This window comes from Thermococcus sp. (assembly GCF_027023865.1).
GTDB lineage: Archaea > Methanobacteriota_B > Thermococci > Thermococcales > Thermococcaceae > Thermococcus.
Map to the genome: position 1 here is coordinate 1 of NZ_JALVUC010000022.1, position 84473 is coordinate 84473.

The 84473-nt window shown below is 53.7% G+C and carries 97 protein-coding genes, 1 tRNA gene, 2 pseudogenes and 1 riboswitch; of the genes and pseudogenes, 53 read left to right on the forward strand and 47 right to left on the reverse strand.

The features are described from left to right. Positions 1 to 272: 272 nt before the first annotated feature. Positions 273 to 872 carry an ECF transporter S component gene (locus tag MV421_RS08730; protein ID WP_297420117.1) on the forward strand — a complete coding sequence of 200 codons (600 nt, stop codon included), beginning with the start codon at positions 273 to 275 and terminating at the stop codon, positions 870 to 872. 7 nt (positions 873 to 879) lie between these two features. Here MV421_RS08730 and MV421_RS08735 read toward each other — a convergent pair whose 3' ends face one another. From MV421_RS08735 to MV421_RS08745, 3 genes are all read right to left on the reverse strand, one after another. Next, the gene (locus tag MV421_RS08735; protein WP_297420120.1) at positions 880 to 1170 is read right to left on the reverse strand and encodes a family 4B encapsulin nanocompartment shell protein; all 291 of its coding nucleotides are present in this window, start codon (positions 1168 to 1170) and stop codon (positions 880 to 882) included. Beyond that, positions 1152 to 1847 carry a deoxyribose-phosphate aldolase gene (gene deoC / locus MV421_RS08740; RefSeq protein ID WP_297503422.1) on the reverse strand — a complete coding sequence of 232 codons (696 nt, stop codon included), beginning with the start codon at positions 1845 to 1847 and terminating at the stop codon, positions 1152 to 1154. The genes MV421_RS08735 and deoC overlap by 19 nt, the downstream gene beginning before the upstream one ends. Positions 1848 to 1916: 69 nt before the next feature. Further along, on the reverse strand, positions 1917 to 2240 hold the full coding sequence (locus MV421_RS08745; RefSeq protein WP_297420123.1) for a hypothetical protein: 324 nt from the start codon (positions 2238 to 2240) through the stop codon (positions 1917 to 1919). An 88-nt stretch (positions 2241 to 2328) separates the two neighbouring features. Here MV421_RS08745 and eno point away from each other — a divergent pair, with 88 nt between their 5' ends. Beyond that, positions 2329 to 3621, forward strand: a complete 1293-nt coding sequence (eno, locus tag MV421_RS08750) for a phosphopyruvate hydratase (protein WP_297420129.1) — start codon at positions 2329 to 2331, stop codon at positions 3619 to 3621. Positions 3622 to 3704: 83 nt separating this feature from the next. On the opposite strand, the gene MV421_RS08755 is transcribed toward eno, so the two are convergent. From MV421_RS08755 to MV421_RS08770, 4 genes are all read right to left on the reverse strand, one after another. Continuing rightward, positions 3705 to 5042: an ornithine aminotransferase gene (locus MV421_RS08755; protein WP_297518243.1), complete on the reverse strand. Its 1338-nt coding sequence runs from the start codon at positions 5040 to 5042 to the stop codon at positions 3705 to 3707. Positions 5043 to 5524: 482 nt separating this feature from the next. After that, positions 5525 to 6517, reverse strand: a complete 993-nt coding sequence (gene trxB, locus MV421_RS08760; protein ID WP_297421553.1) for a thioredoxin-disulfide reductase — start codon at positions 6515 to 6517, stop codon at positions 5525 to 5527. 86 nt (positions 6518 to 6603) lie between these two features. Beyond that, the gene (locus tag MV421_RS08765; RefSeq protein ID WP_297421544.1) at positions 6604 to 7134 is read right to left on the reverse strand and encodes a metal-dependent hydrolase; all 531 of its coding nucleotides are present in this window, start codon (positions 7132 to 7134) and stop codon (positions 6604 to 6606) included. Between the two features lie 4 nt (positions 7135 to 7138). Beyond that, the gene (locus MV421_RS08770; RefSeq protein ID WP_297421551.1) at positions 7139 to 8344 is read right to left on the reverse strand and encodes an ATPase; all 1206 of its coding nucleotides are present in this window, start codon (positions 8342 to 8344) and stop codon (positions 7139 to 7141) included. A gap of 60 nt (positions 8345 to 8404) precedes the next feature. Here MV421_RS08770 and MV421_RS08775 point away from each other — a divergent pair, with 60 nt between their 5' ends. Genes MV421_RS08775 through MV421_RS08785 form a run of 3 tightly spaced genes read left to right on the forward strand, consistent with a single transcriptional unit; the run spans position 8405 to position 9906 of the window. Further along, entirely contained in the window at positions 8405 to 8890 is a 486-nt protein-coding gene (locus tag MV421_RS08775) for a THUMP domain-containing protein (RefSeq protein ID WP_297421542.1), read from the forward strand. Between the two features lie 46 nt (positions 8891 to 8936). Beyond that, positions 8937 to 9416: a ferritin family protein gene (locus MV421_RS08780; RefSeq protein WP_297421549.1), complete on the forward strand. Its 480-nt coding sequence runs from the start codon at positions 8937 to 8939 to the stop codon at positions 9414 to 9416. Between the two features lies 1 nt (position 9417). Then, positions 9418 to 9906 carry a ferritin family protein gene (locus tag MV421_RS08785; RefSeq protein ID WP_297504029.1) on the forward strand — a complete coding sequence of 163 codons (489 nt, stop codon included), beginning with the start codon at positions 9418 to 9420 and terminating at the stop codon, positions 9904 to 9906. On the opposite strand, the gene MV421_RS08790 is transcribed toward MV421_RS08785, so the two are convergent. The 15 genes from MV421_RS08790 to MV421_RS08860 form a co-directional block, all read right to left on the reverse strand. Further along, entirely contained in the window at positions 9898 to 10320 is a 423-nt protein-coding gene (locus MV421_RS08790; protein ID WP_297518222.1) for a 4Fe-4S binding protein, read from the reverse strand. The genes MV421_RS08785 and MV421_RS08790 overlap by 9 nt on opposite strands. Next, entirely contained in the window at positions 10317 to 11309 is a 993-nt protein-coding gene (locus tag MV421_RS08795) for a respiratory chain complex I subunit 1 family protein (RefSeq protein WP_297421536.1), read from the reverse strand. Before MV421_RS08795 ends, MV421_RS08790 begins: the two co-directional genes overlap by 4 nt. 6 nt (positions 11310 to 11315) lie before the next feature. Beyond that, entirely contained in the window at positions 11316 to 12596 is a 1281-nt protein-coding gene (locus tag MV421_RS08800) for a nickel-dependent hydrogenase large subunit (protein WP_297421534.1), read from the reverse strand. Continuing rightward, the gene (locus MV421_RS08805; protein ID WP_297421547.1) at positions 12593 to 13159 is read right to left on the reverse strand and encodes an NADH-quinone oxidoreductase subunit C; all 567 of its coding nucleotides are present in this window, start codon (positions 13157 to 13159) and stop codon (positions 12593 to 12595) included. The genes MV421_RS08800 and MV421_RS08805 overlap by 4 nt, the downstream gene beginning before the upstream one ends. A 216-nt stretch (positions 13160 to 13375) precedes the next feature. Continuing rightward, entirely contained in the window at positions 13376 to 13888 is a 513-nt protein-coding gene (locus MV421_RS08810; protein ID WP_297421532.1) for an NADH-quinone oxidoreductase subunit B family protein, read from the reverse strand. Next, positions 13885 to 14049, reverse strand: coding sequence for a hypothetical protein (locus tag MV421_RS08815; protein WP_297421530.1), 165 nt, complete (start codon positions 14047 to 14049; stop codon positions 13885 to 13887). The genes MV421_RS08810 and MV421_RS08815 overlap by 4 nt, the downstream gene beginning before the upstream one ends. Positions 14050 to 14055: 6 nt before the next feature. After that, the gene (locus MV421_RS08820; protein ID WP_297421528.1) at positions 14056 to 14403 is read right to left on the reverse strand and encodes a hydrogenase; all 348 of its coding nucleotides are present in this window, start codon (positions 14401 to 14403) and stop codon (positions 14056 to 14058) included. Between the two features lies 1 nt (position 14404). Then, on the reverse strand, positions 14405 to 15949 hold the full coding sequence (locus MV421_RS08825) for a proton-conducting transporter membrane subunit (protein WP_297421526.1): 1545 nt from the start codon (positions 15947 to 15949) through the stop codon (positions 14405 to 14407). Beyond that, the gene (locus MV421_RS08830; protein WP_297421524.1) at positions 15946 to 16305 is read right to left on the reverse strand and encodes an NADH-quinone oxidoreductase subunit K; all 360 of its coding nucleotides are present in this window, start codon (positions 16303 to 16305) and stop codon (positions 15946 to 15948) included. Before MV421_RS08830 ends, MV421_RS08825 begins: the two co-directional genes overlap by 4 nt. Further along, complete coding sequence (locus tag MV421_RS08835) at positions 16302 to 16766, reverse strand: Na(+)/H(+) antiporter subunit B (RefSeq protein WP_297421522.1); 465 nt, start codon at positions 16764 to 16766, stop codon at positions 16302 to 16304. Before MV421_RS08835 ends, MV421_RS08830 begins: the two co-directional genes overlap by 4 nt. Beyond that, entirely contained in the window at positions 16763 to 17059 is a 297-nt protein-coding gene (mbhE, locus tag MV421_RS08840) for a hydrogen gas-evolving membrane-bound hydrogenase subunit E (RefSeq protein WP_297421520.1), read from the reverse strand. The genes MV421_RS08835 and mbhE overlap by 4 nt, the downstream gene beginning before the upstream one ends. Further along, positions 17056 to 17319 carry a hydrogenase subunit MbhD domain-containing protein gene (locus MV421_RS08845; protein WP_297421518.1) on the reverse strand — a complete coding sequence of 88 codons (264 nt, stop codon included), beginning with the start codon at positions 17317 to 17319 and terminating at the stop codon, positions 17056 to 17058. Before MV421_RS08845 ends, mbhE begins: the two co-directional genes overlap by 4 nt. Then, positions 17300 to 17686, reverse strand: a complete 387-nt coding sequence (gene mnhG, locus MV421_RS08850) for a monovalent cation/H(+) antiporter subunit G (protein ID WP_297421545.1) — start codon at positions 17684 to 17686, stop codon at positions 17300 to 17302. Before mnhG ends, MV421_RS08845 begins: the two co-directional genes overlap by 20 nt. Further along, positions 17683 to 17946: a cation:proton antiporter gene (locus tag MV421_RS08855; RefSeq protein WP_297417364.1), complete on the reverse strand. Its 264-nt coding sequence runs from the start codon at positions 17944 to 17946 to the stop codon at positions 17683 to 17685. Before MV421_RS08855 ends, mnhG begins: the two co-directional genes overlap by 4 nt. After that, positions 17943 to 18446 carry a monovalent cation/H+ antiporter subunit E gene (locus MV421_RS08860; protein WP_297417367.1) on the reverse strand — a complete coding sequence of 168 codons (504 nt, stop codon included), beginning with the start codon at positions 18444 to 18446 and terminating at the stop codon, positions 17943 to 17945. The genes MV421_RS08855 and MV421_RS08860 overlap by 4 nt, the downstream gene beginning before the upstream one ends. Positions 18447 to 18748: 302 nt before the next feature. On the opposite strand from MV421_RS08860, the gene hydB reads away from it, so the two are divergent. The 9 genes from hydB (at position 18749) to MV421_RS08905 (ending at position 25754) form a co-directional block, all read left to right on the forward strand. After that, positions 18749 to 19852 (forward strand): NADPH-dependent hydrogenase/sulfhydrogenase 1 subunit beta, encoded by a 1104-nt coding sequence (gene hydB / locus MV421_RS08865; RefSeq protein WP_297504024.1) that lies wholly within the window; start codon positions 18749 to 18751, stop codon positions 19850 to 19852. Next, positions 19849 to 20739 carry a hydrogenase subunit gamma gene (locus MV421_RS08870; RefSeq protein ID WP_297418918.1) on the forward strand — a complete coding sequence of 297 codons (891 nt, stop codon included), beginning with the start codon at positions 19849 to 19851 and terminating at the stop codon, positions 20737 to 20739. Before hydB ends, MV421_RS08870 begins: the two co-directional genes overlap by 4 nt. A gap of 10 nt (positions 20740 to 20749) precedes the next feature. Then, on the forward strand, positions 20750 to 21544 hold the full coding sequence (hydD, locus tag MV421_RS08875) for an NADPH-dependent hydrogenase/sulfhydrogenase 1 subunit delta (protein WP_297418915.1): 795 nt from the start codon (positions 20750 to 20752) through the stop codon (positions 21542 to 21544). Positions 21545 to 21546: 2 nt separating this feature from the next. Beyond that, a complete protein-coding gene (hydA, locus tag MV421_RS08880; RefSeq protein ID WP_297418938.1) occupies positions 21547 to 22833 on the forward strand; it encodes an NADPH-dependent hydrogenase/sulfhydrogenase 1 subunit alpha in 1287 nt (428 codons plus the stop codon). 49 nt (positions 22834 to 22882) lie between these two features. Beyond that, positions 22883 to 23098, forward strand: coding sequence for a hypothetical protein (locus MV421_RS08885; RefSeq protein ID WP_297418912.1), 216 nt, complete (start codon positions 22883 to 22885; stop codon positions 23096 to 23098). Next, positions 23061 to 23498: a type II toxin-antitoxin system VapC family toxin gene (locus MV421_RS08890; RefSeq protein WP_297418909.1), complete on the forward strand. Its 438-nt coding sequence runs from the start codon at positions 23061 to 23063 to the stop codon at positions 23496 to 23498. The genes MV421_RS08885 and MV421_RS08890 overlap by 38 nt, the downstream gene beginning before the upstream one ends. After that, positions 23495 to 23953: a hydrogenase maturation protease gene (locus MV421_RS08895; protein ID WP_297418906.1), complete on the forward strand. Its 459-nt coding sequence runs from the start codon at positions 23495 to 23497 to the stop codon at positions 23951 to 23953. The genes MV421_RS08890 and MV421_RS08895 overlap by 4 nt, the downstream gene beginning before the upstream one ends. Before the next feature lie 185 nt (positions 23954 to 24138). Further along, a complete protein-coding gene (locus tag MV421_RS08900; RefSeq protein ID WP_297418936.1) occupies positions 24139 to 24348 on the forward strand; it encodes a TRAM domain-containing protein in 210 nt (69 codons plus the stop codon). A 110-nt stretch (positions 24349 to 24458) separates the two neighbouring features. Further along, the gene (locus MV421_RS08905; RefSeq protein ID WP_297418901.1) at positions 24459 to 25754 is read left to right on the forward strand and encodes a tRNA (N(6)-L-threonylcarbamoyladenosine(37)-C(2))-methylthiotransferase; all 1296 of its coding nucleotides are present in this window, start codon (positions 24459 to 24461) and stop codon (positions 25752 to 25754) included. On the opposite strand, the gene MV421_RS08910 is transcribed toward MV421_RS08905, so the two are convergent. The 3 genes from MV421_RS08910 to MV421_RS08920 form a co-directional block, all read right to left on the reverse strand. Continuing rightward, positions 25751 to 26107: a cupin domain-containing protein gene (locus MV421_RS08910; RefSeq protein ID WP_297418898.1), complete on the reverse strand. Its 357-nt coding sequence runs from the start codon at positions 26105 to 26107 to the stop codon at positions 25751 to 25753. The genes MV421_RS08905 and MV421_RS08910 overlap by 4 nt on opposite strands. Positions 26108 to 26140: 33 nt before the next feature. After that, complete coding sequence (locus MV421_RS08915) at positions 26141 to 26644, reverse strand: ferritin family protein (RefSeq protein WP_297418894.1); 504 nt, start codon at positions 26642 to 26644, stop codon at positions 26141 to 26143. A 279-nt stretch (positions 26645 to 26923) separates the two neighbouring features. Then, positions 26924 to 28285 carry a TldD/PmbA family protein gene (locus MV421_RS08920; protein WP_297418933.1) on the reverse strand — a complete coding sequence of 454 codons (1362 nt, stop codon included), beginning with the start codon at positions 28283 to 28285 and terminating at the stop codon, positions 26924 to 26926. A gap of 82 nt (positions 28286 to 28367) precedes the next feature. On the opposite strand from MV421_RS08920, the gene MV421_RS08925 reads away from it, so the two are divergent. The 3 genes from MV421_RS08925 to MV421_RS08935 all read left to right on the forward strand — a co-directional run bounded on the left by MV421_RS08925 (position 28368) and on the right by MV421_RS08935 (position 31128). Continuing rightward, positions 28368 to 28880, forward strand: coding sequence for a metalloregulator ArsR/SmtB family transcription factor (locus tag MV421_RS08925; protein WP_297504021.1), 513 nt, complete (start codon positions 28368 to 28370; stop codon positions 28878 to 28880). Then, the gene (locus tag MV421_RS08930; RefSeq protein WP_297418928.1) at positions 28873 to 29127 is read left to right on the forward strand and encodes a hypothetical protein; all 255 of its coding nucleotides are present in this window, start codon (positions 28873 to 28875) and stop codon (positions 29125 to 29127) included. Before MV421_RS08925 ends, MV421_RS08930 begins: the two co-directional genes overlap by 8 nt. A gap of 66 nt (positions 29128 to 29193) precedes the next feature. Next, the gene (locus MV421_RS08935; protein ID WP_297418891.1) at positions 29194 to 31128 is read left to right on the forward strand and encodes a S16 family serine protease; all 1935 of its coding nucleotides are present in this window, start codon (positions 29194 to 29196) and stop codon (positions 31126 to 31128) included. Between the two features lie 41 nt (positions 31129 to 31169). Here the strand turns inward: MV421_RS08935 and MV421_RS08940 are convergent, their stop codons facing one another. Beyond that, positions 31170 to 32276, reverse strand: a complete 1107-nt coding sequence (locus tag MV421_RS08940) for a M20/M25/M40 family metallo-hydrolase (protein ID WP_297518246.1) — start codon at positions 32274 to 32276, stop codon at positions 31170 to 31172. A gap of 219 nt (positions 32277 to 32495) precedes the next feature. Continuing rightward, positions 32496 to 32559: riboswitch (Fluoride riboswitch) on the forward strand. 18 nt (positions 32560 to 32577) lie between these two features. On the opposite strand from MV421_RS08940, the gene MV421_RS08945 reads away from it, so the two are divergent. From MV421_RS08945 to MV421_RS08970, 6 genes are read left to right on the forward strand one after another with little or no spacing between them, the layout of a single operon-like run. Further along, entirely contained in the window at positions 32578 to 33537 is a 960-nt protein-coding gene (locus MV421_RS08945) for an NADH-quinone oxidoreductase subunit H (RefSeq protein WP_297418886.1), read from the forward strand. After that, a complete protein-coding gene (locus tag MV421_RS08950; protein WP_297418883.1) occupies positions 33534 to 34160 on the forward strand; it encodes a hypothetical protein in 627 nt (208 codons plus the stop codon). Before MV421_RS08945 ends, MV421_RS08950 begins: the two co-directional genes overlap by 4 nt. 4 nt (positions 34161 to 34164) lie before the next feature. Further along, positions 34165 to 35520, forward strand: a complete 1356-nt coding sequence (locus MV421_RS08955; RefSeq protein ID WP_297418880.1) for a proton-conducting transporter membrane subunit — start codon at positions 34165 to 34167, stop codon at positions 35518 to 35520. Continuing rightward, on the forward strand, positions 35517 to 36722 hold the full coding sequence (locus tag MV421_RS08960; protein ID WP_297418877.1) for a hypothetical protein: 1206 nt from the start codon (positions 35517 to 35519) through the stop codon (positions 36720 to 36722). Before MV421_RS08955 ends, MV421_RS08960 begins: the two co-directional genes overlap by 4 nt. Then, entirely contained in the window at positions 36722 to 37327 is a 606-nt protein-coding gene (locus MV421_RS08965; protein WP_297418874.1) for a hypothetical protein, read from the forward strand. Before MV421_RS08960 ends, MV421_RS08965 begins: the two co-directional genes overlap by 1 nt. Then, positions 37324 to 39138 carry a proton-conducting transporter membrane subunit gene (locus MV421_RS08970; RefSeq protein ID WP_297418871.1) on the forward strand — a complete coding sequence of 605 codons (1815 nt, stop codon included), beginning with the start codon at positions 37324 to 37326 and terminating at the stop codon, positions 39136 to 39138. The genes MV421_RS08965 and MV421_RS08970 overlap by 4 nt, the downstream gene beginning before the upstream one ends. Before the next feature lie 61 nt (positions 39139 to 39199). Here the strand turns inward: MV421_RS08970 and MV421_RS08975 are convergent. Then, positions 39200 to 39277: transfer RNA gene (locus MV421_RS08975), tRNA-Ala, on the reverse strand. A 136-nt stretch (positions 39278 to 39413) separates the two neighbouring features. Between MV421_RS08975 and MV421_RS08980 the strand changes: the two genes are divergently transcribed. Beyond that, positions 39414 to 40700, forward strand: coding sequence for an NADP-dependent malic enzyme (locus MV421_RS08980; RefSeq protein WP_297418869.1), 1287 nt, complete (start codon positions 39414 to 39416; stop codon positions 40698 to 40700). Here the strand turns inward: MV421_RS08980 and MV421_RS08985 are convergent. The 7 genes from MV421_RS08985 to MV421_RS09015 form a co-directional block, all read right to left on the reverse strand. After that, on the reverse strand, positions 40691 to 41209 hold the full coding sequence (locus tag MV421_RS08985) for a FumA C-terminus/TtdB family hydratase beta subunit (RefSeq protein ID WP_297418866.1): 519 nt from the start codon (positions 41207 to 41209) through the stop codon (positions 40691 to 40693). The genes MV421_RS08980 and MV421_RS08985 overlap by 10 nt on opposite strands. Beyond that, a complete protein-coding gene (locus MV421_RS08990) occupies positions 41200 to 42051 on the reverse strand; it encodes a fumarate hydratase (protein ID WP_297418922.1) in 852 nt (283 codons plus the stop codon). The genes MV421_RS08985 and MV421_RS08990 overlap by 10 nt, the downstream gene beginning before the upstream one ends. Positions 42052 to 42247: 196 nt before the next feature. Next, positions 42248 to 43546, reverse strand: a complete 1299-nt coding sequence (locus tag MV421_RS08995; protein ID WP_297518226.1) for a transposase — start codon at positions 43544 to 43546, stop codon at positions 42248 to 42250. 182 nt (positions 43547 to 43728) lie between these two features. Continuing rightward, positions 43729 to 44643, reverse strand: a complete 915-nt coding sequence (locus MV421_RS09000; protein WP_297503952.1) for a hydroxyacid dehydrogenase — start codon at positions 44641 to 44643, stop codon at positions 43729 to 43731. 12 nt (positions 44644 to 44655) lie between these two features. After that, the gene (locus MV421_RS09005; RefSeq protein ID WP_297416728.1) at positions 44656 to 45303 is read right to left on the reverse strand and encodes a TIGR00153 family protein; all 648 of its coding nucleotides are present in this window, start codon (positions 45301 to 45303) and stop codon (positions 44656 to 44658) included. A 20-nt stretch (positions 45304 to 45323) separates the two neighbouring features. Beyond that, positions 45324 to 46232, reverse strand: coding sequence for a 2-dehydropantoate 2-reductase (locus MV421_RS09010; protein ID WP_297416726.1), 909 nt, complete (start codon positions 46230 to 46232; stop codon positions 45324 to 45326). A 4-nt stretch (positions 46233 to 46236) separates the two neighbouring features. Then, a complete protein-coding gene (locus MV421_RS09015) occupies positions 46237 to 46686 on the reverse strand; it encodes a hypothetical protein (RefSeq protein ID WP_297416724.1) in 450 nt (149 codons plus the stop codon). Positions 46687 to 46784: 98 nt separating this feature from the next. On the opposite strand from MV421_RS09015, the gene otg reads away from it, so the two are divergent. Further along, positions 46785 to 47309: a methylated-DNA--protein-cysteine methyltransferase gene (gene otg, locus MV421_RS09020; protein ID WP_297416723.1), complete on the forward strand. Its 525-nt coding sequence runs from the start codon at positions 46785 to 46787 to the stop codon at positions 47307 to 47309. Next, complete coding sequence (locus MV421_RS09025; RefSeq protein WP_297416721.1) at positions 47297 to 48337, forward strand: tetratricopeptide repeat protein; 1041 nt, start codon at positions 47297 to 47299, stop codon at positions 48335 to 48337. Before otg ends, MV421_RS09025 begins: the two co-directional genes overlap by 13 nt. A 24-nt stretch (positions 48338 to 48361) precedes the next feature. Here MV421_RS09025 and MV421_RS09030 read toward each other — a convergent pair whose 3' ends face one another. Next, positions 48362 to 48541 (reverse strand): hypothetical protein, encoded by a 180-nt coding sequence (locus MV421_RS09030; RefSeq protein WP_297416719.1) that lies wholly within the window; start codon positions 48539 to 48541, stop codon positions 48362 to 48364. Positions 48542 to 48756: 215 nt separating this feature from the next. On the opposite strand from MV421_RS09030, the gene MV421_RS09035 reads away from it, so the two are divergent. Continuing rightward, positions 48757 to 49092, forward strand: coding sequence for a nascent polypeptide-associated complex protein (locus MV421_RS09035; RefSeq protein WP_297416784.1), 336 nt, complete (start codon positions 48757 to 48759; stop codon positions 49090 to 49092). A 1-nt stretch (position 49093) separates the two neighbouring features. On the opposite strand, the gene MV421_RS09040 is transcribed toward MV421_RS09035, so the two are convergent. Beyond that, on the reverse strand, positions 49094 to 49444 hold the full coding sequence (locus MV421_RS09040; protein ID WP_297416717.1) for a carboxymuconolactone decarboxylase family protein: 351 nt from the start codon (positions 49442 to 49444) through the stop codon (positions 49094 to 49096). 79 nt (positions 49445 to 49523) lie between these two features. After that, positions 49524 to 51056 carry a hypothetical protein gene (locus MV421_RS09045; protein WP_297416715.1) on the reverse strand — a complete coding sequence of 511 codons (1533 nt, stop codon included), beginning with the start codon at positions 51054 to 51056 and terminating at the stop codon, positions 49524 to 49526. Between the two features lie 145 nt (positions 51057 to 51201). Here MV421_RS09045 and hflX point away from each other — a divergent pair. The 8 genes and pseudogenes from hflX (at position 51202) to porB (ending at position 58362) form a co-directional block, all read left to right on the forward strand. Then, positions 51202 to 52511 (forward strand): annotated as a pseudogene (gene hflX, locus MV421_RS09050) (GTPase HflX). Between the two features lie 213 nt (positions 52512 to 52724). Then, on the forward strand, positions 52725 to 53282 hold the full coding sequence (locus MV421_RS09055; protein ID WP_297416712.1) for a pyruvate/ketoisovalerate ferredoxin oxidoreductase subunit gamma: 558 nt from the start codon (positions 52725 to 52727) through the stop codon (positions 53280 to 53282). A gap of 47 nt (positions 53283 to 53329) precedes the next feature. Next, positions 53330 to 53647: a 3-methyl-2-oxobutanoate dehydrogenase subunit delta gene (locus MV421_RS09060; protein ID WP_297416781.1), complete on the forward strand. Its 318-nt coding sequence runs from the start codon at positions 53330 to 53332 to the stop codon at positions 53645 to 53647. A 10-nt stretch (positions 53648 to 53657) separates the two neighbouring features. Beyond that, entirely contained in the window at positions 53658 to 54842 is a 1185-nt protein-coding gene (gene porA / locus MV421_RS09065; protein ID WP_297416778.1) for a pyruvate ferredoxin oxidoreductase, read from the forward strand. Positions 54843 to 54847: 5 nt separating this feature from the next. Beyond that, the gene (locus tag MV421_RS09070; protein WP_297416710.1) at positions 54848 to 55783 is read left to right on the forward strand and encodes a 3-methyl-2-oxobutanoate dehydrogenase subunit beta; all 936 of its coding nucleotides are present in this window, start codon (positions 54848 to 54850) and stop codon (positions 55781 to 55783) included. A gap of 60 nt (positions 55784 to 55843) precedes the next feature. Then, positions 55844 to 56161 carry a pyruvate synthase subunit PorD gene (gene porD, locus MV421_RS09075; protein ID WP_297416708.1) on the forward strand — a complete coding sequence of 106 codons (318 nt, stop codon included), beginning with the start codon at positions 55844 to 55846 and terminating at the stop codon, positions 56159 to 56161. A 10-nt stretch (positions 56162 to 56171) separates the two neighbouring features. Continuing rightward, the gene (porA, locus tag MV421_RS09080) at positions 56172 to 57356 is read left to right on the forward strand and encodes a pyruvate synthase subunit PorA (protein ID WP_297503955.1); all 1185 of its coding nucleotides are present in this window, start codon (positions 56172 to 56174) and stop codon (positions 57354 to 57356) included. Between the two features lie 10 nt (positions 57357 to 57366). After that, a complete protein-coding gene (porB, locus tag MV421_RS09085; RefSeq protein WP_297421178.1) occupies positions 57367 to 58362 on the forward strand; it encodes a pyruvate synthase subunit PorB in 996 nt (331 codons plus the stop codon). An 18-nt stretch (positions 58363 to 58380) separates the two neighbouring features. Here porB and MV421_RS09090 read toward each other — a convergent pair whose 3' ends face one another. Further along, a complete protein-coding gene (locus MV421_RS09090) occupies positions 58381 to 59577 on the reverse strand; it encodes a cysteine desulfurase (protein WP_297421180.1) in 1197 nt (398 codons plus the stop codon). Further along, the gene (locus MV421_RS09095; protein WP_297421182.1) at positions 59574 to 59867 is read right to left on the reverse strand and encodes a hypothetical protein; all 294 of its coding nucleotides are present in this window, start codon (positions 59865 to 59867) and stop codon (positions 59574 to 59576) included. Before MV421_RS09095 ends, MV421_RS09090 begins: the two co-directional genes overlap by 4 nt. Before the next feature lie 121 nt (positions 59868 to 59988). Between MV421_RS09095 and MV421_RS09100 the strand changes: the two genes are divergently transcribed. Both MV421_RS09100 and acs read left to right on the forward strand, forming a co-directional pair. Next, a complete protein-coding gene (locus tag MV421_RS09100) occupies positions 59989 to 60717 on the forward strand; it encodes a P-loop NTPase (RefSeq protein WP_297421196.1) in 729 nt (242 codons plus the stop codon). A gap of 272 nt (positions 60718 to 60989) precedes the next feature. Further along, positions 60990 to 62930: an acetate--CoA ligase gene (gene acs, locus MV421_RS09105; protein WP_297421184.1), complete on the forward strand. Its 1941-nt coding sequence runs from the start codon at positions 60990 to 60992 to the stop codon at positions 62928 to 62930. 52 nt (positions 62931 to 62982) lie between these two features. Here the strand turns inward: acs and hypE are convergent, their stop codons facing one another. From hypE to MV421_RS09130, 5 genes are all read right to left on the reverse strand, one after another. After that, complete coding sequence (gene hypE, locus MV421_RS09110) at positions 62983 to 63999, reverse strand: hydrogenase expression/formation protein HypE (RefSeq protein ID WP_297421186.1); 1017 nt, start codon at positions 63997 to 63999, stop codon at positions 62983 to 62985. A gap of 31 nt (positions 64000 to 64030) precedes the next feature. Continuing rightward, positions 64031 to 66349: a carbamoyltransferase HypF gene (gene hypF, locus MV421_RS09115; RefSeq protein WP_297421188.1), complete on the reverse strand. Its 2319-nt coding sequence runs from the start codon at positions 66347 to 66349 to the stop codon at positions 64031 to 64033. Between the two features lie 90 nt (positions 66350 to 66439). Then, complete coding sequence (gene hypD / locus MV421_RS09120; protein WP_297503911.1) at positions 66440 to 67564, reverse strand: hydrogenase formation protein HypD; 1125 nt, start codon at positions 67562 to 67564, stop codon at positions 66440 to 66442. Position 67565: 1 nt separating this feature from the next. Next, positions 67566 to 67826 (reverse strand): HypC/HybG/HupF family hydrogenase formation chaperone, encoded by a 261-nt coding sequence (locus tag MV421_RS09125; protein WP_297421198.1) that lies wholly within the window; start codon positions 67824 to 67826, stop codon positions 67566 to 67568. A 52-nt stretch (positions 67827 to 67878) separates the two neighbouring features. Next, on the reverse strand, positions 67879 to 68127 hold the full coding sequence (locus MV421_RS09130) for a HypC/HybG/HupF family hydrogenase formation chaperone (RefSeq protein WP_297503958.1): 249 nt from the start codon (positions 68125 to 68127) through the stop codon (positions 67879 to 67881). A 69-nt stretch (positions 68128 to 68196) separates the two neighbouring features. Here MV421_RS09130 and MV421_RS09135 point away from each other — a divergent pair, with 69 nt between their 5' ends. From MV421_RS09135 to mobA, 13 genes are all read left to right on the forward strand, one after another. After that, on the forward strand, positions 68197 to 68580 hold the full coding sequence (locus MV421_RS09135) for a DUF302 domain-containing protein (protein ID WP_297421191.1): 384 nt from the start codon (positions 68197 to 68199) through the stop codon (positions 68578 to 68580). 107 nt (positions 68581 to 68687) lie between these two features. Next, complete coding sequence (locus MV421_RS09140; RefSeq protein ID WP_297518230.1) at positions 68688 to 69281, forward strand: TetR/AcrR family transcriptional regulator; 594 nt, start codon at positions 68688 to 68690, stop codon at positions 69279 to 69281. A 121-nt stretch (positions 69282 to 69402) separates the two neighbouring features. Continuing rightward, complete coding sequence (locus MV421_RS09145) at positions 69403 to 71463, forward strand: molybdopterin-dependent oxidoreductase (protein WP_297518234.1); 2061 nt, start codon at positions 69403 to 69405, stop codon at positions 71461 to 71463. Between the two features lie 10 nt (positions 71464 to 71473). After that, positions 71474 to 71977, forward strand: coding sequence for a 4Fe-4S dicluster domain-containing protein (locus tag MV421_RS09150; RefSeq protein WP_297503916.1), 504 nt, complete (start codon positions 71474 to 71476; stop codon positions 71975 to 71977). A 47-nt stretch (positions 71978 to 72024) separates the two neighbouring features. Further along, positions 72025 to 73464: a proton-conducting transporter membrane subunit gene (locus MV421_RS09155; RefSeq protein WP_297503920.1), complete on the forward strand. Its 1440-nt coding sequence runs from the start codon at positions 72025 to 72027 to the stop codon at positions 73462 to 73464. 6 nt (positions 73465 to 73470) lie between these two features. Further along, on the forward strand, positions 73471 to 75501 hold the full coding sequence (locus tag MV421_RS09160) for a proton-conducting transporter membrane subunit (RefSeq protein ID WP_297503923.1): 2031 nt from the start codon (positions 73471 to 73473) through the stop codon (positions 75499 to 75501). A 10-nt stretch (positions 75502 to 75511) separates the two neighbouring features. Then, positions 75512 to 76429 carry an NADH-quinone oxidoreductase subunit H gene (locus MV421_RS09165; RefSeq protein ID WP_297503926.1) on the forward strand — a complete coding sequence of 306 codons (918 nt, stop codon included), beginning with the start codon at positions 75512 to 75514 and terminating at the stop codon, positions 76427 to 76429. Between the two features lie 2 nt (positions 76430 to 76431). Further along, positions 76432 to 78234 (forward strand): hydrogenase large subunit, encoded by a 1803-nt coding sequence (locus MV421_RS09170; protein ID WP_297503929.1) that lies wholly within the window; start codon positions 76432 to 76434, stop codon positions 78232 to 78234. Next, positions 78234 to 78857 (forward strand): 4Fe-4S binding protein, encoded by a 624-nt coding sequence (locus MV421_RS09175; RefSeq protein ID WP_297418820.1) that lies wholly within the window; start codon positions 78234 to 78236, stop codon positions 78855 to 78857. The genes MV421_RS09170 and MV421_RS09175 overlap by 1 nt, the downstream gene beginning before the upstream one ends. After that, positions 78857 to 79696 (forward strand): NADH-quinone oxidoreductase subunit B family protein, encoded by an 840-nt coding sequence (locus MV421_RS09180; protein ID WP_297418822.1) that lies wholly within the window; start codon positions 78857 to 78859, stop codon positions 79694 to 79696. Before MV421_RS09175 ends, MV421_RS09180 begins: the two co-directional genes overlap by 1 nt. 1 nt (position 79697) lies before the next feature. Continuing rightward, entirely contained in the window at positions 79698 to 80015 is a 318-nt protein-coding gene (locus MV421_RS09185; protein WP_297418825.1) for a hypothetical protein, read from the forward strand. 35 nt (positions 80016 to 80050) lie between these two features. Beyond that, positions 80051 to 80497 (forward strand): nucleotidyltransferase, encoded by a 447-nt coding sequence (locus MV421_RS09190; protein ID WP_297418828.1) that lies wholly within the window; start codon positions 80051 to 80053, stop codon positions 80495 to 80497. Further along, positions 80494 to 81078: a molybdenum cofactor guanylyltransferase MobA gene (gene mobA, locus MV421_RS09195; protein WP_297518237.1), complete on the forward strand. Its 585-nt coding sequence runs from the start codon at positions 80494 to 80496 to the stop codon at positions 81076 to 81078. Before MV421_RS09190 ends, mobA begins: the two co-directional genes overlap by 4 nt. Positions 81079 to 81087: 9 nt before the next feature. Here the strand turns inward: mobA and MV421_RS09200 are convergent, their stop codons facing one another. From MV421_RS09200 to hypA, 3 genes are read right to left on the reverse strand one after another with little or no spacing between them, the layout of a single operon-like run. Further along, the gene (locus MV421_RS09200; RefSeq protein WP_297418833.1) at positions 81088 to 81564 is read right to left on the reverse strand and encodes a hydrogenase 3 maturation endopeptidase HyCI; all 477 of its coding nucleotides are present in this window, start codon (positions 81562 to 81564) and stop codon (positions 81088 to 81090) included. Between the two features lie 27 nt (positions 81565 to 81591). Further along, positions 81592 to 82338: an Mrp/NBP35 family ATP-binding protein gene (locus MV421_RS09205; RefSeq protein WP_297418841.1), complete on the reverse strand. Its 747-nt coding sequence runs from the start codon at positions 82336 to 82338 to the stop codon at positions 81592 to 81594. Then, on the reverse strand, positions 82338 to 82757 hold the full coding sequence (hypA, locus tag MV421_RS09210; protein WP_297418835.1) for a hydrogenase nickel incorporation protein HypA: 420 nt from the start codon (positions 82755 to 82757) through the stop codon (positions 82338 to 82340). The genes MV421_RS09205 and hypA overlap by 1 nt, the downstream gene beginning before the upstream one ends. An 82-nt stretch (positions 82758 to 82839) precedes the next feature. On the opposite strand from hypA, the gene nikR reads away from it, so the two are divergent. The 3 genes and pseudogenes from nikR to MV421_RS09225 all read left to right on the forward strand — a co-directional run. Then, positions 82840 to 83256, forward strand: a complete 417-nt coding sequence (nikR, locus tag MV421_RS09215; protein ID WP_297518240.1) for a nickel-responsive transcriptional regulator NikR — start codon at positions 82840 to 82842, stop codon at positions 83254 to 83256. A gap of 123 nt (positions 83257 to 83379) precedes the next feature. Then, entirely contained in the window at positions 83380 to 84072 is a 693-nt protein-coding gene (locus tag MV421_RS09220; protein WP_297418839.1) for an FmdE family protein, read from the forward strand. 1 nt (position 84073) lies between these two features. Next, positions 84074 to 84473 (forward strand): annotated as a pseudogene (locus MV421_RS09225) (iron ABC transporter substrate-binding protein); the annotation flags it as partial.

Here is an 84473-nt window from a genome sequence, read left to right on the forward strand (position 1 = left end):
CCGCTGAACGGTTTGGGGTTATCGCTCCAAAGGCCACTAATCGAGTTTCAGACTGCCTCAACGGGCAGTCTTTCGAAGACGCTTAACAGCGTCAAACCCCCCAATGCTGGAGGGTAACGTGAAACCCTCGTCCCATCGGGCTGTTCTTGAGTGGCCTCTCCGAGGCCTTATTAAGTTGCAAAAACTTAAAAGGGTTTTCGGTGGTTTAAGGGTTGTAACCAATTGCGGCACTTTTTTAAGGTGGAAACTTGAGAAAGGTGGGGTGGTTTTTGATGGTTGATCTCACAGAGATACTCAAGCCCTATGGATGGTGGGTGCTGGGCGGCGTTACGGTGCTCTACATAGCCTACGTCTACGCCAACAGGAAGAAGTTCAGGAGCGCAAGCACGCTAGCCCTGTCAGGCATATTAGCTGCCCTCGTAACGGTGGCGACGACGATAATCCGTGTCCCCACCCCCACAACGGGCGGCTACCTCAACTTCGGTGACACGATGGTCATGTTCTCAGCGATGGTCTTCGGTCCGGTTATCGGTGTGTTTGCAGGGGGCGTCGGTTCTGCCCTGGGTGATATAACCGGCGGCTACCCTGGATGGGCACCAATAACACTCGTCGTTAAGGGCTTGGAGGGCCTTCTCGTTGGTTACATAGCGATGAGGGGTGACAGCACTGGAAACCTCGTCGTTGCCGGCGTGGTGGGAGGAACGATCATGGTTCTCGGCTACCTCTCCTTCGAGGCCTATATGTTCGGTATCCCAGTGGCCCTCACAGAGGTGCCCGGCAACACGCTCCAGGCGGTGACCGGAATACTCGTTGGGACCGCCCTGGCAAAAGTGATAAAGAAGAGGTACCCTGAGGTTCTCGACCTTATCTGAAGGGGTCTCAGGCCTCTAAATTCTTCAGCTCCTCCCACATGTGGCCCTCAACGAGCAGGGGTTCGATGGATATCCTCTTCGAGGCCTTTTTTATCTGGCCCAGGTACTTCGAGTCCGTTATAATCGCATCATAGCCAAGCTCCTCTATCTTGTAAACCTTCAGCCCGTATCCTCGGAGCAACCCCGCGGTATGCTCAATGAAGCTAGGGCCCGCTAGCATCACGTTCGGCTCGAATCCCTCCGCCACGAGCTCGTCTATGATTCTGTCAATGAGGCTTTTCAAATCCTCTCCCGCCATTTCCGGGCACCCTCCACTATCTTTACCCCGCTCGACGCCCCTATCCTGTTAGCCCCTCCCTCTATCATCGCCAGAGCCTGCTCGTACGTCCTTATTCCGCCGGCGGCCTTGACACCCATATCCGGGCCGACGACCTTCCTCATGAGCCTGACGTCCTCAATCGTCGCTCCACCAGTACCGAAACCGGTGGAAGTCTTCACAAAGTCGGCTCCAGCTTCCTTCGCCAGCTCGCAGGCCTTTATCTTCTCCTCATCGGTTAGATAGCAGGTCTCGATGATGACTTTTACCTTGGCACCCTTCTCGTGCGCTACCTCGGCGACCTCTGCTATGTCGTTCCTGACGTAGTCATGCTCCCCATCCTTCAGCGCACCGATGTTGATGACCATATCAATCTCATCCGCACCGTCCTCCAAAGCTTTCCTCGCTTCGAAGACCTTGACTTCCGTCGGAGTGGCCCCGAGCGGGAAGCCTATAACGCTTGCTACTTTGACGTCCGCTTTCCTCCCACGGAGGTAGTCCCTGGCAAGCTTAACACGGTAAGGATTGACACAGACAGCGTAAAAGCCATACTCTACAGCCTCATCACAGAGTTTGATTATGTCATCCCTAGTGGCTTGGGGCTTTAGGTTAGTATGGTCTATATACCCAGCTACATCGATATGAGCATCCACCACCATCACCGGATGATAATACGCTCAACCGGTTTAGAAGTTTTCTCCTCAAAAATACCCAGATGATGAGCAAATTCACGGGTTGTCTTCATCCACGAGCGACTTCAGGGCTCTAACAAACCTCTCCGCAACGCCTTCATCCCCAAAGAGCGGTTTCTCCTCGCCACGTGCTATTCTCCTCAAAACCTCAACCGCGTTGTCCCAGCCTTCATCAAGCGTTTCACCCTTGGGGATGGAGTTCCTAAGGACGTGCCAGCGGCCGGTTTTCCCGTCGTAGACGATAATCCTGGGTATGTAATCAAGCTCCATGAAGGTGTTGTCAAGGGTGAGCTCCACCCTAAAGCCGCCGAACTCCAAGTAGCCCTCCTCCCTTAGGCGTTTTCCCCAGTCCATTTCCATCGGTGAAGGTTGATGCTGGAGCTTAAAAGTCCACCGCACCCCAAAGCCTATATATCCTCACCTGAGAATATTACTCGAGGTGATTGGTATGGAGAACCCCTTTGAGATTAACGGAGTCGTTGCGAGGGAAATACTCGACAGCAGGGGCAACCCGACGATTGAGGTCGAGGTCTACACCCCTGTCAGCATGGGGCGTGCCGCCGTTCCTAGCGGAGCGAGTACCGGCACCCACGAGGCCCTTGAGCTTCGTGACGGTGGGAAGCGCTACCTCGGGAAGGGCGTTAGGAGGGCAGTTGAGAACGTCAACAAGATAATTGCGCCTGAGATTACAGGAATGGACGTTACATGGCAGAGGGACATAGACACGCTCATGCTCGAACTTGACGGAGCCGAGAACAAGAGCAACCTCGGAGCAAACGCAATGCTCGGCGTTTCCCTGGCCGTTGCAAGGGCCGCAGCAAACGCGCTCGGTTTGCCGCTCTATCAGTACATAGGAGGAACCAACACCTACGTCATGCCAGTTCCAATGAGCAACGTCATCAACGGAGGAGTGCATGCTGGCAACGAGCTCGACTTCCAGGAGTTCCTGGTAATGCCCGTTGGAGCCGACTCCTTCAGGGAAGGCATCCGCTGGGTGAGCGAGACCTACCACATCCTCAAGGGGGTTATAGCCGAGAAGTACGGAAAGGACGCCGTCAACGTCGGCGACGAGGGAGGCTTTGCCCCACCACTGAAAGAGCCGCACGAGCCGTTCGAACTCCTCATCGAGGCCATTGAAGAGGCCGGATACAAGCCGGGCGATGAGATAGCCTTCGCCATGGACCCGGCCCCAAACGAGTTCTTCCACCCCGACATCGGGAAATACGTCGTCAACGGCAAAGAATACGATGGGGGAGAGCTTCTTGAGCTTTATAAGGATCTCATCAGCAAGTACCCAATAGTCTCACTCGAGGACCCGTTCCACGAGGAGGACTGGGAGAACTTCGCCCTCATAACGAAGGAACTCGGGGACAAGATACAGATCGTCGGCGATGACATCTTCGTCACCAACCCGAAGAGGATAAGGAAGGGTATCAACATGAGGGCTGCGAACGCGCTCCTCCTCAAGGTCAACCAGATCGGAACGCTCAGTGAGGCCATAGATGCTGCTTACACCGCTTACAGGGCTGGCTGGGGGATAGTTGTATCACACCGCTCCGGAGAGACCGACGATCCGTTCATAGCCGATTTGGCCGTTGCCCTCAACACGGGCCAGATAAAGACCGGTGCCCCTGCGAGAATGGACAGGAACTCCAAGTACAACCAGCTGATAAGGATAGAGGAGGAACTTGAAGGGATAGCGGTCTATCCCGGAAGGAAGTTCCACAACCCCTTCCTCTGAACATTACATTTTTCTTTGAAAGCCTCGCCATTCACGGCGGGGAGGAGGTCAGGCCTGTCAGATAGAAAACAAAGGAAGGAGAATCAGTCGAGGGAAGCCTTGAGGGCCTCCTCGAAAATCTCCATCGCCACGTCTACCTCTTCCTTGGTGACAATGAGCGGCGGGATGAAGCGGATGCTGTTGTCACCGCAACCGAGAAGCACGAGACCGCGCTTCGCAGCCTCCTTGACGATTCTGTTCCTCAGCTCCGGGTTCTTCTCCTTTCCTTCCTTGCTCTTGACTACCTCAACCGCTTGGGCGAGTCCAATGCCCCTTGCGTCGCCGATAACTTCGTAGCGCTCTCTGAAGTCCTCGAGGTACTTGTGGAGGTAGTCTCCAACCTCCCGGACGTGCGGAAGGAGCTCCTTGACTATCCCGACGACCTCTATTCCTGCGGCTATTGCCACGGGGTTTCCACCGAAGGTGGTCGCGTGCCTTCCGGGCTTGTCGAAGCTTATCTCTGCCCTGTGGATAACACCTGCAAGCGGAATTCCCCCACCGATTGCCTTTCCGAACTGGATGAGGTCGGGAGCAACGTCGAAGTTCTCGATGGCCCAGAACCTTCCTGTCCTTCCAATGCCCATCTGAACCTCGTCGTCCGCTAGGAGTATCCCGTACTCGTCGGCGAACTTCTTGAGCTCCTTGAAGAAGTTCTTTGGCGGAACGACGTAGCCACCTTCACCTTGTATGGGCTCGAGGAATATCGCCCCGACCTCGTGCGGCGGGATGTGCTTGAAGACGTAATCCTCTATGAAGTTCAAAACGCGGTTGATGAGTTCATCGGGCTCCTCGTAGCCGTCTATGCCCCAGAGGTTCCTGTAGGGGTTCGGGTAGGGGACGTGGGTAACACCAGGCATCGTTGGGAAGAAGCTGTCCTGCTGGACCCACTTGCTTGCGGTCAAGCTGAGAACGGCCTGAGTTCTTCCATGGAATGCGTGGTAGAATGCCAAAAACTGCTTTCTTCCGGTTCCGTACTTGACGAGCTTCATCGCGGCCTCGTTTGCCTCAGCGCCGCTGTTGCCGTAAACGACCTTCTTCTCAAAGTCACCCGGTGCAAGCTCGATGAGTTTCTCGGCAAGAACGACGGCATTCTCGTAAAAGAAGTCGGTCAGCGAGTAGTGGGTGAACTTCTCTGCCTGCCTCTTTATCGCTTCCACCACGCGCGGGTGGGCGTGGCCAACGTTGAGAACACCAACGCCGCTCGCGAAGTCGTAGAAGACGTTTCCATCCACATCGTAGACCCTGATACCCTCACCGTGGTCTATGACGATTGGTAGGTCCTCGGGGTCCTGGGTCGTGGTCGCGAGGTACTTAAAGTTCCTCTCCATTACCTCCTTGGCCTTCGGTCCCGGGAGTTCCTTAACGTTCGGTCTAACCTCCATGCGTATCACCACTCCCCTCTTGGCCTTCCCCTATATAAGCCTGTGTTCATTAATGAACATTTTTGACCGAAAAATTTTCGGAAGCTCACTGACGGCTCTGAACTCTTAGGCTTCCTTCAAGGATTAGGGGACAAGATTAATAAACTTTAAAAAGTTTTTAATTTCGATATGGAGATAGTCATGACGATCTGATGGGAGATTGAGCAAATGGAGAAAAAGAGAGGTCACGCTGGTAATGCCATTATCCTAACTTCATTTCTGGTTCTACTCCGTTTTGTCATCACTGGGATTGGGAAGGGGCAAGGTTTGATTTTTCACTATTGACCTACTAATTAAAATAATCCCGTTCATGACCTTGCTGGATTTGTGATGATATCGCTCCTCGAACCGGCCTCTCTTTTCAGTGAGGGTGAAGAAGACGAGTCGTTTATGATCCCTTTAGAACCGATTGAAAACGAAGAATAAAGAAGATGACTTTCGGATTACTCCCCGTTCTTCTCCTTCCACTCGTCTAAGAGCTCCTTGGCTGAGTTGGCCGCTATCGCGCCCTGGCCGACTGCGACTGCTATCTGCTTGAAGACGTTGGTTATGTCCCCTGCCGCGAAGATCCCCGGAATCTTGGTGCGCATGTGCATGTCCACCGGTATGTAGCCGTACTCGTTGGTTATGCCCAGGTGCTTGACGAAGTCGGTCTTCGGCTCGTAGCCTATGAAGATGAAGACGCCGTCAACGGCCATCTCACTCTCCTCGCCGGTTACACGGTTCTTGAGCTTAACGCCCTCGACCTTGCCCTCTCCCTTGATCTCGGTCACGACGGTGTTGAGTATCGTCGGAATGCCACTCTCGGCAAAGCGGTCCTGTAGTATCTTGTCTGCCCTGAATTTGTCCCTCCTGTGGACGAGCGTTACGTTAACGCCTATGCTCTTGAGGTAGAGGGCTTCCTGTAAGGCGGTATTTCCCCCGCCGATGACTATGACCTTCCTGCCCTTGAAGAGCGGGCCGTCGCAGGTGGCGCAGTAGGAGACGCCCTTTCCCGTGAGTTCTTCCTCTCCTGGAACCTTGAGCTTCCTTGGAGCGGCCCCAACGGCTATGATTATCGTTCTGCCCTTGTACTCCTTCCCGTTCTTGGTCTTCACGGCGAACTTGCACGGCCCCTCGTAGTAGGCACACTCTGCCGGATCAATCCTCTCGACCTCGTCGAAGACTACATCGACGCCGAGCTTCTTGACATGCTCGTGCATCCTGCTGGTAAGCTCCGAACCGCTGATCCCTCCCGGAAAGCCGGGGTAGTTCTCTATGAGGTCCGTCAGTGCCACGTTCCCCCCTAGGTCTTTGCTGATGATTAGGGTCTCCAAGCCGTAGCGAGCCATGTATATGGCAGCGGTGAATCCGGCCGGCCCGGCTCCGATGATGAGAACATCCCAGGTCTTGTTCTTGTACTCTCCTCCACGTGAAAAGCCACCGAGGCTGAACATCTTTCCCACCTCCGGGTTTTCCTAACGTGGACTATTTAAAAGCCTTGTTCCACAGAAATGTGTAAAAATAACCAAAAATTCCAACCTCAGATGAGCTTGAGGGAGCGATCGAGGAGCAGGTGGAGCATGTAGCCGCTAAAGGCCGCGAAGCCTACAAAAAGCCCCTCTGCCGTGTTCATTCCAAGGCCATACTCAACGAGGAGGTACGAAAGGGCGCCGTAGATAAGCGCAAAGAGAAGTGAGTGAACTATGCCTCTATGTCTCGGCATCATCCATGTGAAGGAGTACCATGCTATCACCGCCACCACCACTGATATTCCCCATGCTGTTGTGATGTTGAGCCACTCGGTACCGACGTTCATCCTTCCTATGATGTTGATATAGGTCGCTCCCCCAGCTAAAACACTCACTATCGGCTTCGTGCCGCGGTGGATGAGTGCGTTGGGGTGGTCTATGTCTGGCAGGTCAGCCCCGAGCACGTAGAGAGCGTAGCCTATGAGCAGGGCCATCGTTGTCAGTTTGAAGGGAACGCCCACCGTTGACAGGTAGCCCGCTATTGCAACCGCTATCGGATAGCTGACTATCCCGCTGAGCATGTGGACATCGTAGTTTGGCATGCTATCACTCCTCTTCCCTCTCGGCCTGACTCGCCTCCAAGAACTTTCTCACGTAGTCTGGAACCTTGTAGTTGCCCTTCGGGTCGCCAACGAGGAAGCCGAGCCTTATCAGCTCGTTGAGGTTCTCATAAACCTGCATTCCCGGCTTCTTAACTGCCTTTGCCACCTGTATGTAGCTGACGGGTCCTCCATCGAACTCGAAGACTACCGCCTCTACAAGGTCCTTGTACTCCTTTGGAATTCTGGTGAGGTACTCCTCGAGGCTCTTGGGTTCCTCGAGGATGGTCGTTACGACGTAGTCGTCAATCGGGTCGAACTTGTGCTTCGCAGCTTCGCTCAGGACATAGTGGAGCAGCCTTAGAATCTGCCTGGGGTTGCCATTCCCGAGCTGATGGATGAGCTTTATCGCCTCCTCCGTGAAGGGATACAGCGGATCGTCAGTGTCTTTCACGCGGACTCGGTTGAGCCTCTTCTTAACAAGCTCGTAGGCTTCATCCAGACTCATTGGGCGGAGCTTAAACTCGTAGTGGAGGCGCATGAAGAAGGCTGGGAAAATCCTTGAATACTCCTCATATGCCTCAGGAACGCAGGCGAAGGCGACGACGCAGCCCTTTGGCATGTTGCTTATGAAGTGCCTCAGCATTTCAAAGAACTGAATCTTCTCATGTTCTTTAGCTGACTGCATGTTCTCAAGCTCGTCGAGGAGGAGGGCGCAGTAGGGGAACTTTCCCATCTGCTCGGTCAGGAGTTCGGCTATGTCCCTGCTCTTGTACTCGCCGGTTGAGCTGAGCATCTTCTCGAGTCTGTCGATGAAGCCGAGCTTCCGTGAGAGGTTTTCTAGGAAGATGTTCGTCCTGCTCTTTGGTGGCTTGAGGGCGTAGAAGATGTCCCTGGTGAGCTTGAGGATGTCGTTGGTGTCTACCTTAACGTATACCGCTTTCCCGCCGTTGCCCTCTACAACTTTCGCGAGGCTCTTGAGCCTTTGGGTCTTCCCCATTCCGAGCGGCCCGACGATGCTCATCGCTATGGAGCTTTTGTTTCCTATGACTTCAGACGCTATCATCTGGAGGCGCATGTCAACCTCTTGGTAGACGTGTATGCTCTCCACGTCGGCTATTCCCTCGCTTGCGAGCTGTTCAAAGGGGTTCCGAGAAAGACCGTAAACCTCGTATGACTGGTACGGGTAAAGTTTAAGGCCTCCGTTTTCCATTTTAACCACCGGAGGTGTTTTGCGTTTGAAATATAAAAACCTGTCCATCGGTGAGCAGAGATGACGGTTTTGCTCGTTACATCACCTCAGGGTCGAGAGGGGGATGTGATACTCGAACTTGAGTGGGCACTGGAGAAGGTTAAAGTCAAGGGGACTGACTGGAAGGGTGTTCTCCTCGCTGAGACCTCTCTTCCGAAGGAGGGGGCACTCAAAAGGCTCAAAAAATTCGAGACCCAAGCGATACAGCGGGTCGTTCCTCTCGATGAGTTCGTTCCAGCGAGATGGGAGGAGATAGAAGCGGCAGTTCTGAGGCTGGCCAAGGGAATTGACGGAACTTTCGCCGTCCGTGCCAGGGTCAGGGGCAACAAGACTTTGAAGGAGAGGGAGCTTGAGGTTAAACTCGGTTCTCTCATCGTGGAGAGTTATGACCTTGAGGTCAACCTCTCGGACCCGGACTACACGGTGGTGGTTGAAGTTCTCGGGAAGAGGGCTGGAGTTGGACTCGTGGGGAGGGATGAGTCCCTGCGCTTCGAGGTGAAGGACTAACCCAAAGCTTATTTACTCTTTTAATCCATTCTGGTTGGGGATGAAAATGATTGACGTTGAGGAAGTTATAAGTCGACTCTCAAAGTTCAGTTACGAAGAGGTCTTAGCATACTGGGTGAAGAGCGAAGGAGAGGAGGCTCAATTTTACAGGGAGCTGGCAGAGCGCGCCAAAAACCTCTGCCTTCCGGAGAGCCTTGTTGGAACCTTTGGAAAGCTTTCAGAGGACTCCAAGAGGCACGCGGAGGAACTCACGAGAATATTCAAGGAGACCTACTCGCGGGAGCCCAAGAGCGAGGTTCCGCCGCTTGAGGTCATGCCGGTTCTTGATAGGTTTGAGAGGGCGGATCAAGTTAAGGAGGTTCTTGAAGCCGCTATGGAGAGTGAGCTCATAGCGATGAACGCTTACAGAACCCTGACAGAGAAAGTTGACGACCCAAAGCTCCGGGAGCTTTACCTCAAGCTTGCTGAGGTTGAGAGGACCCACTACGAGGCCCTCAGGAATGAGTACGAGAAGCTGGGTGATTGAGATGGCCGTGGAAATTTTGAAAGAGATACGGAAGCTGAACGAGCGCGAACTTCTCAGCTACTGGATTAAGGGTGAATACGAGGAGGCCGAAACCTACTGGAAGCTGGCCGAACGCGCGAAAGAGCTCAGCCTCCCGAATAACGTCGTGGAGACGTTCAAAAGGCTCGGCGACGAGTCAAAGGGGCACGGGGATGAGCTTCTGGAAATCTACAGGGAAAAGTATGGAGGGAAGCTGGTTGATGTTGACATACCGAACGTGGAAGCCCTGAACGTCCTTGGCAAGTTCTGGAAGGTTGAGGACCTTAAAGACGTGCTCGAAATAGCCATGGAGAGCGAAAAGCTGGCGGAGACCATCTACAGAAAACTCGCCAGTGAAACGGGGAATCCAAAGCTTAAGGAGGCCTACCTCCGCCTGGCGGACATAGAGAATGGACACTACAACTCCCTTAAGGCTATTTACGAATGGAGAAAGGAGAAGGGGCTACTCTGAGTCCTTTTTCTTGATCTTCTCTGCCTTCTTCGCTTCTTCTGCTTTCTTCCTCAGCTCCTCGACCTTCTCCCTCTTTAGGGGAACGAAGCGCCCATCCCTGTTGTCGTAGTTCGCCAGTAGGAAGTCCCTGCTGAGCTGGAGCGCTCCGGTCGGGCAGACATCAACGCACTGGCCACAGTAGACGCAGCGGGCCGTCCATAATGCCACTTTTTTGATATCCGACAAGTAGACAAACACTCCAGCGGGACAGACATTGACGCACATCCTGCACCCAACGCACTTGTCCACGTTGTAGGCTACCACCCCCCTGAAGTCCTCGGGAATTGGAATCGGCTCGGTCTCGGGGAAGAGGTTGGTTGCTGGCTTTTTTATAAGGTTTCTGAGCACCGTTGGGACCAGTATTGGAGCCCTCACATTATCACCTCCATCGCTATGAGGAGCGAGCCGACGAGTGAAGCTAAGAAGACGTTCTTCCAGAGGAAGTCAACCGCCTGCGTTATCTTCAGCCTTCCCGTTACTGCTCTAAAGACGCTCTCGACGACGAAGAGTAGGGCAAATACCTTCAGCGTGTGGAAGAGCAGGTTGACGAGGTCCGCTGAAATGCCGGTGAGGTTTAAGTAACTGGCTATCCCCCACGGGAAGAATATCGCCACGACGAGCGATGTCGCTATGTAAGCCTTGAGGGCCTTCATCAACTTGAGCAAAGCTAAATACCTACCGCTGTACTCCACGAGGGGACCTTCCGCTATCTCCTCCTCCGCATCCGGTATGTTGAAGAACCCCACCTCAATCTCGCTCGCCAGCCAGACGCAGAAGACGTAGAGCAAAATAATCGCCCCAACGAAGCTCATCGGAGTCCCTATCTCCCAGATGTTGTGGACGTAGAAGACCCCCATGCTGAAGGGCTTTAGAACGCCGAGCTTCCCGAGGCGCCACATTATGGTGAAGATTGCCAGCATCATGGCAGGTTCCCTCGACACCATTACCGTCGCTTCCCTAGCGGCACCTATCTTTGCGTATGGATTGCCGGAGCTTATGGCACCGACTATCTTGAAGAAGCTTATCAATGCCAGGAGATATATGAAGACTATAATGTCACCCTTGGAAGCAAGCACTGGGATGAAGCCCATCGGCGTGTAAGCCAAGAGCGCTATTGCCGTTGCCAGTGCCAGAATCGGAGCAACTTTGAACATGTAGTTGGCCGTGTTCGGAATTATTGTCTCCTTGCTCATGAGCTTGAGGAAGTCATAGAGGGGCTGTACCAGTGGTGGCCCAACGCGCCTCTGCATTCTCGCGACCAATTTCCTGTCTATCCCTTCCCAGAGCAAAGATGCGAATGAGACGAAGACGTACAGACCTATAAGACCGGTAATCGGGTAAATGATGTTACTCATTACGTTCATTTCCCCTCACCTCGGACAGCCCAGACCAACGGGCCTCGGGTCGCCCTTAACCTTGGGGTTTATCTCGCGCGTCTTCTTGATGGATTCCTTGAGGAGGTCTTTCTCGGTCAGGACCCTCTTCCTGCCGTTTTCAACGACGGCAACCCTGTCCGTACAGCTCAGGCACGGGTCTATCGAGGCAACGGCAACGACGAAGTCAGCAACTTGGTCGCCTATCACTCCCTTCGCCACGGAGAATAGGTTTGGAAACGTTGGCTCTCTAGGCTTCCAACGGAGTGGCCTGTCTGAGCCTTTCTTTCCGCGGACGTAGTGGATGAGCTCTCCCCTTGGCGCCTCGTACCTGCCGATGCCCTCGCCGTCTATGAGGAGCCTTAGCTTCGCGTAGAGGATGTTGTCCCTCGGGAAAGCCTTGATTTTCCCGTCCGGCATTCCATCGAGGGCGTGCTCAATAAGCTCAAGGCTCTGCCACAGCTCGCCCATCCTGACCGCCATCCTGTCGAATACGTCTCCCCTTGGCCTCTCCCCCGTAACGTCCTGGGGCATTACCGGCTTTATCCCGAGGTCAGGGTAGACTCCAAGCCTCTCGCTCCAGCGGGCATCGTCCCTTATTCCGCTTCCCCTTCCGGTGGGGCCAACTGCTCCCTGCTCAAGGGCTACTCTCTTGCTTATCACCGCCGTATCTCTGAAACGGGCCTCTATCGTCGGATCGTGGAGGAAGGCTTCCTCCATCTGCGGGAAGACCTCCTTGTAGTACTTAATCATGTCGAGGATTACCCTCCTCTTCTTCTCGTCGATGTCCCTCCTAACACCGCCTATCGTTACCATCGAGTAGTTTACGCGGTTCCCGCTGACCGCTTCGAGCGTGTCCATGACCTTCTCACGGGCGAGCCAAGTGAGGTGGAGGAGTGTGTCGTAGCCTATGTCGTGGGCTAAAACGCCGAGGTTGAGGAGGTGGGAGTGAATCCTCTCAAGCTCGCCAATGATGACGCGGATGTACTCGGCCCTCTCCGGGACTTCAATGCCTCCAGCCTCTTCAACGGCCCTTGTGTAGGTGTGGTTGTGGGAAAAGGAGCAGATGCCGCACATCCTCTCCGCCAAGTACATTATCTGGATGTAGTTCCTCCTGAGGGCTATCCACTGGATTCCGCGCAGATTGTAGCCGAGCTTTACGTCAACGTCTATAATCTTCTCACCGTCTAAGGTAAGTATGAACTTCTCGGGCTCCTCCAAACCCGGATGAATCGGCCCGAAGGGTATCTTGACCCAGTACTCGATCCTCTCGGTCATTTCTTGCCACCTCCTTTTAGGTAATAGGGATGTCCTGCGTTGTGAACCATCTCCTCCGGGACGCCTTTGTCGTCTAGGCGGAGTGGGTAGATTCCCTCCGGGAAGTCGTCCGGTAAAAAGAGCCTCCTTTTGTCCGGTGCATCCTCGAAGTCTATTCCCACCATCTCCATGCCTTCCCTCTCGAACTGGAGCGCTATCGGGAAGACATCGCTGACGTCCTGAATAACCGGGTCGTCCTTCGGCGCGTGGACGTCTACGATCAGCGAAACAGCCGGAGCGTCATCATAGTAAATCACGAGATGGCTGAGGAAGCCCAGCTCGTCCCCCCAGTCCTGCTCTATGCCTATCGAGTAGTGGGCTTCTCCATCAAGCTCTTTTATGAACTTCATCAGCTTCCCATACCTCTCCCTTGGGATCCTCACCCAGACCCTCTGCCTTCCCCACTTGTTGGCCTTTACTCCAATCTGGGCCTCAGGGAAGCGCTCCGCTATTGTCTCAGCGACCTTCTCGACCTTGGTGGGTTCTTTGACTTCGTTTGCCTCGGTAACGGGATTATCATTCATGTCCATTCCCCCCCGGAACTTCTCCCTTAGAGCCTTTGCTTGCGCAAGCGCCGTTCTCACTGTCGTTCGAACGTTCCTGACGGATCGCGGAAAACATTTTTCTAATCAACCGGGCACCTGGGAGAGTGGGGGACTTCTCAACTGCCTCTTTTTCAGTGTTCACCCCTCTGGAACGCCCTTCGGGCGATAGGTGATTGTGAACCTCCAAAAATCCCCTCATTTCTCGGAACCCCCCTTTAACTTCTCGATCAGCTTCTCCAATGCTAAAACAACCCCTTGGAGTATCGCTTCGGGCCTCGGTGGACAGCCAGGGACGTAAACGTCCACTGGGATGACGTTGCTCAGCGGTGCGTTGGTGAAAGGACTCTCGTAGAAGACACTCCCGCCCGTCGGGCATGCCCCGACCGCTATCACTATCTTTGGCTCTGGGGTCTGTTCGTAGATCAGTTTAACCCTCTCAAGGCTCTGGCTGGTTACCGGTCCGGTGACGAGGAGTATGTCCGCGTGCCTCGGACTGCCAACGAGTTTCACACCAAACCGCTCCGCATCGTACCTCGGTGTCAGTGCCGCTATAATCTCTATGTCACAACCGTTGCACGAGCCGGTGTTGACGTGGAAGACCCATGGAGACCTACCTATGTAACGGCACAGCCCGGTGACTCTTCTCTCAAGCCTCTCGCGCTCGCTCAGGTTCTCCCTTCTTTCTTCGGATGGAACCTTGATGCTCATTCTCTCACCTCCAGATGAGCCTTTGCTTGCGCAAGCGCCGTTCTCACTGTCGTTCGAACGTTCCTGACGGATCGCGGAATTATTGGGGTCTCATCAACGTCACTGTTCCTGAATGAGGTTTTCACATTTCTTTTTTCAAACCCCTCTCTTATGAGCGCCACTTTTCATCACCCCCAGATTAACAAAACACCAAGCACGAAGGCCGTCGTTATCACGAGGTAGCTCACGTAGTCGGTCAGCAGTCCTGTGTGTTCTCTCCTTAGGACAGTGAAGAAGCGCTTGAGGGCGTAGGTTAGACCCCACATGATGTTCCTGCCGGTGTAGTGTCCTTCGAAGTGCTCGAAGCCCGGAATCACCTTCTCCGGATCCTCCCCACTTAGGAATATCTTCGTTCCATCTCCAATTTCCCTCGTTCCCATTCCACTTCTTCTCGCCCACAGTTCAAGTAGATAAGCTAGGATCAGGCCGACGATGAAAACAAGGACGAAATAGAGGGCATCCCAGTAGCCGAACATTTCACGCACCCCCTAGGAGAGCGCTCACGTAGGCCATCTGGTTCTCGAGGGCTTTCGCAGCTGGGATCATGACCTTGTCGCTTATCTGCCATGGGAAGAGTCCCATGACTATTATCGCAACGGTGAGGATTATAATCGGCCAGAGCATTGTTCCTTCGGGGTCTTTCGCCTCCATGGCCCTCTCGCTCGGCCTCCCGAAGAAGGTGTAAAGCACCCTGATGTATGCCGCCGTACAGAAGGCCGTTCCGATTATGGCTATCGCACCGAGTAGGGGGTTAAAGACTGCTGAGCTCTCGTAGATGAGCCACTTGCTCGCGAAGCCATTCAGTGGGGGCATTCCTATTATCGCGGCCGCTCCAATGAGGAAGGTGAATGTCGTCTTGGGCATGGTCTTTGCCAAACCGCTCAACTCGTTCAAATTCCTCGTTCCGAGCTGGTGAATTACCGCGCCGGCTATGAGGAAGAGGAGCGCTTTCATGAGTGCGTGGTTAAATGTGTGGTATATAGCCCCAGCTAGGGCTATCTCACCTGTCTGGCTCCCGTAAGCTGCTAGGCCTATTCCAAGACCCAGGAGGATGTATCCTATCTGCCCGACCGAGGAATAAGCCAGGAGCCTCTTCATGTCCGTCTGTATTACCGCCATAGTGTTTCCAACTATGAGGGTTATGCAGGCGAAGATTATGATGATCCATCCCACGGCCTTCATGTTCACGCTGTTTTCGTAGATGCTGAAGAGTATTCTCGTTAAAGCGTAGATTCCGCCTATCTTGATGACTAACCCGGAAAGCATGGCACTTATCGAGCTTGGAGCCGCTGGGTGGGCATCGGCAAGCCACATGTGGACCGGAGAGGCACCGCTCTTGAAGAGCAGTCCAGCTATGAAGAGCGCCAGCGCGACCTTTCCGACAACGGTTGGGTTCTGGGTGAGCTTGACCGCGAGGTAACCCATGGTCAGTGTTCCGTATTCACCGTAGAGGAGCGCTATGCCCAGGAGGATCAGGGAGCTTGCTATCGAGCCGACGAACATGTACTTTATGCCCGCCTCGATGCCCTCCCATGTGTCGTTCCTGAAAGCGACGAGGGCGTAGCTGGCAATGCTCATTATCTCAAGGAATACATAGAAGTTGAAGAGGTCCCCCGTTATCGCTATACCCAGCATTCCGAGCTCGAGGATTATTATGAGTGTGTAGTACTTGTCCAAGCCTGTATCGTGCTTCATGTAGCTGAGGGAGTATAGAACCGCAAGGAAGCTCACAAGCGTGACCATCAGCACCATTATTGCTCCGAATAGGTCAACCTCCCAGACGATTCTTATTGGGAAGTTAACGCCTTGGCCGAGCGGACTCTTTGCCCCGAGTGTGTAGAGGAATACCCCCCCGCTCTTCCAGACGCTGTAGAAGAGTGCGGAGCCCACCGCTAGAGTTGTGCCTGAAATTAGGAGGGCCCACGCTCCCCTTGCTCTCCTCCCGGCCAAGCTGACTATAGGCATCGAAAACGCTCCGAAGAGCGGGACGATTATGAGGTAGGAGAGCATCTCGCCGTTCATCCCCTCAACCTCCTTAGAGCTCTCACGTCAAGGGTTCCGTAGTGGCGATAGGCGTTTATCGTGAGCGCAACCGCGAGGGCGAGCACACAGACGCCGATGACTATGCTCGTCAGGACGAGGGCCTGGGGCAGAGGCCCGACCATCGGGCTCTTGAGCGTTTCGTAACCGGTGTAAATCGGCGCAGTCGGGATTTCGTTCAGCTCTATGCGGTAGCCGAGACTTATGAGGAGCAGATGAATACCTGAATCGATTATGTCGAGGGCTAAAACCAGCTTAAGCAGGTTTCTCTTTGCCAGGAAGGCGTAGATTCCGAGGACTACCAGTAGGAATGCGGTAATGAACTGGAACTGGATCATGACTTCCACCTCCGGTACATCGCTATCGCAGTGAGGGCGCTAACGAGTCCCGTGAAAACCTTCAGGCCAACGGCTAGGTTCATTATTGGCAGGAATCCAGCCGAAAGGAGCGTTCCCGGCTTTCCGTTGAAGAACGGCCCGCTGTGCCAGAGCGTGTTGTAGAAGAACGCGGTGCCCATTCCGAGCATTGCGACTCCGAGAAAGGCCAAGCCTCCTATTCCCTCAAGGGCCGAGTAAAGGCTCTTGTTGTAGTTCCTCTCCATCTCGTCGAGGCCGAACGCCACCAGAAAGAGTATTCCCGCGCCGGCTATAGTTGCCCCTCCCTGAAAGCCACCTCCAGGTGTTAGGTGACCGTGCATCACGATGTAGGCTCCGAAGATGCCTATGAGAGGGATTATGGCCCTAGCGGAGGTCTTGACGATGAGCCCCATATCGCTACCGCACTTCGGCCTGCAGGTCATGACTCATCCCTCCTCCAGGGTCTCAGAAGGGCAACCGCTCCCGCTATGGCCGTGAACAGGACGGTGGCCTCTCCAATCGTATCGTAGCCACGGTAGTCGAACACGATGTCTGTGACTATGTTCATACCACCGACTTCTTTAAGGCCGTGGGTGATGTAGTAGTTGTCAGTGTATCTTAACGAGAGCCACTCCTTGCCTCCGGGTCCGAAAACCAGACCGTAGTTGGGGTTCGCTATGTAGAGGAACACACCGAGGATGAACAGCAGTGAGAGGTAAGCGAGCGTTCTCTTCACGGTTCCACCTCCCATCTATCCGTCTTTGCTATGCCGTAAACCACAACCGCGGTAACGACTCCGGCACCGACGGCAGCTTCCGCTATTGCAACATCCGGAGCGTGGAGCATGTAGAACTCAAGGCTGAGGAGCAGGCTCATCGCTGCCGACATCAGTGCAGCCGCAAGTAAATCCTTGAAACGAATCGTTAGGTATGCGGTTATGAGGACGCTGATTAGGATAATTGCCTGAATCGCCATGTCAATCGTTAGGGCGTTCATTCTTCTCACCCCCGAGCTTTTCCTCATAGGCGTCAACGACGGCTTTAGCCGGCTTGTAGCCGCTCAGATGAGCCGCTTTGGCTATCGCATGTGCACCAACCGGGTTCGTGAGGAGAAGCGCCACCAGTGCAACGAGGCTGTGGAGGGCCATCCCGAGGTATTTAGGATCACCGGTGACGTGGAGTCTGTAAAGGGCATGGGCAACGACTGCTAAAACCGCAAATATCGTCCCGAAGGTCGTGCACTTGGTTGCACCGTGAAGCCTCGTGTAGACATCGGGGAAGCGGTGAAGGGCTATGCTCCCGAGGAGGTTGAAGGTGATCGCTATTGACAGGAAGGCGTAAATCAGGTAGGTAACCCAGCTCATCTTAATCCCCCCTGTAGGTATCTCGCGATTACCAGCGTCCCGATGTAGCTGAGGAGTGCGTAAACGATGGCTATGTCGATGTAGATCGTCCTGTCGTAGGCAGCACCGAGGAGGATCATTATGGCTACTACCAGCGTGTTGAGTGTATCAACCCCGACGACCCTGTCCGGAACGCTCGGCCCGAGCATGATCCTAAGTATCGTTAGAAACAATGCTATCGAGATCAGCAGGGTGGCGTAGAAGAACACAGGGTCAATCATCTTCCCAACCTCCTAGCCCACTTTTCAAAGGACCCCGCAACGGGCTCAGAACTTTCCGGCCTCTCCATGCCATCGGGAATGTCAATCCAGTGGATGTATAGGGCCTTCTCCTCCGGGCAGGCATCTATCGTCAGCGTTCCAGGAGTAAGGGTTATTGAATTGCTCAGAATCGTGTACTGGGCATCGTTTTCAAGCTCGACTGGAACTTTGACAATACCGGGCTTTATCCTTCCGGTTATGACGAGCCATGCAACGTGAAGATTCGCCTTTGTCATTCCCCAGAAGATAACCGGGACGTAGGCAATCCACTCGAGCCACTTCACAGGGTTCAGGAAGCGAGTGGATTTCTCGCCGATTATGTCTTTTGTAGTGTATGCAACTATCCCTGCAAATATCAGTCCCGCTATCAACTCCTGCGTGCTCCAGAGTAGGCCGTTCGTTCCAGCGGTTAGGACGAGCCACAGCAGGTAGCTCCAGGCAAATGAAGTGATGAACTTCAAACCACCACCTCCTGGGGTTTTTAGGCCCTCTCTCAATTTAGAATTCTCTGACCCTCTTAAAACGCTTTTTTAAAGCTTTGTTTCCCATAAAAAGGTAGGAAATGTTTTGTTTTAAACCAAAGGTTTAGGGGAGTTAGGGCACCCTAAAATGTCTTATCCTTCTGTATATGAGCCTGAAGGGTCTTTTTAACCTTTGGTTTTGAATTTTCGGGTTTAAAAACGCTTTTTTAGTTTCCGGATGAGGGATAACTGGGGGATAAACATGGACACGTGTACATTTATGGTCACTGGAGGTGAGGGCTTTGCGCTACGTTAAGCTCCCTGGGGAGAACACGCACGCTTTCCTTGAAAGGCTCAAGGAGTGGGGCAAGCTCTACGCCCCCGTCAAAATCTCGGAGAAATTCTACGACTTCAGGGAGGTTGACGACGTTAGAAAGGTGGAATTTCACTACAACAGAACGATAATGCCACCAAAGAAGTTCTTCTTCAAGCCGAGGGAGAAGCTCTTCGAGTTTGACCTGAGCAAGCCCGAATACCGGGAGACAGTTGAGGAGGTGGAACTTTTCGTGCTCTTCGGCGTTCACGCCTGCGACATCTTCGGTCTCAAGATACTCGACACCGTTTACCTCGACGAGCTCCCCGACAAGTACTACAAGGTTCGCCGTGAAAAGGGCATTATCATAGGCATAAGCTGCATGCCCGACGAGTACTGCTTCTGCAACCTTAGGGAGACTGACTTTGCCGATGACGGCTTTGATCTGTTCCTCCACGAGCTCCCCGACGGATGGCTCGTCCGCGTTGGAACCCCCACCGGCCATAGGATAGTTGACAAGAACATCAAGCTCTTCGAGGAGGTAACAACCGGAGATATCTGCGCCTTCCGCGAGTTTGAGAAGAAGAGGAGCGAGGCCTTCAGGTACCACGAGGATTGGAGCGACCTGCGATATTTGCTTGAGCTTGAGATGGAGCACCCAATGTGGGGGGAGGAGAGCGAGAAGTGCCTCGCCTGCGGCAACTGCAACTTGGTCTGCCCGACGTGCCGCTGTTACGAAGTGCAGGACATCGTCAACCTCGACGGGGACACCGGCTACCGCGAGAGGCGCTGGGACTCCTGCCAGCTCCGGAGCCACGGCCTCGTTGCGGGCAACCACAACTTCAGGCCCACAAAGAAAAGCCGTTTCATGAACCGCTACCTCTGCAAAAACTCCTACAACGAGAAGCTTGGGGTAAGCTACTGCGTCGGCTGCGGAAGGTGCACCTACTTCTGCCCGGCTGGCATAAGCTTCGTCAGGAACCTGCGCACGATAATGGGGCTTGAGGAGAAGACCTGTCCGTCCGAGATCAGTGAGGAGATACCGAAGAAAGGGTTCGCCTACGCGACCGAGATAAGGGGGGAGGACCTATGAGCGAGACCATCAAACTTCCAGAGGAGATAATGATGCCCGAAGAGAACCCCTACGCGCTTCACGGGGTCAAGGTGCTTAAAGTCTACCAACTCACCGAGACGGAGAAGCTCTTCCTGTTCCGCTTTGAAGACCCCGAGCTGGCTGAAAACTGGACTTTCAGGCCGGGGCAGTTCGTTCAGCTCACTATCCCTGGTGTGGGGGAGGTGCCGATAAGTATATGCTCTTCCGCAATGAGGAAGGGGTTCTTCGAGCTGTGCATCAGGAAAGCCGGAAGGGTAACCACCGTCGTCCACAGGCTGAAGCCCGGAGACACCGTCCTCGTCCGTGGTCCCTATGGAAACGGCTTCCCAGTCAACGATTGGGAAGGTATGGATCTGCTCCTCATAGCCGCCGGTTTGGGAACCGCTCCGCTCAGGAGTGTCTTCCTCTACGCCATAGACAATCGCTGGAAGTACGGGAACATAACCTTCATCAACACCGCCCGCTATGGAAAAGACCTGCTCTTCTACAGGGAGCTTGAGGCGATGAAGGACATGGCCGAGGCAGAGAACGTCAGGATAATCCAGAGCGTCACACGCGACCCCGGCTGGCCTGGAAGGCATGGAAGGCCCCAGAAGTTCATAGCTGAGGCTAACACGGACCCAAAGAAGACGGCAGTCGCGATATGCGGCCCGCCGAGGATGTACAAGTCCGTCTTCGAGTCGCTCATCAACTACGGTTACAGGCCCGAGAACATCTTCGTGACGCTGGAGAGAAAGATGAAGTGCGGAATTGGCAAGTGCGGCCACTGCGTGGTTGGAACGAGCACGTCAATGAAGTACGTCTGCAAGGACGGGCCCGTCTTCGGGTACTTCGACATAGTATCAACGCCGGGACTCTTGGACTGAGGTGGTGGCGATGGGTCAGAACAAAAGGATCAAAGTTGGGTTTTACGCCCTCACCTCATGCTACGGCTGTCAGCTCCAGTTTGCGATGATGGACGAGCTCTTGAACGCCCTGGGACGCCTCGAGGTGAAGTGCTGGTACATGCTCGATAGGAATAGCGTCGAGGACGAGCCCGTTGATATAGCCCTCATCGAGGGGAGCGTTTCAACTGAGGAAGGGGTTGAGCTCGTTAAGAAAATCCGCAAGAACGCGAAGATAGTGGTTGCCGTCGGTGCCTGTGCCGTTCAGGGCGGTGTTCAGAGCTGGACAGATAAGCCCCTTGACGAGCTCTGGAAGACCGTCTATGGCGATGCTAAAGTGAAGTTCCAGCCCAAGATGGCCGAACCAGTCTCGAAGTATATCAAAGTAGACTACAACATTTACGGCTGTCCGCCTGAAAAGCGCGACTTCATCTACGCCCTCGGCACCCTCCTTATAGGTTCATGGCCGGAGGACATCGACTACCCGGTCTGCGTCGAGTGCAGATTGAGGGGCTACCCCTGCGTGCTCATAGAGAAAAGTGAGCCATGTCTCGGCCCGCTCACGAGGGCAGGTTGCGACGCCCGCTGTCCCGCCCATGGGATACCGTGTATCGGTTGCCGCGGCGCGATAGGCTACGATGTGGCGTGGTTCGACTCATTGGCAAGAGTTTTCAAGGAGAGGGGGCTCACCAGGGAGGAGATCATCGAGCGCATGAAGATCTTCAACGCCCACAACCCGAAGATTGAAGGGATGGTTGACAAGATATTCGAGGTGGTGAAAGAATGAGTATGAAGAACCTTTACCTACCAATCACCGTTGACCACATAGCACGCGTTGAGGGCAAGGGCGGCGTGGAGATCGCGGTCGATGATGAGGGTGTCAAGGAGGTCAGGCTCAACATCATAGAGGGACCTCGCTTCTTCGAGGCTATCACGGTAGGCAAGAAGCTCGACGAGGCCCTGGCCGTTTATCCAAGGATATGCTCCTTCTGTTCTGCCGCTCATAAGCTCACAGCGGTGGAAGCGGCCGAGAATGCGGTCGGCTTCACCCCGCGCGAGGAGATACAGGCCCTCAGAGACGTTCTTTACATAGGGGATATGTTAGAGAGCCACGCTCTGCATCTCTACCTCCTTGTCCTCCCGGACTACCTCGGTTACTCGGGGCCGCTTCACATGGTGGACGAGTACAAGAAGGAGATAGGCATAGCCTTGGAACTTAAGAACCTCGGGAGCTGGGTGATGGAGGTTTTGGGTTCCAGGGCGATCCACCAGGAGAACGCCGTTCTTGGCGGTTTTGGGAGGCTCCCGGACAAGAGCATCCTCGAGACCATGAAGAGGAGGCTGAAGGGGGCCCTGCCGAAGGTTGAATACACCTTTGAGCTCTTTGCGAAGCTCGAACAGTATGGCGAAGTTGAGGGGCCGATAACTCACCTGGCGGTCAAGCCGAGGGGAGACGTCTACGGAATCTACGGGGATTACCTCAAGGCAAGCGACGGAAACGAGTTCCTGAGCGAGGACTACAGGGAGCACATAAAGGAGTTCGTCGTCGAGCACAGCTTCGCCAAGCACAGCCACTACCACGGGAAGCCCTTCATGGTTGGGGCGATATCGCGCGTCGTCAACAACGCTGAAACGCTTTATGGAAGGGCTAAAGAACTTTACGAGGGTCACAAAGAGCTGTTGAAGGCAACCAACCCCTTCGCCAACAACCTAGCCCAGGCCCTCGAGCTCGTTTACTTCACCGAGAGGGCTATCGATCTCATAGACAAGGCCCTCGCGAAGTGGCCGGTGAAGCCGAGGGACGGGGTGAAGATAAGGGACGGCTTTGGTGTCAGCACCACCGAGGCACCGCGCGGGGTACTCGTCTACGCCCTTGGGGTCAGGGACGGAAAGGTGAGCTACGCTGACATCATAACGCCTACCGCGTTCAACCTCGCCATGATGGAGGAGCACGTCAGGATGATGGCGGAGAAGCACTACAGCGACGACCCCGAGAGGCTCAAGCTCCTCGCTGAGATGGTCGTCAGGGCCTACGACCCGTGCATCTCCTGTTCGGTTCACGTGGCGAGGCTCTAATTTCTCAACTTTTTTAAGGTCTTCAAGCTAATTAAAACCGGGGAGGAAAATGGGGGAGGTAGTCATTCACGTCGTCGTTCCCGATGGCTACGAGGGGACCTTCAAAAAAGAGGTTGAGGAGATGGCCAGATACTTGAGAAACCGGGAGGAGCTGAGGAAGAATATGGAAAAGCTCTTCGGGATACTCAAGACCGAGAAAACGTGGAAGGAAATGAAGAGGGAGATGTATGAGGGGCGTCTTGCTCGACACCTCAATTCTCCTTGAATACTTTAAGGGAAACCCCAAAGCAAAGGACGTCCTCTTAAGATTAATGGGCTCCGAGGTAGTTCTCTTCATTAACCCAATAGTCTTCAGCGAGGTCGTTTACCTGCTTCTCGGTTTCTATTCCGGCGTATCCCCGAGAAGCCTGAAGGGAAAGCCTGAAAAACTGCCCGAGGAGCTTGACCTTGTTTTTGAGGCTCTTGAGAAATATGCTTTTGTAGAACTCGGCGAGAAGACTTCTCTGATAGCCAGAGACCTCATCCAGAGATATGTCATGCTCCCCAATGATGCCCTTATCCTGGCAACGTGCATAGAGCACGGCTTTTCCCTGGCGACGCTTGATGAAGACTTCAAAGCCCCCGCCGAGAAGGAAGGGGTCTCTCTTATCGGGGTGAGAGCTTGAGAACCTTAATTCTAGCCCTCGGCAACGACCTCATGAAGGACGACGGCGTTGGGCTTAGGGCCGGCAGGGTTCTCGCGGAGAAAGGCTACAACGTCCTTGAGGTTGGAATCGATATCTTCCTCCTCCAGAACCACTACGGCGGCGAAGAGAGGATTGTTATCATCGACGCGATTTTGAGTGATAGGCTGGAGCCGGGTGAGATAATTCACCTGCAGGACAGGGAGGTCTTTGAAAAGCTGAGGGCCGAGATAAGGAGCGCGCACTTCATGGGGGCCATTGACGGGCTCAAGCTGCTGATGACGCTCGATGAGAGGCTTGCAAGGGCAGATATACACTTCGTCGGCGTTGTCGCGAAGGAAATTGACCTCGGAGTCGAGCTGAGTGACGAGGTTGAGGGGGCCATCCCAAGGGTCGTTGGGCTTGTCAGGGACATCTGCGGGAATGGAGGGGGGTGAAAGGCGGGATCCACTGTCCCGTCGATTGTGGGGGGTTGGATACCGGCCAGACAGAACACTCTGGCGGCCGACACCTTCCGTGTTCTCCGATGCAAACCTTTATATACTCTCAAAATGACCCACCATCGGGACTCTTCTCGGAGTCTTTCGGGAGAGCCCTGAAAGTTGAAAAGTTGGTGTTGGATATGTATGGAGATGGATTTGGAGGCTACGAAGCCCCAGTTAAGGTTGGAGAAAGGTACAGAGTTAGGATTGAGAGCCTTGGAAAGGGCGGTGACGGCATCGCCAAGATAAAGGGCTTCGTTATCTTCGTCCCGAACACCCAGGTCGGCGACGAGGTTGAGATCGTTATCAACTCTGTCAAGAGGAAGTTCGCTTTCGGAGAGGTCATCTGATTTCCTTTCCTTTTCTCTGTTATTATCCCGTAGTTTGTGGTTTTTAGTCTAGTTGTAATCCCCAAAACTGTACCGCACCCTTTTTAAACCCCTTCCATCAGCCCGCTCCGATGGTAAGGGTTTACGTCGAGAGCTACGGGTGCACGAGGAACAAGGCCGACGGCGAGATTATGGAAGCCCTTCTGGTTAGGGCAGGTCATGAGCTGGTCGAGACACCGGAGAACGCAGACTACGTGGTTGTGAACACCTGTGCCGTTAAAGACCCGACGGAACACAAGATGGCGCGCAGGATACGGGAGCTTATAGATTCCGGAAAGAAGGTCATAGTGACTGGCTGTCTCGTCCACGTCAACCCCGGTGTTATAGACAGGCACGTCTCCGGGATGCTAGGTGTCAGGAGCATAGACCGGATTGCAGAAGCAATAAGCGTGGCGGAGCGCGGTGAAAAGCTCGTCAGCGTCGAGGGCTGGCAGGAGAAGAGCCTTGACAAGCTCGAACTCCCCCGCCTCTGGAAGTCCGGCGTTGTCTTTGTGGTTCCGATAAGTGAGGGTTGCCTCAACGCCTGCACCTACTGTGCGACTCGCTTTGCAAGGGGCGTTCTCAAGAGTTACAGGCCTGAACTAGTCGTTAAGTGGGTGAAAGAGGCTTTATCAAAAGGGTACAGGGAGATACAGCTCTCCAGCGAGGACACCGGTTGTTACGGCTTCGACATCGGGACGAATCTTGCGAAACTCCTCGACGAGATAACGGCCATAGAGGGCGACTTCCGCGTAAGGGTCGGTATGATGAACCCCAACCACACCATCAAGTTCCTCGACGGGCTGACCGATGCTTATCGGAGTGAAAAGGTCTATAAATTCCTTCACCTGCCCGTTCAGAGTGGTGACAACGAAATCCTGAGGAGGATGGGGCGGAACTACACCGTTGAGGAATTCGAGGAGATCATAAGAGAGTTTCGGCGGAAAATCCCGGGCCTCAACCTCACCACGGATATAATAGTTGGATTCCCAGGAGAGAGTGATGAGGCCTTTGAGAACACGGTTGAGCTTGTGAAGAGAGTAAAGCCTGATAAGATAAACGTCTCCCGCTATTCGCCGAGGCCGGGCACGATAGCGGCAAAGTGGACGCAACTTCCAGGCGGGAAGGTCAAGGAGCGCTCCCGCGAGCTTCACAGGCTCCGCCTTGGGATAGCCTATGAGATAAATCAAACCTACGTTGGGAAGACCATTGAAGTTCTCGTCCACGGTGAAGGGAGTAAGGGCGGGATCGAGGGCAGAACTTCCAACTACAAGGAGATAATCCTGGATTCTGGAAACCCCGGGGAACTGCTGGAGGTAAGGGTGGATTGGGCAGGCTCCACATACCTCAAAGGAAAGAAGATAAAGGCCTACTACCGCAGGCGCTAGGCCCACTCGTCCTCTGGAATCGCTTCCTTCTTGGCAGGGATTATGCATATGAACTCTAGTGTTTCTCCCGTCGCTTTGTATCCGTGTGGCTCGTTTGGCGGGACGTAGAGGAAGTCCCCTGTCTTAACGTGGTGCTCCTCCTTTCCATTCGTTATTATCCCCTCACCGCGAACGATGAATATCTCGTGCTCCCAGTCGTGGCTGTGCATTGGTATCTCCGAACCCTTCTTCATTGCAAAATAACGCATCGCGTAGTTCTTAGCCCCGAGCCTTGGGGAGACGAGCCAGCGGATTGTTACACCCTCAAAACCGGTGTCCTTCTCGGGGATGTCGGTGTAGTGCTTTGCTATCATGCCATCACCGTTCTGAATTGGGCACCCCTGTATTTAAGGGTGGCGGGTCTCAAAGGCTTTCTCGTACAGACCTAAGAGCCTCCGGTAGGAGTTCTCCTTTATCTCCGTCAGCCTTCCAAAAAGCTCAGCGGTTTCCCCGTCGCTTATCCTCTGAAGCTTGCGGTAAATGTCCCGTCCTATCGCCTCTGAGAGGAGTGCTAACGCTAAGGCCTTCTCCACGCCCCCAACCTTCATCATCTCACCGCAGACAGGGAGGGTGTCTAGCGGGGGTGCGTTGAACTCCAACGGCTTCCGCCCGGGGTAGAGCCTCTCGAAGAGCAGTTTTATCTCCCCTGCGTGCTTCCTCCTCTCCTTGGCAAGGTGCCTGAACTCGTCTGCTAAAAGGCCCTCAACGCGACCGGCCAGCCACTCGTAAGTCTCTGCCCCGCACTCCTCGTTGCAGATGGCGTAACTCAGCAGCTCGTAGCCGTTGAGGTTCCTCAGAAGGGTCTCTACATCTTGAATAATATCAATGTCTATCGCCATTTTTTCCACCATACATTGAGTAAACCTTTGGACTATATACACTTTTGCCTCGATGGTTTCAATGGAGATCAAGGGAATGGGACGCGTTAAGTGCTCCGTGGGGAACTGAGGGTTACCTTTTTTCTTCTGAAAGCCTCGCCCTTTAGGGCGGGGAGGAGGTCAGTACAATGAAGAAGTGAGGCTCAAAGCATACCTAGCCAATATCCTTGTTCCACACACTCGGAGCGTCCTGGAGCCGAGATTGAGTCCGATTTCCGGAAGCTGAAGGTCAAGATAAAGCAGGGGAAACGGCTAACGCATCCCGCCGACCAAAGCGCTCGTTAGCACGTGCGGCCCGCCGTCATCAACCGGGACAACCTGTCCCTTTCCGCAGTAGCCCGGGAACTCTATTCTAGTATCGTTTCCAACCGCCTTAATGTTCTTGAGCACATCCAAGATCTTTCCGGAGAGCGCGACGTCCCTGACGTGGGTCTTAATCTTCCCGTTCTCTATTACGTAGCCCTCTTTGGCCCCGAACGTGAAAGTCCCCCCTGCGGTATCGACCTGGCCGCCCTTGTCACCTATCATGTAGAGGCCACTCCTAACTTCAGCGAGCATCTCCTCGAAGCTCCAATCGCCAGGTTCGACATAGGTATTGCCCATCCTCACGAGCGGCTGGTAGGCGTAGCCCTGCGCCCTCCCGTGGCCGTTAGACTCCAGGTCAAGTAAAGCGCTCGTCTCGCGGTCGTTGAGGTAGTTCATCAGGATCCCGTCCGTTATCAGCTCAATGCGCTTTGCTCTGACCCCTTCATCGTCGTAGACGTAGGAGCCGAACTTGCCGGGCAGGGTGGGGTCGTCCACGACGTTTAAACCTTCAACCCCTATCATCTCGCCGAGCCTCCCCCCGAGTATGCTGTCACCGTTCTTAACGGAATCAGCTTCAACCGCGTGACCCAGGGCCTCGTGGATGAAGACACCGGTGAGCTCGGGATCCATCATCACGTCGAACGTTCCAGAGGGAGGCGCCCGTGCGTGAAGGAGTGAGGTTGCTTTCTCTTTCACGAACCCCGTCCAGCTGGGGAGATCTATCCCCTCAACCAGTTCCCAGCCCGTTGTTCCGCCGAAGCTCTTCCAGTAGGTCTGCATCTCACCATTTTCCTTCGCCGTAACCGAGAAGACGAGGCTTATCCTTGGAACCACCGTTTCTATCTCGCTTCCAATCGAGTTGAAGTAGAGCTGTCTTTTGATACCGTCGCCGTAGTGAACGGACCTGCTGACGATTCCGTCTCCAATGAGGAGTGAGCTGATCTCTCTTGCAAGGGCCAATTTCTCCTCGACGTCAATTTCGTTGAAAGGTTTCTTAATCTGCATTTCCACACTGTCCACAACGGGATCGCCAACGTGGAGTTTTGAGCTTCCCTTTGAGAGCCTCGCTATCTTCATCGCCGTTTCGATGGCCCTCTCTGCCCTACCCATATCGTTGGCGCTGGAAAAGCCCCAAGCACCGTTGAATGCCCTGACGCCGATTCCAACCTCCGTGTTGAGGGACAGCTCTTCCAGCTGGTCGTTCTCCATCCTCATGCTTGAGGCGGTGACCTCGACTATCCTTATTTCATAATAGGATATCCCGTAACGTCCCGCTAGCTCCTCTGCCTTTCTCATGAGTTTTTCCATTCTCCTCACCGATGGATATAAAAAGGGGAACTTTTTAGGGCTTCCCATAGAGGAATGAACCATAAGGGTTTAAGTGTTGCTTATGGAGAGGCGGGATGAGATACTAGGAACCATACAACACGAACCGGGGATAACCTTCCGGGGCTTGGCTAGGCGGCTTGGACTTGGAATCGGGGACCTCCAGTATCATCTCCGGAAGCTCGAGAGGGATGGGGAGGTCTTCTCCCGGAGGGTGGGGAGGAGGAGATATCTCTTTCCCAAGGGGTTGGAGGATGAGGCTCAAAGGCTCCTCATCGCGATTTCGACGGATACCAGAAGGAGGATCCTGCTCCGGCTCATTGAGGGGCCCGCTGACCAGAAGACTCTCTCCGAATACCTGGGGGTGAGCCAGCCCACTGTCAGCTATCATATGGGTGAGCTTGTGAAGCTCGGCATCATCGAGGCTGAGAGGAGGGGAAAAAGCGTGGTTTACCGACTTTCGTACGATCCCGGGCTGGTTGTGAGGATGATAAGGGATTACCGGCCCGGCCTGCTCGAGAGGCTTGCGGATGGTCTCATAGACCTGCTGGCCGGGGTTGGTGGTGGAGATGATTGAGCTGATACTCGCGGTTGTTGCAATCGTACTGTCCCTCCTGCTCGCTGGGATTTCTTACATTGCCTACAGGAAGAGCCACCTCCGTCCCGCGCTTTACCTCCTGATAGCATTCCTCCTCTTTGCTTTTAAGAAGACCATAGACGCGCTGAGCCTTGGGAGATGGATTGACAGGGATGTGGGCCTAATTACCGCGTCCCTTGAGGTGGTGGTGCTTCTGCTCCTGTTGGTCTCCTTCTGGAAGCGCTAAGTTCTAAGAAAAATGAACCAAAAACGCTTTATTAAACGCCGCTTTTCCTTAACCTGGGGTGAGATAATGAAAAAACTGGCAGTGATAGCACTCGTTCTAATGCTTGTTCTACCGTTTGCAGGATCCGCAGCGGCACAGTGCCCGGCGGAGGGACATACCGTTATCCTTAAGGCCCCAGCAGTCTCAAAAACCGCCAATGGCCAGCTGGTTGGAGTCGTAACGGAGTTCGTCATAACGGTGGCTCCAGGAAGCGGTCATATCTACATCGAGACGTGGCCGCTGGCGCAGGTTGACATGGAGGCCAGCGCTAGGCTCGCGGCACAGGTTGCGGGGCAGATCCTGGGTGTCAACATGAGCAAGTACGACGTGTTCATACAGGTGAAGGCCAACGCACCCATTATTGGCGGTCCCTCAGCGGGAGGAACGATGACCGTTGGGATAATAGCCGCACTCAAGGGATGGAAACTCAACCCGGACGTCATGATGACGGGCATGATAAACCCGGACGGAACCATCGGCCCGGTTGGGGGGATACTTGAGAAAGCCTCGGCTGCACACAGCGCGGGGGTGAAGCTCTTCCTCATACCGGAGGGCCAGAGGATACAGTACGTCCAGCAGACCCAAAAGAAGGAGATAGGCGGGATAATCGAAATAAACAGCCAGACAAAGAAGGTTGACGTCGTCAAGTACGCTAAGGAGCGCTGGGGTCTGAAGGTTATCGAGGTTAAGGACATTTACCAGGCGGTCTATTACTTCACGGGGCACGAGATACCCAGGCCGGAGGCGCCCGCTTACACCAAGATAGACACGTCCTTCCTGAAGGGGGATGCCATAGTGGACTACCAGAATACCACCAGGTACTACGAGACCGTTGTTACGAACCTCAAGAACAGCAACGTTGGTTACGAGACCTATACAACCCTCATGGCCGCCATGAACCAGGCCCAAGCGATACTCAACGAGTCAAAGGAAGCCCTTGACAGCGGGATGTACTACACGGCCCTGAGCAAGGACTTCCAGGCTAGGATCATCATAAGGCACGTCGACTGGTACATGAACACGAGCACCCAGGAGGACGTTCAGAGGCTTTTAAAGTACACGCAAAATGAAATAAACCAATCGGAGGAATTTGTCTCAGGGTTACAGATAAGGGGTATAACCATGCTTCAGGCCGTTGCCGCGGCCCAGCAGAGGGTTGAGGAAGCGAAGAGCCTACTCGACAGCGCCTGGAAATACTATTACTCTGGTGACTACTGGGATGCCATCGGTGACGCCGCCTATGCCTACGAGAGGGCCAAAACCGCCGTCTTCTGGGCAAAGCTTGGAGAGAAGTTCGCAAAGGGCAAGGTGATAAGCGAGGCAGTCATCAAAACAACGGCGAGGGAGTACATAGACGAATCCAGCCTTATAGTGGCCTACATAGAATCGATGTACGGCAACGTTGCCGGTGACCTTCAGAGCAGCATCCAGAAGGCAGAGCAGTACTACGAGGACGGCAAGTACTCCGCGGCGCTCTTCACAGCCATGGAGGCACGCGTTCAGGGGCAGGTCTTCCTCGACACACTTGGAATCAGCAACATGACGGTTCTCTTTGACAAGCTGACAGAGATGAAGTCCAATGCGAGGACGGCGATAGGGATAGCCGAAGAGAAAGGCATCAAACCGATACTGGCGATGGCTTACTACGAGTTCGCGGAGAGCTACGAGAAGAGCGCCAGGGAGAAAAACGACATCAACGACCTCCAGACGGCCATGATATTCTACCAGTACGCTAGGGAAACGGCGGGCCTGTTCCTGGGCAACTCTATGTCGCCATCTACAGGTGTTCCGAGCGGTAGCGGTGTCCCCCAGATAGCAGTTCCGGGAGGCTCAAACGGCTCATCAACCAGCACAACGGTTCCAGCAAGCTCAGGAAGCTCCAGCGGAACCGAATGGGGTATCTTAGCCGCCGTCGCCGTTGGGGCATTCCTCGTCGGTGCACTGACAGGGAAGAAGCTCTGATTGCAGGGTCTTATTTTTCTTCCTTATTCCAACGGAGCAATTTAAACGAGCGACCTTAGGAATGCTGTATATACCTTCTTCACCCTTCTGACGGAAGAAACACTCACCCATTCATTGATGGAGTGCCAGTTCTCCCCCACGGGGCCGTAGACGAGGGTTGGCTTGCCGAGGTATGCCCCAAAGTAGTTGAAGTCCCCGACACTCCTGCCGTAGGTTATCTCAGGTTCCCTTCCTAAGAACGTCCTGTGGATGGAGCGGAAGACGTTGACGAAGCGGTTGTTCTCCCTAACTGTGTAGGGGAGCATGTCCGGGGTCGGTCTCTCGAACCTGCTTATCTTGACACTTCCCCTGAGTCCAAGCTTCTCCCAGAGGGCTAACAGCTCACCCCTCACCTTCTCCCAGTCCTCCCCTGGAATGATGTGACGGTCGATTATCGCCATCGCTTCATCGGGAACGCTCAAGCCATCGGCGGAACCTTCAATGTGGAGCGTGCAGTATGAGCCTATGCCCAGCTTCCGGTGGTTCCTGAAGTGTATTCTCCCGAGGCTTCCTACGAACCTGCAGAGTTCCTCTATCGCGTTTATCCCGAGGTGCGGCCGGGCGGCGTGCGCCTTCTTTCCAGCGACCCTGACCCTCACGACGAACCTCCCCCTCGCCCCCAGCATCAGGCTCTCGTTGGTTGGCTCCGCAACTAGGATGAGGTCAGCCCCCTCCAGCTTCCCGCTTTTTATAAGCTCCCACGCTCCCCTAGAATACCCCTCCTCATTGCTCACCGCTGTAAAAATCACGTTTGGTCTCTTCTTCCTGGGAAGCTCCGCCAGCTCCACGAAGGCGCTTAGAATGGCAGCCAATCCCCCCTTCATGTCCGCGCTTCCGATTCCGTAAAACCTATCCCCCTCAAGTTCTCCAAGTGGGTTCTTTGTCCAGCCTTTGGATGGGTGAACCGTGTCCATGTGGCCGTTCAGAACCACCGTCGGCCCCTTTCCCGGAAGGTAGGCTATGATGTCGTCTCCGAAGCCTTCAACTGGAAGGGTCTCCACTTCAAAGTCCTTCTCCTCAAGAAAGTCCCTTATGAAGGCGGAGATCTCCTGCTCCCTCCCCGTTGGGGACTCGATCGAGACGAACTCTTTAAGAAGTTCAACCTCCATGGATATCACCAAACTTGTTAATATGTTAAAGCGCTTAAGTAGTTTTCCGATGTGACATTCGATATCTTCACTCAAAACCAAAAGTTAGTAGATTTCTCAAGGGTTGGTATTTTTGTTCTAAGATTGGAGATTTCAGTGTTCGCCAGTGGCTCTTTGTATACATTCCTTATCCGGAACGGTGGCGTAATCTTTAAAAACCCATGAGGCTACCCCCGCCGGGTATTTCCGGGCGAAGGCGTCCGCCCCAAATGCCCCCTGTGGGGATAATGACGCCTGTTCTCCACTCTAGGAGGTGACGCCCTTGAACCCGGAAGGAAGGATAGTTATAGGTTTAGTCCAGGTTATAGTCGTGCTCCTGCTCTCCCCCCTGATGGTGGGGATACTCAAGAAGGCTGAAGCTAGGATAGAGTCGCGGAAGGGAATAAGCATCTTCCAGCCCTACTACGACCTCGCAAAGTTCTTCAGGAAGGAAACCCTAATCCCCGAGAAAGCGGCTTCCTTCTTCGTGCTCGCTCCATTCATAGCGTTCGGAGCGATGCTCACACTGCCCTGGGTGTTACCCATCGTCGGCAACTTCCCCAGCTGGTTCGCCCCAACGGTGGACTTCTTCGGCGGGACGTTCCTCTTCGGCCTGGCCGCGATGGTCTCGATACTCGCGACTGAGAGAACTGGAAGTTACTACACCGGCATAGGGGCGACCAGAGCCGTTAACTTCGGCGCCTTCGCGGAGCCGGTTCTCATAATGGTCTTCTTTGGAGTGGCCATCCTCACGGGAACGAACAACCCGTTCCTGATGAACCACAGGATAACGGCAGGGGGATGGTACCTTAGCCCGACGCACATACTCATAGCATCGGCCTTCTTCATGCTCCTGCTCTTTGACACAGGAAAACTGCCCATTGAATCGCATGGAAGCAACGAACTCGGAATGCTCGACCAGGGGAAGGGCCTCGAGTACACTGGCCCCCTCTACGCTCTCAGCACCTGGGCGGGCTACATGAAGTCCTTCATCCTCATGGCGGTGTTTCTCAATGTCTTCGCGGTTCCTTGGGGCCTGGCAACAAACGCTTCGCTCTACGAGGTTCTCAAGGGGACTCTCTGGCTGTTCGTCAAGATGCTCGGACTCATAGGCGCGTTCGTGGTCGTTGAAGAAACCCTCGCAAAGATAAGGCTCTTCAGGATAATAGACTACCTCTCGGCCAGCTTTCTGCTGGCTATAATGGGTGTCATAAGCTTCCTCCTGGGGGGTGTTGTGCCTTGATTAGCGTTACAACTGAGGTCATAAACATCCTCGGAGTTACAGTGCTCCTGATAGCGTTCCTCCTGCTCACCGAATCGTATATGCACTCGCTGATAAACCTCATAGCCTTCCAGTCTCTCCTCATAGGAGGAATACTGGCCATCATCGGCTGGGAGAAGGCCAGTCCCGAACTCATCGTCCTGGCTGGGATTACCATAGCGTTTAGGGCGCTCCTGATACCCTGGATACTCCAGAGGGACATAATGAAGGAACACATCTGGCACAACAGGGAGGTCAAGACAACCCACCACGCGATAGTCGTCGGCCTAATCCTAGCTGTGACCGCCTACTTCCTATACATCCCGATATACAGGGCAACTGGAGACTGGAACGGGGTCATACCCTTCCTACTGCTCTTCCTCAGCATGCTCGTCATCGTCGGAAGGAGGAACGCCATGGCCCAGATAATCGGCTACATCAGCGAGGAGAACTCCCTGCTTTACTTCGCGGCAGTGATGACTTCAATGCCCATAATACTGGAGTTCGGAATCCTGCTCGACATGATAGCCTTCGTCCTGCTCGCGGTCATCCTCGGAGCCGAGAAGCGCTACGGGCCGGTTGAAGTTGAGGAGCTGGTGGGGTGATAACATGGAAGTGGTACTTTACCTCTTAATACTCCCTCTCATAGCCTCGCTCCTCTCGTTAGCGGGCGAGAGGTGGGGGAAGGTTCTGACACCAGCCTTCGCCTTTGCAACAGCGGTCCTCTCGGCCCTGATGCTCTACCAGGGAAAGACCGTCTCAACGCCGAATCTCTACGCGGACTGGTACTCCCTCGTAATCGCGGGCATAGTCTCCTGGGTCTACTTCTTCGCCTCCCTGGCTTCTCTCTACTACACCGAGGGGCTTGAGAGGCCCTTCTTTGACCTCCGCTACTACTGGAGCTTCCTGTCGCTCTTCGCCCTCACCATGAGCTTCACCGCCCTGGTTTCCAACCTCGGCTGGATGTGGATAGGGCTTGAAGCGACCACCGTGGTGAGCGCACTCCTCATCCTCACGGAGGGAGAAAAGCGGAACGTCGAGGGGGCGTGGAGGTACATGATAGTAGCCTCCGCTGGACTCGGGGTGGCATTCCTCTCGGTTATCTTGGCCTACGTCTCTGCCGGAACCCTTGACGTGAGGCACTTAACGTTCACACCGAAGGAGGCCCTCCTGGTTTCCACCCTGGCTTTAATCGGCTTTGGAACGAAGGTAGGCCTCTTTCCGATGCACGGCTGGCTTCCAGACGCCCACGGGAGCGCGCCATCGCCGGTAAGTGCAATGCTCTCCGGAACGCTCCTCCCAACGGCCCTGCTCGTCTACTACAGGATCCTCAGCGCATCCCCCTGGAATGCCCCGGCGGAGATAACGCTCCTCTTTGGAGTCCTCACGCTCCTCGTCGCTTCCTTCCTGATGGCGTCCCAGAGGTTCGTCAAGAGATTGCTCGCCTACTCAAGCATGGATATGATGGGTGTCGCTACAATAGGCCTTGGCTTGGCTTACTACCACCCCGTCCTGCTAAAGCTCGTCTTCCTCCTCCTGGCGGTTCACGCCTTCTCCAAGGGTGCCCTCTTCATAACCGCCGGGGGCGTCATGCGGGCCTATAGAACGCACGAAATAGGGGGGATAAGGGGCCTAATGAACTCGAACCCCATGAGCGGCCTATCACTGGTCCTCTCCGCCCTGTCCGTTACTGGAAGCCCTCCTTTCGGGACGTTCATAGCGGAACTTGGAATAATAGGCGTTGCCCTGTCGAGGAGCTACTGGTGGGCGCTCTTCATAGGGACTGGCTTACTGCTGTCGTTCCTGGCTTTGAACTGGCACTCAGCTAAGATGGCCTTTGGAGAAGGAGAGAAGCGGAAGGTTCCCACGGGAGAGGGGATCATAGTGCTCACTATGACCTTAACCGCCCTTGGGATAAGCCTCTACGCGTGGTATCTTATCGTTACGGGAGGTCTGGTAGTATGAAGGCTCTTTCCGCTGTGTTCAGGAAGGGCGGGAAGTATCTGACGGTCTGGCTCGACTACGAAAGCGGTGAGGCCGAGCTTGAGTTCACGGACTCGCTCCCGGGTAGGATGATAGCGCCTGCCCTCATCGGCGAGACCGAGCCTTACATGAGGATACCCCCGGGGACGAACGCGGTTCCGCTGACCTTTGGGCCGGCCGCGGGTGGCCTTGGTCAGGCCGGGGCCTTCGAGATACTAACCTACGGCGAGAGGATAGTGGCGATAAGGCCGGTCTACGGCTACAAGGGACGCGGGCTGGAGAAGATGATGCTCGACCGTCCTATTGGGGAGTCGATAGCTGTCCTCGAGAGGGCAGCGGGGAACTTCGCAATGGCCTACACCTACGCCTTTCTGAAGGCGGTCGAGGCCAACCCTGACGAGGACGTCTGGGATGTTAGAAAGGCTCTCCTCGAACTTGAGAGGCTCTACAACCACTTCAACGCGATACACAAGTTAGCGGGAGCCGCATCCCAGAAGGTCGCCACCATGCACTTCCACGCCCTTGAGGAGGACGTCCTCAGGGTATTCAGCAGGCTGACCGGCCATCGCTATGGCTTCGGCTCAAACCTGCCTGGTGAGGTCAGGATTCTTGAACCGGAGGTCATTCAGAGACTTGGGAGGATTAAGGCGGAGTTCCGCTCGCTAACCGATGAACTGCTGGAGAGCAAGATATTCATAGACCGTCTCCACACGACCTGCAGACTCACGAGGGAAGATGTCATCGAACTTGATGCAGTGGGCATAGCGGCTAGGGGGTCCTCCGTTCCTAGGGATGTCAGGGCTTTCGACAGGTTTTACTCCTACAAACCGGTAACCTACGAGGACGGAGACGCTCTGGCGAGGTTAATGGTCAGGATCGAGGAAGTGGAGAGGTCCTTCGAGATCATTGAAGGTTCGGACGTTAGAAGCGTCAGCTCCGACCCGTCCCTGAAGGACGGGCTGAACCTTGGATTAGCTGAAGCATCTCACGGGGACGTTCTAGTTCTCGCGGAGCTTGAGAACGAAAGGCTGAGGTGGATAGGCCTCAGGGGCGCTTCCCGCATCAACTACATCGCCTTCGCAAAGGGAATAACCGGGAACATCTTCACGGACTTCCCGTTTGGCTTAGAGAGCTTTGGCCTGAACTTTGCCGATGCTGACCTTTGGCAGGGGGGTGAGGACTGATGTGGATGATCAAAGGCCTTCGGAAGGGCGTCATAACGAGCGATTATCCAGGAAAGGTGAGTGAGGAAGAGCTTTCGCCGAGCTTTCCCCTAAAAGCCCCCGAGGAGTGTCCCTTCGGTGCCCTTGAAAACGGAAGCTTCGACCCCAAGAAGTGCATCTCCTGCCGTCTCTGCAATGCCCCCTTCGGAAGGAAGCTCGACGTTGATGAGGTTAAAAATCCCCTCAACTTCAGGCGCTCGCTCCATGTCCTCTTCCTTGACGTTGGAACCTGCCACGCCTGCAACCGCGAAGTCGCACAGCTTCACAGCCCATACTACGACGTCCACAGGCTCGGAATATTCTTCACGCCCACGCCGAAGCACGCTGATGTTCTCCTCGTCGCGGGCTGTCCGACCGACGGTATGATACCAGTTCTAAAGGAGGCCTACGAGCTGATGCCTGAACCGAAGCGCGTCCTCGTCCTCGGCGCCTGCTCCAACGGTGCCTTCTGCGGGAGAAAGGTCGAGGATTTTGTCCCGGTGGATGGCTATGTGGCGGGCTGTCCGCCGAACCCGGTTCAGATAATCCGGGGCCTCCTTAAGATGGCCGGGAGGGATGTGGAATGAACCCCTACTATCTGATAACCTTGGGTTTCGCCCTGGCATCACTCGTCTCACCAGCATCGAGGAAGCTCACCTACTGGCTCAACGTGGCCCTATCATCGGCCCTGCTCTACTTCCTCCTCTTCCAGCCCGGGAGCATAGGTGGAACAGACAGGTACTTCATGCTGATCTCGGGAATAGTCTGGCTGACCGCTTCACTCTTCAGCCTGGACTACGACCACTATCCAAAACTCCTGGCCGGCTCTTTCTCGCTCGCCATAGCGGGCATGATGGTTATCCTACTCGCCAAAGACGCGGTTACCTTCCTCGTCGGCTGGGAGGTAATGACGGTAGCGAGCTACCTCGGCATAACCGCGAAGGAGAGGGAGGGAAGAGGTGCTTACAGCTTCCTTGCCTTCGGTGAGCTTAGTGCGCTCTTGATCTTAGCTGGTTTCGGCCTGCTAACCATCCAAAACGGTTCGGTGGACTTTTCAGCCTGGAAAGCCTCACCGGCCTGGAACGTCGCCTTCTTCTTGGCAGCCCTCGGCTTCTCGGTCAAGATGGCAATCTTTCCCTTCCACATCTGGCTTCCGCAGGCCCACGGTAAAGCCCCAGCCAACCTCTCCGCCCAGCTTAGCGCCGTCCTCACTCTGATGGGCCTCTACGGGATGGTTAGGCTCCTCCTTATTGCAAGGCCAGCTGACTGGATCGGTGCCTTCTTCCTCCTCTTTGGAGGTTTGACCGCGATCCTCGGTGCGGCCTACGCGGCCGGAACCGAGTACGTCAAGAGACTGCCCGGATACAGCACGGTTGAGAACGACGGCGTTTTACTGGCCCTCTTTGGCGGGACGGTGATCACCCTGAACCACGGCAACGTTGATTTGGCCTCGTTCACGTTCTTAGCTCTGCTCTTCTTTGCCTTCGCCCACAGCGTATCAAAGGGCCTGCTCTTCCTTGTGGCAGGGAGGCTGGAGAACGGCACCGGGAGGTTCCCCGAGGTCGTCCACGGCAGACTCTCACTCCTTGGCGTCATAGCCGGCTACGCCTCGGCGTTAAGCCTCGCTGGGATTCCCCCATTCCCGGGATTCCTCGGTGAGTGGCTCGGTATAGAGAGCCTCCTCCAGAGCTTCAAGATACCCGACCCTGGACTCAAGGTTCTCATGATGCTCGTGGGTTCACTCGTGGCTTTGACGGCTGGAATAGCCGGGGTTGCGATGAGCAAGATAATAACGCAGGGGGCCCAGAGGGCGGGAGGAAAGAATGGTTATTCAGTGGAGGATATCGGCTATGCCTTCTCCGTGGCGGTCCTCTTTACGGTCGGTATTGTACCGGGGCTTCTCTTCCGCCTCATAAACGCCCCAATGGAAGCTTTAACAGGTCAGAAGGCGACTGACTTCCTCGGCGGTGTGCTCGGAATAAAGGAGGGCTTCCTCGTCGTTGCAAAGGGTTTTGGGGGAATCTCCCCGACCTACCTGGCCCTCCTGGTCTTTATCTTCGCGGTGGGCACGTACATCGTTCTAAAACCTTTCACAAAGCTGAAGGCAAGGCGCGTCAGGGCGTGGAGCGGCGGACTTACCAATCCAGAATACCCACCGATAGCGCACTCGACCATACTGCTCGTCACTGAAGGCTGGCTCTACGGGACGATGGAGGAGAAAGGCCGCCTCCACTGGCGTGAGAAGGTGAGCACAGCATATAGTAGGCTTGCTGATGGTTACCTGGCCTTTTCCGAGTGGTTCAGACACGGGGTCATGAGGGGCTCCGACAGCGTTTACGTCGCCTATATCCTCCTAACGTTAATAGCCGGGCTTGTTTACCTTCTTTACGCCCTTTGATGCTTTTTTATTTCTCTTCTCATGTTCTTTTCTCCTATATTCTTAGAGAAGAGCCAAATTTTGGTGGACCGGGCGGGATTTGAACCCGCGGCCTCCGCCTTGCGAGGGCGGCGCTCATACCAGGCTGAGCTACCGGCCCGTCCGGTAGTAGAAAAGCGGGCGGGTTTTAAAAAGTTTTGGTCCAGTCGGGTTCATTAATGGACAAATTTGAGTTTATTTTCCGCTATAGACGGTGGATTTTTAACTTATAAATGGCAATAGATGGCGGTGATAACATGAACCCGCTTGACCTTCACAGGAACAACTTCCCCGGCAACGGGAAGATTGAAGTCATCCCTAAAATTCCGCTCACGAAGGAGACCCTGAGCCTCGCTTACACGCCGGGCGTTGCCGAGGTTTCCAGGAGGATCACCGGGAGCCCGGAGGACGTCTTTGAGTACACGAACAGGGGCAACACCGTGGCCGTTGTAAGCGATGGGAGCAGGGTCCTTGGTCTCGGAGACATCGGGCCCCTCGCGGCCCTGCCGGTGATGGAGGGTAAGGCGCTCCTCTTCAAGGCCTTTGGTGGAGTTGATGCCTTTCCGCTCGTCCTGGCAGAGAAAGACCCCGAAAGGTTCATCGAGGTTGTAAAAGCCGTCTCGCCCTCCTTCGGCGGGATAAACCTTGAGGACATAGCCTCACCCAAGTGCTTTTATATCCTTGAAAGGCTCCGGGGGGAGCTTGAGGTACCGGTTTTCCACGACGACCAGCAGGGAACCGCGAGCGTGGTTTTAGCGGCCCTGATGAACGCCCTAAAAGTCGTTGGGAAACAGCTCGATGAAATTTTAGTTGTCCTCTTCGGCGCAGGGGCCGCCGGCTTCGCCACGCTGAGGCTCCTCACGAAGGCGGGGGTGAAGCCCGGAAACGTTAGAGTCGTAGAGCTCGTGAAGGGGGAGCCGAAGGTTCTAACGGCGGACCTTCCCCTCGGGGAACTCTTCCCCTACAGGGGAGAGTTGCTCTCAAAAACGAACGAGGAAGGGGTCGAAGGCGGTCCGAAGGAAGCCCTGAACGGGGCGGACGTCCTTATATCCTTTACCAAACCGGGGCCTGGCGTCATAAAGCCCGGCTGGATAGAGAGGATGGCCGACGATGCAATAGTCTTCCCGCTGGCAAACCCCACCCCCGAGATACTCCCTGAGGATGCGAAGAAGGTAGGGGCGAGGATAGTGGCAACGGGGCGGAGTGATTACCCCAACCAGGTGAACAACCTCCTCGGCTTCCCCGCTATATTCCGCGGTGCTCTCGACGTTGGGGCAAAGACGATAACCGACGGGATGGTAATAGTCGCATCGGAGGCAATGGCTTCGGTCATAGAGCCGAGCGAGGATGAGATAATCCCCTCACCCTTCCATCCGGAGGTTCACCTAGCAGTTGCCAGAGCGGTCGCCGAGGAGGCGATGAGGGAAGGTGTCGCCCGGAGGAAGGTGAAAGGTGCCGAAGTCGAGGAAAGGGTCAGAAAGTGGCGGGAGTTTTATCTGAGGTTCATCGCCCCGATAAACGAGAGGAGGAAGGGTTACCGGTAGAGCGAGCTTCCGTGGGCATCTATGGCCACGACGAGCGGGAAGTCCTCCACTTCGAGAACCCAGATTGCCTCAGGGATTCCCAGCTCATCGAGCCAGTGAACGGCTCTAACCCTTTTTATGCTCTCCGCAGCTAAAGAGCCAGCTCCGCCCGTGAAGGCGAAGTAAACTGCCCGGCCTTTGAAGGGCTCCGAATCCATTCCCCCTTTTCCTATTATCCCCCTTATGCCGAGGGGGAGAATCTCGCCGAGGTAGCGGTTCATTCTCGCGCTGGTGGTCGGCCCCGCCGAAACAACTTCCCATCCTCTAGGGGTCTTTCTAACAACGGGCCCGCAGTGGTAGATTACCGTCCCCCTTGGATTGAAGGGCAGCTCTTCCGGCGAAAGGCTTAAAATTTTCCCGTGGGCTGAATCGCGAGCAGTATAGATCGTCCCGGAGAGGTGGACGATATCCCCTGCCTTCAGTTTAATCACCCCTTCCCCGCTCAGGGGAGTTCTCAGCCTTACCGCCACATGTCAACCCTCCCGTCCGGGCTTATCCTCAAAAAGGCCCTTCTGTTGGCCCAGCACTGGACGATTAAACCAACGGGGAAGCTCGCGGGATGCCTGTGGGCGACTTCGATTTTGACGTCGAGGGCAGTTGTTACCCCTCCCATGCCCATCGGTCCTATCCCGAGGGAGTTCACCACCTCCAAAAGCTCCTCTTCGATTCTCGCAATCCTCTTATTGGCGTTTCTCTCGCCGACTTTTCTGAGCAGGGCCCTCTTAGCTAGTTCCAGGGAATAATCGGCACCCCCACCAACACCCACTCCCAGTATCACTGGCGGGCAGGGCTTTCCACCGCAGGCCTTAACCTTCTCGACCACAAAGCGTTTGATCCCTTCCCAGCCTTCCCCAGGGGTGAGCATCGCCAGTGCGGAGCAGTTCTCACTTCCACCTCCCTTTGGAAAGACCGCCACCTCGATTTTATTCTCTTCCGTCAACTCCCAGTGGATTATCGGCACCCCATTTCCCGTGTTGTCCCCGGAGTTTTTGCCGGTCAGAGGGTCGACGGAGTTAGGCCTGAGTGGAACTTCGGGGGTCGCCTTTCTGACGGCCTCGATGATGGCCCCCTCGATTTCCGTAAGGAAGGGGCTATCCACCCCGGCCCTGACGAAGAAGGTCAGCGTCCCCGTGTCCTGACAGACCGGTATTGACCTTTCCCTTCCGATTTCAATGGCCTTGAGGATGTTTTGGAGGTTAAAGCGTGCTATCTCGCTTTCCTCAGCTTCGTGGGCCCTTTGGAGTGCTTCAACCGTGTCCTCAGGGATTGCGGTTACGGCGAGCCTTATGGCATCAACGAGGACATCGACCAGCAATCGGCATACACCTGTCAAAGATTTGAAGAGAAGTTAAAAAGTTTGACGTAGGGATTTAAAAGCCACCTCTAGAGCGGAGGAGTTTTGAGTCTTAGTGCTGTTGTTAACAGGTCATGTCCGGATCCTAAGCTGGAGAAGTTTATGCTATACCCTGACCTCTTCCCTGCCGTGAAAGGCGAAGGGTTCCAACGACCTAACCCCTCGCCAAACTCGGGAAGGTTTGAGGGGCTTCATTAAAACCCAAACTAAAACGGGTTTTTAACCCCTCTGGCCCGGTCTTAGGCCAGTTACCCCTCCTCTGAGCGTAAAGACCGCCCAAGTTCGGGGTTATGGTTTTTGCCACCTTCTTTAAGATATTAAACGCTCCAACTAAGTCCGCGTTAAAGATAAGCCCCGTTGCGGGACACTCAAACAATCCCCGAACAAACCTCGCCTCCTCGTGGGGCTTCCCGCAGACGGGGCAGGTTTTCGAAGTAAAAGCCTCGTCCACAACCACGACACTAATACCATACTCTTCCGAGACTTCTTTTAGACGTTTAATAACGTAATTGAACCGCCAGACGTGGGATAGGAGGAAATTCTGCTTTTTACCCTTATCGGAGTTCCTGCTAATGCCCTTTGGATAACCAACGACAATCCTCGAAACTCCGAGGTGATAAAACCTTTCAACGGCTTGTCTTACGGTAGTGTTAATGTAATTTTTGGCTTGGAGCTTGGCCTTCTCGTGCATTCTTTTGAGTTTTCTACTGCTCTTAGCTCCAGACTTGTTGAGTTTTGACTGATAGTCAGCGATAACCTTCCTAAAGTAGAAGTCTATGGCTTTCAAGGGTCTTCCGTTCACGAGAAAACTCTCACCGTTTTCCACGTAAACGGCCATTAAGTTGTTCACTCCAAGGTCTATTCCAGTCGAAAGGTTACCCAGGGGTTGTCTCGGAATACTAATCCACTCGCTTCCAATCAGCTTCTCCTCCACCGTGTATGAGATGTGGGCATACCATTTACGTTTAACATCATCGTAAACGATTTCCAATCGCCCTTGTTTGCCTCTGAAGTGTATTCTACCCTTGAATTGAATTTCGAGGCGTTTGAATTTTCCGAGACCTTTAAGGATTAGTTTGTTGTCTTCAATTTTGTATTGGTCGTTCCTGAGGATGATTAAACCTCCTTTCTTGATGTAGTTTGGTAGTTTTGGTTTGAACCATTCCGACAGTTCCCCGTTCCGCTTACTCCTTAAGAGAGAGAAGAAGCTCCGCCAAGCTTCAGTGTTCTTTCTGGCTATTTGCTGGACTGTTGCCGAGCCGATTTCCTTCTTGAATTCTTCATAGATTATTTTCTCGGTTTTGTTAAGGTCTATTGGTTTGCCCTCAAAGAATTCTTGCCTGCGGAGGTAGTTTACTCGGTTCCAGATTTTGGCTCCAATGCCAGCTAACTCGAAAAGAACTTTTTTCTGTTCTTTGCTTGGCTGGAGTTTTACTGTTACTGCCCGCTTCATTTCAGAGTGTGGTATGGTCTTTTGGCTTTAAAATAGTTTGCTTTCCCGTTTAATGGCTGTTGGATGGTTTACTGCATCCCCGCCCTAAAGGGCGAAGCTTTCAAAAGAAAAAAGTAAACTTTCTTAGAAAATACACCATAATACTGCTGGTAAAAGCTTGAAAGATGAGGAAAAGAAAAAGCTCATCCCTTCAGAATCTCAACTATCTGCTCGGCGACCTGAACGCCAGCCCTCATCTGGGCCTCAACGGTCGAGGCCCCGATGTGCGGGGTGAGAACCACGTTGTCGAGCTTGGTAAGTGGGTGGTCCTTTGGCAGGGGTTCCTCCTCATAGACGTCGAGGCCGGCCCCGGCTATCCAGCCCTCCTGGAGGGCCTTTACAAGGGCGGCGTTGTCGACGACGGCCCCACGGGCGGCATTTATTAGTATCGCAGTTGGCTTCATGAGTTTCAGCCTCTCCTCATTTATTAAGTGGTATGTTGCATCTACTAGTGGAACGTGGAGCGTAACGACGTCGCTCTCCTTCAGGAGGTCTTCCAGAGAAACAAAGGTTCCACCGACTTCTTTCGCCCTCTCCTCGTTGGGATACGGGTCATAGAGGAGGACATTCATGCCGATGGCCTTCGCGATTTTGGCGATCTGGTAGCCTATCCTTCCAAAACCGACGACGCCGAGGGTTTTCCCTTCAAGCTCTGTACCTTCGCACTGCTTTTTGGCCCAGACGCCTTCCCTCATCTTCCTGTCGGCGAAGGCCATCTTTCTAGCAACGTTGAAGATCAGGGCTATGGCGAGCTCTGCAACGCTCCTGCTCGATGCGGCCGGGCTGTTGACGACTTTTATGCCCCTTTCCCTAGCTGCATCGAGGTCTATGGTGTCAAGGCCAACGCCGGCCCTACCGATAACCCTGAGCTTCGGTGCCGCCTCGATTACCCTCCTGCTGACCTTTGGCTTGCTTCTTACAATTATTGCCTCAACGTCCTTCACAAGCTCAATAAGCCTTTCCTCATCTGGATACTCTTCGTAAACAACCTCAAAACCAGCTTCCTTCAAAACTCCTATGGCCTTCTCGTGGATCGGGGCCGCAACGAGGACCTTCACCATGCTATCACCTCATCCCCTTCTTTTTATTGCCATCAGCATGACCTGGTCGGAGGCGTCTTCAGCTCTGTCAGCTATGTCTCCGATTTTGGTCAAGACCTGATTCCAGATTATCTTGGCATACGTGCTGATGGTCTCACTCTCATAAACTTTACCCTTCACTTCGTATTCAACCTTATCTGCGCTTTCCTCTGCATCTTCTACTGCCTTTGACATTTCTATGGCCTTATCCACGTCCGAGGTGAGAGCTCTGACCGCATCCATGAGCAGCTCGTACGTCCCCACGGCTGAATCGACGAGTTCCATTATCTCGTTCTTCAGCTCGGCCGGGACCTTGGGTTTGGCGAGTATGAGTGTGTGGGCGGCACTCTCAGCCGCGTCCGCCACCTGGTCTATCTGCTCGCTCAGGTGGACGTAATCACCCCTGTTGGTAGGGAGGAAAGCCCCCTCGTAGAGCATCGTCTCTATACCCCTTCTGAGCTTATCCGCTACGCTCTCCAGCTCACTTACCTTCTCCTCAAGCTCTTTGGCTTCCTCCAGGTTTCCTTCTAGATAAGCAGAAACTAGTCCCCTAAACGCCTCAAGGGTTTCATCTACAGCCTTGAGGTGCTCCTCAATGGTGTCAAAAACGTTGCTCTCCTTGCCGCCGAAGATAGCCATCTTGACCCCTCCACTATCCCTTATTTGTCTAACTTATTTAGGTTTTCCCTCGCCTTTATCAGTACCCAGAGAAGCTCGTTCCTCGGTGCCTCTAAACCGACCGATTGGGCGTACTCGACGATCTTTCCATGGATGTAGTCCACTTCAGTTCTCTTCCCTCGCATTATGTCCTGAAGGGTTGAATTGTAGTTGTCCTTAGTCCTGTCTATGGTATCCCACAGCAGTTCAAGCGGGTGAATCTCGAACTCTATACCAAGTTGTTGGGCAACGAGACAGCCCTCCTTGGCGATATCTACGGATATCCCCTCAAGGTTTGGATCCTTCATTAGAACTCCATTTTTAACGCCCAGAACTGTTCCGAGGCCGTTGATGACGGAGTTGACTATGGCTTTAGCCCACTTCCAGCCGATGATGTTCTCGCTTACTCTGGTTTCAATTCCGGCTTTGCTAAAGACATTCGCAACTTCTTCCACGAAGTCCGCCCTTCCCTTTGGATACTTTCCGATAACTGTTACCCCTCTCCCCGTCCACTCCACGCGGCCCCACTCAACGAGCATGGCGCCGTTCGTCGTCACCCCACCTATCACCCTCTCCGTCCTCTTCAGGGCAAGTTCCTCGTTCCCGAGGCCGTTCTGTATGCTGAGAACCCACGTTTCTGGCCCTATGCATCCCCCCGCACATTGGAGGGCAGTTTTGGTGGAGTATGACTTAGTAGAGAGCAGTAGGAGCTCAGGCGGTTCATCCGGGGCATAAATGGTAGCCTTTGGATAGACGGTGAACTCATCGATTCCAAAGACCTCAAGGCCGTTCTCGTTGACCGTTTTAACCTGCTCTTCTCTCCCTATAAGGGTGACGTCGTTTCCGGCCCTTGCAAGAAGTGCACCAAATAGAGACCCTATACTCCCAGCACCGAGCACGTAAATCCTCATCCTCTCACCTCAGGAGCTTTCTAAGGTGGTGAAGCGCGTAGACGTAAACCAGTACAAAGAGAGAAGTCCACTTCCATCCGGTTCCGGACAGGAGGAAGACCGCAGATACCGGGAGCATTCCAAAGGACGATACGACTCGGTTGCCCGAGAAGAGGGAGATACCCGCCACGCCGAGCAGGTAAATGGTGTAACCCCCTTCGCCCGCGGTGGTTGCGATCGCAAGTCCAGCCACGCCGAGAATCGCGTTTAGACACCGCTCCCATCCCTTGACGGGCTGCCTCTCAAAGGGCCAACCAAGGGCGAAGATTGCTCCAGCCGTGAGGAGAAGCGCGTATCTCCACATATCCGGGAGCGGATAAGGGAGCGAGAATGCCAGCAGTGCCCCGGCTGAGAACGGTCTCGCCTTCCTCTTTATTCCTGCAAGGGTAAGGGGCAGATAGGCAACCTCGTACATGCGCTCACCACAAGGGTTTAAAGTCCGGCTTTTAAATGCCTACCGATGCTTGGGGTCGTGCCTGTTGAACCTGAGGTTTCCGGTTAGGGGATGATGAAATGCTGAGCGTTGATGCTTTTGAGATAGCCGGCGAGAAGATCTGGATCGCCGTGGTATGGGGGGAGAGAATCCAGGGGATAACCTTCTCACTCGACAGGAGGCAATTCGAGAAGAACATCGAGCGCCTAATAGGATTTCTAGGAAAAAGGGGTGTAAAGGTCGATTTAGATAGGAAAAACTCGGATTATCCCTCCGTTGTAAGGGACGTCATCCTCGGAGAGGTTGAGAACGTCGACCTCCTTCCCATGCTGTCTTTTGAGGGTGTCACATCCTTTGAGAGGCGCGTTTACGAATGGCTCACGAAAAACGTTAAAAAAGGGAGTGTTATAACCTATGGTAGCCTCGCAAAGGCGCTGAACACTTCACCGAGGGCCATCGGTGGGGCGATGAAGCGCAATCCCTACCCAATAGTTGTTCCCTGTCACAGGGTCGTTGCTCGCGACGGGGTAGGTCACTACACACCAAGGCTCGACGAGAAAATCTTCCTGCTGAGAATAGAGGGGGTGGAAGGATGGACAGGCTAAAAGCATACGTTATAGGTTTCCTGCTTATAGTTCTCGCGATAGCGGCTGGTATCGTCTGGTACGGCGGCTGGAGATTGTTACTACAGGTTGTACTCGTCCTCGGCTTCCTTGCCTTCACTCTGATATTGCTCTTCTTCATGGGGTTAACCCTCTACGCGGAGAGCTGGAAGTATGGGACGATTCTGGCTATTTTAACGACTATAAGCGGCTATGCAACCTACCTGAGCATAGTATGGCGCGACCTCTGGATCGTCGGGGCGGTAATAGTCTTTTTCGTCGCGGCCTTTGCCTTTGGGGTCTGGTATATCAGCGAACCTGACCTCGGGCTGGCGGACCGCTTCAAGAGCGCCGAGAGCCTTGAAAAGGCCGGCAAGTACAAGCAGGCCGCGAGAAAGTACGAGAAGGCCGGAGATTATCTAAAGGCCGCGGGGATGTACGAGAAACTCGGCTGGATGGAGAGCGCCGCCTGGGCCTACGAAAAGGCCGGAAAGTACGAGAAAGCCGCTGAAATCTACGAGGAACTCTATGAAAAGGAGAAGGACACTTACTACCTTAAGGAGGCCCATGAGTACTGGAAGAAAGCCGGAAATATGGAGAGGGCCGCCCAAGCCCTTGAAAAGTACGCGGAGGAAGAACCCTGGTTCTGGGAGGACGTTGCAAAGCTCTACGAAGAGCTTGGAAATGAAGGAAAGGCAAGGGAAGCCTGGGGGAAGGCCCTTGAATACTACCAGGGAGAAGCAGAAGAGGAGGGCGTCTTCTACGAGGACGTCGGCAACATAGCGAGAAAGCTCGGCATGGAAGAGTTGGCTAGGGAAGCCTACGGGAAGTTCCTCGAGTACTGCCTGAAGGAGGCTGAGGAGGATCCAATGTGGTGGAAGCACGTGGCCGAGGCATATGAATACCTCGGCGAGGCTGATAAAGCAGAAGAGGCTAGGAAGAAGTATGAAGAGTACAGGCAGAGCATCATGAAGGCCAACGAAGAAACCTCGAAGTTCCCGGAGGAGAGGGGGGAGAGTGGCTCTTCCTAAAGCATCCTCTTTGCATCCACTCTATCAGTAAACGTCTCCAGTTTCCTCCTCTTCTTTAAGCTCTTCATTTATCTCCTTCTCCTTTTTCTCGACGGAGCGCTCGATATAGCCAAGGATGAAGTAAAAGACTATTCCCATTATTAACAGACTTCCAATCAGTTCCACCAACTGGAAAAGAGTTGACCCCGATTGAGGAACGGACATTCTCTCACCCCCTCAGGTTATCCTCAAAGGTTTTAAACTTTGTCTCTGCGAGAGGATGAAGTTTCCTTTGGGTTGGACTGATATCCGGATGGGCGTTGAGCCTGCAATGTGGCGATTACTAGGGTGATAGGAGGTATCCCCGAGCACCTCAATGCTGCTGAAGGAGGTCTCCCAACCTTTTTAAAATCCTCCCCCAATTTCACCCGGTGATAAAGATGATGGGTATGAACCCGAGGCAGATGAAGAAGCTCATGAGGCAGATGGGCATCAAGATGGACGAGCTTGATGGCGTTGAGGAGGTAGTGATCAGGCTTGAGAACAGGGAGATAGTTTTGAAAGAGCCTGCCGTCACGGTGATCTCAGCCCAGGGAGAGAAGAGCTACCAGATAGTTCCAGGAAGTGAAGAGGTTAGACCGAGGGTGAAGGTCTCAGAGGAGGACGTTAAGCTCGTCATGGAACAGGCGGGGGTGGATGAGGAAACCGCCAGGAAGGCCCTCGTCGGGGCTGAGGGTGACCTGGCGGAGGCCATATTGAAGCTCACTGGGGAGTGAATTATCTCCCCTCCTTAAATGCTTCTATCGCCTTCGTCAGTGGGATGAGGTGCATCAGGGCCGGTCCACCGGCCATAAGAACTGCCACCAGTCCAGCTTCCATAAGTTCTTCCGGCTTCGCCCCGGCCTCAAGGGCCTTCCTGGTGTGGAGGTATATGCACCACTCACAGCCCGCCGAGATTCCCAGGGCAAGTGCTATAAGCTCCTTCTCTCTCGTTGTTAGGGCCTTGTTGTCGAGGGTCTCCCTCAGAAAGCGTGAGAAAGCCGATATTTCCTTCGGGTGCTCCTTGCCGAGCTTATCTAAAAGGGCCTCAATCTCCTCGAGCTTCACCATCACGTCTTCTTCTCCCATAACACCACCGTAGAATGTTGAGGGGTAGGGAATTAAAGGATTTTCAAAACATAAGGTTTCAAACCTTCCCTTAACCCCCTTAGACCACAATTCCCCTCTGGCGGAGCCTGATGACGTCCCCTATGACGTCTATCAGAGACGCTATTATCTCGTCATTCCTGCCGTTGTTCTTCCCATAGAGGCTTTTAAGCTTGTCAACGAGGTCGAATAGCACCTCCTTGTCCATGTCAACGAGCCTCTGTGCTTTCCTAGCCAGGAACCTCAGGACAACGGATCTCGAGTCGTCGCGGTCGAGAAGCTTAAAGATTATCCCCATCGCCGATCTCTCGAACTCGTCTCCACCTACCTTCTCGGACAGCCTAGTAATCATCTCAAGCCCGCCTTCAATATCAGTGGGATTGTTTGACTTCAGCAGGACGTCTATCAGCGAGGAGAAAAACTTCGCGGTTCCAGGATAGAGGTTGTAGATGTCCGCCATGGTTTTCGCAGCTGTTTCCCTTGCCCAGAGGTTTTTGCTCTTCAGGAAATCCCCCAAGGTTGGTAGAATCCTGTAGGCGTCCGTTGGGGTCAAGTGTTCGGTTATCCTTGAGATGACCCAGAGGGCGTCCATCCTGCGCGTGTAGTCCGGATCCTCCAGCATGTTCAGTATCCTCTCCATGACCTCGGGGTCGAGCTTCGCAAGTTCTGCAACGACCTCCGTTTTTCCGGCATCTAAGAGCCTGTCAACGTCCTCGGCGCCGTACTTCGTTACCTCCATAGTTTTCTTAAGTTCCCCCTCGCTCTGGATGACGCTTCCAATGCTTGCCGACTTCTCGAGTTTCTCAAGCACAGTGCCTGCCTTTAGGCCGAGTTTGACGTCGCTCTTGAGCTCCTTTATCTTTGCGATGACCTTGAGCTTGTTCTTGGTGGAAATATATTTATCCCTCGTTGAGAGCCTATCTATTGAAATAAGCGCCCTCTCAACAACGTATGGGTCTGGGTGGCTCAGCAGATCGGCCACCCTGTCGAAGACCTCATTGAGGAGTTTGGGGTCGTCGGTTTTGCTCGCTATCTCTGTCAAAGCTGTTATCGCCGCCCCATGTACCTCCCTCTTGCCGCTTGAGCCTATAATGGAGAACAGCCAGTTAACTATCTTGTATGCTAGCCTCGCAACATTCACGCCGATGTTTCCAAGCCCCTCTGCTGCGTACTCTCCCAAGATCGGTATCCCGGACTTCACAACTCCCATAAGTGCCTCCGTAACCTTATCGTAGTCGACGTCGCTCAGTTTCCCTTTCTCGAGGAGGAGGTTCAGCACCTCGATGGCCTTGAGGGTCACCTTTTCGTCCCTGTCATTCAGTAGCTCGATCACCCTGTCTAGAACGGGCGAAAGCAGCTCTCCTTGGAGATTGCCATCCGCTATCATGTCCCCGATTATAGTAAGGACGTTGGCCCGGACGTGAGGGTTTTCGTCGGAGAGGAGATCAACCAGGGCTTTGAATGCACTCTCGTGCTCCTCTGCCAGATTTCTTACCTCCTTGAGGTGCCACTTTAAGATATCCTTCCTCAGGCCCTCCCTGTCCACTATGAGTTCGCCTCCCTTTATCAGGAGAATTGAGAGGTAGTCTATCATGCTCCCACCGTTTCATTACCTAGGGCGGAGGATGATTTAAGGTTTCCCCGGGGAGGGGATTCCGGACTGTAACCTCCGGATGTGTTTTCTGGCCGAACTGGAACACGGGCGTAAGTTTATTAAGCGCGCCGAGAACTCCCGCCGCATGAGGGTCGTTGGGGTAATACGGAAGTCCCGTAGGGAGCGCACTTCGCGGGAGGAGTTTGAGGAACTCCTGAGAAGTGCAGGCTATGAGGTAGTGGAGATACTCGAACAAAACCGTGAGGAGCACCCTAGATACAACATCGGGAGGGGAAAGCTTGAGGAGCTGAAATCCCTTGTGGGGGAGTTGAAGCCAGACAGGGTCGTCTTTGCCAACAGGCTCACCCTGGCCAAGCCTACAACTTATGGAGGGAACTTAAGGTTGAGGTTATTGACCGCTGGCAGCTTGTCCTCGAGATATTCGAGAGGCGCGCCCACTCTAGGGAGGCCAAGCTCCAGGTGGAGCTGGCATCCCTCCAGTATGAGGTTCCGCTCGTCAGGGAAGCGATAAGGCGGGCAAAACTCGGCGACAGGGCCGGCTTCAAGGGGATGGGTGAGTACCAGACGAGACAGTACCTCAAGCACATCCGCTACAGGATGGGCAAGATACGGAAGGAGCTTGAGAGGGTAAAGGCGGAGCGTGAGGTGAGGAGAAAGCGGAGGGAGGAGGTTGGGTTTGTTCTCGTTGCCCTCGCTGGCTACACGAACGCCGGCAAGTCTACTCTTCTCAACGCCCTCGCCGGAGAGAACGTCGAGGCAAGGAACCAGATGTTCACAACGCTCGACACTACCACAAGACGCTTTAAGCTCTCCGGGAAGAGGGTTCTCGTCACAGATACGGTCGGCTTCATCGACGGCCTTCCCCCGTTCATAGTCGACGCCTTCCACTCCACCTTAGAGGAGATAGTTAAGGCCGACGTAATCATCCTCGTTCTGGACTCCAGCGAACCTTGGAGTGAGGTGAGGAGGAAGTTTCTGGCGTCGCTTGAGGTTCTCCGTGAGCTTAAAACCCTTGACAGGCAGATGGTTATTGCGCTTAACAAGGTCGACCTTACATTGCCTGAAGACTCTGAAGAGAAGGTGAGGAGAATCCGCGAACTTGCTGAAGAGCGGGGGCTTACCCCCCGGGTCGTTTCAATCTCCGCCAAACTCAACCGGCTGGACGAGCTTTACAATGTCCTTGAATCCGCGGTTCTATCCCTCCCAAAGTACGGGGCCTTTGAGGTTATCGTTAAGTCTCCTCAGGATGTCCCGCGCGTCCTCTCACTCGTCCGTTCCATCGGAGAAGTCCTTGATGCCCAGTACGGCGAGGAAACCCGGATAAGGGCCTACCCTCAGACGGGCATGATAAAAGAACTGACGCGGATGGGGGTTGGAGTGAGGCGCCTAAGCCTGCCCCGTGGGGATGGTGAGATGGGTGGAGATGGTCATTAGGGATGTCGCGATCAACATGGCTGTCTCCTAGCAGGCGTTTAACATATTAGTGGGCGAAGTTTTTTCGGGAAGCTGTGAGCTTTTTCCACCATTAAAGGATGAGAGCGTTCATCCTTACCCAAAAACACCTGTCGAGGGGAGCTTAAGCCAATACCGAAACTTAAATAAATGTTTTTGGTGATTTAAGTTTGACAAACTTGGGAGGCATGAAAGATGATTGAGATTCGTTTTCACGGTAGAGGTGGACAGGGTGCAGTTACGGCTGCCAACATATTGGCCTCTGCAGCCTTCAAGGGAGGCAAGTACGTCCAAGCATTCCCCTTCTTTGGCGTTGAAAGGCGTGGAGCGCCGGTTACGGCTTTCACCAGGATTGACGAGAAGCCGATCAGGATAAAGACCCAGATATACGAGCCTGACATTGTCGTTGTCCTCGACCCAAGCCTTCTTGACACCGTCGATGTGACCGCGGGTCTCAAGGAGAACGGCATAGTCATTGTCAACACCGAGAAGAGCAAGGAAGAAGTGCTTGAAAAGCTCAAGAAGAAACCGGCCAAGCTGGCCCTCGTTGATGCTACTACGATAGCCCTCGAAGTCCTCGGTCTTCCGATCACCAACACCGCAATCCTCGGTGCCGTTGCCAAGGCCACTGGAATCGTCGACCTCCCCTACATCCAGGAGGCCATTAAGGAGACCTTCTCTGGGACGCTTGGTGAGAAGAACGCCAAGGCCGCTGAGGAGTCCTTTGAGAAGACCGTTATCTACGGGCTGTAATCTTCTTTCACTTACTTCCTTAAAATTCCCAGCGGGTGGTGATAGAGTTGAACACGTTGTTTGGTGAAAAAAAAGAAGGGGCCACCAAAATCGTCCTCACAAAGGCGGACGAGTACCCAGAGGCCCCGGTAAGCATAGGTACCACGCTCAGCAACTTCACTGGCGACTGGAGAACCTTCATCCCGGTCATAGACGATGACAAGTGCGTCAAGTGCTACATCTGCTGGAAGTTCTGCCCGGAGCCGGCAATATACATAAGGGATGACGGCTACGTCGCGGTCGACTACGATTACTGTAAGGGTTGTGGCATCTGCGCTAACGAGTGCCCGACCAAGGCGATAACGATGGAGAAAGAGGAGAAGTGAGGTGTTGGTTATGGATTACAAACCCATTAGGAAGGTTGTGAGCGGGAACTACGCGGCTGCTTACGCCGTGAAGCACGCCCGTGTCCAGGTTGTCGCCGCTTATCCAATCACACCTCAGACTAGCATCATTGAGAAGATAGCAGAGTTCATAGCCAACGGTGAGGCTGATATCCAGTACGTCCCGGTCGAGAGCGAGCACTCGGCCATGGCGGCAACCATCGGTGCTTCCGCCACGGGTGCAAGGGCCTTTACCGCTACGGCCGCCCAGGGATTAGCTTTGATGCACGAGATGCTTCACTGGGCGAGCGGCTCGAGGTTACCGATAGTCATGGTCGACGTTAACAGAGCCATGGCTCCCCCGTGGAGCGTCTGGGACGACCAGACCGATTCACTTGCTCAGCGTGATACAGGCTGGATGCAGTTCTACGCTGAGAACAACCAAGAGGTTTACGACGGCGTTCTCATGTCCTACAAGGTAGCCGAACAGGTCAACGTTCCGATAATGGTCGTTGAGAGTGCCTTCATCCTGAGCCACACCTACGATGTAGTTGAGATGATTCCCCAGGAGCTTGTCGATGAGTTCCTTCCGCCGAGGAAGCCGCTATACACCCTCACCGACTTCGACAACCCGATTTCGGTTGGAGCACTTGCGACTCCGAACGATTACTATGAGTTCCGCTACAAGCTGGCCAAGGCCCACGAGGAGGCAAAGGAGGTCATCAAGAAGGTTGGAAGGGAGTTCGGTGAGCGCTTTGGAAGGGACTACAGCAGCATGATAGAGACCGACCATGTCGACGATGCCGATTTCGTCTTCATGGGCATGGGTTCGCTCATGGGAACCGTCAAGCAGGCGGTTGACATCCTCAGGAGCGAGGGCTACAAGGTCGGCTACGCGAAGGTGAGATGGTTCCGCCCGTTCCCCAAGGAAGAACTCAAGGAGATAGCGGAGAGCGTCAAGGGCATAGCCGTCCTCGACAGGAACTTCTCCTTCGGCCAGGAGGGCATACTCTTCAATGAGGCGAAGGGAGCACTCTATGGAACCGGCGCGGAGCCGCTGATTAAGGACTATATCGTCGGCCTTGGAGGCAGGGACTTCACGGTTCCGGACGTTAAGGCGATAGCGGAAGACATGAAGAGGCTCATCGAAAAAGGCGAGCTTGATAGAGAGGTGGATTGGTACCACCTTAAGAGGTGAGAAAGATGGAGATTCCCGAGAGCGTTAAGAAAAGGCTTACCCTTCCGGCTGAAGAGCACTTCTACGCCGGCCACACGGCCTGCCAGGGTTGTGGTGCATCGCTCGGACTCCGCTACGTCCTCAAGGCCTACGGAAAGAAGACTATAGTTACCATCCCCGCGTGCTGCTCAACCATCATAGCAGGCGCCTGGCCCTACTCAACCCTCGACGCCAATCTGTTCCACACGGCCTTTGAGACCACAGGAGCGGTGATAAGCGGCATCGAGGCCGCACTCAAGGCCCTAGGTTACAAGGTCAAGGGTGAGGACGGCGTTATGGTCGTCGGATGGGCTGGCGACGGAGGAACTGCTGACATAGGTCTTCAGGCTCTCTCCGGCTTCCTTGAGAGGGGCCACGACGCGGTTTACATAATGTACGACAACGAGGCCTACATGAACACCGGAATCCAGAGGAGCGGTTCAACACCATATGGTGCTTGGACCACCAACACTCCCGGTGGAAAGAAGCACTTCCTTGAGAAGAGGCACAAGAAGAAGGTCATTGACATCGTTATAGCCCATGAGATCCCCTACGCCGCAACCGCGAGCGACGCCTACCCTGAGGACTTCATAAGGAAGCTTAAGAAGGCCCAAAATACTCCGGGCCCGAGCTTCATACAGCTCTTCGCGCCCTGCCCGACCGGCTGGCGCTCACCAACGGACAAGAGCATCGAGATAGCGAGGCTTGCCGTCCAGACCGCCTACTTCCCGCTCTTTGAGTACGAAAACGGAAAATACAAGATCAACATGCCCTCAACGAAGAAGGAGCCGAAGCCTATAGAGGAGTTCCTCAAGTACCAGGGCCGCTTTAAGTACATGACAAAGGAGGACATTCAGATCCTCCAGGAGTGGGTCAACCACGAGTGGGAGAGGCTCCAGAAGCTTGCCGAGGTCTTCGGCTGAGCTTTTTATCTTACCCCAAAATTTAAGTTTCGATTTGATAATTTGCCTGAGGTGATAAACATGGCTGAGAGTCCGTTTAAGGCCGACATAGAGAGGGTTGGGAAGGAGTATAGCGAAAAGATGACACCCGGAGCGATAGCCACCATTCCGGGCAGCAGTGTGATAAACAAGACCGGTTCCTGGCGTGTTTTCATGCCCGAGTTCAACCGTGACAAGTGCGTCCGCTGCTACCTCTGTTATATCTACTGCCCCGAGCCGGCCATCTACCTTGACGAGGAGAACTTCCCGGTCTTCGACTACGATTACTGTAAGGGTTGTGGCATCTGCGCTAACGAGTGCCCGACCGATGCCATAATAATGGTTAGGGAGAGCAAGTGAGGTGATGAAAATGCCGATTAGAACCGTTATGAAGGCTAACGAAGCGGCCGCCTGGGCGGCAAAGCTGGCCAAGCCCAAGGTTATAGCCGCGTTCCCGATTACTCCATCGACTCTCGTCCCCGAGAAGATAAGCGAGTTTGTCGCCAACGGGGAACTCGATGCAGAGTTCATCAAAGTCGAGAGCGAGCACTCCGCTATTTCTGCCTGCGTTGGTGCCTCCGCCGCTGGCGTCAGAACCTTCACCGCGACCGCTTCCCAGGGTCTCGCCCTGATGCACGAGGTTCTCTTCATCGCTGCCGGCATGAGGCTCCCGATAGTCATAGCCGTTGGAAACCGCTCGCTCAGTGCTCCCATCAACATCTGGAACGACTGGCAGGACAGCATAAGCGAGCGCGACACAGGCTGGATGCAGTTCTACGCCGAGAACAACCAGGAAGCCCTTGACCTCATTATAGCCGCCTTCAAAGTTGCCGAGGACGAGAGGGTTCTCCTCCCGGCCATGGTCGGCTTCGACGCGTTCATCCTCACCCACACGGTTGAGCCGGTGGAGATACCCGACCAGGAGCTCGTTGACGAGTTCCTCGGTGAGTACGAGCCGAAGTACGCCTACCTCGACCCGACTAAACCAATAACCCAGGGCACTTTAGCGTTCCCGGCCCATTATATGGAGACCCGCTATACCGTCTGGGAGGCCAACGAGAACGCCAAGAAGGTCATCGACGAGGTCTTCGCGGAGTTCGAGAAGCGCTTTGGTAGAAAGTACCAGAAGATCGAGGAGTACCGCACCGACGACGCCGAGATAATCTTCGTCACCATGGGTTCCCTCGCCGGAACCGTCAAGGACTACGTTGACCACCTCAGGGAGAAGGGAATAAAGGCCGGTGCAGCCAAGCTCACCGTCTACAGGCCGTTCCCGACCGAGGAGGTCAGAGAGCTGGCAAAGAAGGCCAAGGTCATAGCGCTCCTTGAGAAGAACATCACCTTCAGCGTCGGCGGAGCACTCTTCCAGGACTTCAGCAGGACTTTGGTGAACGTGGAGGACAAGCCGATACTCGTTGACTTCATCCTCGGTCTCGGTGGCAGGGACGTTACCTTCGGGAACCTCGACGAGGTTCTTGAGATAAGCAGGAAGGCCCTCGCCGGAGAGGAGTTTGGGGAAGTCAACTGGATTGGACTGAGGAAGGAGATACTGTGAGGTGAGGAAGATGGCCGTGAGAAAACCCCCTATCACAACTCGCGAGTACTGGGCGCCCGGTCACGCCGCCTGTGCTGGCTGTGGCTGTGCCACCGGCATGAAGCTGGTCACTAAAGCCTTCAGCGAGGCCATGGAGGAGAAGTTCGGCGACCCCAATGCCTTCGCCATAGCCCACGCAACGGGCTGTATGGAAGTCGTCAGCGCAGTATTCCCGTACACCGCCTGGAAGGCCCCCTGGATTCATGTCGCCTTCGAGAACGCGGCAGCGGCAGCGAGCGGTGTTGAGGCCGCCTGGAAGAAGCTTGGAAGGAAGGGCAAGATACTCGCCTTCGGTGGGGATGGAGGTACCGCCGATATTGGTATGCAGGCCCTTAGCGGTATGCTCGAGAGAAGGCACAACGTCGTTTACGTCATGTACGACAACGAGGCTTACATGAACACCGGAATCCAGCGCTCAAGTTCAACCCCCTATGGTGCTTGGACCACCACCAGCCCGCCGGGTAAGCTCTCAATCGGTGAGGACAAGCCCAAGAAGTGGGTTGCGCTTATAGCGGCTGCCCACCAGGTGCCCTACGTCGCCACCGCGAGCATAGGAAACCCCTTTGACCTCGTGAAGAAGGTTAAGAAGGCCGCAAAGGTCGACGGCCCGGCCTTCGTTCAGATGCACTGCACCTGCCCGACCGGCTGGAAGAGCCCGCTCGAGAAGGGTGTCGAGATCGCTCGCCTCGCCATTGAGACCGGTGTCTGGCCTCTCTTTGAGATCGAGAACGGAGACCTCTTCAACATCAAAATACAGAGTCCGGGCGGAGGCGCCAAGGTCAAGCGTGAGGGCGGTCGCGTCGTCGCCATCGAGTTCAAGAAGCCCATCGAAGAATACCTTAAGTTACAGGGCAGGTTCAAGCACCTGTTCAAGAGGCCAGAGGCAATAGACGAGATGCGCGAGCAGATCAAGGCCATGTGGAAGGTTTTGGGCGTCGAAGTCACCCTCCCGAAGCCGGAGGAGTGATCCCTCTTTTTTTCGTTTTCACCGCAGGTTTCTAACCAGCTCCTCAAGAACCCCTAGGAAGGCCTCAACTTCCTCAAGGCTGTTGTAGACGTGGAACGAGGCCCTCACAGTTCCGTTTATCCCGAGCTTTTTCATCACTGGTAAAGCACAGTGGTGGCCTGAGCGAACCATTATCCCGTGGTCGTCCAGTACCGCCGCTACGTCGTGCGGGTGGAGCGGGGGGATGTTGAAGCTGACGACACCGGCGTGTTTTTTCAGATTTCCCGGCCCATACCACGGTATTTCAAGCTCGTCGAGGCCTTCAACGGTTCTCTTTACGAGCTTCCTCTCCTGCCTTTCGATTCCCTTAAGGCCTATCCGCTGGATGTAGCGTATTCCCGCGGCCAGTCCTATTGCGCCGCCTATGTTCGGAGTTCCCGCCTCAAACCTTTCTGGAGGCTCCGTTAACCTGTATCCATCGGGGCTCACATCCTCTATCGTCCCCCCGCCGATGAGCGGTGGCTCGAAGACATCAAAGAACCCACTGTTGAGGTAGAGGACGCCTATTCCAGTTGGGCCCATCGGCCCTTTGTGACCTGAGAAGGCCAGGAAGTCCACGTGCAGTTTCCTCACGTCAACCTCCATGTGACCGGCGCTCTGGGCTGCATCAACGACAAATATCGCCCCTTCCTCCTTCGCCATCTTCCCAAGCTCCTCGACCTCGTGGACAACGCCGAGGACGTTCGAGACATGTTGAACCGCCACTAGCTTCGCATCTTTAATCTTCCTTTCGGCATCGCTTAAATCGAGGTTGCCCTCGTTGTCACCTTCGATGAACTCCAATTTGAGGCCTTTCCTTCTGGCCAGCCTCTGCCAGGGGAGTAAATCGGAGTGGTGCTCGTAGGGGGTTGTTACTATCTTATCGCCCGGTCTAAAAAGGTTCTCAAGTCCGAGGGCGACCAAGTTAAGGCTCTCGCTCGTGTTTTTGGTGAAGACTATCTCCCCGAACTCTGCGTTGATGAAGTCAGCCACGATCTTCCTGCTCTCCTCGTATTTGTGGGTCGCCATCTGGGAGAGCCTGTGAACGCCCCTGTGGACGTTGGCGCGGTACCTCAGATAGTAATCATCCATCGCCTCGATTACGGGCTTTGGCGTTAAGGAGGTGGCCGTGTTGTCGAAATATATGACCTCGATCGTCAGCGGTATGTCCTTCCTAACATCGTCCGGGATCTTCATATTACCACCTCCAGAATTCCGGCGCAGTCGTATACCGTCTCGGCGATTTTCCTTCCCCTCTCGGCATCTTCGAGGAGCTTGATGATTATCTTCCCGCTCGGGTAAACGCTGACCTCGTAGCCTTCCATTTCGAGGATGAGCATCATGTTCGGGACGAGCTTTTTCACGGAGAAGCCTTTTTCCCTGAGGCACTTGGCGGTCTTTACGAGGTTCACCTTTACCTGTCTCTCCCAGGAGTAGGCTCCTATAACAACGCCCCTCATCGTGACGCAGGGCTTTGAGATTATCATCCCACCACCGTTTTTACTTCCCCCGTTCGCTTATACCCCTTTCCTGAACCGATGGTTAAAAACAATGTATGAACCGAATATCTTATAAGGCGTGCTACTTTTCTACTAAATGGTGATACCAATGAAGATTCTCGTGAGCGGCAAGGGCGGTTGCGGAAAGAGCACGATAAGCGCGATGCTCGGAAAGTATCTCGCTAGGAATGACTATCGCATCCTAATCATAGACGCCGACGAGTCAAACCCCGGTCTTTACAGGATGCTCGGCCTCCCAAGGGTCAAAACGCTCGCTGAGCATCTGGGGGGAAAGAAGAGGGCCAAGATACTCATGGCGGCTGAAGGAGAGGGAGAACTCGACGAGGAGCTTTTCAAATGGACCCTCGACGAGGTTCCCGGGGAGATACTTGCGAGGAAAGGCAATCTTGCGGTTCTGACGATTGGAAAGATTGAGGAAGCGGAAGAAGGTTGCGCCTGTCCCTACGGCTTCTTGGCCAGAAAGCTCCTCGAGGGTATAAGGCTGAAGGAGGATGAGGTTATCATAGTTGATACCGAGGCGGGAATAGAGCACTTCGGTAGGGGCGTTGATAAATACGTTGATGTCGTTATCGATGTGGCTGAACCTTCTGTGGAGTCCATTGAGCTGTCGAAGAAGATAGCCTCCCTGAGCGAGAGCCTCAGCCTCAGGCACTTCCTAGTCCTCAACAAGGCCCTCCCAGGGGTTGAGGAGAAGTTGCCGGTTAAGCCCGATGTAATAATATCCTTTAACCAAGACTTCATACTCGACAGTCTGAACGGAAAGGAAGTCGAGCCAGTAGAACAGATAGAGCGGCTCTGGGGGATAATCGCCGGGTGAACAGTTTGAAAACTTGACGTTCTGACACGCCCCCTTGATCTTTTTAACAAGTCCTCGGCAAATTCCCTTGGGGCTTCTCCTCTCTCTTCGTTTTTCCCTGTGATCTTATAGCCTCCATCTCCTAATTTCGGCAACTGGTTATTTTCGTTTTAGCTTTTGGCCAATCAAGCTTCCCCAACCTATTTTCGTCATCCGTCGGTTGTCACCTTGACAATCGCCGAAAGAATTTTAAGGAAATCTAACATCATTTTTCGAAAAATCGGGTGGTTGCCATGCAGGTGGGCGAAGGATTTTTAAAGGAGCGCTATATTCCATTGCAGGCCTTTAGGGAGGAACACCAGAAGTCCATCGAGGACCTTGGGGAGTTCTGGGCGGAACAGGCGAAAGTCCTCGACTGGTTTAAAACATGGGACAAACTCTTGGACGACTCGAAGGCACCTTTTTTCCGCTGGTTCGTTGGAGGGGAGCTGAACGCGAGCTACAACGCTCTTGACAGGCACATAAAAGCGGGAAAGAGGAACAGGGCCGCGATAATATGGGAGGGTGAAGCGGGAGAAACGAGAACCCTGACCTACTACGAGCTCTACCGCGAGGTCAACCGCTTCGCCTCGGTTCTCAGAAACCTCGGCGTTGGTAAGGGCGACAGGATAGTTATCTACATGCCCCTCGTCCCGGAGGTAGTTGTAGCGATGCTCGCCAGCGCAAGGATTGGGGCTATTCACAGCGTCGTCTTCTCCGGCTTTTCAGCCGAGGCCTTGGCGACGAGGATAAACGATGCGAAGGCCAAAGTGGTCATCACCGCGGACTACCTCTACAGGCGTGGAAGGATCCTCAACCTCAAGGAGATAGTGGGCAAAGCCCTCGTCGAGACCCCGAGCGTTGAGAGCGTTGTAGTCCTCAAGAGGGGCTCCGATGGGGTCAACATGGTCGAGGGAAGGGACTACTACTGGCACAACCTCTTGGAAGGCGCTGAAAAGTACGTTGAACCCGTCCCGGTCGAGAGCAACCACCCGCTCTTCATCCTCTACACGAGCGGGACAACGGGAACGCCTAAGGGTATAGTCCACTCCACCGGTGGCTACCTCGTCTACGTCGCTAAAACCATGCAGTGGGCGTGGGGGATAAAGGAAGATGACCTCTTCTGGAACACGGCAGATGTCGGCTGGATTACCGGGCACAGTTACCTCGTCTACGGGCCGTTAACCCTCGGCCTGACCGTGATGATGTATGAAGGGGCCTTAAACTATCCCAAACCGGACAGGCCCTGGGAGATAATCGAGAAGCACGGCGTTACGATATTCTACACCGCGCCGACAGCGATTAGGATGCTCATGCGCTACGGCGACGAGTGGGTGAGGAAGCATGACCTCTCAAGTTTGAGACTCCTCGGCTCAGTTGGAGAACCGATAAACCCCGGTGCTTGGAAGTGGTACTATGAGATCGTTGGTGGAAAGCGCTGTCCAATCATCGACACCTGGTGGCAGACCGAAACCGGCGGCTACATGATTTACCCCTCTGCTGGAATACAGCTGCCGCCCCTCAAGCCCGGCTCGGCCACGTTCCCCGGCCTTGGAGTTGATGCCGATGTTTTCGACTCGAGGGGCAAGCCGGCAAAGCCTAACGAGCGCGGCTACCTCGTTATCAAGAAGCCCTGGCCCGGGATGCTCCTCGGAATCTGGGGCAACGACGAGCGCTACATAAGAACATACTGGAAGCGCTTCAGCAGGCCGGACGAGGGGGTCTGGATTTACTACCCAGCGGACTACGCGATGAAGGACGACGAGAGCTACCTCTGGATATTTGGCAGGGCAGACGAGGTTCTCAACGTCTCAGGCCACAGGATTGGAACCGCTGAAATAGAGCACGCACTGGTTCTCCATCCGGCCGTTGCCGAGGCTGCAGTAATAGGCAGGCCCGACGAGATAAAGGGCGAGGTTCCGGTGTCATTTGTGATACTCAAGCAGAACTGCACCCCGAGGGAAACGCTCAAGGGAGAGCTCATAGACTACGTCAGGGAGACCCTTGGACCGATAGCTGCTCCTGCCGAGGTCTTCTTCGTCAACAAACTGCCGAAGACGAGGAGCGGAAAGATAATGCGCAGGGTTTTGAAGGCCCTCGCGAGCGGAAAGAGCCTCGGCGACCTCTCGACGCTTGAGGACGAGGCGGGCGTTGAAGAAGTGAAAAAGGCCTTGGAAGGCTTCGAGATGCACTGACTGGCATTCTGTCCTCTATTTCTATTTCGGATTTTGCAAAAGAAAAGGAAGGTCAGCATATCCTCGGTACGGGGTCACCCTCGGGCGGCTCCATGAAGCGCTTTCCGCCGATGCCGGTCTCGAGGAGAACCTTTCCGCGATATTCTCCTATGACCTCGCCGATTATTGCGGCGTTCTTGCCCTTCTCGGTCTTCCTCATGGCTTCGAGGGCTTCCCCAGCGTATTCTTTAGCAATTACCATGATAACTTTACCCTCATTGGCCACATCGTAGGGGCTTATTCCGAGCATCTCGCTGGCAGCTCTAACCTCTGGTCTTATCGGAATGTCAGCTTCCCTGATGAGTATTCCGACGTTGCTCTTTCCTGCTATCTCGTTGAGGGCGTTGCTCAAACCGGCCCTCGTTGGATCCTTCATCGCATGGATGTTCTCCCAGCCGATTGCTTCGGCTACTGCCTTGACGACTCCCCATGTCGGGGCGACGTCGCTCTTAAGCTCGGTCTCAAAGCTTATGCCCTCACGGTGGCTCATCAACGCTATTCCGTGATCCCCTATCGTCCCGCTGACCAGGACAACGTCCCCGACCTTCGCCCCTGCGTCGCTTATCGGCCTCTCAGCTATTCCGACTCCCGCTGTGATGACGAACATACCTATCTGATCTTCAACCACTTTCGTGTCCCCTGTGACTATGGGGACTGGGACTTCCTTGGCAGTCTCGTTCATGGAGCGGAGAACCCTCTCGAGGATTTCCATGTCGAGGCCTTCCCCAATTATCATGGAGTTAGCCAAGGCGAGGGGTTTTGCCCCCATCATGGCTAAATCGTTCACCGTCCCGCTGACCGCTAAGCGACCGATATCCCCTCCGGGGAAAAAGAGGGGCTTAACCGTGTGGCCGTCTATGGTGAGGACAATGTGTTTGTCCCCGAAGGGTATCGTTGCTCCATCGTCGAGGGCGTCAAGTCCTATCCCTCCGGCACTCTTTAGGGTCAGGATCTTCAGCACCACATCCCTCAAAAGCTCCTCCATTATTTCTCCACCTGCTCCATGTTCAAGCTTTACCTTTTCTCCCATCTTCACCCCCTCCAGATTCGCTTTTATCACCTCAAAGCATCAACTCCTCTCTATCCATGTATCCTTCAAGGTAAAGCCCACCTAGAAAAACCTGGCCGACGTTTATCCCGTTATCTCCACGCGGGACTTCGGTTGTCACGTGGAATCTCAGACCGTTGCTCTCGACGGCCTTTCTAATCGTCTTCACAATGAGCTCGTTGTAGGAAACACCACCGCTCATGGCTATGTCCTCCACTCCCAGTTCCTTCGCTTTTTCAATCACGACCTCTGCAAAGGCCTTTGCGAGTGCCAGATGGACGGAGTAGGCAATATCCGATGGCGAAGCCCTATCAAGGACGTCAAGGGCCTGAGGGAACAGCTCTTCAACCTTTATTAGTTCCCCTTCAATAGGCACCTCGAATTTCAGATCGTTCTTACCCCCCATAGCCAGACTCTCCAGCTTCATCGCGGGTTCTCCCTCGTAGTGCCTCCTGTAAGCGACGTTAAGCAGGACTGCGAGGGAATCAAGGACCCTTCCGGTTGAGGAGGCGTACGCCAAGTTTATCCCCTTGGTGAGCTGATTTAGAACAACGTTAAACTCGACCTCTCCATACTTAAGGTTTTCAATGGACTTTGGACAGCATTTTCTTACGATGCCTTCAAGCTCATCGATGGAGTATATTTTACTCAAGATCCCCATCAACGCTCTGAGTGGATAATAGCTCGCCAGATCACCACCGGGGAGCGGGTAGTAGTCTACATGAGCCAGCCTTTCAACATCCTCGTAGCTTAAATAGATAACCTCGCCGCCCCAGGCGTTTCCATCGGTTCCGTAGCCGACTCCGTCAAGGGCTATACCTACCGCTGATTCAAGATTCTTCTCAGCTAAAACGCTTGCTATGTGGGCGTAGTGATGTTGAACCTGGAGGAGTTCAACACCCAACTCGTTCGCAAGCTCCATAGCAAGCTTTGTTGTGTTGTAAGCAGGATGGAGGTCGGCTATTATCAAGTCGAAGTTCTTAACGCGGAGAATCCTCTTGAAGTGCTCTATCGCCTCGCGCATGAACTCAAGGACTTCAACCTTTCCGGTGTTTCCTATGTACTGACTTGGATAGACCTTCCCATTCTTGGCAACGCCGAAGGCGTTCATAAGCTCGGCACCGACGGCCAGGCCCCGGTAATCGAAGGGAATCCCTATCGGCAGGGGCACGAACCCTCTACTCCTTCTTATGACTGTCCTCCTGCCATCAACGAAGCGAATCACACTATCATCTGTTCTATTCAGTATCTTCCTATTGTGGAGGAGAAGGTAGTCAGCCATATTCTTCAGCTCTTTGAAGGCCTTCTCATTATCCTTAACCATTGGTATCCCGGGATAGTTCGCTGACGTCATGACGTAAACTTTCGTCTTGCTCCAGTGAAAGAGTATGTAGTGTGTTCCCGCGTAGGGGAGCATCACGCCAATTGTGTGCAGGCCCGGGGCCAAATTCTCAGGCAGAGGAAAGGGTTCTCTCTTGCGGAGCGTTATTATCGGCCTTCTATATGAGGTCAGTTCTTCCTCTTCTCCCCCGTTTACATAAGCGAAGCTTCTGACGGTTTTGAGGGAATCGGCCATTATGGCAAAGGGCTTCTGGGGTCTGAAGGTTCTCTTCCTTAGCTCTGAGATGACCTCCCCATTGGTTGCGTCACATGCTAAGTGAATCCCCCCGATACCTTTGATAGCTATGATATAACCCCTATCTATAAGCTCGGCCGCCTTCCTCAGCGGGTCGCCGGTTATCTCATTACCATCGTTCGTGTAAAGGCGATAGCTCGGCCCGCAGACGGGACATGCTGTCGGTTCGGCATGATAGCGCCTGTTGAGTGGGTCTTCGTACTCACTTCTACAGAAGTCACACATCGGAAATTCGCGCATGGTCGTGTTTTCACGGTCGTAGGGTAAATCCTCGATAATCGTGAACCTTGGACCACAGTTAGTGCAGACGATGAAGGGGTACATGTAGCGTTTGTTGGTTGGGTCAAACAACTCCCTTAAGCAATCGTCGCATATCGCTATATCCGGTGGGATTATTGAGTCGCCTTCCTTCCCTCCCTTCGAGCTTTTTTCAATATGGAACTCCGAAAAGCCCTGGGGTGGGATTTCTTTCTTCTCAACTCTGTCTATCCTCGCGAGTGGCGGCTTCTTACGGTGCAAATCTCGAAGAAACGCCTCTACCTCCTCCTCTCTGCCTTCAACCACTATCTCAACGCCAGCATCGCCGAGGTTCTTGACGTAGCCCTTGAGGTTGTGCTCGTGGGCTATGCGATATATAAAAGGCCTGAAGCCGACGGCCTGAACGATTCCCTGAACGTGAAGATGATACGCCCTCATCCTCTCACCGGTTCCTTTTTTGCAATCAAAGCCTTTATAGGTTTTCAAAACCAAAAGTTGAAAACGATAGGGGAATTTTGAACCCCTAGTTTAGAACAAAACCCCGTACTTGTAGAATATCTGGCAGGTCCCCTCGTAGGATACCATGCACGGTCCAATTGGGTACCTCGGCGTGCAGGTCTTGCCGAAGTGCGGGCAATCGGTTGGGAGTGCCAGTCCCCTCAGGACTGCACCGCAGAGGCAGCCTTTCTCAAGGTCCGGCAGGTTCTTGGGCACATCAACGTCGTAGAGGTTCTTGATGTCAAGTTCCTTCCACTCGTCCCTCAGCTCAAGGCCGGTTCCCGGGAAGACCCCAAGGGCGCGCCACTTAGCATCCACTACCTTGAAATATTTATCAATGAGCCTCTGGGCAACGACATTCCCCTCGTATTTCACAGAACGCTTGTACTCATTGACGACCCTTCCGTCGCCTTCCTTGTACATCTTAACAAGCAGAAGGATCGCCATAAGGACGTCGTTTGGTTCAAACCCTGCAACGACCTGTGGGATTCCGTATCTCTCACTCAGGAACTCCCAACCTTTCACACCAATTATCGTTGAAACATGGCCTGCATCTATGAGGGCATCAATCCTGCTCTTCTGTTTTATCAGCACCTCTACCCCTTGGGGTGTGAGCCTGTGAACTGAGTAAACTTTGAAGTTTTCCAGGCCCTCGTTGACTACGGCGTTTATCATCCCTGCTGTCGGTGCGGTTGTTGTCTCAAAGCCCGGGCTGAAGTGGACGACCGTCTTGTCGGGGTTCTCCTTTGCTATCCTGTAAGTGTCGAAGATTGAATAGACGACACGGACGTCATAACCTTCACTCTTTAGGTCGGCAAAGCTCCCCACCGGTGTCGGTATCTTGTACATGTCACCAAAAGTAGTCATGATAATCTCATTGCCCTCTTCTCTGGCCTTCTTCATTATCATCTGCATAGCCACGATGTCTTCGACTGGAGTTATGCAGACTGGACAGCCGGGCCCGCTGACAACCCTGACGTTCTTTGGAAGGAGCGAGCGGATTCCGGAGCGGGTTATTGTGTCTTCATGCGTTCCACAGACGTGCATTATCCTTATCTCACCTTCTAAAGTCTTTGCCTCCTCTCTGATCTTCTCGACGAGTTTTCGGGCTACACCCCTGTCCCTGTAGGGGCTGACTACATCCTCAACACCCATCTCAATCACCCGGGTAATAATAGCCTCCAATGGCGTCGTCTTCAACTTTGAAAACTTCATCCCAAGCGTTGAGTATCTCTCTAGCCGTTTCCTCATCGACGCGCTCTATTATGAAGCCCGTGTGGATGAGGACGTACTCCCCAACCTTGACATCGGGCATCAGGTCTATTCTCGCCTCCCTCTTAACCCCTCCAAAGTCAACCCACGCGGTTCCATTGTCGGGGTTAACTTCCAGCACCTTCGCGATGGTCGCGAGACACATTTTTCTCACCGTCCAGAAATACAAACTGCTGTTATTTAGCCTTTCTAAAACCTCAGGTTTTCAACCAGGAGAACGTCATCTCCACCCTCTGCTCGTGGTGGTAGGAACAGTGCTCCAGCGTTTTCCTCGCTTCCTCCTCGCTGACCTTCTCGAGGATGATACCATAGTAGATCATCACGTAGTCGCCCGGCTTCACATCCTTGATAAAGTCGAGCTTCGCCTCCTTGAACTGGCCTTCGACATCCACTATGGCTTCATCGCCCTTGACCTCAACGACCCTTCCGGCGAGCATCAGGGCCATGGTTATCAACCAAAAGTGAAAGAAAACTATTTATAGGCTTTTTCCTGACTAGTCAGTTAGGTGATCTGCATGGAAAATATGATGAGGGATGTGGTGAAGGGTGCTAGGAGCAGATACGGTTTTGAGGAGACCCTGCAGAGGATAAAGGAGAAAACTGAAGAGCTTGGATGGACTGTTATAGGGGAGCACGACTTCAGGGACAATGTTGGGCTTAAGTTTGCCGTCCTCGAGGTCTGCAACAGGGAATTCGCCACGAAGGCCGTTAGCAAGCCCGAGAACCGCTGGGTCTCAGCGATGATGCCCTGCAAGTTCTCAGTCATAGAGATGCCCGATGGGATATATGTTTTCGGCATGAACATGGGTCTCTTCGCCGGGGCTGTTGGTAGGGAGCTTGGGGAACTCCTGTCTGAGGTTGCGAGGATAGACGAGAAGATAGTCTCCTCAGTTCTTTGATTGTGTGAGTGTTTAATTTTCCTGTTTTCTTATCACAGAAAAGCTTAAAATCCTCTATGCCCATGATTGCCTAGGTGTATAATGACCGTGTAGTCAGAGGTGCCTGAATGGTCACTAAGTCCCCAGGAAAAATAAGAGAAAAGTTGGTTTCAGCAGCTATGGAGCTCTTTGCTAAGAAAGGCTTTGATAAGACCACGGTAGATGAAATTGTCGCCAAAGCAGGTGTTGCTAAAGGGACATTCTACCTCTACTTCAAGAGCAAGAAGGATCTCATAAATGAGCTGGCTTTTGAAGTGATGCCAATAATGTCAATGCCCTCGCTCAGCGACCCCTACATAACCATCAGCTACCCTAATCTTGCAGGTTACCTCCTCCAGCTCGGTAGGGAATTCATGGAGTTTTACTCAACCGAGTACCGGGCCGAGATATTCTTTCATATGCTCTCTATCGGAGAGAGAATGAGGAGTATACGCGAGATCTACACCCAATCTTGTGCCGAGCTTCTCAGGGAAGGCGCCCGGAGAATCACAGCCTACGTCAAAGTTGGCTTTGAGGACGCACTGATAGCGTTTCAAATGTTCATTGCCGCACTCATGCACTACTTACACTCCAAGAACTGTTTGGGGTTCTCTGAAGAGCATTACTTAAAGAGGGTAGTCCTCGCTGTGGTGAACAACCTTAAAATAGCGTCAAGTGTTTGAGAATCACACCATTCTTGCCCAATCCTGTTTATCCAATGCCCTCCTCTGTTCAGGGAAACTATATAAACTATTCCCACACATCTTTTATGACTGACCAGTCACTAAACGGTGGTGGTATTTGATGGAAGAGAAACTGATTCCTGTGGTCTGCCCATGGTGCTCCGTAGGCTGTCGCTTCTACGCAGTGAGTGTCAACGGATACATCAGAAGGGTGGAATTCGACTACGACCATCCGACAATAACAAACAGGGGAAAGCTCTGCCCTAAGGGGGTTGCCTCATACCAGTTTATAAACAGTCCCCAGAGACTTAAGAAACCCCTCAAGCGCGTTGGAGAAAAGGGCGAAGGGAAATTTGAAGAGATCAGCTGGGAAGAGGCTTACGGGATAATTACCGAACGGATAAAAGAGATCAAGGAAACCTACGGTCCGGAGGCAATAGCCTTCCTGAGCAGCGAGAAGATAACCCTCGAGGAGAACTACCTCATCCACAAGCTTTCCAAGGCGATAGGGACCAACCACCTTGACTTCCCTGGAAGATATTGTCAGTATTCAAACAGCCCCGCTAGGACAGCTGTTTTTGGAAGTTCAGCCGCTACAAATCCCTTTGAAGACCTTGCCAAGGCTGAGATGATAGTCGTCTGGGGCCACAACCCTGCTGAAACGGCTCCCGTACTCTTTGGTCAGTACATTGAGAAAGCTATCATCGACAACGGTGTCGAGATGATTGTCGTGGATCCGCGCTCAACAAGGGGACACAAGTACGCCTCACTCCACCTCAAGCCCTATCCTGGAACTGACCTCGCGGTCGCCCTTGCCATGTTAAACGTCGTAATAAACGAGGAGATTTACGATAAGGAGTTCGTCCAGGAGAAAACAACGGGCTTTGATAAGCTCAGAGAATCAGTTAAGGATTACACACCAGAGTGGGCTGAAAAGATAAGTGGTGTTTCAGCTGACGATATACGAAAGGCCGCGGGACTTATAGCGGGTAAGAGGACGGCTTTTCTTGTCAGTGAGGGTGTCAACCAGCATATAAATGGATTCAACCTCTCACTAGCCATAGCTGATCTAATTGCAATAACCGGCAACATAGGTAAGGAAGGTGTCTGGAGCGGTGTCTTCCCCGGAGCGCAGTGTGGATTCTGCTCTGCCATGACCGGCATAGCTCCAAACAAGCTCCCCACCGGAAAGCTCGTTACCGATGAAGCTTCAAGGGCCGAGCTTGAGAGACTCTGGGGATTCCCGATTCCTGACTGGGTCGGCTTTGACCTCACGACCATGATACGGGAGATGGGCAACAAGATACGCATGATGTACATGGTTGCCGGGAACATAGCCAAGTCCGCTCCGAACAGCGGTTGGGTTCGTGAGCAGCTCAGGAAGCTCGACTTCCTCGTTGTCCAGGACATATTCCTAACTGACACTGCCATGTACGCCGACATAGTTCTGCCCGCGGCCGCATGGTTTGAAAAGACTGGAACAGCCATAAGCGCCGAAAGAAGAGTACAGAGAAGCTACAAAGCCGCTGAAGCGCCGGGAGAGGCAAAACCCGACTGGCTCATCATCGTTGAGCTCGCCAAGGAGCTCGACTTCGGTGAGTTCTTTAAGTATAGCCACCCGGATGAAATCCTCAGGGAGATAAACAGTGTCATACCAGTATTCAAGGGTGCAACTCCTGAATACTTGGCGGAGCATCTCGAGGGGTGCTTCTTCCCGTGCAGTGAACCGGGTGAAGGGACGAAGATTCTCTTCAAAAAGGGCTTCAAGACGGCCGATGGAAAGGCTCATCTCCAGCCAGTTGAATGGCGTGAACCACCTGAGATACCTGACAGTGAGTATCCGTTCTGGTTGACCAACTTTAGGCTGGTCGGCCACTGGCACACCCTCACGATGAGTGGTGAGAGCCCGAGCCTTGAGAAGCGCTGGCCAGAGGAGTACCTTATGGTAAATCCAAAGGACGCCAGAACCCTTGGGATAAAAACTGATGACCTCGTGAAGGTCTCAACCAGGCGCGGAAGCATTCTCGTGAGAGCTGAGGTTACAAACCATGTCAGGGAGGGTGTCATAGCAATACCCAACCACTGGGACAATAACTTCCTCACACTGGATGAGATACACGAAAAGACAAAGATGGCTGAGCTGAAGGCGGTCGCCGCCAAGGTTGAGAAGGTGGAGGAGTGAGGTGGTTGAGATGGCCCACAAGAAGATTTTCCTGGACTACAACCGTTGCATTGGTTGTAAAGCCTGTGAAGTGGCCTGTGAAATGACCCATGGTGAGGCGCGCATTAAGATCTTTGAGTTCCCTGACCTCTTCACTGTACCCTTCAACTGTCGCCACTGTGAGAAGGCGCCCTGCCTCAACGTCTGCCCCACCGGAGCCCTCTTTAGGGACGAGGATGGCGCGGTTGCATTCAACCCGCTCAGCTGTATCGGCTGTCTCATGTGCGCCGTTGCTTGTCCGTTTGGAATACCAAAGCTCGACGAGGAGAACAAGATCATGGACAAGTGCGACCTCTGCGCAGATAGGAGGGAGGAGGGCCTTCTTCCCGCGTGTGTTTCAGCGTGTCCAACTGAAGCACTCAAGTACGGCGATATAAACGAGGTACTCTGGAACAGGGAAGGAAAGGTAGTAGCGAACCTGAAGGGTTCGGCCGAGAAAGGGGAGGGCGAAGAGGAGGCTTACATAATCCTCTGACTTAATTTTTGCGAAGAAAACTAAACTGACTAAAGGGGTGATGGAGCGTGGACGAAAGCATTATCTTCTTGTCATCGGCCCTCCTGCCTTTTCTCCTTCTGTTAATCTATAAAATGGAAGGCAAGGGTGCGGATTCAGTTGCCGGGACCATCATGGGGATAGCTCTACTCATCAATAGCTATGGAACATACCTATTCTTCAGGAATGGAGCAGAGAAGGTTTACCACTACACCTATGCAAGTGGGGGAACCCTTGGAGAGATCTTCGGGTTCAACGTGGACGTTGCCTCCGTTCTCATGGGCTTCACATCGCTGCTGATAGCGTTCCTGGTCGTCCTCTATGCGGCAGATTACATAGGACCCAGAAACAGGGCGCATCCAGTTGAGACTGGAAAGGGCAAGTTCTACTCACTCTTTGGCCTCCTAACTGGAGCAACGATGATCTTCATATACTCAACCAATCTAGTTCAGTTTATAGTGGCCCTCGAGCTTATGGCCATAGCGCTTCTCTATATGGTGAACTTCTACGGAAACGCCAGTAGCAAAGCCCTCAAAGGCTTCCTAGTCCTTAACCTAGCGGTCTTCCTTATGGTGATCGCCACCGCAGTTCTCGGAAACGGCCAAGAACTGGCCAAGATGGGGTCAGTGGCTCAGTCCACTAAGGATACCACGTTCGTTCTGCTTATCTTTGCGGCCCTCGCCATGAGCTCTCAGCTGTTCTTCTACTCCTGGCTCCCGGACTCAACGACGGGACCAGTTCCAACCTCAGCCTACGTCCATTCAGCCTCAATAGTCCCTTTGGGTAGCTACATGCTCTTCAGGGTCATACAGTACATGAACCCCGGCAAGAACGAGTTCTGGCTCCTTGGACTGCTCACGGTGGCACTGATAATCTTAATGATGGTTTACTACCCAATACAGAGAGATGGTAGAAAGCTACTCTCCTACTCGACCATGGCACAGGTTGGAACCGCATACCTTACCCTCACGTACGCTCTACTTGGTCACCAGGCGGGCCTTCAGATAGCCCTCTACCAGGTCGTCAACCATGCCTTCGTCAAGGCCTTAGCATTCATGAGCGTCGGTGCCTTTGCATACTCGCTAGGGACCACAAACTTCGACGAGCTGAAGGGCATAAGACACAGTGTCCCATGGGGAGCTATAGGATGGTTCCTCAGCTTCTTCGGTCTCGCCGGTGTTTTGCCCTTGGGACTGTTTTTCAGCAAGATCTTCGTTGTCATGGTCACACACCACGCAACTGGCGTGGCATCTTGGCTCTTCCCAGCCATCGTGCTCATTGACGGCGCAGTGTTTCTCATAGTAACTATAGTCTGGTTCAGGGACATCTTCTTTGGAGAGCCAGCCCCCGTTAGTGAGGTTCACACTCCAAAGCTCACGGCCGCCATAATGGTGGCACTGATACTGATAGGCACAGTTACGCCTTGGATTACTATCAACATTGTGACAAACGTGGGGTTTATGGGGTGATATGAGATGTTGATCCTCGAATACGCTATCTGGGCCTTCATCATTGGTGGTCTCCTCGGATTCCTTGTGGAATACAAGGCTTCCACAAAGGCCTCAAGCCTAATGGCGGCGGTGGGTGCAACCCTCCTGCTTGGACAGGTCTATGAAGTTTACACTAATGGTCCAGTAACTGGTAGTGTCTTCGGAGTGCCCGTTCACATAGACGGCTTATCCGCGGTCTTCCTCTTTATAGTCGGAATAGTCAGTCTTGGCTCGGCGATATTCTCAATATCCTATATGGATCACCATAAGAGAAGGGGCAAGGGCTGGGTCTACGCGATAGCTTACAATACGTTCATAGCCTCAATGGCCCTTGTCGTGACGGTCAGCAACCTCGAGTATTTCGTTACAAGCTGGGAGCTTATGACCCTCAGCTCATTCATCCTGATATTCTGGAAGGAGGATAAGAAGGACCTGGACGCCAGCTTCAAATACTACCTGACGATGCACTTCGCCGACACGATACCTCTCTTCATGCTCCTTGGCATTGCCTCAGTCCTGACTGGTAGCATACACAACCTAAGCTACTCTGCCATACATACAGCCCTCATGAGTGCACCAACTCCCACCAGGCTCCTGTTCTACGCACTGACCCTCAGCGTGTTCATATCTAAGTCGGGCATCGTTCCCCTGCACTTCTGGCTTCCAGATGCCCACCCAGCGGCACCTAGCAACGCCTCGGCCCTACTCAGTGGCATAATGATAAAGACTGCGGTCTACGGACTCCTCAGGTTTGACTGGCAGATCGTGGGACACAATGCAAACCTCGGTTACCTCGTGGTTCTCCTCGGTGCGGCAACGCTTACAATAGGAACGCTCTATGCCCTCAGGGAGACCAACTCCAAGAGGCTACTTGCCTACCACAGCGTTGGCCAGATGGGTTACATCTGGCTTGGGATAGGTATAGGCATGGCTCTGATTCCAAGAGGTGGTACACTGGCAGCTATCGGTGCCCTTGGAATGTTCGCTGGCCTCTTCCACGCCATTAATCACGCCGTCTTCAAAGGTTCACTCTTCCTCGAGGCAGGTGCTGTTGAGTATGCCACGGGCACAATAAACCTCAACGAGCTGGGTGGTCTGGGGATTAAGATGCGCGTTACAGCCCTAGCAACACTGTTTTCATCGCTAGCAATAGCCGGTGTTCCCCCGTTCAACGGATTCATAAGCAAGTGGCTCATCTACGTAGCCGGTTATCAGTCAAGGAACCTCTTCCTAGCCTTTGGAGCGGTCCTAGCGGTGGTTATAAGTGCCGTTACCCTCGCCTCGTTCATAAAGTTCTACGGGGCCCAGTTCGGCGGTGAAAAGAAGAAGTACAAGGACGTCAAAGAGGTCAAAGAGGTTCCAGGAAGTATGCAACTTGGTGAGTGGATACTGGCCGGATTGACGCTCTTTATAGGCATCTTCCCGGGATTATTCGTCAACTTCCTCAACGGGGCAGTTGGAACCGTCAACAATGGTCTAGTAGCTGACATTCCCCACAACCTCTACAAGATAGGCTTTGGATCGGTGCTCTTCAGCCCGGTGCTCTTTGTGGTACTCCTCGGCATCCTAGTGTTCGGCTTCTACTTGACATTTAAACCAAGTTACGGCAAGGAAGCACGGCCATGGGACTGCGGTACAACGGACTTCGATCCTGATGAGTACCATGTAAACGCAGAGGGTTTCTACGTCAAATTCGAGGAGAAAGTTGAGTCGTTCTACAGGTTCATGGACTGGTTCTACATGATAGGCAGTGGTATAGTCCACTACACGGTGAGAGGCTACATGTGGATGGCTAGCTACTTCGTTAAGATAGTCGACACACCTTACACCGGGATCAAAAGTGTCTCAGATCTACGGAAGAACGAAGTGCTCTATGGAGACGAAGAAGCCTTCAAACCGCTAGTCAGATTCCTCAGAATAGCCTGCGACGTACTACCCGGGGTTAGGCTTGGAACCTTCGTTATCCTGGCCCTAGTAATTGTGGGGGCAGTGATAGGTATACTAATGGTACTGTGAGGTGAGGAAGATGGAAACCGCCGTAAAACTTGGATTCAGCCTTGCTGGCATCATCATAATGCTGCTCCTCCCGCCTTACTTAGAGGGTATAGCGAGAAGGGTAAAAGCTAGGCTTCAGTACAGGCGCGGGCCGCCGCTCAGCCAGACCTGGTATGACCTCAAGAAGCTGTTCAGCATGCCCTCAGTCAAACCCACTAAAAGGGCACTCTTCACTTGGGCACCCTACCTCGCGCTGGCATCGGCTATCAGCGCCGCTTTACTCCTTCCCTACGGCAGTGTGGTTCCAGTGGACTTCGGATTTAATCTAGTGGTATTCTTCTACGTTGTAGTCCTAGTCAGCGTCTTCCTGATGCTCGCCGGACTGGCCGTCCAGAACGCCTTCAGCCACCTCGGCTCGGCGAGGGAAATGCAGATAATCCTCACCGTCGAGCCACTGATAGCAATACTCTACGGGGTCCTGGCTTACAACTCTGGCTCGCTCAACCTTTACACCATACTAACGGGACTTCATCTCACCCCCTCACTGGTGCTGACCTACATGTTGCTCGCGTATGCTCTTTATGTCGAGAGCGGTTTCGTTCCCTTTGACATAGCCGAGGCCGAGCAGGAAGTCATAGGTGGCCCCCTCAGCGAATACAGCGGAAGGCTTTTAGGAGTCTTTTACTACGCAATATACATCAAACGCTTTGCTCTGCTGTGGTTCTTCATCAGCCTGTTAACGCTTCCATGGATAGGGCCGATAGAAACGTCAGGGAAGGCAGCACTTGTCCTGGCTCTTCAGTTCATCCTGACTGTGGCGTTCTATCCGATCATAGCGGCGCTTGAGGCAACGAACGCGAGGCTCAGGATAGACCACGTGGTCAAGATGAACACCCGCGCCTTCTTCGCGGGACTGATAATACTCGCAATGGCGTTCATGGGGTGGTGAATATGGTGACTACTACAAAAGATTTAGAGGCGCACTTTGAGTTTGAGTGCAGGGCCTGCGAGAACGGCCGCTGTGCAAAGGCTAATGTTGATGCTATACTCTCGGAAAGAGAGGGCCTCAGGGACTTTTACGAGGCCTTTAAGGAGCACATAGCAAGCTGCAAGAGAATGACCTACGGGCAGTACATGTTCGCAATAGACAGGGAAGTGCTTCCTGATGCAGTCCTCTGGTGGCACAACCACCCGAAGTACAAGGAGACGCACATGTCGACCGCAGTTGGAACTGACGAGAGGCCCCTTAACGGTCACTTTGTCTACATGCCCTTCATAAGTGTCCAAGTTGAACCCCTCAACATGGACAAGAACTATTGGGTGTTCCTAAGGGCTTATCTACCTGGTGATGACCCGAGCTTTCCAAGCGTAGCCAAAAACCTTCCAGCCGCCTTGTGGATTGAGAGGGAAGTCAAGGACCTGCTTGGATTCAAACCCACGAACCATCCGGACCCAAAGAGGCTAATACTGCCAGAAGACTTTCCGGATGGTGTCTACCCGCTTAGAAAGGACATGGATTACAGACATTCCCCGATTACTGAACCTACGACGGAGTACCGGAAAACACCGGAGGACACGACGCTGGTTCCAATGGGTCCCGCCCATATGGGTATAGAGGAGCCGGCTCACTTCAGGCTGTTTGTCAGGGGCGAGGAAATCGTCGATGTAGACTACCGTGGCTTCTACTCACACAGGGGAATAGAGAAGACCGGCGAAGGAAGACTCACGTACAACCAGGTGCTTTTCCTTGCCGAGAGGATATGCGGTATCTGCGGTTATCAACACTCCGTCAGCTACGCGATGGCCGTTGAGCGTTTGGCCGACGTGGAAATCCCCGACAGAGCAAGGTATATCAGAACGCTGATGCTCGAGCTCGAGAGGATTCACAACCACCTCCTCTGGGTTGGCATCGCAGCTCATATGGTGGGTTATGACACCGGATTCATGCACGCATGGCGCATCAGGGAGCCGGTTATGTGGCTCGTTGAGAGACTCACAGGAAACAGAAAGCAGTACGGAATGAACATAGTTGGTGGCGTCAGGAGGGACTTACTTGATTACAGAAAAGAGGACGTCCTCAAGACGGTGAAACAGATACGTGAGGGAACTCAGACCTTCCTTGATATAGCACTGAACACAAACACCTTTATCAAACGCGCTGAGGGCGTTGGAATACTCCCCTATAAGGTCGCCAAGGCTTACTCCGTCTTGGGGCCAACGGCCAGGGCCAGCGGAAGGAAGATCGACGCGAGGCTTGACCAAGCAACGAGAACCGCTACGGCCTATGACGAAGTTGACTTCAAGGTTCCGGTCTACAAAGAGGGCGACGTTCTCGCGAGGGTTCTCGTCAGGATGGACGAACTCTTTGAGAGTCTCTGGATCGTGGAGCAGCTCATCGATCAGATGCCAGATGGCGATATAATGGTTCCGATCGGAAAGCTACCAGAGTACGAGGAAGCCCTCGGATTCACCGAAGCCCATCGCGGTGAAGTCGTTCACTACGTCATGACCGGAGAGAAGAATAAGGTCTACCGTTGGAAGGTTCGCGCTCCTACCTACAACAACCTGCCCGCAGTTCCAGAGATGCTCAAGGGTTACCACGTCGCTGACGCGCCGCTGATCATTGCAAGCATAGATCCATGCTACTCCTGTACCGAGAGGGTACAGTTCGTCGACATGAACACCGGCAAGATAAAGGTTCTCACAGAGGCAGAATTCAACGAGTTATCAATCAAATACAGGGGGGTGTTCTGATGGCCGAGAGCGTTTCCTACACCGAGAAGCTCAAGAAGTGGAACCGCTACGAGGCCGAGAAATTCAGTAAGAAGGCCCCTGTTACCACCCCCTATCCCTTTATTGACATCGAGAAGCCCCCTGAGTACAGGGGGATCCCCCACATCAACCCGGAGAAATGCATAGGCTGCGGCGCCTGCGTCAATGTCTGCCCACCTGATGCGCTCATAATGGAGTGGGACAAGGAGCACGGCGTAAAGAGGCTCACCTATAACGCGGCCCGCTGCATTAGGTGTGCCCGCTGTATCGAGGTCTGCCCGACCGGAGCGATGGAGCCAACAACACGCTTTGAGGTAGCGACCGACAATAAGGAGGACTTGGTCGAGGTCGTCGAGCATAAGTTAGCCTACTGCGAAGAGTGCGGCGAGTATCTCGACTTCACCGAGAGGCAGATTGAGTACGTCAGAAACATCCTGCCTAAAGACGTCTTTGACATGTATTCTCTAGAGGATAGGATAACCCTGACACAGGAGGAGAAAATGCGCAGGACAGTCGTCAAGCTCAGGGAAACAGAGGGCAATGTCTATCCAGCGTTCATGCTTGTGAAAAAGAAGGTAGAGGACGATAAAGGGGGTGAGGAGTGATGGGAAAGCAAAGACTTAAGTCCGTCTGGGTCTACCACGTTGATGCCGGCTCGTGCAACGGTTGCGACATTGAAGTCCTAGACGTCCTCAGCCCGTACTATGATGTTGAGAGACTCGGTGTCAAAGTGGTGCCCAATCCAAGGCACGCGGACGTGCTCTTCATCACAGGGCCTCTCACGAGGCAGACGAGAATAATGATAAAGAAAGCCTACGAGGCCATGCCTCCAAAGCCGAGAATAGTAGTGGCTATAGGAACCTGTGCCTCAAGTGGGGGCATCTTCTACAACAGCTACGCCCTATACAATACCTCTCCTCAACGTGGAAGGGACAGACTGAGGAGCGGCGGACCGGAGATGATTGTTCCAATAGACATGTACATTCCCGGCTGCCCACCCAGCCCGGAGGAAATACTCTACGGCATCGCGCAACTCCTTGGCATCAAGGAGAAAAAGATGAAAGGGGAATACTGGGTAGCCCTTCCACCCGAAGTGGAGTCAAGTAAAGAGAACGAGATAAAGTTCAAGATACCCGACAGGCCGATACCCCTGCGCTACTGGCTAACGCTAAGGGAGGAGTTAAGAAGGGTGGTCGGTTACTACGACAGGGACGCGGTGTTGAATGACTTCATCGAGCTTGTAGGGAGAGCCTACGAGGAAGCTCCAGACAGCCCCGAGGAGAAGCTCCACGATCTAGTTACCGGCTACTTCCTCATGGAGAAGGACTCTAGAGTGCAGGTTGCCATGCGCTTTCTTGAAAACGAGTTCTGGCGTATGGTGAAGGAGTACCATGAGTGGGGGGAGGCACTCAAGGAGAAATATCCCGTGACGGCGGGTGTCTGAAGTGCCCTGGAAGCTCTACAGGTTCAGGTTTGAGGACTACCCTGAGTACTCAGCTAGGATAACTGGTCACTTCGCAGGTGACATGATCATCATAGAGGAAGAGGGGGAGCTGAGCGAGGAGGCCGTAAAGCTCCTCAAGAAGGCCCTTGGGATCGAGGAAAATGAGGGGAAGTTCGATATAGAACCACAGGATATCATGAAGCTCCCGCTGGAGGAACTGCCCTGGGTGGACAGGCAAACCCTGATTACCGCAGCCGAGAAGCTTGACTCCGAGAGCAAGCTTCACATCGAGTACCGCTACCAGCCAACCTTCGATTGATTCTTGCTTTCCAAAACTTTTCTGGGGGGGAAGGAATGGACGCCGAAACGCTGAGAAAGGCGAAGGAAGAACTAATAAAAAGGGTAGAGGATTTCTATGGTAACAACCTGCTCTCTGTAGTATTCTACGGAAGGCATCTCCACGACCCAAACTTCCCGGAGATAGACGTGGTAGTTATAATCGACAAGCCCTACGATCCCGTCAAGATGAACCGCATGGCAGACTTTGTTGAGAACATCAGGGACCCAATAGAGGAGAAGTACGGCTACCACGTCTCCTTCGAGCTGTATACGAGGGAAGAAGCCGAGAACTTCCACTCTGGCTATCTGGACGTCTTTGTGAACTACGAGATAGCCTACGACAGGGACGGCTACTTCGAGTGGCTTAAAGAGGAAATGCTCAATCCGAAGACGGTTATGAAGCACGTCCAGTATCTCAGCACTATCGAGTACATTCCAGTTGATAGGGAGGACAGGGAATGATAGGTGCCGTCCTGGCCGGTGGAAAGGGAAAGCGCTTCGGAGGGGATAAACTCCTCTTTAAAATCTCCGGAAAGCCTTTAATAATCCATACAATCGAAAGGCTCGAAGGGGCGGGTTCAATAGATGAGGTCGTCATAGTCGCCTCCCCAGAGAACGTGGGGAAGCTCAGACCCCTTGGCTATGAGGTCATTGTTGACGAACTCCTCATTGGCCCGATTGGGGGTATCTACACCGCTTTATCGCTCGGCGATGCCTTCGTTGTCGCCGGCGACATGCCTCTCCTCGTGCCCGGGTTTATTGACTTCATAGTCGAGCGTTTTAGGCTTGTCAGGAAGCCCGCCTGCGTGCCTCGGTGGAGCAACGGCTACCTTGAACCGCTCCATGCGGCATATTCCAGGAGGTTCAGGAGTCTCCTGGAAGAGAAAATTAAGACGGAACAGTACGCCATAAACCGAGCGGTGAGGGATAGCGACGCCTGCTACATTGAAATCGAGGACTTTCCAGAGAGCTGGAAAGAGAGCCTCTTCAATGTGAACACGCGGGAAGATTTGAGGAGGATTAAAGGGATTCGGGAAAGTTAAACCTCTCTTCTACGTAGTTTTCAAAATTCCAGCCAAAAGCCCCGCGAGCCTCTCCGCCTTTTCCTTTATCAGCTCGCTCGGCTCCTCGAAGAGGCCGGTTGAACCTGGCTGGCAGCCTATCAGAATAAAATCTGTATTGATCATCGTCTTCATGAACCGGGTTACAAACTTCAGCGGGAGCCCGTGGGTTGATACTGCCTCCCCAATCGTTCCCTCCGGGTCTGCAATGATATACTCCCCCACCTCCCCGTTGAAGCCAACTGCATCAACGAAGACCACCAGATCGGGCAGGAAGTCCCTTATCTTTCCGGTGTAGTTCTCAGGAACCTCGCCGCAGTTTATCACGAGAATGTTGGGATTGTCCAGGAGTTCATTGAGTCTCCCGGCAACAAGAACGCCGAATGCATCATCTCCCCTGATGTCGTTGCCGATGCCGCAGATTACGATTCTCTTTTTCCCTTCAAAAACTTCCTCGAGGGCGCTCATTGAAGACACCTCAAAAAGGAAAGGGAATCAAAGCTTCCCCGCTATCTTCTTTATTCTACCTGCGAACTCGGTCTTCATGAGCCCCTCTACGTTTCCAATCTTTGAGTCAAGGTCTGGATAGAATGGTATCCCTCCGAGGTACTGGGTTCCAAACTCCCTAGCCAAAGACTCAACGTTCTTCTCCTCGTCGAGTTGCTCTGAAAGGAGTTTCATGTTCTCCACGATTCCGAGAACCTTGTGTTTCTCTTCAATGAGGAGCTGGACGAGCTTTCTAACCACGTTGAGTGCGAGCTTTGAGGGTGTCGCGACAACGAGGAACTCACCGCGCTTAAGGAAGCGGAGGACGTCCAAAAGCTGGTCACCTAAACCCGGGGGCATGTCTATGATGAGGTAGTCAAGCTCGTCCCAGCGGGTTATAGTGAGTAGTTCGATGAGGGCATCACTTATCTCCTTCCCGCGGAGAGGTGTTGGCCTATCCTCGGTGTAGTAAGCAATCGTCATGAACTTGATCCCATGGATGGTATGTGGAACGACGCCTTTATCCTCCTCAGGGAACTCCCTCGGCTCAAAACCTAGAATCACATGGTCGCTCGCCCCGTGAAAGTCGAGGTCAAGGAGGCCGACCCTGTAGCCTTTCCCTGCTAAAGCCAGCGCGAGGGTTGTTGAAACGAGCGACTTTCCAACGCCACCCTTCCCGCTGACGACAGGGATGATCCTCTTTACATCCTCAAGCCTCGCGTTAATCGCTATCTCGCGCGGGTCTATTCCAGCCATCATGCATCTCCCCCCTTCTCAATCATTATTCCGGCGACGTAAACGCCCCTGCCTTTGACGATCTCGAAGTCATGACTTCCACATTTTGGGCAGGCCAAAAAGGCGTGAACAACCTCTGGAATGAAGTGCATGTCCTCCCTCAGGCGCTCGTCGAACCTGTTCTTAACTTCCCTGAGCTTCCATTCATAGCCGCAGTTCCGGCACCTGAAGACAGCTTCCTCCCCAATGAACTCTATCTTCGCTCCCTCTGCAATCGTGCCAGAGAAAAGCTGTTCCATCGCGAACTTCACTATCTCCTCATCAACGTCCTGCAGTTCCCCAAGGACTACCTTGACCGCCTTGACGCGCTTCGCTCCCTCTCTGTTGGCGTAGTCAAGGACGGTTCTAACTATGGCATCCGCCAGTGCCCACTCGTGCATGGTATCACCAAAGTGGCATAAACATAACACTTTAAAAATACTTAAGCCCAAAAGTGGGTAGTCAACCTGCGGGTGATCCAAAGTGGGGATTATCAGGTTTGGTGTTTCGGTTCCAGAGGAGCTGCTTGGGAAGTTTGACAAGATCATCGAGGAGAAGGGCTACGTCAATAGAAGTGAGGCCATAAGGGACATGATGCGCGACTTCATAGTGCGGCACGAGTGGGAAACTGGCGACTCCGAGATTGCCGGGACAATAACTATGCTTTACAACCACGACGAGGCGGAGGTTGTCAAAGAACTCCTAGATTTACAGCATGAGTACTTAGGGGAGATAATCTCGAGTATCCATGTTCACATGGACAAGCACAACTGCCTTGAGGTCGTTATCGTCAAGGGCAAGGCGAGCAGGATAAAGGAGATAGCGGACAGGCTCCTGAGCCTGAAGGGCGTGAAGCACGGCAAACTCGTCATGACCGGGACAGGAAGGGAGCTGGTTTAACATCTGAAGATCTGTTGGGGATTGTCCCCTTTTTTCAAGTTGATGTTTGAAACCCTTGGTTCATAACACGATAAAAGAGAAAAGGTTAAAAATTGTGTTACTCTTTCTTTGTCTGGTGATACCATGCTCAACCTCAACCGGCTTGTGGAGGGGAGGGACGCAGAGGGAGTGCTTGAATATGCGAGGGAGTTTCATGGGCACGTTTGCCCGTACCTCGCACTTGGGATAAGGGCTTCACTGGTCGCAATGGACGAACTGGGCGTCGGCAGGCTCGACTACTCAGGCAGCGTTGATGAGAGCATTCTCGCGATAGTAGAGAACAACAGTTGCTTCGCCGACGGCGTGCAGGTTACCACCGGTTGCACCCTGGGCAACAATTCGCTCATCTACCTCGACCTAGGGAAGACGGCTTTAACCCTCGTGAAGCGCTCGACCTGGGAGGGCGTCAGGGTCTATGCAGACGCAGAAAAACTGGAGAAGTACTACCCTCCCGGGGCGACCGAGCTTTTTAACAAAGTCGTCAGGGAGAGGAAAGGAACACCTGAGGAGAAGACAAGGCTCTGGGAGCTTTGGGAAGAAGCTGCCCACAGGATACTACACATGCCAAAGGATGAGTTTAAAGTAGAGCACGTTAACGTGCCACCAATAGAGCAGGCCCCCATATTCGAGAGCGTGCGCTGTTCTAAGTGTGGTGAACTGGTCATGGGCACCAGGGCGGTTTATGTGGAAGGGAAACCCCTATGCCTCCGCTGTGCTGGAGAGAGGTACCTCGGTGTGATTGGTAGGGGGATAGTGGAGTTTAAAGGTGGGGATTGAATTGAGGAGGTTCTTTGCAATCTTTCTCATAGCGATGGTGGTGGCTGTCAGTGGGTGCATAGGTTCAAGTAACGTTTCCAGCAACTCTCCCACCACAGCCAAGGCATCTCCGAGCGTGACGGCATCTCCTCAGTACGTCCAGGTAACCGACGCCCTAGGGAGAACTGTCAAGGTGCCGGTCAACGTTACCCGCGTCGTTGCAGTTGGCCCCGGGGCACTGAGGATGATGGTATACCTGAACGCAACGGATAAGGTGGTTGGAATCGAGGAGTTTGAGAAGCGCTTCCCCTATGGGAGGCCCTACATACTCGCCCACCCTGAGCTTCTAAAACTGCCCATAATCGGACCTGGTGGACCTGGGAAACTACCGAACTTCGAGGCGCTCATCAAGGTCCATCCAC

What these genes read in the sequence shown, in the direction of transcription:
- MV421_RS08730 (WP_297420117.1), top strand. Translation starts at nt 273, where the DNA reads ATGGTTGATCTCACAGAGATACTCAAGCCCTATGGATGGTGGGTGCTG.
- MV421_RS08735 (WP_297420120.1), bottom strand. Translation starts at nt 1,170, where the DNA reads ATGGCGGGAGAGGATTTGAAAAGCCTCATTGACAGAATCATAGACGAG.
- deoC (WP_297503422.1), bottom strand. Translation starts at nt 1,847, where the DNA reads ATGGTGGTGGATGCTCATATCGATGTAGCTGGGTATATAGACCATACT.
- MV421_RS08745 (WP_297420123.1), bottom strand. Translation starts at nt 2,240, where the DNA reads ATGGAAATGGACTGGGGAAAACGCCTAAGGGAGGAGGGCTACTTGGAG.
- eno (WP_297420129.1), top strand. Translation starts at nt 2,329, where the DNA reads ATGGAGAACCCCTTTGAGATTAACGGAGTCGTTGCGAGGGAAATACTC.
- MV421_RS08755 (WP_297518243.1), bottom strand. Translation starts at nt 5,042, where the DNA reads ATGGAGGTTAGACCGAACGTTAAGGAACTCCCGGGACCGAAGGCCAAG.
- trxB (WP_297421553.1), bottom strand. Translation starts at nt 6,517, where the DNA reads ATGTTCAGCCTCGGTGGCTTTTCACGTGGAGGAGAGTACAAGAACAAG.
- MV421_RS08765 (WP_297421544.1), bottom strand. Translation starts at nt 7,134, where the DNA reads ATGCCAAACTACGATGTCCACATGCTCAGCGGGATAGTCAGCTATCCG.
- MV421_RS08770 (WP_297421551.1), bottom strand. Translation starts at nt 8,344, where the DNA reads ATGGAAAACGGAGGCCTTAAACTTTACCCGTACCAGTCATACGAGGTT.
- MV421_RS08775 (WP_297421542.1), top strand. Translation starts at nt 8,405, where the DNA reads ATGACGGTTTTGCTCGTTACATCACCTCAGGGTCGAGAGGGGGATGTG.
- MV421_RS08780 (WP_297421549.1), top strand. Translation starts at nt 8,937, where the DNA reads ATGATTGACGTTGAGGAAGTTATAAGTCGACTCTCAAAGTTCAGTTAC.
- MV421_RS08785 (WP_297504029.1), top strand. Translation starts at nt 9,418, where the DNA reads ATGGCCGTGGAAATTTTGAAAGAGATACGGAAGCTGAACGAGCGCGAA.
- MV421_RS08795 (WP_297421536.1), bottom strand. Translation starts at nt 11,309, where the DNA reads ATGAACGTAATGAGTAACATCATTTACCCGATTACCGGTCTTATAGGT.
- MV421_RS08800 (WP_297421534.1), bottom strand. Translation starts at nt 12,596, where the DNA reads ATGACCGAGAGGATCGAGTACTGGGTCAAGATACCCTTCGGGCCGATT.
- MV421_RS08805 (WP_297421547.1), bottom strand. Translation starts at nt 13,159, where the DNA reads ATGAATGATAATCCCGTTACCGAGGCAAACGAAGTCAAAGAACCCACC.
- MV421_RS08810 (WP_297421532.1), bottom strand. Translation starts at nt 13,888, where the DNA reads ATGAGCATCAAGGTTCCATCCGAAGAAAGAAGGGAGAACCTGAGCGAG.
- MV421_RS08820 (WP_297421528.1), bottom strand. Translation starts at nt 14,403, where the DNA reads ATGTTCGGCTACTGGGATGCCCTCTATTTCGTCCTTGTTTTCATCGTC.
- MV421_RS08825 (WP_297421526.1), bottom strand. Translation starts at nt 15,949, where the DNA reads ATGAACGGCGAGATGCTCTCCTACCTCATAATCGTCCCGCTCTTCGGA.
- MV421_RS08830 (WP_297421524.1), bottom strand. Translation starts at nt 16,305, where the DNA reads ATGATCCAGTTCCAGTTCATTACCGCATTCCTACTGGTAGTCCTCGGA.
- MV421_RS08835 (WP_297421522.1), bottom strand. Translation starts at nt 16,766, where the DNA reads ATGACCTGCAGGCCGAAGTGCGGTAGCGATATGGGGCTCATCGTCAAG.
- MV421_RS08845 (WP_297421518.1), bottom strand. Translation starts at nt 17,319, where the DNA reads ATGAACGCCCTAACGATTGACATGGCGATTCAGGCAATTATCCTAATC.
- mnhG (WP_297421545.1), bottom strand. Translation starts at nt 17,686, where the DNA reads ATGAGCTGGGTTACCTACCTGATTTACGCCTTCCTGTCAATAGCGATC.
- MV421_RS08855 (WP_297417364.1), bottom strand. Translation starts at nt 17,946, where the DNA reads ATGATTGACCCTGTGTTCTTCTACGCCACCCTGCTGATCTCGATAGCA.
- MV421_RS08870 (WP_297418918.1), top strand. Translation starts at nt 19,849, where the DNA reads ATGAGCGAGACCATCAAACTTCCAGAGGAGATAATGATGCCCGAAGAG.
- hydD (WP_297418915.1), top strand. Translation starts at nt 20,750, where the DNA reads ATGGGTCAGAACAAAAGGATCAAAGTTGGGTTTTACGCCCTCACCTCA.
- hydA (WP_297418938.1), top strand. Translation starts at nt 21,547, where the DNA reads ATGAAGAACCTTTACCTACCAATCACCGTTGACCACATAGCACGCGTT.
- MV421_RS08885 (WP_297418912.1), top strand. Translation starts at nt 22,883, where the DNA reads ATGGGGGAGGTAGTCATTCACGTCGTCGTTCCCGATGGCTACGAGGGG.
- MV421_RS08890 (WP_297418909.1), top strand. Translation starts at nt 23,061, where the DNA reads ATGAGGGGCGTCTTGCTCGACACCTCAATTCTCCTTGAATACTTTAAG.
- MV421_RS08900 (WP_297418936.1), top strand. Translation starts at nt 24,139, where the DNA reads ATGTATGGAGATGGATTTGGAGGCTACGAAGCCCCAGTTAAGGTTGGA.
- MV421_RS08905 (WP_297418901.1), top strand. Translation starts at nt 24,459, where the DNA reads ATGGTAAGGGTTTACGTCGAGAGCTACGGGTGCACGAGGAACAAGGCC.
- MV421_RS08910 (WP_297418898.1), bottom strand. Translation starts at nt 26,107, where the DNA reads ATGATAGCAAAGCACTACACCGACATCCCCGAGAAGGACACCGGTTTT.
- MV421_RS08915 (WP_297418894.1), bottom strand. Translation starts at nt 26,644, where the DNA reads ATGGTGGAAAAAATGGCGATAGACATTGATATTATTCAAGATGTAGAG.
- MV421_RS08920 (WP_297418933.1), bottom strand. Translation starts at nt 28,285, where the DNA reads ATGGAAAAACTCATGAGAAAGGCAGAGGAGCTAGCGGGACGTTACGGG.
- MV421_RS08925 (WP_297504021.1), top strand. Translation starts at nt 28,368, where the DNA reads ATGGAGAGGCGGGATGAGATACTAGGAACCATACAACACGAACCGGGG.
- MV421_RS08930 (WP_297418928.1), top strand. Translation starts at nt 28,873, where the DNA reads ATGATTGAGCTGATACTCGCGGTTGTTGCAATCGTACTGTCCCTCCTG.
- MV421_RS08935 (WP_297418891.1), top strand. Translation starts at nt 29,194, where the DNA reads ATGAAAAAACTGGCAGTGATAGCACTCGTTCTAATGCTTGTTCTACCG.
- MV421_RS08940 (WP_297518246.1), bottom strand. Translation starts at nt 32,276, where the DNA reads ATGGAGGTTGAACTTCTTAAAGAGTTCGTCTCGATCGAGTCCCCAACG.
- MV421_RS08955 (WP_297418880.1), top strand. Translation starts at nt 34,165, where the DNA reads ATGGAAGTGGTACTTTACCTCTTAATACTCCCTCTCATAGCCTCGCTC.
- MV421_RS08960 (WP_297418877.1), top strand. Translation starts at nt 35,517, where the DNA reads ATGAAGGCTCTTTCCGCTGTGTTCAGGAAGGGCGGGAAGTATCTGACG.
- MV421_RS08965 (WP_297418874.1), top strand. Translation starts at nt 36,722, where the DNA reads ATGTGGATGATCAAAGGCCTTCGGAAGGGCGTCATAACGAGCGATTAT.
- MV421_RS08970 (WP_297418871.1), top strand. Translation starts at nt 37,324, where the DNA reads ATGAACCCCTACTATCTGATAACCTTGGGTTTCGCCCTGGCATCACTC.
- MV421_RS08980 (WP_297418869.1), top strand. Translation starts at nt 39,414, where the DNA reads ATGAACCCGCTTGACCTTCACAGGAACAACTTCCCCGGCAACGGGAAG.
- MV421_RS08995 (WP_297518226.1), bottom strand. Translation starts at nt 43,546, where the DNA reads ATGAAGCGGGCAGTAACAGTAAAACTCCAGCCAAGCAAAGAACAGAAA.
- MV421_RS09005 (WP_297416728.1), bottom strand. Translation starts at nt 45,303, where the DNA reads ATGGCTATCTTCGGCGGCAAGGAGAGCAACGTTTTTGACACCATTGAG.
- MV421_RS09010 (WP_297416726.1), bottom strand. Translation starts at nt 46,232, where the DNA reads ATGAGGATTTACGTGCTCGGTGCTGGGAGTATAGGGTCTCTATTTGGT.
- MV421_RS09015 (WP_297416724.1), bottom strand. Translation starts at nt 46,686, where the DNA reads ATGTACGAGGTTGCCTATCTGCCCCTTACCCTTGCAGGAATAAAGAGG.
- otg (WP_297416723.1), top strand. Translation starts at nt 46,785, where the DNA reads ATGCTGAGCGTTGATGCTTTTGAGATAGCCGGCGAGAAGATCTGGATC.
- MV421_RS09025 (WP_297416721.1), top strand. Translation starts at nt 47,297, where the DNA reads ATGGACAGGCTAAAAGCATACGTTATAGGTTTCCTGCTTATAGTTCTC.
- MV421_RS09030 (WP_297416719.1), bottom strand. Translation starts at nt 48,541, where the DNA reads ATGTCCGTTCCTCAATCGGGGTCAACTCTTTTCCAGTTGGTGGAACTG.
- MV421_RS09035 (WP_297416784.1), top strand. Translation starts at nt 48,757, where the DNA reads ATGATGGGTATGAACCCGAGGCAGATGAAGAAGCTCATGAGGCAGATG.
- MV421_RS09040 (WP_297416717.1), bottom strand. Translation starts at nt 49,444, where the DNA reads ATGGGAGAAGAAGACGTGATGGTGAAGCTCGAGGAGATTGAGGCCCTT.
- MV421_RS09045 (WP_297416715.1), bottom strand. Translation starts at nt 51,056, where the DNA reads ATGATAGACTACCTCTCAATTCTCCTGATAAAGGGAGGCGAACTCATA.
- MV421_RS09055 (WP_297416712.1), top strand. Translation starts at nt 52,725, where the DNA reads ATGATTGAGATTCGTTTTCACGGTAGAGGTGGACAGGGTGCAGTTACG.
- porA (WP_297416778.1), top strand. Translation starts at nt 53,658, where the DNA reads ATGGATTACAAACCCATTAGGAAGGTTGTGAGCGGGAACTACGCGGCT.
- MV421_RS09070 (WP_297416710.1), top strand. Translation starts at nt 54,848, where the DNA reads ATGGAGATTCCCGAGAGCGTTAAGAAAAGGCTTACCCTTCCGGCTGAA.
- porD (WP_297416708.1), top strand. Translation starts at nt 55,844, where the DNA reads ATGGCTGAGAGTCCGTTTAAGGCCGACATAGAGAGGGTTGGGAAGGAG.
- porA (WP_297503955.1), top strand. Translation starts at nt 56,172, where the DNA reads ATGCCGATTAGAACCGTTATGAAGGCTAACGAAGCGGCCGCCTGGGCG.
- porB (WP_297421178.1), top strand. Translation starts at nt 57,367, where the DNA reads ATGGCCGTGAGAAAACCCCCTATCACAACTCGCGAGTACTGGGCGCCC.
- MV421_RS09090 (WP_297421180.1), bottom strand. Translation starts at nt 59,577, where the DNA reads ATGAAGATCCCGGACGATGTTAGGAAGGACATACCGCTGACGATCGAG.
- MV421_RS09095 (WP_297421182.1), bottom strand. Translation starts at nt 59,867, where the DNA reads ATGATAATCTCAAAGCCCTGCGTCACGATGAGGGGCGTTGTTATAGGA.
- MV421_RS09100 (WP_297421196.1), top strand. Translation starts at nt 59,989, where the DNA reads ATGAAGATTCTCGTGAGCGGCAAGGGCGGTTGCGGAAAGAGCACGATA.
- acs (WP_297421184.1), top strand. Translation starts at nt 60,990, where the DNA reads ATGCAGGTGGGCGAAGGATTTTTAAAGGAGCGCTATATTCCATTGCAG.
- hypE (WP_297421186.1), bottom strand. Translation starts at nt 63,999, where the DNA reads ATGGGAGAAAAGGTAAAGCTTGAACATGGAGCAGGTGGAGAAATAATG.
- hypF (WP_297421188.1), bottom strand. Translation starts at nt 66,349, where the DNA reads ATGAGGGCGTATCATCTTCACGTTCAGGGAATCGTTCAGGCCGTCGGC.
- hypD (WP_297503911.1), bottom strand. Translation starts at nt 67,564, where the DNA reads ATGGGTGTTGAGGATGTAGTCAGCCCCTACAGGGACAGGGGTGTAGCC.
- MV421_RS09125 (WP_297421198.1), bottom strand. Translation starts at nt 67,826, where the DNA reads ATGTGTCTCGCGACCATCGCGAAGGTGCTGGAAGTTAACCCCGACAAT.
- MV421_RS09130 (WP_297503958.1), bottom strand. Translation starts at nt 68,127, where the DNA reads ATGGCCCTGATGCTCGCCGGAAGGGTCGTTGAGGTCAAGGGCGATGAA.
- MV421_RS09135 (WP_297421191.1), top strand. Translation starts at nt 68,197, where the DNA reads ATGGAAAATATGATGAGGGATGTGGTGAAGGGTGCTAGGAGCAGATAC.
- MV421_RS09140 (WP_297518230.1), top strand. Translation starts at nt 68,688, where the DNA reads ATGGTCACTAAGTCCCCAGGAAAAATAAGAGAAAAGTTGGTTTCAGCA.
- MV421_RS09145 (WP_297518234.1), top strand. Translation starts at nt 69,403, where the DNA reads ATGGAAGAGAAACTGATTCCTGTGGTCTGCCCATGGTGCTCCGTAGGC.
- MV421_RS09150 (WP_297503916.1), top strand. Translation starts at nt 71,474, where the DNA reads ATGGCCCACAAGAAGATTTTCCTGGACTACAACCGTTGCATTGGTTGT.
- MV421_RS09160 (WP_297503923.1), top strand. Translation starts at nt 73,471, where the DNA reads ATGTTGATCCTCGAATACGCTATCTGGGCCTTCATCATTGGTGGTCTC.
- MV421_RS09165 (WP_297503926.1), top strand. Translation starts at nt 75,512, where the DNA reads ATGGAAACCGCCGTAAAACTTGGATTCAGCCTTGCTGGCATCATCATA.
- MV421_RS09170 (WP_297503929.1), top strand. Translation starts at nt 76,432, where the DNA reads ATGGTGACTACTACAAAAGATTTAGAGGCGCACTTTGAGTTTGAGTGC.
- MV421_RS09175 (WP_297418820.1), top strand. Translation starts at nt 78,234, where the DNA reads ATGGCCGAGAGCGTTTCCTACACCGAGAAGCTCAAGAAGTGGAACCGC.
- MV421_RS09180 (WP_297418822.1), top strand. Translation starts at nt 78,857, where the DNA reads ATGGGAAAGCAAAGACTTAAGTCCGTCTGGGTCTACCACGTTGATGCC.
- MV421_RS09190 (WP_297418828.1), top strand. Translation starts at nt 80,051, where the DNA reads ATGGACGCCGAAACGCTGAGAAAGGCGAAGGAAGAACTAATAAAAAGG.
- mobA (WP_297518237.1), top strand. Translation starts at nt 80,494, where the DNA reads ATGATAGGTGCCGTCCTGGCCGGTGGAAAGGGAAAGCGCTTCGGAGGG.
- MV421_RS09200 (WP_297418833.1), bottom strand. Translation starts at nt 81,564, where the DNA reads ATGAGCGCCCTCGAGGAAGTTTTTGAAGGGAAAAAGAGAATCGTAATC.
- MV421_RS09205 (WP_297418841.1), bottom strand. Translation starts at nt 82,338, where the DNA reads ATGGCTGGAATAGACCCGCGCGAGATAGCGATTAACGCGAGGCTTGAG.
- hypA (WP_297418835.1), bottom strand. Translation starts at nt 82,757, where the DNA reads ATGCACGAGTGGGCACTGGCGGATGCCATAGTTAGAACCGTCCTTGAC.
- MV421_RS09220 (WP_297418839.1), top strand. Translation starts at nt 83,380, where the DNA reads ATGCTCAACCTCAACCGGCTTGTGGAGGGGAGGGACGCAGAGGGAGTG.